This is a genomic window from Nonomuraea sp. NPDC001699, assembly GCF_053596455.1.
In genome coordinates, this window is record NZ_JBSFGF010000002.1 from 1 (window position 1) to 111,550 (window position 111,550).

At 71.3% G+C, this 111,550-nt stretch carries 113 protein-coding genes, 3 tRNA genes and 1 rRNA gene (1 of these 117 cut by a window edge); 81 read left to right on the forward strand and 36 right to left on the reverse strand.

Annotation, left to right across the window (positions count from 1 at the left end; genetic code table 11):
• Nucleotides 1-88: ribosomal RNA gene (gene rrf / locus ACWCSU_RS05430) — 5S ribosomal RNA — on the forward strand; the annotation flags it as partial.
• A 126-nt stretch (nt 89-214) separates the two neighbouring features.
• On the opposite strand, the gene ACWCSU_RS05435 is transcribed toward rrf, so the two are convergent.
• Nucleotides 215-1,048 (reverse strand): dioxygenase family protein, encoded by an 834-nt coding sequence (locus tag ACWCSU_RS05435; protein WP_357698935.1) that lies wholly within the window; start codon nt 1,046-1,048, stop codon nt 215-217.
• A gap of 155 nt (nt 1,049-1,203) precedes the next feature.
• Between ACWCSU_RS05435 and ACWCSU_RS05440 the strand changes: the two genes are divergently transcribed.
• The 19 genes from ACWCSU_RS05440 (at nt 1,204) to ACWCSU_RS05530 (ending at nt 24,536) form a co-directional block, all read left to right on the forward strand.
• On the forward strand, nt 1,204-2,529 hold the full coding sequence (locus tag ACWCSU_RS05440) for a bifunctional folylpolyglutamate synthase/dihydrofolate synthase (protein WP_364091040.1): 1,326 nt from the start codon (nt 1,204-1,206) through the stop codon (nt 2,527-2,529).
• The gene (locus ACWCSU_RS05445; protein ID WP_449933750.1) at nt 2,526-2,867 is read left to right on the forward strand and encodes a DUF4233 domain-containing protein; all 342 of its coding nucleotides are present in this window, start codon (nt 2,526-2,528) and stop codon (nt 2,865-2,867) included. The genes ACWCSU_RS05440 and ACWCSU_RS05445 overlap by 4 nt, the downstream gene beginning before the upstream one ends.
• Before the next feature lie 77 nt (nt 2,868-2,944).
• On the forward strand, nt 2,945-4,450 hold the full coding sequence (locus ACWCSU_RS05450; protein ID WP_449933752.1) for a hypothetical protein: 1,506 nt from the start codon (nt 2,945-2,947) through the stop codon (nt 4,448-4,450).
• 227 nt (nt 4,451-4,677) lie between these two features.
• Entirely contained in the window at nt 4,678-5,088 is a 411-nt protein-coding gene (gene ndk, locus ACWCSU_RS05455) for a nucleoside-diphosphate kinase (protein WP_357698928.1), read from the forward strand.
• A gap of 271 nt (nt 5,089-5,359) precedes the next feature.
• Entirely contained in the window at nt 5,360-6,391 is a 1,032-nt protein-coding gene (locus ACWCSU_RS05460; protein WP_352358052.1) for a rod shape-determining protein, read from the forward strand.
• Nucleotides 6,391-7,269 carry a rod shape-determining protein MreC gene (gene mreC / locus ACWCSU_RS05465; RefSeq protein WP_357698926.1) on the forward strand — a complete coding sequence of 293 codons (879 nt, stop codon included), beginning with the start codon at nt 6,391-6,393 and terminating at the stop codon, nt 7,267-7,269. The genes ACWCSU_RS05460 and mreC overlap by 1 nt, the downstream gene beginning before the upstream one ends.
• 90 nt (nt 7,270-7,359) lie before the next feature.
• Nucleotides 7,360-7,824: a rod shape-determining protein MreD gene (mreD, locus tag ACWCSU_RS05470; RefSeq protein WP_364091029.1), complete on the forward strand. Its 465-nt coding sequence runs from the start codon at nt 7,360-7,362 to the stop codon at nt 7,822-7,824.
• Nucleotides 7,821-9,869, forward strand: a complete 2,049-nt coding sequence (gene mrdA / locus ACWCSU_RS05475) for a penicillin-binding protein 2 (protein ID WP_357698922.1) — start codon at nt 7,821-7,823, stop codon at nt 9,867-9,869. The genes mreD and mrdA overlap by 4 nt, the downstream gene beginning before the upstream one ends.
• Nucleotides 9,866-11,029, forward strand: coding sequence for a rod shape-determining protein RodA (gene rodA / locus ACWCSU_RS05480; protein ID WP_357698921.1), 1,164 nt, complete (start codon nt 9,866-9,868; stop codon nt 11,027-11,029). The genes mrdA and rodA overlap by 4 nt, the downstream gene beginning before the upstream one ends.
• 80 nt (nt 11,030-11,109) lie before the next feature.
• On the forward strand, nt 11,110-13,020 hold the full coding sequence (locus ACWCSU_RS05485; protein WP_357698919.1) for a TIGR03960 family B12-binding radical SAM protein: 1,911 nt from the start codon (nt 11,110-11,112) through the stop codon (nt 13,018-13,020).
• 152 nt (nt 13,021-13,172) lie between these two features.
• Nucleotides 13,173-13,925, forward strand: a complete 753-nt coding sequence (locus tag ACWCSU_RS05490; protein ID WP_449933758.1) for a TIGR03936 family radical SAM-associated protein — start codon at nt 13,173-13,175, stop codon at nt 13,923-13,925.
• 144 nt (nt 13,926-14,069) lie between these two features.
• On the forward strand, nt 14,070-17,198 hold the full coding sequence (locus ACWCSU_RS05495) for an Rne/Rng family ribonuclease (RefSeq protein WP_449933760.1): 3,129 nt from the start codon (nt 14,070-14,072) through the stop codon (nt 17,196-17,198).
• A gap of 208 nt (nt 17,199-17,406) precedes the next feature.
• On the forward strand, nt 17,407-17,709 hold the full coding sequence (gene rplU, locus ACWCSU_RS05500; protein ID WP_357698913.1) for a 50S ribosomal protein L21: 303 nt from the start codon (nt 17,407-17,409) through the stop codon (nt 17,707-17,709).
• Nucleotides 17,710-17,724: 15 nt separating this feature from the next.
• Nucleotides 17,725-17,982, forward strand: coding sequence for a 50S ribosomal protein L27 (gene rpmA, locus ACWCSU_RS05505; RefSeq protein WP_012893687.1), 258 nt, complete (start codon nt 17,725-17,727; stop codon nt 17,980-17,982).
• Between the two features lie 135 nt (nt 17,983-18,117).
• Nucleotides 18,118-19,470 (forward strand): GTPase ObgE, encoded by a 1,353-nt coding sequence (gene obgE, locus ACWCSU_RS05510; protein WP_364091017.1) that lies wholly within the window; start codon nt 18,118-18,120, stop codon nt 19,468-19,470.
• A gap of 325 nt (nt 19,471-19,795) precedes the next feature.
• The gene (gene proB, locus ACWCSU_RS05515) at nt 19,796-20,917 is read left to right on the forward strand and encodes a glutamate 5-kinase (RefSeq protein ID WP_357698909.1); all 1,122 of its coding nucleotides are present in this window, start codon (nt 19,796-19,798) and stop codon (nt 20,915-20,917) included.
• A gap of 10 nt (nt 20,918-20,927) precedes the next feature.
• Nucleotides 20,928-22,211, forward strand: a complete 1,284-nt coding sequence (locus tag ACWCSU_RS05520; RefSeq protein ID WP_449933763.1) for a glutamate-5-semialdehyde dehydrogenase — start codon at nt 20,928-20,930, stop codon at nt 22,209-22,211.
• Nucleotides 22,212-22,261: 50 nt separating this feature from the next.
• On the forward strand, nt 22,262-22,438 hold the full coding sequence (locus tag ACWCSU_RS05525) for a hypothetical protein (protein WP_357698905.1): 177 nt from the start codon (nt 22,262-22,264) through the stop codon (nt 22,436-22,438).
• 91 nt (nt 22,439-22,529) lie between these two features.
• Complete coding sequence (locus tag ACWCSU_RS05530) at nt 22,530-24,536, forward strand: protein kinase domain-containing protein (protein WP_449933765.1); 2,007 nt, start codon at nt 22,530-22,532, stop codon at nt 24,534-24,536.
• Between the two features lie 21 nt (nt 24,537-24,557).
• On the opposite strand, the gene ACWCSU_RS05535 is transcribed toward ACWCSU_RS05530, so the two are convergent.
• Entirely contained in the window at nt 24,558-25,589 is a 1,032-nt protein-coding gene (locus ACWCSU_RS05535) for a M48 family metallopeptidase (RefSeq protein ID WP_357698901.1), read from the reverse strand.
• 87 nt (nt 25,590-25,676) lie between these two features.
• On the opposite strand from ACWCSU_RS05535, the gene nadD reads away from it, so the two are divergent.
• From nadD to ACWCSU_RS05550, 3 genes are all read left to right on the forward strand, one after another.
• Complete coding sequence (gene nadD / locus ACWCSU_RS05540) at nt 25,677-26,294, forward strand: nicotinate-nucleotide adenylyltransferase (protein WP_357698899.1); 618 nt, start codon at nt 25,677-25,679, stop codon at nt 26,292-26,294.
• A gap of 91 nt (nt 26,295-26,385) precedes the next feature.
• A complete protein-coding gene (rsfS, locus tag ACWCSU_RS05545) occupies nt 26,386-26,781 on the forward strand; it encodes a ribosome silencing factor (protein WP_357698897.1) in 396 nt (131 codons plus the stop codon).
• Nucleotides 26,778-27,407 carry a histidine phosphatase family protein gene (locus tag ACWCSU_RS05550; protein ID WP_357698895.1) on the forward strand — a complete coding sequence of 210 codons (630 nt, stop codon included), beginning with the start codon at nt 26,778-26,780 and terminating at the stop codon, nt 27,405-27,407. The genes rsfS and ACWCSU_RS05550 overlap by 4 nt, the downstream gene beginning before the upstream one ends.
• Nucleotides 27,408-27,416: 9 nt before the next feature.
• Here ACWCSU_RS05550 and ACWCSU_RS05555 read toward each other — a convergent pair whose 3' ends face one another.
• The gene (locus tag ACWCSU_RS05555) at nt 27,417-28,604 is read right to left on the reverse strand and encodes an FAD-dependent monooxygenase (protein WP_449933769.1); all 1,188 of its coding nucleotides are present in this window, start codon (nt 28,602-28,604) and stop codon (nt 27,417-27,419) included.
• Nucleotides 28,605-28,758: 154 nt separating this feature from the next.
• Between ACWCSU_RS05555 and ACWCSU_RS05560 the strand changes: the two genes are divergently transcribed.
• Together ACWCSU_RS05560 and ACWCSU_RS05565 are read left to right on the forward strand one after the other, a co-directional pair.
• A complete protein-coding gene (locus ACWCSU_RS05560; protein WP_449933771.1) occupies nt 28,759-29,670 on the forward strand; it encodes a TetR/AcrR family transcriptional regulator C-terminal domain-containing protein in 912 nt (303 codons plus the stop codon).
• A 66-nt stretch (nt 29,671-29,736) separates the two neighbouring features.
• Nucleotides 29,737-29,809, forward strand: a tRNA-Ala gene (locus ACWCSU_RS05565).
• A gap of 84 nt (nt 29,810-29,893) precedes the next feature.
• On the opposite strand, the gene ACWCSU_RS05570 is transcribed toward ACWCSU_RS05565, so the two are convergent.
• A complete protein-coding gene (locus tag ACWCSU_RS05570; protein ID WP_449933772.1) occupies nt 29,894-31,210 on the reverse strand; it encodes an extracellular catalytic domain type 1 short-chain-length polyhydroxyalkanoate depolymerase in 1,317 nt (438 codons plus the stop codon).
• Between the two features lie 122 nt (nt 31,211-31,332).
• The gene (locus tag ACWCSU_RS05575; protein WP_449933774.1) at nt 31,333-32,304 is read right to left on the reverse strand and encodes a helix-turn-helix transcriptional regulator; all 972 of its coding nucleotides are present in this window, start codon (nt 32,302-32,304) and stop codon (nt 31,333-31,335) included.
• A gap of 46 nt (nt 32,305-32,350) precedes the next feature.
• Between ACWCSU_RS05575 and ACWCSU_RS05580 the strand changes: the two genes are divergently transcribed.
• Complete coding sequence (locus tag ACWCSU_RS05580) at nt 32,351-32,806, forward strand: hypothetical protein (protein WP_357698885.1); 456 nt, start codon at nt 32,351-32,353, stop codon at nt 32,804-32,806.
• A gap of 20 nt (nt 32,807-32,826) precedes the next feature.
• Here ACWCSU_RS05580 and ACWCSU_RS05585 read toward each other — a convergent pair whose 3' ends face one another.
• From ACWCSU_RS05585 to ACWCSU_RS05600, 4 genes are all read right to left on the reverse strand, one after another.
• Nucleotides 32,827-33,105, reverse strand: a complete 279-nt coding sequence (locus tag ACWCSU_RS05585) for a hypothetical protein (protein WP_357698882.1) — start codon at nt 33,103-33,105, stop codon at nt 32,827-32,829.
• 7 nt (nt 33,106-33,112) lie between these two features.
• Nucleotides 33,113-33,619: a hypothetical protein gene (locus tag ACWCSU_RS05590; RefSeq protein WP_449933777.1), complete on the reverse strand. Its 507-nt coding sequence runs from the start codon at nt 33,617-33,619 to the stop codon at nt 33,113-33,115.
• A 50-nt stretch (nt 33,620-33,669) separates the two neighbouring features.
• Nucleotides 33,670-35,466 (reverse strand): Na+/H+ antiporter NhaA, encoded by a 1,797-nt coding sequence (gene nhaA, locus ACWCSU_RS05595; RefSeq protein ID WP_449933779.1) that lies wholly within the window; start codon nt 35,464-35,466, stop codon nt 33,670-33,672.
• 100 nt (nt 35,467-35,566) lie between these two features.
• Nucleotides 35,567-36,937, reverse strand: coding sequence for a Dyp-type peroxidase (locus tag ACWCSU_RS05600; RefSeq protein WP_364090984.1), 1,371 nt, complete (start codon nt 36,935-36,937; stop codon nt 35,567-35,569).
• 141 nt (nt 36,938-37,078) lie between these two features.
• Between ACWCSU_RS05600 and ACWCSU_RS05605 the strand changes: the two genes are divergently transcribed.
• Together ACWCSU_RS05605 and ACWCSU_RS05610 are read left to right on the forward strand one after the other, a co-directional pair.
• On the forward strand, nt 37,079-37,678 hold the full coding sequence (locus ACWCSU_RS05605) for a TetR/AcrR family transcriptional regulator (RefSeq protein ID WP_357698872.1): 600 nt from the start codon (nt 37,079-37,081) through the stop codon (nt 37,676-37,678).
• A gap of 41 nt (nt 37,679-37,719) precedes the next feature.
• Entirely contained in the window at nt 37,720-38,100 is a 381-nt protein-coding gene (locus ACWCSU_RS05610) for a hypothetical protein (protein WP_357698870.1), read from the forward strand.
• Here the strand turns inward: ACWCSU_RS05610 and ACWCSU_RS05615 are convergent.
• The gene (locus ACWCSU_RS05615) at nt 38,076-38,570 is read right to left on the reverse strand and encodes a DUF523 domain-containing protein (protein WP_449933782.1); all 495 of its coding nucleotides are present in this window, start codon (nt 38,568-38,570) and stop codon (nt 38,076-38,078) included. The genes ACWCSU_RS05610 and ACWCSU_RS05615 overlap by 25 nt on opposite strands.
• Nucleotides 38,540-39,895 (reverse strand): DHA2 family efflux MFS transporter permease subunit, encoded by a 1,356-nt coding sequence (locus tag ACWCSU_RS05620; RefSeq protein ID WP_449933784.1) that lies wholly within the window; start codon nt 39,893-39,895, stop codon nt 38,540-38,542. Before ACWCSU_RS05620 ends, ACWCSU_RS05615 begins: the two co-directional genes overlap by 31 nt.
• A gap of 42 nt (nt 39,896-39,937) precedes the next feature.
• On the opposite strand from ACWCSU_RS05620, the gene ACWCSU_RS05625 reads away from it, so the two are divergent.
• The 6 genes from ACWCSU_RS05625 (at nt 39,938) to ACWCSU_RS05650 (ending at nt 44,204) form a co-directional block, all read left to right on the forward strand.
• Complete coding sequence (locus ACWCSU_RS05625) at nt 39,938-40,627, forward strand: TetR/AcrR family transcriptional regulator (protein WP_357698863.1); 690 nt, start codon at nt 39,938-39,940, stop codon at nt 40,625-40,627.
• 11 nt (nt 40,628-40,638) lie between these two features.
• A complete protein-coding gene (locus ACWCSU_RS05630) occupies nt 40,639-41,001 on the forward strand; it encodes a hypothetical protein (RefSeq protein WP_364090968.1) in 363 nt (120 codons plus the stop codon).
• Complete coding sequence (locus ACWCSU_RS05635) at nt 40,998-41,375, forward strand: hypothetical protein (protein ID WP_449933787.1); 378 nt, start codon at nt 40,998-41,000, stop codon at nt 41,373-41,375. The genes ACWCSU_RS05630 and ACWCSU_RS05635 overlap by 4 nt, the downstream gene beginning before the upstream one ends.
• A gap of 31 nt (nt 41,376-41,406) precedes the next feature.
• Entirely contained in the window at nt 41,407-42,024 is a 618-nt protein-coding gene (locus ACWCSU_RS05640; protein ID WP_364090962.1) for an SRPBCC family protein, read from the forward strand.
• Between the two features lie 111 nt (nt 42,025-42,135).
• A complete protein-coding gene (locus ACWCSU_RS05645) occupies nt 42,136-43,386 on the forward strand; it encodes a CynX/NimT family MFS transporter (protein WP_449933790.1) in 1,251 nt (416 codons plus the stop codon).
• The gene (locus tag ACWCSU_RS05650; protein WP_449933792.1) at nt 43,383-44,204 is read left to right on the forward strand and encodes a metal-dependent hydrolase; all 822 of its coding nucleotides are present in this window, start codon (nt 43,383-43,385) and stop codon (nt 44,202-44,204) included. Before ACWCSU_RS05645 ends, ACWCSU_RS05650 begins: the two co-directional genes overlap by 4 nt.
• Before the next feature lie 40 nt (nt 44,205-44,244).
• Here ACWCSU_RS05650 and ACWCSU_RS05655 read toward each other — a convergent pair whose 3' ends face one another.
• Nucleotides 44,245-44,985, reverse strand: coding sequence for a dienelactone hydrolase family protein (locus tag ACWCSU_RS05655; RefSeq protein ID WP_449933794.1), 741 nt, complete (start codon nt 44,983-44,985; stop codon nt 44,245-44,247).
• Between the two features lie 49 nt (nt 44,986-45,034).
• Here ACWCSU_RS05655 and ACWCSU_RS05660 point away from each other — a divergent pair, with 49 nt between their 5' ends.
• The 8 genes from ACWCSU_RS05660 (at nt 45,035) to ACWCSU_RS05695 (ending at nt 49,649) form a co-directional block, all read left to right on the forward strand.
• Complete coding sequence (locus ACWCSU_RS05660) at nt 45,035-45,454, forward strand: MarR family winged helix-turn-helix transcriptional regulator (RefSeq protein WP_357698844.1); 420 nt, start codon at nt 45,035-45,037, stop codon at nt 45,452-45,454.
• 50 nt (nt 45,455-45,504) lie between these two features.
• The gene (locus ACWCSU_RS05665; protein WP_357698841.1) at nt 45,505-45,720 is read left to right on the forward strand and encodes a helix-turn-helix domain-containing protein; all 216 of its coding nucleotides are present in this window, start codon (nt 45,505-45,507) and stop codon (nt 45,718-45,720) included.
• A 3-nt stretch (nt 45,721-45,723) separates the two neighbouring features.
• Entirely contained in the window at nt 45,724-46,254 is a 531-nt protein-coding gene (locus ACWCSU_RS05670; protein ID WP_449933796.1) for a Clp protease N-terminal domain-containing protein, read from the forward strand.
• A gap of 105 nt (nt 46,255-46,359) precedes the next feature.
• Nucleotides 46,360-46,432, forward strand: a tRNA-Ala gene (locus tag ACWCSU_RS05675).
• Nucleotides 46,433-46,572: 140 nt separating this feature from the next.
• Complete coding sequence (locus ACWCSU_RS05680; protein WP_449933798.1) at nt 46,573-47,388, forward strand: hypothetical protein; 816 nt, start codon at nt 46,573-46,575, stop codon at nt 47,386-47,388.
• On the forward strand, nt 47,385-48,515 hold the full coding sequence (locus tag ACWCSU_RS05685; protein ID WP_449933800.1) for a sensor histidine kinase: 1,131 nt from the start codon (nt 47,385-47,387) through the stop codon (nt 48,513-48,515). The genes ACWCSU_RS05680 and ACWCSU_RS05685 overlap by 4 nt, the downstream gene beginning before the upstream one ends.
• Nucleotides 48,512-49,153 carry a response regulator gene (locus tag ACWCSU_RS05690; RefSeq protein ID WP_449933802.1) on the forward strand — a complete coding sequence of 214 codons (642 nt, stop codon included), beginning with the start codon at nt 48,512-48,514 and terminating at the stop codon, nt 49,151-49,153. Before ACWCSU_RS05685 ends, ACWCSU_RS05690 begins: the two co-directional genes overlap by 4 nt.
• A 49-nt stretch (nt 49,154-49,202) precedes the next feature.
• Entirely contained in the window at nt 49,203-49,649 is a 447-nt protein-coding gene (locus ACWCSU_RS05695; RefSeq protein ID WP_449933804.1) for a MarR family winged helix-turn-helix transcriptional regulator, read from the forward strand.
• Here the strand turns inward: ACWCSU_RS05695 and ACWCSU_RS05700 are convergent.
• Nucleotides 49,646-51,118 carry a pyridoxal-dependent decarboxylase gene (locus ACWCSU_RS05700; protein WP_449933806.1) on the reverse strand — a complete coding sequence of 491 codons (1,473 nt, stop codon included), beginning with the start codon at nt 51,116-51,118 and terminating at the stop codon, nt 49,646-49,648. The genes ACWCSU_RS05695 and ACWCSU_RS05700 overlap by 4 nt on opposite strands.
• Nucleotides 51,119-51,206: 88 nt before the next feature.
• The gene (locus ACWCSU_RS05705; protein ID WP_352326433.1) at nt 51,207-51,392 is read right to left on the reverse strand and encodes a DUF4236 domain-containing protein; all 186 of its coding nucleotides are present in this window, start codon (nt 51,390-51,392) and stop codon (nt 51,207-51,209) included.
• 218 nt (nt 51,393-51,610) lie between these two features.
• Between ACWCSU_RS05705 and ACWCSU_RS05710 the strand changes: the two genes are divergently transcribed.
• From ACWCSU_RS05710 to araA, 12 genes are all read left to right on the forward strand, one after another.
• A complete protein-coding gene (locus tag ACWCSU_RS05710; RefSeq protein WP_449933808.1) occupies nt 51,611-52,360 on the forward strand; it encodes a metallophosphoesterase in 750 nt (249 codons plus the stop codon).
• 440 nt (nt 52,361-52,800) lie between these two features.
• Nucleotides 52,801-53,772: an ABC transporter substrate-binding protein gene (locus tag ACWCSU_RS05715; RefSeq protein WP_357698822.1), complete on the forward strand. Its 972-nt coding sequence runs from the start codon at nt 52,801-52,803 to the stop codon at nt 53,770-53,772.
• A gap of 52 nt (nt 53,773-53,824) precedes the next feature.
• The gene (locus ACWCSU_RS05720; RefSeq protein WP_449933811.1) at nt 53,825-55,333 is read left to right on the forward strand and encodes a sugar ABC transporter ATP-binding protein; all 1,509 of its coding nucleotides are present in this window, start codon (nt 53,825-53,827) and stop codon (nt 55,331-55,333) included.
• The gene (locus ACWCSU_RS05725) at nt 55,333-56,346 is read left to right on the forward strand and encodes an ABC transporter permease (protein ID WP_357698814.1); all 1,014 of its coding nucleotides are present in this window, start codon (nt 55,333-55,335) and stop codon (nt 56,344-56,346) included. Before ACWCSU_RS05720 ends, ACWCSU_RS05725 begins: the two co-directional genes overlap by 1 nt.
• A gap of 5 nt (nt 56,347-56,351) precedes the next feature.
• Nucleotides 56,352-57,326, forward strand: coding sequence for a galactofuranose ABC transporter, permease protein YjfF (gene yjfF, locus ACWCSU_RS05730; RefSeq protein WP_449934757.1), 975 nt, complete (start codon nt 56,352-56,354; stop codon nt 57,324-57,326).
• Between the two features lie 209 nt (nt 57,327-57,535).
• On the forward strand, nt 57,536-58,654 hold the full coding sequence (gene chvE, locus ACWCSU_RS05735) for a multiple monosaccharide ABC transporter substrate-binding protein (protein WP_357698812.1): 1,119 nt from the start codon (nt 57,536-57,538) through the stop codon (nt 58,652-58,654).
• 61 nt (nt 58,655-58,715) lie between these two features.
• Nucleotides 58,716-60,245 carry a multiple monosaccharide ABC transporter ATP-binding protein gene (gene mmsA / locus ACWCSU_RS05740; protein ID WP_364090927.1) on the forward strand — a complete coding sequence of 510 codons (1,530 nt, stop codon included), beginning with the start codon at nt 58,716-58,718 and terminating at the stop codon, nt 60,243-60,245.
• Between the two features lie 5 nt (nt 60,246-60,250).
• Entirely contained in the window at nt 60,251-61,510 is a 1,260-nt protein-coding gene (mmsB, locus tag ACWCSU_RS05745) for a multiple monosaccharide ABC transporter permease (protein ID WP_449933814.1), read from the forward strand.
• Nucleotides 61,511-61,581: 71 nt separating this feature from the next.
• Nucleotides 61,582-62,577, forward strand: a complete 996-nt coding sequence (locus tag ACWCSU_RS05750; protein ID WP_357698949.1) for a LacI family DNA-binding transcriptional regulator — start codon at nt 61,582-61,584, stop codon at nt 62,575-62,577.
• A gap of 53 nt (nt 62,578-62,630) precedes the next feature.
• The gene (araB, locus tag ACWCSU_RS05755; protein ID WP_449934758.1) at nt 62,631-64,250 is read left to right on the forward strand and encodes a ribulokinase; all 1,620 of its coding nucleotides are present in this window, start codon (nt 62,631-62,633) and stop codon (nt 64,248-64,250) included.
• Nucleotides 64,247-64,894 carry an L-ribulose-5-phosphate 4-epimerase gene (locus ACWCSU_RS05760; RefSeq protein ID WP_449933816.1) on the forward strand — a complete coding sequence of 216 codons (648 nt, stop codon included), beginning with the start codon at nt 64,247-64,249 and terminating at the stop codon, nt 64,892-64,894. Before araB ends, ACWCSU_RS05760 begins: the two co-directional genes overlap by 4 nt.
• On the forward strand, nt 64,891-66,345 hold the full coding sequence (gene araA / locus ACWCSU_RS05765) for an L-arabinose isomerase (protein ID WP_449933818.1): 1,455 nt from the start codon (nt 64,891-64,893) through the stop codon (nt 66,343-66,345). The genes ACWCSU_RS05760 and araA overlap by 4 nt, the downstream gene beginning before the upstream one ends.
• Before the next feature lie 7 nt (nt 66,346-66,352).
• Here the strand turns inward: araA and ACWCSU_RS05770 are convergent, their stop codons facing one another.
• Nucleotides 66,353-66,700 (reverse strand): PLDc N-terminal domain-containing protein, encoded by a 348-nt coding sequence (locus ACWCSU_RS05770; protein WP_449933820.1) that lies wholly within the window; start codon nt 66,698-66,700, stop codon nt 66,353-66,355.
• Between the two features lie 66 nt (nt 66,701-66,766).
• Between ACWCSU_RS05770 and ACWCSU_RS05775 the strand changes: the two genes are divergently transcribed.
• The 3 genes from ACWCSU_RS05775 to ACWCSU_RS05785 all read left to right on the forward strand — a co-directional run bounded on the left by ACWCSU_RS05775 (nt 66,767) and on the right by ACWCSU_RS05785 (nt 69,295).
• Entirely contained in the window at nt 66,767-67,972 is a 1,206-nt protein-coding gene (locus ACWCSU_RS05775) for an FAD-binding protein (RefSeq protein WP_357698945.1), read from the forward strand.
• A gap of 91 nt (nt 67,973-68,063) precedes the next feature.
• The gene (locus tag ACWCSU_RS05780; protein ID WP_357698795.1) at nt 68,064-68,855 is read left to right on the forward strand and encodes an LLM class flavin-dependent oxidoreductase; all 792 of its coding nucleotides are present in this window, start codon (nt 68,064-68,066) and stop codon (nt 68,853-68,855) included.
• Between the two features lie 35 nt (nt 68,856-68,890).
• The gene (locus ACWCSU_RS05785) at nt 68,891-69,295 is read left to right on the forward strand and encodes a DUF3224 domain-containing protein (RefSeq protein WP_357698792.1); all 405 of its coding nucleotides are present in this window, start codon (nt 68,891-68,893) and stop codon (nt 69,293-69,295) included.
• A gap of 30 nt (nt 69,296-69,325) precedes the next feature.
• Here the strand turns inward: ACWCSU_RS05785 and ACWCSU_RS05790 are convergent.
• Nucleotides 69,326-69,398, reverse strand: a tRNA-Ala gene (locus ACWCSU_RS05790).
• Between the two features lie 94 nt (nt 69,399-69,492).
• Between ACWCSU_RS05790 and ACWCSU_RS05795 the strand changes: the two genes are divergently transcribed.
• Nucleotides 69,493-70,158, forward strand: a complete 666-nt coding sequence (locus ACWCSU_RS05795) for a tRNA-dependent cyclodipeptide synthase (RefSeq protein ID WP_357698790.1) — start codon at nt 69,493-69,495, stop codon at nt 70,156-70,158.
• Between the two features lie 13 nt (nt 70,159-70,171).
• Here ACWCSU_RS05795 and ACWCSU_RS05800 read toward each other — a convergent pair whose 3' ends face one another.
• Nucleotides 70,172-71,659, reverse strand: coding sequence for a YfbK domain-containing protein (locus ACWCSU_RS05800; RefSeq protein WP_449933823.1), 1,488 nt, complete (start codon nt 71,657-71,659; stop codon nt 70,172-70,174).
• A gap of 204 nt (nt 71,660-71,863) precedes the next feature.
• Nucleotides 71,864-72,883, reverse strand: a complete 1,020-nt coding sequence (locus ACWCSU_RS05805) for a type III polyketide synthase (RefSeq protein WP_449933825.1) — start codon at nt 72,881-72,883, stop codon at nt 71,864-71,866.
• A gap of 115 nt (nt 72,884-72,998) precedes the next feature.
• Between ACWCSU_RS05805 and ACWCSU_RS05810 the strand changes: the two genes are divergently transcribed.
• A complete protein-coding gene (locus tag ACWCSU_RS05810; protein ID WP_449934759.1) occupies nt 72,999-73,976 on the forward strand; it encodes a helix-turn-helix domain-containing protein in 978 nt (325 codons plus the stop codon).
• Here ACWCSU_RS05810 and ACWCSU_RS05815 read toward each other — a convergent pair.
• From ACWCSU_RS05815 to ACWCSU_RS05825, 3 genes are all read right to left on the reverse strand, one after another.
• The gene (locus ACWCSU_RS05815; RefSeq protein ID WP_449933827.1) at nt 73,966-74,829 is read right to left on the reverse strand and encodes a pyridoxamine 5'-phosphate oxidase family protein; all 864 of its coding nucleotides are present in this window, start codon (nt 74,827-74,829) and stop codon (nt 73,966-73,968) included. The two genes, ACWCSU_RS05810 and ACWCSU_RS05815, sit on opposite strands and share 11 nt — an antisense overlap.
• A 1-nt stretch (nt 74,830) precedes the next feature.
• Nucleotides 74,831-75,274, reverse strand: coding sequence for a VOC family protein (locus ACWCSU_RS05820; protein ID WP_357698778.1), 444 nt, complete (start codon nt 75,272-75,274; stop codon nt 74,831-74,833).
• 88 nt (nt 75,275-75,362) lie between these two features.
• On the reverse strand, nt 75,363-75,938 hold the full coding sequence (locus tag ACWCSU_RS05825) for a CGNR zinc finger domain-containing protein (RefSeq protein ID WP_357698775.1): 576 nt from the start codon (nt 75,936-75,938) through the stop codon (nt 75,363-75,365).
• Nucleotides 75,939-76,035: 97 nt separating this feature from the next.
• On the opposite strand from ACWCSU_RS05825, the gene ACWCSU_RS05830 reads away from it, so the two are divergent.
• Nucleotides 76,036-76,665, forward strand: coding sequence for a TetR/AcrR family transcriptional regulator (locus ACWCSU_RS05830; protein ID WP_449933830.1), 630 nt, complete (start codon nt 76,036-76,038; stop codon nt 76,663-76,665).
• On the forward strand, nt 76,662-78,143 hold the full coding sequence (locus ACWCSU_RS05835; protein WP_449933832.1) for an FAD-dependent monooxygenase: 1,482 nt from the start codon (nt 76,662-76,664) through the stop codon (nt 78,141-78,143). The genes ACWCSU_RS05830 and ACWCSU_RS05835 overlap by 4 nt, the downstream gene beginning before the upstream one ends.
• Here ACWCSU_RS05835 and ACWCSU_RS05840 read toward each other — a convergent pair.
• Nucleotides 78,102-78,713: a TetR/AcrR family transcriptional regulator gene (locus tag ACWCSU_RS05840; protein WP_357698769.1), complete on the reverse strand. Its 612-nt coding sequence runs from the start codon at nt 78,711-78,713 to the stop codon at nt 78,102-78,104. The genes ACWCSU_RS05835 and ACWCSU_RS05840 overlap by 42 nt on opposite strands.
• 38 nt (nt 78,714-78,751) lie before the next feature.
• Here ACWCSU_RS05840 and ACWCSU_RS05845 point away from each other — a divergent pair, with 38 nt between their 5' ends.
• Together ACWCSU_RS05845 and ACWCSU_RS05850 are read left to right on the forward strand one after the other, a co-directional pair.
• Nucleotides 78,752-79,201: a hypothetical protein gene (locus ACWCSU_RS05845; protein ID WP_357698766.1), complete on the forward strand. Its 450-nt coding sequence runs from the start codon at nt 78,752-78,754 to the stop codon at nt 79,199-79,201.
• 38 nt (nt 79,202-79,239) lie between these two features.
• On the forward strand, nt 79,240-80,004 hold the full coding sequence (locus tag ACWCSU_RS05850; RefSeq protein ID WP_357698764.1) for a class II aldolase/adducin family protein: 765 nt from the start codon (nt 79,240-79,242) through the stop codon (nt 80,002-80,004).
• 28 nt (nt 80,005-80,032) lie between these two features.
• On the opposite strand, the gene ACWCSU_RS05855 is transcribed toward ACWCSU_RS05850, so the two are convergent.
• Nucleotides 80,033-80,983, reverse strand: a complete 951-nt coding sequence (locus ACWCSU_RS05855) for a GlxA family transcriptional regulator (protein WP_357698762.1) — start codon at nt 80,981-80,983, stop codon at nt 80,033-80,035.
• A 71-nt stretch (nt 80,984-81,054) separates the two neighbouring features.
• Here ACWCSU_RS05855 and ACWCSU_RS05860 point away from each other — a divergent pair, with 71 nt between their 5' ends.
• Together ACWCSU_RS05860 and ACWCSU_RS05865 are read left to right on the forward strand one after the other, a co-directional pair.
• Entirely contained in the window at nt 81,055-82,323 is a 1,269-nt protein-coding gene (locus ACWCSU_RS05860; protein ID WP_449933836.1) for an MFS transporter, read from the forward strand.
• A complete protein-coding gene (locus ACWCSU_RS05865) occupies nt 82,323-82,988 on the forward strand; it encodes a peptidyl-tRNA hydrolase (protein ID WP_449933838.1) in 666 nt (221 codons plus the stop codon). Before ACWCSU_RS05860 ends, ACWCSU_RS05865 begins: the two co-directional genes overlap by 1 nt.
• Here the strand turns inward: ACWCSU_RS05865 and ACWCSU_RS05870 are convergent.
• Nucleotides 82,978-83,943: a DUF3616 domain-containing protein gene (locus ACWCSU_RS05870; protein ID WP_449933839.1), complete on the reverse strand. Its 966-nt coding sequence runs from the start codon at nt 83,941-83,943 to the stop codon at nt 82,978-82,980. The genes ACWCSU_RS05865 and ACWCSU_RS05870 overlap by 11 nt on opposite strands.
• Before the next feature lie 170 nt (nt 83,944-84,113).
• On the opposite strand from ACWCSU_RS05870, the gene ACWCSU_RS05875 reads away from it, so the two are divergent.
• The 6 genes from ACWCSU_RS05875 (at nt 84,114) to ACWCSU_RS05900 (ending at nt 90,155) form a co-directional block, all read left to right on the forward strand.
• Nucleotides 84,114-84,896 carry a hypothetical protein gene (locus ACWCSU_RS05875; RefSeq protein WP_449933840.1) on the forward strand — a complete coding sequence of 261 codons (783 nt, stop codon included), beginning with the start codon at nt 84,114-84,116 and terminating at the stop codon, nt 84,894-84,896.
• A gap of 37 nt (nt 84,897-84,933) precedes the next feature.
• The gene (gene ftsH, locus ACWCSU_RS05880) at nt 84,934-86,853 is read left to right on the forward strand and encodes an ATP-dependent zinc metalloprotease FtsH (protein ID WP_449933841.1); all 1,920 of its coding nucleotides are present in this window, start codon (nt 84,934-84,936) and stop codon (nt 86,851-86,853) included.
• Nucleotides 86,854-86,952: 99 nt separating this feature from the next.
• The gene (locus ACWCSU_RS05885; RefSeq protein ID WP_449933843.1) at nt 86,953-87,543 is read left to right on the forward strand and encodes a DUF937 domain-containing protein; all 591 of its coding nucleotides are present in this window, start codon (nt 86,953-86,955) and stop codon (nt 87,541-87,543) included.
• 28 nt (nt 87,544-87,571) lie between these two features.
• The gene (locus ACWCSU_RS05890; protein ID WP_357698741.1) at nt 87,572-88,153 is read left to right on the forward strand and encodes a Maf family protein; all 582 of its coding nucleotides are present in this window, start codon (nt 87,572-87,574) and stop codon (nt 88,151-88,153) included.
• A 10-nt stretch (nt 88,154-88,163) separates the two neighbouring features.
• Nucleotides 88,164-88,940: an EI24 domain-containing protein gene (locus ACWCSU_RS05895; protein ID WP_449933846.1), complete on the forward strand. Its 777-nt coding sequence runs from the start codon at nt 88,164-88,166 to the stop codon at nt 88,938-88,940.
• 111 nt (nt 88,941-89,051) lie between these two features.
• Complete coding sequence (locus ACWCSU_RS05900) at nt 89,052-90,155, forward strand: DUF4192 domain-containing protein (RefSeq protein ID WP_449933848.1); 1,104 nt, start codon at nt 89,052-89,054, stop codon at nt 90,153-90,155.
• Nucleotides 90,156-90,199: 44 nt separating this feature from the next.
• Here the strand turns inward: ACWCSU_RS05900 and ACWCSU_RS05905 are convergent, their stop codons facing one another.
• Complete coding sequence (locus tag ACWCSU_RS05905; RefSeq protein WP_352327808.1) at nt 90,200-90,544, reverse strand: hypothetical protein; 345 nt, start codon at nt 90,542-90,544, stop codon at nt 90,200-90,202.
• 130 nt (nt 90,545-90,674) lie between these two features.
• Here ACWCSU_RS05905 and ACWCSU_RS05910 point away from each other — a divergent pair, with 130 nt between their 5' ends.
• The gene (locus ACWCSU_RS05910; RefSeq protein ID WP_357698733.1) at nt 90,675-91,271 is read left to right on the forward strand and encodes a DUF1707 and DUF4870 domain-containing protein; all 597 of its coding nucleotides are present in this window, start codon (nt 90,675-90,677) and stop codon (nt 91,269-91,271) included.
• Between the two features lie 228 nt (nt 91,272-91,499).
• Here the strand turns inward: ACWCSU_RS05910 and ACWCSU_RS05915 are convergent, their stop codons facing one another.
• From ACWCSU_RS05915 to ACWCSU_RS05925, 3 genes are all read right to left on the reverse strand, one after another.
• The gene (locus ACWCSU_RS05915) at nt 91,500-92,294 is read right to left on the reverse strand and encodes a septal ring lytic transglycosylase RlpA family protein (protein WP_449933850.1); all 795 of its coding nucleotides are present in this window, start codon (nt 92,292-92,294) and stop codon (nt 91,500-91,502) included.
• 364 nt (nt 92,295-92,658) lie between these two features.
• On the reverse strand, nt 92,659-94,182 hold the full coding sequence (locus ACWCSU_RS05920; RefSeq protein WP_449933852.1) for an ATP-dependent DNA ligase: 1,524 nt from the start codon (nt 94,180-94,182) through the stop codon (nt 92,659-92,661).
• A 136-nt stretch (nt 94,183-94,318) separates the two neighbouring features.
• Nucleotides 94,319-94,693, reverse strand: a complete 375-nt coding sequence (locus tag ACWCSU_RS05925; protein ID WP_352357863.1) for an FKBP-type peptidyl-prolyl cis-trans isomerase — start codon at nt 94,691-94,693, stop codon at nt 94,319-94,321.
• A gap of 19 nt (nt 94,694-94,712) precedes the next feature.
• On the opposite strand from ACWCSU_RS05925, the gene ACWCSU_RS05930 reads away from it, so the two are divergent.
• The gene (locus ACWCSU_RS05930; protein WP_449933854.1) at nt 94,713-94,889 is read left to right on the forward strand and encodes a hypothetical protein; all 177 of its coding nucleotides are present in this window, start codon (nt 94,713-94,715) and stop codon (nt 94,887-94,889) included.
• A 52-nt stretch (nt 94,890-94,941) separates the two neighbouring features.
• Here the strand turns inward: ACWCSU_RS05930 and ACWCSU_RS05935 are convergent, their stop codons facing one another.
• The gene (locus ACWCSU_RS05935) at nt 94,942-96,381 is read right to left on the reverse strand and encodes a GuaB1 family IMP dehydrogenase-related protein (RefSeq protein ID WP_357698723.1); all 1,440 of its coding nucleotides are present in this window, start codon (nt 96,379-96,381) and stop codon (nt 94,942-94,944) included.
• A gap of 96 nt (nt 96,382-96,477) precedes the next feature.
• Between ACWCSU_RS05935 and ACWCSU_RS05940 the strand changes: the two genes are divergently transcribed.
• Nucleotides 96,478-96,930, forward strand: coding sequence for a GyrI-like domain-containing protein (locus ACWCSU_RS05940; RefSeq protein WP_357698721.1), 453 nt, complete (start codon nt 96,478-96,480; stop codon nt 96,928-96,930).
• A gap of 144 nt (nt 96,931-97,074) precedes the next feature.
• Here ACWCSU_RS05940 and ACWCSU_RS05945 read toward each other — a convergent pair whose 3' ends face one another.
• Complete coding sequence (locus ACWCSU_RS05945) at nt 97,075-97,593, reverse strand: TetR/AcrR family transcriptional regulator (protein ID WP_357698719.1); 519 nt, start codon at nt 97,591-97,593, stop codon at nt 97,075-97,077.
• An 83-nt stretch (nt 97,594-97,676) separates the two neighbouring features.
• Between ACWCSU_RS05945 and ACWCSU_RS05950 the strand changes: the two genes are divergently transcribed.
• Entirely contained in the window at nt 97,677-98,906 is a 1,230-nt protein-coding gene (locus tag ACWCSU_RS05950; protein ID WP_449933857.1) for an FAD-dependent monooxygenase, read from the forward strand.
• Between the two features lie 68 nt (nt 98,907-98,974).
• Here the strand turns inward: ACWCSU_RS05950 and ACWCSU_RS05955 are convergent, their stop codons facing one another.
• The gene (locus ACWCSU_RS05955; RefSeq protein WP_449933859.1) at nt 98,975-100,096 is read right to left on the reverse strand and encodes a CaiB/BaiF CoA transferase family protein; all 1,122 of its coding nucleotides are present in this window, start codon (nt 100,094-100,096) and stop codon (nt 98,975-98,977) included.
• A 208-nt stretch (nt 100,097-100,304) separates the two neighbouring features.
• On the opposite strand from ACWCSU_RS05955, the gene ACWCSU_RS05960 reads away from it, so the two are divergent.
• The 5 genes from ACWCSU_RS05960 (at nt 100,305) to ACWCSU_RS05980 (ending at nt 105,992) form a co-directional block, all read left to right on the forward strand.
• Nucleotides 100,305-101,846, forward strand: coding sequence for a serine/threonine-protein kinase (locus ACWCSU_RS05960; protein WP_449933861.1), 1,542 nt, complete (start codon nt 100,305-100,307; stop codon nt 101,844-101,846).
• Complete coding sequence (locus tag ACWCSU_RS05965) at nt 101,843-102,826, forward strand: NAD(P)-dependent oxidoreductase (RefSeq protein ID WP_449933863.1); 984 nt, start codon at nt 101,843-101,845, stop codon at nt 102,824-102,826. The genes ACWCSU_RS05960 and ACWCSU_RS05965 overlap by 4 nt, the downstream gene beginning before the upstream one ends.
• Nucleotides 102,827-102,956: 130 nt before the next feature.
• A complete protein-coding gene (locus ACWCSU_RS05970; RefSeq protein WP_357698705.1) occupies nt 102,957-104,306 on the forward strand; it encodes an FAD-binding oxidoreductase in 1,350 nt (449 codons plus the stop codon).
• A gap of 2 nt (nt 104,307-104,308) precedes the next feature.
• Nucleotides 104,309-105,568 (forward strand): cyclopropane-fatty-acyl-phospholipid synthase family protein, encoded by a 1,260-nt coding sequence (locus ACWCSU_RS05975; RefSeq protein WP_357698703.1) that lies wholly within the window; start codon nt 104,309-104,311, stop codon nt 105,566-105,568.
• Between the two features lie 61 nt (nt 105,569-105,629).
• Nucleotides 105,630-105,992 carry a DUF488 domain-containing protein gene (locus ACWCSU_RS05980; RefSeq protein ID WP_449933865.1) on the forward strand — a complete coding sequence of 121 codons (363 nt, stop codon included), beginning with the start codon at nt 105,630-105,632 and terminating at the stop codon, nt 105,990-105,992.
• Between the two features lie 12 nt (nt 105,993-106,004).
• On the opposite strand, the gene ACWCSU_RS05985 is transcribed toward ACWCSU_RS05980, so the two are convergent.
• From ACWCSU_RS05985 to ACWCSU_RS06005, 5 genes are all read right to left on the reverse strand, one after another.
• Nucleotides 106,005-106,523, reverse strand: coding sequence for a hypothetical protein (locus ACWCSU_RS05985; RefSeq protein WP_357698699.1), 519 nt, complete (start codon nt 106,521-106,523; stop codon nt 106,005-106,007).
• 74 nt (nt 106,524-106,597) lie between these two features.
• The gene (locus tag ACWCSU_RS05990) at nt 106,598-107,578 is read right to left on the reverse strand and encodes a phosphotransferase enzyme family protein (protein ID WP_449933868.1); all 981 of its coding nucleotides are present in this window, start codon (nt 107,576-107,578) and stop codon (nt 106,598-106,600) included.
• Between the two features lie 9 nt (nt 107,579-107,587).
• Nucleotides 107,588-108,250 (reverse strand): HAD family hydrolase, encoded by a 663-nt coding sequence (locus tag ACWCSU_RS05995; RefSeq protein ID WP_449933870.1) that lies wholly within the window; start codon nt 108,248-108,250, stop codon nt 107,588-107,590.
• Entirely contained in the window at nt 108,250-108,696 is a 447-nt protein-coding gene (locus tag ACWCSU_RS06000; RefSeq protein WP_449933872.1) for a MarR family winged helix-turn-helix transcriptional regulator, read from the reverse strand. The genes ACWCSU_RS05995 and ACWCSU_RS06000 overlap by 1 nt, the downstream gene beginning before the upstream one ends.
• A 92-nt stretch (nt 108,697-108,788) precedes the next feature.
• Nucleotides 108,789-110,324 (reverse strand): long-chain-fatty-acid--CoA ligase, encoded by a 1,536-nt coding sequence (locus tag ACWCSU_RS06005; RefSeq protein ID WP_449933874.1) that lies wholly within the window; start codon nt 110,322-110,324, stop codon nt 108,789-108,791.
• 199 nt (nt 110,325-110,523) lie between these two features.
• Between ACWCSU_RS06005 and ACWCSU_RS06010 the strand changes: the two genes are divergently transcribed.
• Nucleotides 110,524-111,550, forward strand: the 5' portion of a protein-coding gene (locus tag ACWCSU_RS06010; RefSeq protein ID WP_449933876.1) for a GMC family oxidoreductase. It continues 518 nt past the right edge of the window; only the first 1,027 of its 1,545 coding nucleotides appear in the window; it begins with the start codon at nt 110,524-110,526; the stop codon falls past the right edge of the window.

Sequence of the window (111,550 nt, forward strand, 5' to 3'; positions counted from 1 at the left end):
CGGTTACATTCCGAACCCGGAAGTTAAGCTTCTCTGCGCCGATGGTACTGCACTCGGGAGGGTGTGGGAGAGTAGGTCACCGCCGGACAATCTTTCAAAGAAGGCCCCACACGGTTGTGTGGGGCCTTCTTTGCGTTCTGTGGCATGGAAGCACGAACGAGGGCCACCCCCAGCAGCCGGGGTGGCCCTTTTTTGCGTTCGGGGACCAGTGGGGTCAGACGCGCTGCCACAGGGCCGGGACGTTGGACGGCTCCCAGCCGGCCTGTGACGTGTGCCCCTGCAGGCACCGGTACGTCTGCCCGCCGTACGTCACCTGGTCACCCGCCTGGTAGGTCACCCCAACCTTCCAGGTTCCGCCGCCCGGAGGCGGGCTCGTCGTGGGCGTGGGGGTAGGCGTCTGCGTGGGGGGCACGCCCTGGACGTTCAGCACGAAGTCGAACGTCGCCTCCTTCCCCGTGCCGACTGGACGGACGTTCATGAGGAGTCTCGGGTCGTAGATCGAGTCGGTGTTGTTGCGCGGCTCGCCGGGGAAGTAGAGCTGCGTGGTGAGGATCCCTCGGCCAGGAGCCTGCGCCTTGACGTGGATGTGCCTGGTACGACCGGGGTAGAGGCCGGGCACGATGGTGGTGAGCTTGTAGGCGCCCTGGGCGTTCGTGTACTGGTGCCCACGGAAGTTGTACGTGACGTTGTCGTAGTTGCCGTTGGTGTCCGCCTGCCAGAAGTCGAGCAGCACGTTCGCCAGCGGCTGACAGGAGGTGCCGAACACGTATCCGCTCACCGTCAGCGGGGTCCCCGAGCCGGGGAGGGTCGAGCGCTGGGGGGAGTTCGGCTTGAAGTAGGGGCCCTCGGTCTGCGAGATCGTCAGATCGTCGCCGTCGTCGCAGAACGGGGTGGGCTCAAGCTCCTGGCCGCTCCCGACCATGGTGCGGGCCAGGGCCGGCACCTCGCCGATCAGGAACGGGACCGGTGTCGCTATGAGAGCCGCTTTGAACAGCGCTTTTCTGGTGATTCCGCGCTGCCTTTCCTCGCGAGTGTTCTCGCCTTCCACGATGGCCTCCTTGAAAGCGCCTGCTGGGGGGTAGAGCAGGCTGTTCTCCAAGGTGGCACCCGCCGGGAGAGGTGAGTACCCTCCAATTTTCTATACGATTCACGATATGTTTGCCCCGCGTCCAGAGCGCTTCGCGTGGTCAGTAGGGTTGAGGGGTGGATTATCGTGCGGTTGAACGCGCCATCCTGGAGCGGGGCGTCGAGTGGGATTTCGAGCCGACGCTCGACAGGGTCGCCGCCCTCCTGGACCTGCTCGGCTCGCCTCAGCGGGCGTACCCGGTCATACACATCGCCGGCACCAACGGCAAGACGAGCACGGCGCGGCTGACCGAGGCGCTGCTGCGGGAGCGCAACCTGAGGGTGGGGCGGTTCACCAGCCCGCACCTCGTCACCGTGCGCGAGCGCATCACGGTCGACGGTGAGCCGCTGAGCGAGGAGCGCTTCGCCGAGGTCTACGAGGAGATCCTGCCCTACGTCGAGCTGGCCGACGCGCAGGGGCACCGGCGCATCCAGTTCTTCGAGCTGCTGACGGCCATGGCGTTCGCGGCGTTCGCCGACACGCCGGTCGACGTCGCGGTGATCGAGGCGGGCATGGGCGGGTCGTGGGACGCGACGAACGTCGCGGACGGGCTGGTGTCGGTCATCACGCCCATCTCCCTCGATCACATGGATCGTCTGGGGCCTGACATCCCGAGCATCGCCGGGGAAAAGGCCGGGATCATCAAGCCGGGTGCCACGACCGTGCTCGCTCAGCAGGAGCTGGGCGCGGCCGAGGTGCTGATGCGGCGTGCGGCCGAGGTCGGCGCGGTCGTGGCGCGCGAGGGGCTGGAGTTCGGCGTGCTCGGCCGGGAGATGGCGATGGGCGGGCAGCTGCTCACGCTGCGCGGGCTCAAGGGCGTCTACGACGAGGTCTACCTGCCGCTCTACGGCAGTTACCAGGCCAGCAACGCGGTCTGCGCGCTGGCCGCCGTCGAGGCGCTGACCGGCGGCGACGACCCGCTCGACGTCGATCTGGTACGCCAGGCGTTCGCTCAGGCGGCCTCGCCCGGCCGGTTGGAGGTCGTGCGGCGCACCCCCACGGTGGTGATCGACGCCGCGCACAACCCCGGCGGGCTGGAGGCGAGCCTGGAGGCGCTGCACGAGGCGTTCGACTTCGCCAAGGTGATCGGCGTGGTCGCGGTCATGCGTGACAAGGACGTCGAGACCCTGCTGGACCTGCTGGAGCCGATGGTCGACGAGATCGTGGTGACGACCAACTCATCGCCCAGGTCGTTGTCGGCGCAGGAGCTCGCCGCGCTGGCCGTGCCGCTGTTCGGTGAGGACCGCGTGCACGTCGTCGAGCGGCTCGACGAGGCCATCGACAGGGGCATCGGCATCGCCGATGCCGAAGGGGAGTTCAGCGGGACCGGGGTGCTCATCACCGGTTCGGTGGTTACGGCGGGAGATGCCCGGCATCTGCTGAAGGCGGATGGTGTGAGATGAATTTCGAGGTTACGCCGGGCATGCGCAGGCTCGGCGCGAGCGTGCTCGGCATGGAGGCCATTGTGGCCGGGCTCGTCACGCCGGTCGCGATCACCGTGGGCGGTGTCGCCCCCGCGCTCGCCGTCACCGTGAGCATCGGGCTCGCGGTGCTGTGCGTGGTCGCCGCGGGCCTGCTCAAACGGCCCTTCGGGTACGTCATGGGCAGTGTCGTCCAGGTGCTGGCGATCGCCACGGGCTTCGTCGTGTCCACCATGTTCTTCCTCGGCGCGATCTTCGCCGCACTGTGGATCACCGCGATTATCGTCGCTCGCCGTGTCGAGGGCGTGACTTCCCGCTAAAGTCGGCCTACATGGCCGTCCCCCCAAATCAACGGTCGCCGCATTCGGCTGGCCTCAGACGTTCATGGCTGCTCGACGTGGTGCTCGGGCTGCTCGTCCTCGTGGCGCTGCCGTTGGCGATCGTCGCGATCCCCAACACGTTGTCCGTGGTCGCCGACCTGCTGCCGGGTGAGTTCGACCAGATCGGGCTGAGTCGTACGCACGGGCTGGCGCTGCCCGCCCTGATGCTGACCGTGCCGCTCGCGGCCGTCGCGTTACGGCGGATGAAGGTGGCCCACGTGCTGGTCGCGGGGCTCGCGCTGGTGGCGGTGGCCGACGCGGCGGGCGGATACGCGGCTTCCGAACTGGTCGTCGGTGTCGTACGCGTGCTGCGCGGCATGGGTGGCGGCCTGATCGTCCCGGCCACGCTGGTGGCGGTCTGGGACCGTACACCCGCGTTGCGGGGTCTGTGGGCCGGGGTGTTCGGCGTCAGCCTGCTGGAGGCTCAGGCGTTCGCGCTCTGGCCTCTGGTCGACGTGACGAGCTGGAAGGTCACGTTGCAGCCCTACCCGATGGCCACCGGGGTCGGGCTGGCGCTGGCGGCGGCGTACCTGGTGGTCTGGAGGCTCGCCGGGCGATGGCCCGCGCCCGCGCCGGACGCCCGGGAGTGCAGCCGGCTGCTGCTCGCGGCGGTGCCCGCGGCGGGCATCGCGGTCGTGGCGATCAGCACGGCGAGCGCGGGGTGGGGGGTCGTCCCGGTGATCCTGCTGGCCGGGCTGGCGATCGCCGGGCTGCTGGCGCTCGGCTCGATCGGGCGGTCGGAGAACCGCACGTACGCGTACACGATGGTGGCTGTCGGGGTGGTGCTGCTGCCGAGCACGGCGCAGGTCACGCTGGTGGAGATGGGCGGTCTGGGCGGGCCGGGGCTGCGCGGGCTGTGGACGCCGTTCGGCGTGGCGGCGGTGCTCGCGGTCGTCGCCGGGGTGGGCGTGCGGATGTTCGCCAAGGGCGTGGGCCGGTTCGCGGCGCCGCTCGGGCTGTTGGCGATGGTGGTCGGCCTGTGCTCGGTGCGGCTGGTCGTGCCGTCGGCCGACGGGCTCGTGCTGGCGGTGCCGTTCACGCTGCTGGCGGTGGGGGCGACGGTCGCGGTGACGGCCACGCTCGGCGAGGTCGGGATCGGGGCGGCCGCGTTCGGGTTGTCGTTGTGCTTCGCGGGGGTGCTCGCGGGCTACCTGCTGGGCACCGGCGTGCAGATGTGGATGCTGGAGGGCGTCGGGTCGCGCCAGGAACTGGTCGACAGCTTCGTGGGCGCGTTGCACTGGTGGGCGTTGATCGGCGGGTTCCTGCTGGTGGGCGTCATCGTGCTGGCGGCGGTGATGGGACGGCGGCCGTCCAGGGAGGAGGAACCGCCGTCCGGCGGCGAACTGGCAGAGGTCGCGGTCGGGGCCGGCCGGGGCAGCGAGGCGGCGGCGGAGGAGCCGGTCAGGACGTGGGGATCGGTCGCTCCCGAAGGTTCTCCCGCCCCTGAGGAGGACGAGCCGGGCGAGCCCGTTCCCGCGGTGCCGCCGCAGTCACCCTCGCCGGAGGACGGCGAGCGGTCCTGAGGGCCTGGCGTGCGCGTGTCAGGTCGCCTGCCTCGCACCTGTGGTGGCCGGGCGGTCCTGACACTCCTCGCCCGCGCGCGTCGTGCCTGTGGCGTCGAGGGTGGGGGCGTGGACGGTAAGCTGAGCGACGGCTATGGCGACGCGAGGGCCCGTGCCCCGCGAGCGCCCTCGTGGTCAGGCCAGGCGCCTGTAGCCGCGACCCGAATCTGTTCAAAGGAGAACCACACGTGTCCGAGCGCACTCTTGTCCTGATCAAGCCCGACGGGGTGAAGCGTGGCCTCATCGGTGACGTGATCGCCCGCGTGGAGCGCAAGGGCCTCAAGGTCGTGGCGATGGACCTGCGCACCCTCGACGCCGACACCGCCAAGACGCACTACGCCGAGCACGCCGAGAGGCCGTTCTTCGGCGAGCTGGTCGACTTCATCACGTCGGCGCCGCTCGTGGCCATGGTCCTTGAGGGCCCGCGCGCCATCGAGGCCTTCCGCACGCTCGCCGGCGCCACCGACCCGGTCAAGTCCGCCCCCGGCACGATCCGCGGCGACCACGCCCTGGAGATCGGCGAGAACGTCGTCCACGGCTCCGACTCGCCCGAGTCCGCGGCCAGGGAGATCAAGATCTTCTTCCCCGACCGCTTCTAGCAGTCAGCTTCACCCACGCGCCCGCCGGCTTCACGCCGTGCGGGCGCGTCGTTTTGTCGGCGGCACGTTGTAGCGTTCCAAGTCTGGCAGGCGCTGACGTAGTTGATCCGGTCGTGTGGGTGCAATTCGGGCAAAATCCAGGTTGAGGTAGGGGCTGGAGATTTTTGTGGAGCGCGAGGGCTCATTGCGCTCACTGGTGGGTACGTCACGTTACGATTCGAATTCGATCCGTAGTCATTCGCGAACGACGATACGGAGGGCTCCGTTCCCCATGGGCAGCAAGCTCGCGTTTCTCGGCCGTGACATGGCGGTCGATCTGGGCACCGCCAACACGTTGGTATACGTGCGTGGCCGGGGCATCGTGCTCAATGAGCCGTCAGTCGTAGCGATCAACACCACCACAGGCAAGATCGTGGCGGTGGGCATCGAGGCCAAGCGAATGATCGGTCGTACGCCCGGCAACATCGTCGCGGTCCGCCCGCTGAAGGACGGCGTGATCGCCGACTTCGACGTCACCGAACGGATGTTGCGCTACTTCATCCAACGAGTGCACAGACGACGCCATTTCGCCAAGCCACGCATCATCATCGCCGTGCCGAGCGGCATCACCAGCGTCGAGCAGCGCGCGGTGAAGGAAGCCGGCTACCAGGCAGGCGCAAGGAAGGTCTACATCGTCGAGGAGCCGATGGCCGCCGCCATCGGGGCCGGGCTCCCGGTGCACGAACCCACCGGGAACATGGTGGTCGACATCGGCGGCGGCACCACCGAGGTGGCCATCATCTCGATGGGCGGCGTGGTCACCAGCCAGTCGATCAGGATCGGCGGCGACGAGCTCGACCAGGCAGTGATCACGTTCGCCAAGAAGGAGTTCTCGCTGATGCTCGGCGAGCGCACCGCCGAGGAGATCAAGATGGCGATCGGCTCGGCCTGCCCCAACGGTGAGGAGTCCCACGCCGAGGTGCGCGGGCGCGATCTGATCAGCGGGCTGCCCAAGACGATCATCGTGTCGAGCGAGGAGATCCGCAAGGCCACCGAGGAGCCGGTCAACGCGATCGTCGACGCGGTGAAGACCACCCTCGACAAGTGCCCGCCCGAGCTGTCGGGCGACATCATGGACCGCGGGATCGCCCTGACCGGCGGCGGCGCCCTGCTCAAGGGCCTCGACGAGCGGGTCAAGGCCGAGACCGGCATGCCCGTCCACCTGGTGGAGAACGCCCTCGACTCGGTCGCCATCGGGTCGGGCAAGTGCGCGGAGGAGTTCGAGGCCCTGCAGCAGGTCCTGGTTCCGGAGTCGCGGCACTGATGAGAGACTCGCGCCGGGCCCGGCTGATCCTGGGAGTGCTGCTGATGGCGGCGCTGGTCGTCCTGACCATCGACCATCGTGCGGGCGACAGCTCACCGCTGCGCCCGCTGCGCTCGGCGGGATCCTGGGTGTTCGGCGCGGCGGAGCGGTTCGGCGGGGGCGTGGTGCGTCCCGTCGGCGGCTTCCTGCACGCCCTGGCCAGCGCGCCCAGCGCGCAGCGGCACATCGAGCAGCTCCAGGCGGAGAACGCCAGGCTGCGTGCCGGTCTGTCCTCCAGCACGCTCGACGCCACCCGGTCGGCGGAGCTCAAGAAGCTGCTCGGCCTTTCGGGCACCGGCGGCTACAAGGTGGTCACGGCCAACGTGGTGGCCAGGCGCGGGCAGCCGGGCTTCGAGGACAGCGTGCAGATCGACGTGGGCACGGGCGACGGGGTGCGTACCGACATGACGGTGCTCAACGGTGACGGGCTGGTCGGCCGGGTCATCCAGGCCTCGGCCACCACCTCGACCGTGGTGCTGCTCAGCGACCCCGCCTCGGCCGCCGGGGGGCGGTTGGAGGGCGGGCAGGAGATCGGCGTGGTGCACGGCGTGGGCGAGAACGGGCGGCTCGTGCAGTTCAGGCTGCTCGACTCGACGGCGCCGATGGAGCGGGGCGGCCGCATCGTCAGCTTCGGCTCCAAGAACGGGCGGCCGTACGTGCCGGGGGTGCCGATCGGGGTGATCGAACGCGTCGAGTCCACGCCCGGGGAGCTGACCCGGATCGCCTACGCCAGGCCGTTCGCCGACCTGACGGCGCTCGACGTGGTCGGGGTGGTCGTAGAAGGGCCCAAGCGGGACCCGCGTGACGCGGTGCTGCCGGCCAAGGAGGGCGCGCGGTGACCGGCGACGGCACGGCCTCCGACGGGGCCGCCGCTGATGTGGTGATCGGGGGATGAGTGGCGTGCTGCTTTCGGCGGGGACGGAGGCGCGGTGATCGGGGCGATGGTCGTGGTGCTGGCGGTGCTGGCGCAGGTCATGCTGGTCAACCGGCTGCCGTTGCCGGCGGGCGGCGCGCCTGATCTGGTGCTGCTGGCGGTGGTGGGCGTGGCGCTGGACCGCGGGCCGGTGGCGGGGGCGATGGTCGGATTCTTCTCGGGGCTGCTGGTGGACCTCATGCCGCCGACGGCGCATCTGATGGGCCAGTACGCGTTCGTGCTGGCGGTGGTGGGTTACGTGGCGGGGCGCGGCGCGGGCGGGCCGGCGACGACCGTCGTGCTGTGCGTGCTGATCGCGCCTCTGGTGGCCGTCGGGGTGGCCGGGCTGATCTCCGATCCGCGGGTGTCGCTGTCGACCTTGACCCAGCAGGTGCCCGTCACCGTTCTCTACACGCTCATCGTGGCGCCGGTGGTGATCTGGCTGGCCACCCGGGGGAGACAGCCGAGGTATTCGACATGATCCGCATGCGTGCCAGATTGCTGGTGCTGCACGTCCTGGTGGTGGTGCTGCTCGTCGTGCTGGCCGTACGGCTGTGGCAGGTGCAGGTGGTGCGCGGCCAGGAGTTCGTGACCAGGGCGATGGAGACCAGGACGCGCACGGTGATCGTGCCCGCGGTGCGGGGGCAGATCCTCGACTCCTCGGGGCGTCCGCTGGTGCGCAACAGGACGGCGCTGGTCGTGTCCGTGGACAGGACGAAGCTGAACAGGATGCCGGGCGGGGGGATGAGCGTGCTGCGCAGGCTCTCCGCGGTGCTCGACCGGCCGGTCAAGGACCTGCGGCAGCGCATCACGCCGTGCGGTCCGGGGGTGGGCAAGCCGTGCTGGACGGGGTCGCCGTACCAGCCGGTTCCGCTGGACGAGAAGGTGGACACGCGCGAGGCGTTGCAGATCCTGGAGCGGCAGGAGGAGTTCCCCGGGGTCACCGCCGAGATCCATTCCGTCCGGCAGTACCCGGGGGGCCGGGCCGGGGCGCAGATGCTGGGTTACCTGCAGCCGGTGACCGAGGCGGAGCTGGAGAAGCGCGAAGGGCTCAAGGCCAGTTTCTCCGGCGTCGACCTGGCGGGGCGCGACGGCATCGAGTACGTCTACGACGACGCGCTGCGCGGCAAGTCAGGGCTGCGCAGGGTGCAGGTCGACCGGATGGGCAAGGCCCTCGGGGTCGAGGAGCAGGTGCAGCCGGTCGCCGGAGACCATCTGGTGACCAGCATCGACGCGCGGGTGCAGGCGGTGACGGAGAAGGCGCTCGCGCACGCGATGCAGAGCGCGCCGGGGGCGGACGGCGGCGCCGCGGTGGTCCTGGACGCGCGTTCCGGGCGGGTCGTGTCGGTGGCCAGCGCACCGGGGTACGACCCGGAGATCTGGGCCGGGGGCATCTCGGCCAAGGGATACCAATGGCTGCTGTCGGACAAGTCGGGCAAGCCGCTGGTCTCGCGGGCGATCAACGGGCAGTTCGCGCCCGGTTCGACGTTCAAGGTGTCGTCGGTGTCGGCGATGTTGCGGGCCGGGTATCCGATCAACGGCACGTACGACTGCCCTGGGGCGTACATGGTGGGCGACCGGTCCTTCAGCAACTTCCGGGGGATCGGCCTCGGGCAGATGAACCTGCACACGGCGCTGGTCAAGTCGTGCGACACGATCTTCTACCGGGCGGCGTACGAGCAGTACCTGAAGGACGGCGGGCGCAACCCGAAGAAGCGTACGAAGGAAGTGTTCGCCAACACCGCCAGGGCTTTCGGGTTCGGCCATGCGACCGGGGTCGACCTGCCGGGCGAGTCCTCCGGGCGCATCCCCGACCGGGCCTGGAAGAAGGACATGTGGAACCGGACCAGCGCGACGAGCTGCGAGCGGTCACGCAAGGGGTATCCGGAGGAGAAGGACCGGGCGCGGGCCGACTTCCTCAAACGCCTGGCGCTGGAGAACTGCACCGAGGGTTTCCTGCTGCGTCCCGGTGACTCGGCCAACTTCGCCATCGGGCAGGGCGACGTCCTGGTGACGCCGATGCAGCTCGCGCGGGCCTACATGGCGCTGGTGAGCGACGGCAAGGTCCGCAGCCCGCGCATCGGGTGGGCGCAGGTGCGGCCGGACGGCAAGGTGGTCAAGACCATCGACGTGCCGGTGGTCGGCAAACTGCCGATCAGCGACAAGGAACGCCTCTACATCAAGAACGCGCTGAGCCAGGTGCCCTCCGACGGCACCGCGGCAGGGGCGTTCACCGGCTTCCCCATGGACAAGGTGCGCATCGGCGGCAAGACCGGTACCGCGGAGGTGTGGGGCAAGAAGGACACCTCGTGGTTCGCGTCGTTCGCGCCCACCAACAATCCGCAGTTCGTGGTGGTCGTCATGGTGTCGCAGGGCGGCATGGGCGCCTCGACCGCGGCGCCGGCCGCACGTGAGATCTACGAGGGCATCTACGGCTTCAAGGGCGAGCCTGCCGCGGTGCCCGGGGGCAGGCTGCCGACCAAGCTGCCGAAGTTCGCGCCGGACGGGACGGTGATCCACCAATGACGCGCGCCATGGCGCAGCGGCGGCCCTCGCTCATCCAGCGGGCGATCGGCGAGCACTCGGTGGTGCGGCGCATGGACGGGCTGATGCTCGTCGCCGTGGCCGGTCTGTGCCTGATCGGCACCCTGCTGGTGTGGTCCTCGACCCGCACGTGGGCGCCCGGGGCCACCGGGCTGGTGAAGAAACACCTGCTCAACGAGGTCATCGGCGTGACACTGTGCGCCGTGGTGGCGATGGTGGACCATCGGGCGATGCGGGCGTACGCGCCGTTGGTGTTCCTGGTGTCGCTGGTGGGCCTGGCGCTGGTGATCACGCCGCTGGGGGCGACGATCAACGGGTCGCACTCGTGGATCCTGCTCGGGGGCGGGTTCGCGGTGCAGCCGTCGGAGTTCGCCAAGGTCGGGCTGCTGCTGATCATCGCGATGCTGCTGGCCCAGCCCGCCGAGGGCAGCGACCGGCCGCGCGGCCTGGACATCACGCTGGCCCTGATCGCGGCGGGCATCACGATGGGGCTGGTGATGCTGCAGCCCGACCTCGGCACCGCGCTCGTGCTCGCCGTGATCACGGCGGCGGGGCTGGTGATCGGGGGCGTGCGCAAGCGGTGGATCGTGGCGCTGGTGCTCGTGGCGGCGGCCGGGGTGTTCAGCGTGTTCTACTTCAACCTGCTGGAGCCGTACCAGGTGGCGCGGTTCACCGCGTTCGTCGATCCGAAGGTGGATCCGCGCGGGGTGGGCTACAACAGCACGCAGTCGCTGATCGCGATCGGCTCGGGGCAGCTGCTGGGCAAGGGGCTCTTCGGCGGCGGGCAGACGACCGGCCGGTTCGTGCCCGAGCAGCACACCGACTTCATCTTCACGGTGGCGGGGGAGGAGTTCGGGTTCATCGGGTCGGTCACCGTGGTGCTGCTGCTCGGCGTGGTGCTGCTGCGCGGGCTGAAGGTCGCCCGGCACTGCGACGACCGGTTCGGCACGCTGGTCGCGGGCATGATCGTGTGCTGGTTCGCGTTCCAGACGTTCATCAATGTCGGGATGACGATCGGGATCATGCCGATCACCGGACTGCCGCTGCCCTTCGTGTCGTACGGCGGCACCGCCACGTTCGCGAATCTCATGGCGGTCGGGCTGCTTCTGGCCATCAGGGTGCGGCGGCAGTCGTTCAGCTAGAAGAAGGCGCGGGCGGTCCGACCGGCGCGTTGGTGTCCGGCCGGACCTGTCACCGTCTGCGCGCCGCTACCCTGGAAGGTATGCCTGTCGAGTCGATATTCCACCGCCTGGAAGCGCTGCTGCCCAAGGTGCAGAAGCCCATCCAGTACGTCGGGGGTGAGCTCAACTCGACCGTCAAGGACTGGGACTCCGCCGACGTACGGTGGGCGCTGATGTACCCGGACGCCTACGAGGTCGGGCTGCCCAACCAGGGCGTGGCGATTCTCTACGAGATCCTCAACGAGCTGCCCCGCACCCTGGCCGAGCGCACCTACGCGGTCTGGCCGGACCTTGAGGCGCTCATGCGGGCCGAGGGCGTGCCGCAGTTCACCGTCGACGCGCACCGGCCGGTGCGCGCCTTCGACGTGCTCGGCCTGTCGTTCTCGACCGAGCTGGGCTACACCAACATGCTGACCGCGCTCGATCTCGCCGGGATCCCGCTCAGGGCCGTCGACCGGGGTGAGGACGACCCGATCGTGCTCGCCGGCGGTCACGCGGCCTTCAACCCCGAGCCGATCGCCGACTTCCTCGACGCGGCCGTGCTCGGCGACGGCGAGCAGATCTCGATCGCCATCTCCGAGGTCATCCGTGAGTGGAAGGCCGAGGGGCGTCCCGGCGGGCGCGACGAGCTGCTGATGCGGCTCGCCGAGTCCGGCGGCGTCTACGTGCCGAAGTTCTACGACGTCGACTACCACCCCGACGGGCGCATCAAGCGGGTCGCGCCCAACAGGTCCGAGGTGCCGTGGCGGGTGCACAAGCACACGGTGATGGACCTCGACGAGTGGCCCTATCCGAAGAAGCCGCTGGTGCCGCTGGCCGAGACGGTGCACGAGCGGTTCAGCGTGGAGATCTTCCGCGGCTGCACGCGCGGGTGCCGCTTCTGCCAGGCGGGCATGATCACCCGTCCGGTGCGGGAGCGGTCGATCACCACGATCGGCGCCATGGTGGACAACGGCATCAAGGAGTCCGGCTTCAACGAGGTCGGCCTGCTGTCGCTGTCCTCGGCCGACCACTCCGAGATCGGCGAGGTCGCCAAGGGCCTGGCCGACCGCTACGAAGGCACCAACACCTCGCTGTCCCTGCCCTCGACCAGGGTCGACGCGTTCAACATCGACCTGGCCAACGAGTTCTCCAGGAACGGCAGGCGCTCGGGTCTCACGTTCGCCCCCGAGGGCGGCTCCGAGCGCATGCGCAAGGTGATCAACAAGATGGTCACCGAGGAAGACCTCATCCGCACGGTCACCACCGCCTACTCGCAGGGCTGGCGGCAGGTGAAGCTCTACTTCATGTGCGGCCTGCCCACCGAGCAGGACGAAGACGTGCTCGGCATCGCCGACCTGGCCAAGAAGGTCATCCAGGCGGGTCGCGAGGCCACCGGCAGCCGTGACATCCGCTGCACCGTCTCCATCGGTGGGTTCGTGCCCAAGCCGCACACCCCGTTCCAGTGGGCCGGGCAGGCCGACCACGAGACCGTCGACAGGCGGCTCAAGGCGCTGCGCGACTCGCTGCGCGGCGACAAGCAGTACGGCCGGGCCATCGGCTTCCGCTACCACGACGGCAAACCGTCCATCGTGGAGGGCCTGCTCTCGCGGGGCGACCGCAGGGTCGGCGCGGTGATCAGGGCCGTCTGGGAGGACGGCGGCCGGTTCGACGGCTGGAGCGAGCACTTCTCCTACGACAGGTGGATGCAGGCCGCCGAGAAGGCGGGCGTCGACGTCGACTGGTACACCACCCGCGAGCGGGCCGAGAACGAGGTGCTTCCGTGGGACCACCTCGACGCCGGGCTCGACCGCGAATGGCTGTGGCAGGACTGGCAGGAGGCCGTGTCCGGCGGTGAGGTCGAAGACTGCCGCTGGACCCCGTGTTACGACTGCGGGGTCTGTCCCACCATGGGCACCGAGATCCAGATAGGCCCGACAGGGCGCAAGCTCCTTCCTCTCACCGTGGTCTAGCGCGCTCAGTGGGCGAGCCGTGTCACGGCGTACACGGACACGTGTCGCGGCGGCTTATCCTGGGAGAAGGAACTCTTACAAGGGAAGGACGCAAAGCTCTGAAACCTGTTCCCGACGGGCCTCCGCCCGCGCCTACGGTGCAGCGCCTTCGTGTGCGTTACGCCAAGCGCGGCCGCCTGCGCTTCACCAGTCACCGCGACATCTCGCGGGCCGTCGAGAGGGCGGTCCGTCGTGCCGGTATTCCGGTGGCCTACAGCGCGGGCTTCTCGCCCCACCCGAAGATCTCCTACGCGGGCGCAGCGCCGACCGGCGTCGCCAGCGAGGCCGAATACCTCGAGATCGGTGTCACCACGTTGTGTGACCCCGGGCAGGTCAAGTCCAGCCTGGACGCGTCGCTGCCGCCCGGTCTCGATGTGGTCGACGTCGTGGAGGCGGGCCCAGGGGGGCTGGCCGACCGACTGGAGGTCTCCGACTGGGAGGTACGCCTGCCCGGCGCCGATCGCGAGCTCGCCCAAGTGGCGGTGGAGAAATTCCTCGCGGCGGGCACCGTGGAGGTCGAGCGCCTCACCAAGAAGGGTCCCCGGCGCTTCGACGCGCGGGAGGCCGTCCTGGGGCTCGTGGTGTCCGAGGGAACAGACAGAACTGCAGCTCAGGTGCCAGGACAGACGTGTGTCATACTGCGCATGGTTGTTCGGCACATGACGCCTGCCGTTCGACCCGATGATGTGCTCACAGGGCTGCGCCTTGTGGCCGACTTCGCGCCGCCGGTCCCCCCCGAGGTGACCAGGCTGGCGCAGGGGCCGCTCGACGCCGGTACCGGTGAGCTTGCCGACCCGCTCGGCCCTGACCGCGAGACGACGCGCGGCGGCGAGGCGGGACCGGCGGGTGAGCACGTCGTCGGCTAAGGAGGTGCCCTGCGTGAGCGGGGCGCCACCGCTGACAGGACTTGGCGCCCGCGCCTCCTTCCCGGAGGCGGGGGCGGACAACGAGACACGATGGCTCCTGCGCGGCGCGGCGACGCGCCCGGGAGCTGACGGGAGAGCGCCCGCATGCTCGACAATGAGCCCAACGCCGGGGCCACTGGCCCTGACGGGGAGACAACTGAACAGCCCAAGGTGACCAGGCGCCGCCGCTCCGCGAGCCGCCCGGCGGGTCCCCCGCCGGAGCTGCCGGAGGAGCCGGCCGCCGCCGCCCCGATCACGGTCGCGGCCGCACAGGCCGCGCCGTCGGTTGCCGACGTGCAACCGGTGCAGACCAACGCCGTGCAGCGCGCGGCCGGTGAGCCCGCCCCCGACGCGGGGCGCGGCAGGAGAACCCGGGCCCGCGCGGCGGCGCCCGCAGCCGAGGCCGGAGCCGCCCAGGGCGTTCAGGCAGAGCCCGGCGCGCCCGAGGGCGCCGCGGCTGGAGCCGGTGCCCTTGCGGCCGGTACGCCCGAAGGTGTCGCGTCCGGAGCCGTCGTGCCTGAGGGGCCGGCTCCGCAGCAGGCCGAGAGCCCTGCCGCGTCGCAGGCCGGCACGTCGGCCGAGCCCGTCGTGGCGCCCGTCGTCGACCGGCGGGAAGCCGCCGAGCGGACGGCCGGCGCGGCCGAGCCGGTCGTGGCGCCCGTGCTGCAGAGCCCGGAGGCCGAGAGCCTGGCGTACGCGGGCGGTCCGGCCGAAGCCGGCGAGGTGGCCAGTGCGGTCGAGGCGGCCGTTGCTGACGCCGTGGTCGACGCCGCCGACATGCCCGAGGAGAAGCCCAAGAGGGCCACGCGCACGCGGTCCACCGCGACCACGACGCGCCGCCGTACGACGAAGAAGGCCGAGCCGGAGGTCGCGGGAGCGCTCCCGGAGGAGGAGGCCGAGGCGCCGAAGCGGCGGCGTACGCGGAAGAAGGCCGAAGAGGTCGTCGTGGAGGCTCCGGCGGGCGCCGACGTCGAGGTCGTCGCGACGCCCTCCGACGTCGAGGTGGCCGTCACCGTGCCCGAGGCCGCCGAGGCGGCCGACGAGGACATCCTGGAGATCCTGCCCGAGGACGAGCCGCTCGACGACGAGCCCGCCGGTGAGGACCTCGACGAGGAGGTCGACCGGCCGAGCCTGCTCGCCGACCCCTTCGGGCTGAGCGCGCGCAGGACGGACGAGCCGGGCACGGCGTTCCAGCGTCCCGCGGCCATCTTCGCGCCGCTGTTCCAGGCCCCCGACCCCACCCAGGGCAAGCCCGCGGTGATCCGGCGGCCCGAGCCCGAGCCGGAGCCCGAGGAGGTCGAGGAGCTCGTCGACGAGACCCTCGTCGAGGACGAGGGCGAGATCGACACCTCCGACGAGCAGGAGGAGGAGGGCGGCGGTCGCCGTCGCCGCCGCCGCCGCGGAGGCAGGGGCCGCGGCAAGTCGCGCGAGCGTGACGAGGGCGAGGAAGGCGAGGAAGGCGACGAGGAGGCCGACGAGGACCAGGGCGAGGAGGGCCAGGAGGAAGAGGCCGCCGGCTCTCGCCGTCGTCGCCGTCGTCGCCGCCGCGGCACCGAGGAGACCCTGGAGCCCTCCAGCGACGACCCGCCGAACACGGTGGTGCGCATCCGCGCGCCGCGTTCCGGCCGCGCCGCCTCCCTGGTGACCGCCACCGACGGCGTGCAGAGCGTGCGCGGCTCGACCCGCCTGGAGGCCAAGAAGCAGCGCCGCCGCGAGGGGCGCGAGCTCGGCCGCAGGCGTCCGCCGATCATCACGGAGTCGGAGTTCCTGGCTCGCCGCGAGTCCGTCGACCGCATGATGGTGGTGCGCCGCCACGGCGACCGTACGCAGATCGCGGTCCTCGAGGACGGCGTGCTCGTCGAGCACTACGTCAACCGCGAGGCCAGCCAGTCCTACGTCGGCAACGTCTACCTGGGCAAGGTCCAGAACGTGCTGCCGTCGATGGAGGCCGCGTTCGTGGACATCGGCAAGGGGCGCAACGCCGTCCTGTACGCCGGTGAGGTGAACTTCGACACCGCCGGGCTGGAGGGACAGCCCAAGCGGATCGAGGCGGCGCTGAAGTCCGGCCAGTCGGTGCTGGTGCAGGTCACCAAGGACCCGATCGGCCACAAGGGCGCCCGGCTCACCTCGCAGATCAGCCTGCCCGGCCGTTACCTGGTGTACGTGCCGGACGGGTCGATGACCGGCATCAGCCGCAAGCTGCCCGACAAGGAACGCACCCGGCTCAAGAGCATCCTCAAGAAGGTCATGCCGGAGAACGCCGGTGTGATCGTCCGTACCGCGGCCGAGGGCGCCTCCGAGGACGAGCTGGCCCGCGACGTGGCCCGGCTGTCGGCCCAGTGGGAGAACATCCAGAAGAAGGCCAAGTCGGCCAGCCCGCCCGAGCTGCTGTCGGCCGAGCCCGACCTGACCATCCGGGTCGTGCGCGACGTGTTCAACGAGGACTTCACCTCGCTGGTCGTGCAGGGCGAGGACGCCTGGGACACCGTCGACGAGTACGTCAAGTACGTCGCGCCGCACCTGGCCGAGCGCCTGTCGCGCTGGGACACCGGGCAGGGCGACGTGTTCGAGTCGTACCGGATCGACGAGCAGCTGGGCAAGGCGCTGGAGCGCAAGGTGTGGCTGCCGAGCGGCGGCTCGCTGGTGATCGACCGTACCGAGGCGATGACCGTCGTCGACGTCAACACCGGCAAGTTCACCGGCCAGGGCGGCAACCTCGAGGAGACCGTCACCAGGAACAACCTGGAGGCGGCCGAGGAGATCGTGCGCCAGCTGCGGCTGCGGGACATCGGCGGCATCATCGTGATCGACTTCATCGACATGGTGCTGGAGTCCAACCGCGACCTGGTGCTGCGGCGGCTGCTGGAGTGCCTGGCGCGCGACAGGACCAAGCACCAGGTCGCCGAGGTGACTTCCCTGGGCCTGGTGCAGATGACGCGTAAGCGGGTCGGCCAGGGGCTGCTGGAGGCGTTCTCGACGCCTTGTGAGTGCTGCAACGGGCGTGGGCTGATCGTCTCGACCGAGCCGGTCGAGGCCAAGCCCGAGCCGCGTGGTACGCAGGGCAAGATGGCGATCGAGAAGGCGGTCTCGGACAAGGTTTCCGCGGCCAAGGACTCCGCCAGCCGTGATACCGTGACCGGTGCGCTTGATGACGTCCCGGCTGAGGACGACCAGGCCAGCCAGACTTCCGGCAGAGGGCGGCGACGCTCCCGCCGAGCCAAGTCCGCCGAGTAGCTTCGGCAGGCTTCCGACGATCCGTCCGGTTCGCCTAGGGCACCGTAAAGCGGTACCCTGGTGAATCGGTGCGTCAGGTGACGTGCCCTGTTGGCGCGCTTACTCGGTTCGTCGGTTTGAGACAGGCCGAATGATAGGCGCAGCATTCGGCGGCCGCCTCGATGCGGGGCGGCTGAGGTCAACAGCGAGTCAGTAGAAGGGTTCCGCGGTGTACGCGATCGTTCGTTGCGGCGGCAGGCAGCAGAAGGTCTCCGTCGGTGACGTCCTCGAGGTGGACAAGGTCGCCGGCGAGGTCGGCTCTTCGGTTACGCTGCCGACGGTGCTCGTCGTCAACGACGGCGATGTGACCACCGAGGCGGGCAAGTTCACGGTCAACGCCGAGATCCTCGGTGAGACCAAGGGCCCGAAGATCCGCATTCTCAAGTACAAGAACAAGACCGGTTACAAGAAGCGCCAGGGTCACCGTCAGCGGTACACCCAGGTGAAGATCACCGGTATCGACCAGGCCTGATCGGGAGTTTGAGAGATGGCACACAAGAAGGGCGCGTCGTCCACCCGGAACGGCCGTGACTCCAATGCTCAGCGCCTGGGCGTCAAGCGCTTCGGCGGCCAGCTGGTGAACGCGGGCGAGATCATCGTTCGCCAGCGCGGCACCCACTTCCACCCCGGCGACAACGTCGGCCGCGGTGGCGATGACACGCTGTTCGCGCTGGCCGCCGGCCACGTGCAGTTCGGCGTCAAGCGCGGTCGTCGCGCCGTCAGCATCGTTCCCGTCGCGGAGTAATCAGCTTCGCTTCGGTGTTGCTTCAAGGGGTGGATCGCCTGTCGATCCACCCCTTAGGCGTTTTCTGGGGCCCTGCGGGGGCGCCCGGTTGTAGTTGATCTTGTATGCCCTGGTGGGCTGATGGAGGAGAGCTGGATGCCGGACTTCGTGGACCAGGTGGTCCTGCACGTCAAGGCCGGTGACGGGGGGAACGGGTGTGCCTCCATCCACCGGGAGAAGTTCAAGCCGCTCGGCGGTCCCGACGGAGGGAACGGCGGCCGCGGTGGCGACGTGATCCTTGAGGTCGATCCCAACACCGCGACGCTGCTGGACTACCACCGCCGTCCCCACCGCAGCGCCGACAACGGCAAGCAGGGGCAGGGCTCCAACCGCGACGGCGCCAACGGCGACGACGTGATCCTCGTCGTCCCGAACGGGACCGTGGTGAAGGACGCCGGCACGGGTGAGGTGCTGGTGGACCTCGTGGGAGCCGGCACGCGGTACGTCATCGCCCAGGGCGGCCACGGCGGGCTCGGCAACGCCGCGCTGGCCACATCCAGGCGCAAGGCGCCCGGGTTCGCGCTGCTCGGGGAGCCCGGTGACGGGCTCGACGTCATGCTGGAGCTCAAGAGCGTCGCCGACGTGGCGCTGGTCGGGTTCCCCAGCGCGGGCAAGTCGTCGCTGATCGCGGCGCTGAGCGCGGCCAAGCCGAAGATCGCGGACTACCCGTTCACCACGCTCATCCCCAACCTGGGGGTCGTGACGGCCGGCGAGAACGTGTTCACCGTCGCCGACGTGCCCGGTCTGATCCCGGGGGCCTCGCAGGGCAAGGGGCTCGGGCACGAGTTCCTCCGCCACGTCGAGCGTTGCGACATGCTCGTGCACGTCATCGACTGCGCGACCATGGAGCCGGGACGCGACCCGATCAGCGACTACGAGGTGATCGAGGCCGAGCTGCGGGCGTACGGGAAGCTTGAGGACCGGCCGCGGATGATCGTGCTGAACAAGGCCGACGTGCCCGACGCGCGGGAGCTGGCCGACATGGTCAGGGCCGAGTTCGAGGAGCGGGGGCTGCAGGTCTTCGTCATCTCGGCGGCCACGCACGACGGGCTGCGGGAGCTCACGTACGCGATGGGCGAGTGGGTGGCGGCGGCCAGGGCCAACAAGCCGGTCGAGGAGCCCACCCGACTGGTGATCAGGCCCAAGCAGCTCGGTGAGGCCGGGTTCAAGGTGCGGCGGGTCAACGAGAACATGTTCCAGGTCACCGGTGAGAAGCCGGAGCGGTGGATCCGGCAGACCGACTTCAGCAACGACGAGGCCGTCGGTTACCTGGCCGATCGGCTCGAACGGCTGGGTGTGGAAGAAGAACTGGTCAAGGCGGGCGCCAAGGCCGGGGCCGAGGTGGTCATCGGGCCGATGGAGGGCGGGTACGTCTTCGACTGGCAGCCGACGCTCAGCGCGGAGTCGGTGCGGCAGGGGCCGCGTGGCTCGGACAACCGTCTGAGGTAGACAGCGGCGGCCTGGGACGACCGTCTGAGGTAGACAGCGGCGCGGCTTGGACGCCCGTCTGGGGTAGACAGCGGCGTGGCTCGGACGGCCGTCTGAGGTTGACAGCCGCCTGGTGGTCGCGCCGCCGTCCGGTGACGGTCCCGCTGCGGTGCGGTGGTGACAGGGGTGGCGGTCCCGCTGCGGGGCGGCGGTGGCGGGACGGCGGTGCAGTGGCGGTCGGACCCTGGTGGTGCGGGCGGTCGGTCGTGGGGGCGGTCGGTCGTGGGGTTCTGCCTGGGGTGAAGGGGGCCTGGGGTGGGGGGCGGGCTCGGATAGGCTGCCAGGCGTGCGGGAACAGATCAGCTCAGCGTCGAGGGTCGTCGTCAAGGTCGGCTCCTCCTCGCTCACCACCCCCCAGGGCATGATCGACGTCGACCGGGTTGACGCCCTCGTCGACGTCCTGGCGGCGCGGCGGCGTGCCGGGACGCAGATCGTGCTGGTCTCGTCGGGAGCGATCGCGGCGGGCCTCGGCCCGCTGGGGTTGTCGGCGCGACCACGCGACCTGGCCACCCAGCAGGCGGCCGCCTCCGTCGGCCAGGGGGTGCTGGTCGCGCGCTACACCTCCTCCTTCGCCCGCTACGGCCTGCGCGTCGGCCAGGTGCTGCTGACCGCCGACGACATGATGCGCCGCGCCCACCACGCCAACGCCCAGCGCACCCTGGCCCGGCTGCTGGAGCTGGGCATCGTGCCGATCGTCAACGAGAACGACACGGTCGCGACCGACGAGATCAGGTTCGGCGACAACGACCGGCTCGCGGCGCTGGTCTCCCATCTGACCCACGCCGACGCGCTGGTGCTGCTGTCCGACGTCGACGCCCTCTACGACGGCCCGCCGAGCCGGGCGGGCTCGCGCCGGCTGGCCGAGGTCCGCGGCCCCGAGGACCTGGTCGGCGTCGAGCTGGGCAGGAACGGCGCGGCGGTCGGCACCGGCGGCATGGTGACCAAGGTCCAGGCGGCCAGGATCGCCACGGGCGCGGGCGTGCCGGTCGTGCTCACCGCCGCCGCCCACGCAGCCCAGGCGCTCGCCGGGGCCGACATCGGCACCTACTTCCACCCCGGCGGCCGGCACCCCGGCACGCGGCTGCTGTGGCTCGCCCACGCCACCACCGGGCGCGGCCGGCTGCACCTCGACCAGGGGGCGGTCGAGGCGATCGTGGGCCGCCGCAAGTCGCTGCTGCCCGCCGGCGTGACGTCCGTGGAGGGCGAGTTCGCCGCGGGCGACCCCGTCGACCTGTGTGCTCCGCAGGGCGGGGTGGTGGCGCGCGGCCTGGTCAACTTCGACGCCGCCGAGATCCCCGGGCTGCTCGGACGCTCAACGAGAGAGCTGGCCAGCACGCTCGGTCCGGAATATGAACGCGAGCTGATTCACCGGGACGACATCGTCATACTGGAAGGCCATCACCAGTGAGGAGCACGCGATGTCCGAGGAGTTCCTGAAGGTCGCCCGCGCGGCACGAGAGGCCGCCGCCGAGCTGGCCCCGCTGCCGCGGGCGCCGAAGGACCGGGCGTTGCGGGTGATCGCCGACGCCCTGGTCGCGCACGCGGCGGAGATCGTCGAGGCCAACGCCGATGACGTCGAGCGGGCGCGGGCCCAGGGCACGTCCGAGGCGATGGTCGACCGGCTGCGGCTCGACGAGGCCAGGATCGGGGCCATCGCCGAGGCCGTGCGGGAGGTGGCCGACCTGCCCGACCCGGTCGGCGAGGTCATCCGGGGGAGCACGCTGCCCAACGGGCTGGAGCTGCGGCAGGTCAGGGTGCCGCTGGGCGTGATCGGGATCATCTACGAGGGGCGTCCCAACGTCACGGTCGACGCCGCCGCGCTCTGCCTCAAGAGCGGCAACGCGGTGCTGCTGAGGGGCTCGTCGAGCGCCTACTCCTCCAACACGGCGCTGGTGCGGATCATGCAGGACGCGCTCGCCGGCACGCAGGTGCCCGCCGGCGCGGTGCAGCTCGTGCCGGGCCGGACGCGCGACTCGGTCAAGGAGCTGATGCGCGCCCGCGGGCTGGTCGACGTGCTGATCCCGCGCGGCGGCGCGGCGCTGATCAACTCGGTGGTCGAGGAGTCCACGGTGCCGGTGATCGAGACCGGCGTGGGCAACTGCCACGTCTACGTCGACGCGGAGGCCGATCTCGACCTGGCCGTGCAGATCCTGGTCAACTCCAAGGCGCAGCGGCCGTCGGTGTGCAACGCGGCCGAGACGTTCCTCGTGCACGAGGGGGTCGCCGACGCGTTCGTGCCCAGGGCGCTGCGGGCGCTGGCCGAGGCGGGGGTGACCGTCCACGGTGACGAGCGGATCGCCGGTTACGGGGAGGTCGTGCCGGTCACCGAGGACGACTTCTTCACCGAATACCTGTCACTCGACATCGCCGCCGCCGTCGTCGGCTCGCTGGAGGACGCCGTCGCCCACATCCGGCGCTACGGCTCCGGGCACACCGACGCGATCGTCACCCGGTCGCAGCGGGCCGCCCGCCGCTTCGTCGCGCTCGTCGACTCGGCGGCCGTGGCGGTGAACGCCTCGACCAGGTTCACCGACGGGGGCGAGTTCGGGTTCGGCGCGGAGATCGGCATCTCCACGCAGAAGCTGCACGCGCGCGGGCCGATGGGCCTGCCGGAGCTGACCTCCACCAAGTGGGTCTACACAGGAGAAGGGCATCTGCGCACGTCAGAAGGCACCGTGGTGCCCGGCCCGGCTTGCGGTTAGTCGGCGTGTCGGGCTGACCGGCGGCCCGCGGCCTGGGTTGACTGGGTGTCATGGAAATTGTCGTCGCCCTTGTCTTCTCCGCCGCGGTGCTGTTCGGCGCCGACCGCCTGCTGCTCTGGCTGGAGCGCCGCGGTCACGTCAACTGGCGCAGGAAGGGGCGCAAGGCCCTGTCCGAGGAACCCACGGCCGAGTTCGACAGCATGCTCTCCGACCGTTCACACCGATAAAGGTTCAACGGCTCCGGCGCGCCGCGGGCGTCAACTGTCGTCCCAGCGCTAGGGTTGTGTCCCTTATGGGCGCGCCGGGCGGGGAGGGACGGTGAGCAAGCTCGGCAAGGTCGGGCCGTACAGCCTGGTCGAGCGGCTCGGCCGAGGAGGGATGGGCGAGGTGTACCTCGCCACCACCCGCCGTGGCGAGCAGGTCGCACTCAAGGTCCTCCACGACCTGACCGAGGACGAGATGTCCCGGGTCAGGCTGGAACGTGAGGTGCGCGCGCTGCGCAGGGTCGAGAGCCCCTACGTGGCCAAGGTGCTCGACGCCGATCTGAGCTGTGCCCGGCCGTACCTGGTCATGGAGCACATCGAGGGCGTCACGCTGCTGGAGCGCGTACGCCAGAGCGGGCCGCTCGACCTGGGGCAGCTCGTGCACATGGCGCAGGGCATCGCGGCGGCGCTGGCCATCATCCACGCGGCCGGGGTCGTGCACCGTGACCTGAAGCCGGGCAACATCATCATGGGCACCGAGGGGCCGGTCCTCATCGACTTCGGCATCGCGCAGGTGCTCGATGCGACCAGGCTCACCATGACCGGCACGTTCCTCGGCACGCCCGGCTACACCGCGCCGGAGATCTTCGCCGACGAGCAGGTCGACTCGCCCGCCGACGTGCACGCCTGGGCGGCCACCGTGGCGTTCTCGGCGACCGGGCGGCCCACGTTCGGGCGCGGCACGGCCGAGGCGCAGATGTACGCGGTGCTGAACGGGCAGGCCGACCTCAAGGGCGTGCCGGTGGCGCTGCTGCCGCTGGTGCGGGCCGCGCTCAACCGGGAGCCCGGCAAGCGGCCCACCGCCGCGCTGCTGGCCGACCGGCTCTCCCGGCTGGCCAAGGCCACCAGCGGCCCCGACGGCGACGCGCCCGCGGCCGCCGAGGAGGCGTCCAGGGGCGAGAGGGAGCGGAGCCGGGCGAACGGCGCGGCGGCCGAGATCCCCGCGCCACGCGGCCGGACCGGCACGGAGGGCAAGACGCCCGTGCCGCGCGGCCGTACGGGCACGGAGGGCAAGACGCCCGTGCCGCGCACGCGTACCGGCGTGGACGGGAAGCCGCCCGTACCCAGGAACCGGACCGAGCCGCCGGCGGCGAGGAGCCGGGCCGAAGGCGCCGCCTCGGGCACGCGCCCCAGGCCGGGCATGGACGGCGCGGCCCCCGGCCCCCGCGCCAGAACCGCAGCGGACGGGACGCGCGCCAGGACCGGCGCCGACGGCCCGGCCACCCCCGGCCCCCGCGCCAGGACGGGAACGGAAGGCACCCGCGCCAGGACGGGCACCGACGGCTCGACCCCCGGCCCCCGCGCCAGAACCGCAGCGGACGGAACGCGCGCCAGGACCGGCGCCGACGGGACGCGGGTCAGGGCCGACGGCGCGGTTCCGCCGCCGAGGGGCAGGACTGGCACCGACGGCAAGGCCGCCGCGTCCCGGTCCAGGACCGGCGCGGAGCCCAAGACGGGCCCGCGCGCGCGGGCGACGGCGGCCGTGCGGAGCAGGTCACAGGACGGCGGCCGGCGGGGCAGGCTCAGGGCCGAGTCGCCGACCACGCTGCCCGCGGGCAACACCGCTCTGCTGCTGCTCGCGGTGCTGGCGGTGCCGTGCGTGGTGACGTCGGTGATCTGGCCGATCGCCTCCATCGCCATCACCACGGCGTTCGTGGTGCTGACCAGGACGCTCTGGATGAGTCATTGGCTGGTCAGGAAGCGCAGCGCGCGTCGCATGCGGATCGCGCTGCGCGTGTTGCTGTTCCCGTTCGCGCTGACCGGGGCGGCGGCGACCGCCGTGGTGTGGCCGGGGGTGCCCGTCGCGGTGGCGTCGGGCGGCGCGCTCTGGGTGACCGGGGGCGGTCAGATCGACTCCGACTGGTGGCAGCAGCCGGCGCCCGTGACGGTCGCGGCGGTGGTGTTCGGCATGTTGTGCGGCGGTATCACCGGGCGCGAGATCGAACGGATCGGCGGCAAGCTGCCGGAGTTGCGCAGGGAAGGGCTGCGCGCACTGGCCGTGCTGGGCGGGTTCGTCGCCCTGTGCGCGGCCGCCGTGCGCGCGATCGCCCTTCTGCTGTAGACGGCGAGGACGGCCGGCCGGTCAGCCCTGACCGCCGTCGCGGCGCGAGAAGCGGTTGAAGATGCGCTCGCCCGCGTTCACCGCCCCTTCGGCCACGTCGCGCAGCACGCCGATGAACGGGTCCTGCGACTGCGACCAGGAGGCGCGGTAGGACTCGGCCGCCGCCTTGATCTCGTCGGTCACCCGTGCGTTGGCGTCGTCCTCGCGGCGCGGGTAGTCGCCGCCGATGATGCGGTCGTACTCGCCGCTGCGCTGCCACTTGTCGAGCTCGGCCACGCGCACCACGGCGAAGGGGTGGGTGGTGCCGAGTAGGTTGAGCACCTTGAGGAAGCCGTCGCGCAGGTCGCCCGCGGTGTCGTACTCCTGGTACTGCGCCAGGAACGCCTCGATGTTCATCTCGTGGGTGTAGGCGCCGCCGGCGAGCTTCATCAGCGCGCGCTTGGCCGAGTCGGGGTTCTGGGCGGTCAGCAGGCCGCCGCGGTCGGAGGAGAGCTCCGACTTGCGATACCACTCCTCCAGGCCCGCGACGATCGCGCGCAACCCGATGTAGCCGAGCGGGATCCAGGCGACGCGCGTGGCGAGGCGGGTGAGGATGTCGAGCATCGTCCGGTAGACCGCGTGACCCGACAGGATGTGGGAGGTCTCGTGGCCGATGACGAAGCGCTGCTCCTCTTCGTCCATGAGGTTGAGCAGGCCGGTGGTGACGACGATGAACGGGTCGTCGAAGCCGATGGCCTTGGCCTGGACCTGCGGGTCCTGCTGGACGTAGATCTCCGGGATGCGGTGCAGGTCGAGGGTGTAGGCGGCGTCGCGGCCCATGTCGTACAGCGCACGGAACTGGGTCTCGCTGACGCGCACGGACGACGCCAGATACATCAGGCGAAGTCGGCGCTCACTTACAAGGCCGGACATCTGCTTGAGAACCGTGTCGAACCCACTCAACTTACGCAGAGCGACCAGGGCGGACCGGTCTGCGGGGTGTTCGTAGGCACGGGACGAGATGCCGGGCAGTTGGACGCGGTTGCGGTCCGGGGTGGTCGTCATGCCCGGCATGCTACGTCCGCAACGGAGGGGATGCGCGGACATCACCAAGGGGGGTGCCATCATGTTCGGGTACCACGTCCACGTAAGGTCCGATTCATGATGAACGCGCCTGGTATCCAGGGGAAGCGGCGGGTAGGTGTGATGGGTGGGACGTTCGATCCCATCCACCACGGCCACCTGGTCGCAGCAAGCGAGGTCGCCCATCACTTCGACCTCGACGAGGTCGTGTTCGTGCCGACCGGGCGGCCGTACCAGAAGTCCGGACGCGAGGTGTCGGCCCCCGAGGACCGCTATCTGATGACGGTCATCGCGACGGCCTCCAACCCCCGCTTCTCCGTGAGCCGGGTCGACGTGGACCGCCCCGGCCCCACCTTCACCATTGACACATTGCGCGACATCTCCACCGTTTACGGCCCGCAGGTGGACCTGTACTTCATCACCGGCGCCGACGCGCTCGGCGCGATCCTCGGCTGGCAGGACGCCGACGAGCTGTTCGAGCTGGCGCACTTCGTGGGCTGCACGCGTCCGGGGCACACGTTGCACGATCCGGGGCTGCCCGAGGGCAGGGTGACACTCCTGGAGATTCCCGCGCTGGCCATCTCCTCGTCGGAGTGCCGTCAGCGGGTGTCCAAGGGGGAGCCGATCTGGTATCTGGTACCCGACGGAATCGTGCAGTACATCAACAAACGAGGGTTGTATCACGGGGAAGGCTGAAGCTCTCCGTGCCATGGGTGAGGGGTTTCGGCCTGGAAGGGTACCCTCGGTATATGGGCATGCTGCCGACACAGGAGGACAGACCCGCATCGTGACCGCATCCGACAGATCCGTTCAGCTCGTCCAGATCGCCGCCGAGGCCGCGGCCGACAAGCTGGCCGATGACATCCTCGCCTATGACGTGAGCGAGCAGCTCGTCATCACCGACGCCTTCCTGCTCTGCTCAGCCACGAACGACCGCCAGGTCCGCGCCATCGTCGACGAGATCGAAGACCGGCTGCGCACCGAGGCCGACGCCAAGCCCGTGCGCCGCGAGGGCGAGCGCGAGGGCCGCTGGGTGCTGCTCGACTTCATCGACATCGTCGTGCACGTCCAGCATGAGGAAGACCGCACGTTCTACGCGCTCGAGCGCCTGTGGAAGGACTGCCCGGCCATCAGCCTGCCGGAGAGCGTCATGCTCGCCAACATGCAGCGGGCCCGCAGTTGAGCAGGCGGATCGTCTGCCTCCGCCACGGACAGACCCTGTGGAACGTGGAGCACCGCTTCCAGGGGCATTCCGACATCCCGCTCGACGAGACCGGCGTCGCGCAGGCGGCCAGGGCGGCCTCGCTGCTGGCCTCGCTGCGGCCCACCCTCATCGTCTCCTCCGACCTCCAGCGCGCCCATGACACGGCCCTGGCGCTCGGGCGGCTCGTCGGGCTCGACGTGAGCGTCGACAAGGACTTCCGCGAACGCGGCGGCGGTCAGTGGGAGGGGCTGACGCGCGACGAGATCGCCGCGCGCTGGCCCGAGGAGTACGTCGCCTGGGAGGCCCCCGACGGCGAACCCGTCTCCGAGGTCGCGGTCCGGGTGGCGACCTCCATGCGCAAGTGGGCGTCCCGGCTCGACGACGACGGGCTCCTGGTCGTCGCCTCGCACGGCGCCGCGCTGCGCCTCGGCATCTGCGAGCTGCTCGGCCTGCCCGAGGAGCTGTGGCCGACGCTGGGCGGGCTGGGCAACTGCTCCTGGTCGGTCCTGCAGGAGGGCCGTCAGGGCTGGCGGCTGCTCGAACACAACGCGGGCACCCTTCCCGAGCCCATCAGCAGCGACGACCGCCCCGAAGCGGTCGTGTAGCCGACCGGCTCAGGCCGGCCACGCGGGGCGGCGGGCGCCCTGCCGGGTGTGCTCCGGCAGCGTGATGGCGCTCGCGGCCTTCTCCGTCATCCGCTTCACCATGCCCTTGCCCGGCAGGTACGGCAGCATGCGCATCAACTGGTTCCGCCGCCAGATCCGCGACCGCGTGCCCGGCACAAGGTATTTGTCGGCCCCCTCGGCCTGCTTCTGGCACACCTGGACGTACGGCCTCATCCGCCGTTCGTAGGCGTCGAACGCGGCCGCATGGTCGTCGGGGGCGGCGGCCAGCTCGGCGGCCAGCACGTACGCCCCGACCACCCCGAGCCCGGTGCCCATGCCGCCGGGGCCGGGGGCGTACCCGGCGTCGCCGACCAGCGCCACCCGGCCGGACGACAGGCGGGGCAGGACGACCTGGGCGGCCTGCCAGAAGAAGAAGTCCTCGGCTGTCTCCATGGCCGCCAGCAGCGACGGCACCTGCCAGCCCACTCCCCGGAACGCCCGCGCGATCAGGGCCCGCTGCGCCGCCTGGTCGCGGTGGTCGAGGTCGAGCGGGGGTGTGGCGAAGTCGAGCGCCGCCCTGGTGCGTCCGTTCGTCCTGACGATGGTGGCGCAGCGGCCCGGCACGTTGTGCATCAGGCCGTCATGGTCCAGGCCGTACGTGCCGGGGACGGAGAAGATCGCGCCGTAGAAGCCGAGATGGCGCAGGGGAGTGGCGGGGAAGGCCAGCTCGCGTACCTTGCTGCGGATGCCGTCCGCGCCCACGACCAGGTCGAACGTGCGGGGCGCGGCCTTTTCGAAGGTGACGTGCACGCCGTCGGGGCGTTCGGTCATGGAGGTGATCGAGTCGTCGAAGAGGCGTTCGGCGGGGGCGGCCTCGTTCAGGATGCGGGTCAGGTCGCCGCGCAGGATCTCCACCTCGCCGCTGAACACCTCGGACGGCAGCCCGGCCAGCCGTCTGCCGTCGCCGTCGACGATGGCGATGTCGCCCATTCCGGTCTGGGCGGCCCTGATCGTGTCCAGCACGCCCATGCGCCTGAGGACCTCCAGTTGCGGGACGCCGCGGAAGTCGACGGCCTGGCCGCCGGTGCGCAGGGCGGGGGCGCGCTCGACGACGGTCGGCCGGAACCCGTGACGGGCCAGCCAGTGGGCGAGCGTGGGCCCGGCGACGCCTCCGCCGGAGATGAGTACGGCCTTCACGGTGGCCTCCCTTGATAGTGCGCTCTGTACGTTGTACGCGTACCGTAGGTTCGGGTTTCGGAGCAGGCAAGAGGGGCGCCCGGCGCACTAGTGCGGCGGTGAGGTGCCGTCAGGGGTGCCGCGCCTGGTGCACTAGTGCGGGAAAGGGGTGGCCGTGGACCGGCCCGTCCATCTGCGGATCGCGGACGAACTGCGCGATCGCATCACCGGCGGCGACCTGGCCCCGGGGGACCGGGTGCCGTCGACCCGGGAGATCATCCGGGAGTGGGGGGTGGCGATGGCCACCGCGACCAAGGCCCTGGGCAGGTTGCGCGAGGACGGGCTCACCCGGGCCGTGCCGGGCGTCGGGACCGTCGTCGCCGGGCCCGTACGGCGGGCCGCGCAGGACCTCACCCGGCAGCGCATCGTGCGCCAGGCGGTCGCGGTCGCCGACCGGGAGGGGCTGGCCGCCGTGTCGATGCGCCGGCTGGCCGCCGACCTCGACGTCTCGGCCATGTCCCTGTACCGGCACGTGGCGGGCAAAGACGAGCTCGTCCTGCTCATGACGGACGCCGTCCATGGCGAGGAGCCGCCCGCGGGGCAGGTGCCGCGTGGCTGGCGTCCGCAGCTGGAGCTGGAGGTCAGGCAGTTGTGGCGGGTGCATCTGCGGCATCCGTGGCTGGCTCAGGCGGTCTCGCTGACCCGGCCGCAGTTCGTACCGCATGGCATGGCGCACACCGAGCGGCTGCTGCGCGCCCTGGACGGGCTCGGCCTCGACGCCGGCACCATGCTGCACGCCGTCGTGGCGCTGGTGAACTTCATCCGGGGCAACGCCGTCAGCTTGGAGGCGGAGTTGCAGGCGCGTACCGAGACCGGGGTCACCGAGGACGAGTGGATGAGCGAGCACGAGGGAGAACTGGGGGAGCTGCTCAGCTCCGGGGCCTATCCCACGTTGGCCAAGGTCGTCACCGCGCCCGGCCTCGACCTGGACCTGGATTCCGTCTTCGAGTTCGGGCTGCGCAGGCAGCTCGACGGGCTCGCCGTGCTGGTGGCACGGGCGCAAGCGGGACGGCGGTCGGGCGATTAGGCGAAAGGGCGCGGATGGCTATATGCTCTCGGAGCGCCGCAACGGGTGGACCCGAAGCGGTGACCAGGGGCTATGGCGCAGTTGGTAGCGCGCCTCCATGGCATGGAGGAGGTCTGGGGTTCGAATCCCCATAGCTCCACACAGTTTCCTTCCCTGGTTCGAGTGGCCTCCAAGGGCCGAACCCGGTGGGGCTCGGCCCTTGAACGGCTCCCAGGACGAACGGTCAGTTACAGGGGCTGTTGTTCAGCGTGAAGGCGGCGGGCGCGGCCGTGTTGCCGGTGTGCGTCGCCTGGAATCCGAACGACGTCGACGCGCCGGGCGCGAGTGTCGCGTTGTAGGCGACGTTCCTGGCGGTGACCTGGCCGGCCGCGGGGGAGACCGTGGCGTTCCAGGCCGAGGTGACGGTCTGGCCCGGGGGCAGCGTGAAGCCCAGCGCCCATGACGACAGGGTCGAGGCGCCGGTGTTGGTGATCGTGACGGCCGCCGTCAGGCCCGTGTTCCAGGCGTTGGTGGTGTAGGAGACGCGGCAGGCGCCCGGCGGGTTCGTGGTCGGCGTGGGCGTGGGCGTGGGCGTGGGCGTCGGCGTCGGCGTCGGGGTCGGGGTCGGGGTCGGGCCGCCGGTGGTCAGGCCGAGGAAGGCGACGGCGGCCGCGGCCATCCCGCCTGTGGGCAGGCTGTGCCCGACGCCCTGGACGCTCACCGCCTCGACCTGGGCGGTCGTTCCCGTGCCGCCGTACCTGGTCCTGGTCCAGCCGGGCTGGGGCTGGTCGGTGAGGCTCGGGGTCTGGGGCAGGCCGTGGACGTTCGTCCACTGCTTGATCTCCTCCTGGAAGTTCGGGTAGCGCAGGGTGGAGTCCTCGGTGCCGTGCCACACCTGCATGCGCGGGCGAGCGCCGGTGTAGCCGGGGTAGGCGGCTCGTACCAGGTCACCCCATTGCTGCGGGGTCTTGGTGATCTGGCCGTTCGCGCACGCGCTGTTCCAGCTCGAACCGTCGGTGGTGGCGAAGCAGCCGAACGGCACGCCCATGAACGCCGCCCCTGCCTGGAACACGTCCGGATAGTCGCCCAGCAGCACGTTCGTCATCATGCCGCCGGAGGAGGCGCCGGTCACGTACGTGCGGGCGGGGTCGGTGGCGTACCGCTGCTGGACGTATCGGACCATGGACACGATGCCGACGGGGTCGCTGCCGCCGTCGTGCCGCAGCGCCTGCGGGGAGGAGACGTCGAAGCAGGAGCCGCTCCTGGTCGCCGACGGGTAGATCACGATGAACTTGTAGCGGTCGGCGAGCGAGGCGAACTCGGTGCCCGAGTAGAAGGCGGGGCCGGAGCCGGTGCAGTAGTGCACGGCGACCAGCACCGGCGGACGGGTTCCGACGCCGTCGGGGACGTACAGGTGCATGCGCAGGTTCGTCGGGTTGGTGCCGAAGCCGGTCACCTCGGTGAGCTGCGCCGAGGCGGCCGGAGGAGCGGTGATCAGGCCCGCGACGGCGAGCGCCGCGATGGCGATCACGGCGCCTGCCAGTCGAGCTCTCAGGTTCATCGGGTTCCTCTCGTTCGCCTGAAATATTGCGAGTATGAAGAGAAACTTTCGGCGTGACAACGGCCGGTCCCTCGGCGGGGCTCTGACCTGCGCCAGCCGAAAAGGGGGCGTGAAAGTTTCCGTCAGGCGTAGCGCCGGGCCAGCTCCGCCGCCGCCGCGCCCAGGGCCTCGCGCAGCGCGGCCGGGGACAGCACCTCGGCGTCGGTGCCCAGTCGCAGGAACTCACCGAGCGCGTGCTCCATCGACTCGATCGGCACGGTGACCCGCGTCCAGCCCTCGGCGTCCGGCGGCTCGGCGGTCTCCCGCGCCGCCGCGGCGACGCCGGGCGTCATGAGGTCGGGCAGGCGTTCCAGGCCGCGCGGCGACAGCCGGACCACCGCCTCGCCGCGCCTCAGCCTGGCCTCGAACTCGGCCAGGTAGCCCTGCCAGTAGTCCGCCAGGCGGAAGCCCTCGGGCCTGGCGAACGTGCCGGGGAGTGCGTGCAGGTCGAGGATCTGGGAGACGCGGTAGGTGCGTACGTGCTCGCCGCAGCGCGCCACCAGGTACCACCGGCCCGCCTTGACCACCAGCCCGTACGGCTCCAGCCGCCGCTCCATCTCCTGCGGCGCCTTCCACCTCCGGTAGGTGACCTGGACGGGCCGCTCGTTCCACACGGCGTCGGCCACGGCGGGCAGGTAGGTGACCGGTTCGGCGTCGCGGTACCAGGAGGGCGCGTCGAGGTGGAAGCGCTCCTGGATGCGGCCCGCGCGGTCGCGCAGCTCGACGGGGAGCGCGGCCATCAGCTTGAGCTGGGCCGCGGTCACCACCGCGCCGAGGCCCAGCTCGGCCGCCGGGCCCGGCAGCCCGGCCAGGAACAACGACTCGGCCTCGTCGGTGGTCAGCCCGGTGAGCCGGGTGCGGTAGCCGGCGAGGAGTTGGTAGCCGCCGTTGGGCCCGGCGTCGCCGTAGAGGGGGATGCCGGCGGCGTGCAGGGACTCCATGTCCCGGTAGATGGTGCGTACGGAGACCTCCAGGCGCTCGGCCAGGTCGTGGGCCGTCATGCGGCCGCGCGTCTGCAACAGCAGCAGGATCGAGACCAGGCGGGAGGCGCGCACGGTCACTGACACTACATGTCAGTGACCCGGCCGTACGTTCGCTCACATGAACGACTTCGATTTCCTGGCAGGCACCTGGGACGTCCTGAACCGCAGGCTCGTCAAGCCGCTGTCCGGCAGCGACGAATGGGACGAGTTCCCCGGCCGGTCGGTCGCGACCCGGCACTTCGACGGCGCGGCCAGCGTCGACGAGATCGCCTTCCCGACAAAGGGATGGCACGGGATGACCGTACGCGTCCACCACCCCCGGACGGGGCAGTGGTCGATCTACTGGGCCAGCAGCGCGAGCGGCACGCTGGACACCCGGCCCATGGTGGGCGCGTTCACCGGGAACCGGGGCGAGTTCCACGGCGAGGAGACCCACGAGGGCCGGCCGGTGCGCTGCCGGTTCCTCTGGACCGTCGTGGACGAGCACCGGGCCAGGTGGGAGCAGTCGTTCTCGGCGGACGAGGGCGAGACCTGGGAGACCAACTGGACGATGGACTTCACCCGCACGTCCTGACCCGGAGCTTCATGCGGGCCTCAGGGCGCCTGGCCGCGCACCCACAGGACCGTGCCCACGGCCAGCACCGCGACCAGCAGCAGGAGCCCGCCCACCAGGATCACCCACCGCCAGGCCGACTTCGGGGGCGGCGTGGGCTCGTACAGGGGGACGTCGGGGAGCATGTCCGGGGTGTAGGGCAGGCTCTGCGTGTACGGCGCGTCCGGCGGGCCCTGCGGGGGCAGGGACGTCTGCTCCGGATGGGGGACGCGGTGGATGACGGTCTGGTTCGGATCCGGCTCCTGCGGCTCTCGCTTCATGATCCCCTCAGACGCGGCGCTGGAGGTGGGTTACGCCGACATTGTCATACTTGCCGGTGAAATGCTGTCCAGACGTCGGAAGGCTCAGTAACCGCTCTGATCCCCCCCCGGGAGGCTGCGGCGGCTGCCAACCGGCCTGAGGACCGGGCTGGGGACCCGCCTGGGGGCCGGGCTGGGGGGCGGGCTGCTGGTACGGCTGGTGGTACTGCTGCGGCGCGTTCCGGCGCGCGACGACGGCCCAGATCAGCAGCCCGATGCCGACCAGGTGGAAGAGCGAGGAGATGAGGTACGCGAACGGCAGGACGGCCATCATGCTGCTGCCGTACGACTCGATCAGCATCTGCGTCAGCAGGCTCAGCACGAGGTTGATCAGCGTGCCGATCAGCAGCAGCCCGCATCCCGACATGCCGAGGACGGCCGCGCGGCCCACGTGCCGCCTGTTCATCCCGATCATGACGACGCCCACGACGAGCAGCAGGGCGGTCAGGAGGGTGGGGAGCAGATTCGTGAGCATGTTGAGGAAACTCATTGGGCGACTCCAGCCAGAAGGGGACTCGGGCGACGTTACGGGGATTCGCGCAGTTCTTCCACCGCGCGGCTGATCGACTGCAGGTCCAGGCCGCCCTTGTGACGGCGGCCGTTCAGGAACAGCGTGGGGGTGCCGCGTACGCCGCTCTCCTTGCCGGACGCCTCGTCGAGCGCGATGCGTGAGGTGTGCCCGGCCACGTCCCCCCAGGGGTCGGCGTCGAGTTCGGCGGCGTAGTGTTCGAGGTCGGCGTCGGTGAGGAAGCGCTGGTTGTCGTAGAGGATGTCGTGCATCTCCCAGAACCGCCCCTGGTCGGCGGCGGCCTCGGCGACGATCGCGGCGGATGCGGCCCGGGGATGCAACGACCGGATCGGGAAATGCCGGAAGACGAGCCGTACGTCGGGGTTCTTGCGCAGGATCTCGTCCAGGACCGGGTGGAGACGGCCGCAGTACGGGCACTCGAAGTCGCCGTACTCGACGATGGTCACCTTCGCGTTCGCCGGACCCCGCACGTGGTCCTCCGGGCCGACCGGGACGGACAGCACGTCGGGCAGCTCCTCGTCGGGCTCGGCCTCCGGAGGCGCGCAGACGCCACCACGGTCCCAGGCCATCCGGAAGATCACCCAGCCCATCGCGGCGGACAGCAGCGACCCGGCCAGGATGCCGATCTTGGCCTGGCTCTGGACGGCCGGGTCGTCGAAGGCCAGGTCGACGATGAACAGCGCCACCGTGAACCCGATCCCGGAGACCGCCGCGCCGCCCAGCAACTGCCCCCACACCAGGTTCCCGGACAGGATGCCCCAGCCGAGCCGCAGCGGCAGCCACGTGCCGAGCGAGATCCCGGCGAACTTGCCGAGCAGCAGCCCCAGCGCGATCCCGAGGGAGATGGGCGACGTCAGGGCCGCCCGCAGGGTCTCGCCGTCGAGCCGCACCCCGGCGTTGGCCAGCGCGAACACCGGCACGATCACGTAGCTGCTCCAGGGATGCAGGCGGAGCTGGAGCCGTTCGTTGACCGAGACGGCCCGCTGGACGCGCCGCGTGGCCTCCCTGGCCGCCCGCGCGCTCGGCTCGGTGGTGAACTCCTGGACGGCCTCGCCCGCGAGCAGCAACTTCTGGTCGCTGGGCGCGTAGACGAAGACGAGGACGCCGAGCGCGATGCCGACGAGCGTCGGGTGGATGCCGCTCTCCAGCGTCGCGACCCACAACCCGAACCCGAGCGCGATGTACGCCGGCGCCCGCCAGATCTTCAGCCGGCGCAGCAGCACGATCGCCGCCAGCAGCACGACGGCCACCACGAGCGCGGTGAGCTGCAGGCTCGTCGTGTAGAAGATGGCGATGATCATGATGGCCAGCACGTCGTCCACGATGGCCAGCGTCAGCAGGAACGCCCGCAGCGGGTCGGGACAACGCGCGCCGACGACGGCCAGCACGCCCAGCACGAACGCGGTGTCGGTGGCGATGGGCACGCCCCACCCGCCCGCGCCGGGGCCGCCGAGGTTGAGCGCGAGGTAGACGGCGGCGGGCACGAGCATGCCGCCGAGGGCGGCCACGGCCGGCACGGCGATCAGCCGCCGGTCCCGCAGCTGTCCGAGGCGCACCTCGTAGGAGACCTCCAGGCCGATCACGAAGAAGAACACGCTCATCAGGCCGTCGTTGACCCAGTGGCGCAGGTCGAGGGAGAACTCCGCGTCGCCGAACGAGATGCCCATGGGCAGGTGCCAGAACGCCTCGTAGGTGCCGGACCACGGTGAGTTGGCCCAGAGCATGGCCAGGGCGGTGGCCACGAGCAGCACGCTCGTGCTGCCCGCCTCTGTCTTGAAGAACGCCCGCAACATCGTCAGATCTCCCCCCGGAGATCCGATCTTAGAACCCCGCCCCGACAAGAGCCGGAGCGGTGGGTGGCCCGGCGGGGGGCGTCCCCGCCGGGCCCGGGTGTCACAGGTTGCGGAGGTAGGCCAGGGACGGCGCGAAGAAGTACTCGCCGCCCTTCATCGTGATCGTCTGGGTGACCTGGGCCTGCAGGGACGACGGCTCGGCCCGGCCCCACACCTTCGGCCAGCTCACCTTGACGTCACGGGCTCCCTGCCCGATGACCGGGTCGTGGCCGGTCGCCGGGTTCTGGAAGTCCTCGTTGTTCGCCCAGCTCTGCTGCGTGAACTCGAACTGGGCGAGCAGGCTGCTGTTGAAGGCCATGAACAGCAGACCGACCTCACCGCTCGGGCGGGTGCGGGGCGGGGAGTCGTCCCAGGGGTCGTCGGTGCGGTCGCCGTACGTCTGGCCCCGGCGGGCCATGAGGACCTCGCGGCCGAACGATCGCGGGTTCGTCTTCCTGATGTGCCCGCTGAAGGGGCACTTCGAGCCCGGGTCGTCGTCGAAGGTGAAGTCGTTGGCCACCGGGCCGCCGCCCGGCTTGGCCTTGAGCGTGACGGGGGTGCCGTCCTTGAAGCGGCCGACGAGCATGGCGCCCGCCCGGTCGCGGTCGGCGCCGAGCAGGCCGAGGGCGTCGGCCAGGTCCTGCTCGATCTCCTTGAACGCCCGTACGTTCTGCTCCAGCTTCCTGAAGACCAGGTAGCTGCCGAAGTGCCGCTGCGGGTGCGGCGCGAAGGGGTCGGCGACCAGGATGTTGGAGAGCGGGAAGGCGGGGTCCCAGTGCTCCTTCGGCTCCTTGTCCACCTCGTCCTTCACGAACAGCGGCTGGCTGCGGCCGTCCACGTACCCGAAGTGCTCGATGCCGTCGCCGGCCGGGTTGCGCATGCCGTGGCCGGTCTCCTCGCCGAGCAGCCGCGCGCTGGCGGGCAACTCGCCCAGGATCTCCTCGCGCAGCTCCTCGACCCGGTCCTGGCGGGCGTCGCCGATGAGGATGACGGCGTGGATCTCCCGCTGGTAGGCGGGCTCCCACTCGGTCACCGGCGGGTCGTCCACCTCGGCGACGCGCCGCTTCATGCCGTCGCGGAACACCTTGTCGCCGAACTTGCGCACGTCCTCGACGGAGTGGCCGAGGTCGCGGTACCCGGCCTTGCTGATGCCGATGCCGACGTACGGAGTGCCGCGCCGGCCGTTCGCGCCGAACTCGCGCACCTCCTCAAGGTGGCGGCGCGCGGACTTCATCTTCGTGACGGCGATGTGCCGCAGGAACGCCTTTCCCGCGGCGACGTCGTTGAACCTGACGAACAGCACGGACAGATGCTCGCGCACGTGCGCGCGGAGAATGTTGGGCTGGAGATTGTCCAGCATCTCCTTGGTGTCCGCGTCGAGCGTGGCCGAATCCCAGGCCAGGGGTTGTGCGTTGTTCAGGTCGACAGTCATTGTCGCCGAATCCTTTCCCCGTTTCGAAATGATCCGGGCCCCCTTGCACCTGTACGACTCCTGGGAAAGCGAGAAAGTTTCCGTTTGATCGGGTCGGTTCGATTTCCCGTTCAAACCTGGCGGACCGTACATAATGACCGAATGAAGAACCGGGGCTGGGGACGTTCCAGTGGCACCCGCGACACCCTGCTGCGCGCCGCCCGCGAGGTCTTCCTGGCCAAGGGGTACGCCGAGGCCACGGTCGCCGACATCGTCGAGACGTCGGGCATCAGCGTCGGCAGCCTGTACCACCACTTCGGCGGCAAGCCGGGCCTGTTCCTCGCCCTGTGGGAGCAGTTCATGCGCGACCAGGAGGAACGCACCTCCCGCGCGGCCAAGGCCACCGGGGGCGCCGGCGAGGAACGGTTCCTGGCCGGCGCCCGCGCCTACCTGGAAGGCTCGTGGGAGCAGCGCGACGTGGCCCGGTTGTTCCTGGAGAACGACGGCCCGGCCGAGTTCACCACGTTGCGCAGGCAGCGCGGCTGGGAGTGGATCGGCGGCAACAAACGGCTGCTCGGCCTGGCGGACACGCCGGAGAGCAACGTGCTGGTGGCCCTGCTGACCACCGTGATGGGCGAGGCCGGGCGCGGGGTGGCGGCCTGCGAGTCCGACGACGACGCCCAGGTGACGATCGGCGAGGTGATCCGGATCGTCCGGCGCATGCTGGCTACCACGGGCGGCGTACCGCGGCCTTCTCCCTGAGGACGATTCCGCCCGGCCCCGGCGGTGCGAGCGTGGAGCCCATGGACGCACTGCGCAAAGCCCTCGGCGCGCTCTCGCTGGTCTACGCGCTGATCTTCTTCGGGGCCGCGCTGCTGCACGCGGGCATCCCGCTCGGCCCGATGTCCCAGCCGGTCGTGCCGCCCGCGGTGGTCGTGGAGACATTGTGCGCCCTGGGCCTGCTGGCCGGCGGCTCCGGCGCCCTGTCCCGCCGCCCGTGGGCCTGGGACGGCCTGGTCTACACCCACGCGGGGGCTCTGGGCGGCGTGCTGATCGGCATCCTGGCGCTGGCCCTGCGGCCGTCGGCGGCCACGACGCTGAGCACCTGGTTCCACGACACGATGGCGGTGCTGCTCGCCGCCGGCCTGGCGGGGGCCTTCTACGCCTCCAGGTCGCGCAGGTAGCCGGCCGCCTCGGGAAGCTGCTCCTCGGTGAACACGCGGACGCCGTGCGCTTCGAGCAGGGCGGTGGTCACCCCCTGGCCGGGCACCCGGCGTCCGCCGAAGGTGCCGTCGTAGACGGCCAGCGCGCCGCACGAGGGGCTGCCCTCCTTGAGCACGGCGAGCCGGACCCCGGCACAGCGGGCGGCCTCCAACGCGGCCCGCGCCCCCGCCACGAACTCGGCCGTCACGTCGGAGCCGTCGCTCGCCAGCACGCGCGCCGCGCCGGACAGCACGGCCGCGCCGCCCGCGCCGCCCTCGATCTCGGCCGCCGGGCGCGGAACGGGCAGCCCGCCCGTCACCTCGGGGCAGACCACCACCAGCCGCCCTTCCTCCCGCCAGCGCGCGAGCAGGGCGTCGGCGCTGGTCTTCGCGCCGCCGTCGTAGCGGACGCGGCGGCCCATCAGGCAGGCGCTGACGAGGATTCTCTGCACGTCCCCGATCCTATGAGCGCGATCGGCACCAGCGAGACGGCGGCCAGGACGACCGCGCAGCCGAACGCGTACGCGAACGGCCGCTCCACCCCCGCCCTGGTGAACGCCTGCGTCAGCACGGTCAGCAGGGCGACGCCGAACGGCGCGGCCAGGCGTACGGCGATCGTGCTCAGCGTGGTCGCGGCGGGGAGGGCGGCGCGGTCCAGCGTGGTGAACGCCGCCGCCATCACCGACGTGGACACCAGCCCGTGCCCCAGCCCGAGCACGAACACCGGCACGAACCCGCCGAAGAGCGCGAACGCCGCGATGCCCAGCACGGCGACCACCACCCCCGCCGCGCCGACGCCGCGCGGCCCCCTGCTGTCGGTGAGCCGGCCCGCCAGCGGCATGGTGATCGCCGCCCCGACGCCCATCGGCGCCAGCAGCAGCCCGGCGTCCAGCGCGCCGCCGCCCTCGGCGAACTGGCTGTAGAGCGGCACGAGCACGGTGACGCCGAACGCGGCCGCCGAGTAGCACGCCATCGCGAGCACCGCCGAGGCGAACCTGCGGTCGCCGAACAGCCGCAGGTCCACCAGGGCGTCCGGCCGCCGCAGCGCCCGCACCGCGAACGCGGCCACCAGTGCGAGGCCGCCCCACAACGTCGGATACGGCGGAGCGGCGCCGTCGCCCACCTCGGCCAGGCCGTGGACGAGCGCGGCCAGGCCGGGGGAGAGCAGCGCGAGCCCGGTGACGTCGAGCCGCCGCCGGTCCGCGCCCGGCTCGCGTGGCACCAGGGCCAGCGCCGCCACCAGCGCCGCGGCTCCCACCGGCAGGTTCACCAGGAACATCCAGCGCCAGCCGAGCCCTTCCACGATCACCCCGCCGAGCACGGGCCCGAGGACGGGCGCCAGCATCGCCGGCACCGAGATCATCGCCATCGCGCGGCCCATGCGCTCCCGGCCGGCGGCCTGGGCCAGCATCGTCTGCCCGACCGGCAGCAGCAGGCCCCCGCCCAGCCCCTGGAGCGCGCGGAAGGCGATGAGGCTGCCGATCGACCAGGCCGCGGCGCTGAGCGCGGACCCGGCGGCGAACAGCACGAGCGAGACCAGCCACACCCGGCGCGCGCCGAAGCGGCCGACCGCCCAGCCGGTGACCGGCACGGTCATCGCCAGGGCCAGCAGGTAGCCGGTGACCACCCACTGCATGGTGGCGGGGGTCGCGCCGAAGTCGCGCGACAGGGTGCCGAGGGCGACGTTGACGATCGTCGTGTCGAGCATCGTCATGATCACGCCGAGCAGTACGACCAGGGCGGTCGCCCGGAAGGAGCTTCGTACGCTGTATCGCATGTCGTACACCGTATCAGTTTCGTACGGTGTAGCATCAAGGGCATGAGTTCCGTGTGGTCGCGTCCGGGGCCGCCCCGGCGTCCGGCGCTGACCAGGGAGGCGGTCGTGGCCGCGGCCGTGGGGGTCGCCGACGCCGAGGGGCTGGGCGCGGTCTCGATCCGCCGGGTGGCCGCCGAGCTGGGCGCGCGCACGATGACGCTGTACTCCTACATCGAGCGCAAGGAGGACCTGCTCGCCCTGATGGCCGACGAGATCGCGGCCGAGGTGCTGGTCGAGGAGCCGCTGCCGGCCGACTGGCGGGCGGCGCTGCTGCTGCTGGCCGGGCGGGAACGCGAGGTCGTGCGCCGCCACCCGTGGCGGGTCGAGCTGATCTCCCAGCGCGTCGCCGTCGGGCCCAACGGGCTGCGGCACGTCGAGCAGAAGTTGTCGGCCTTCGACGGGCTCGGGGTCGACCGGCTGCGGGCCTGGCGCTATCTCGCGGCGTTCAACGACTACATGACGGGGTTCGTGGTCAGGGAGGCGCTGGAGCGGGGGCAGCCCCGGCAGGGCGGCGTCAACGAGGCCGAGCGGGCGGCCGTGGCCGAGCCGTACATCAGGGAGCTGATCGAGAACGGCGAGTTCCCCAGGCTGGCGCCGGTGATCGAGCAGGGTGTGGCCGGGGCCGACGACAACTTCGAGCGCGGCCTGTCGTGGGTGCTGGACGGAATCGAGGGCGACCTGCACGGGCGCTAACCTGTGTCCCGATGAACACCACCGTCGCCACGATCGTCATCGTCGGCTCACTGCTGCTCATGCTGGCCAGCCTGGTCGTCGCCGTCCGCAACCGTCCCATGGGCATGGTCCTGCTGGTCGGCTTCGCCGTGCTGGAGGTGGCGATCCTGGTGCAGGCCGGGTTCGTGATCGCGGCGGTGTCCGGCGGCGAGGGGCCGCCGGAGAAGGCCACGCTGTTCGGGTACATCGGCGGCCAGGTGCTGATCCCGCCCGCCGGGGTGTTCCTCGCGCTGGCCGAGCGCAGCCGGTGGGGCACGGCGATCCTGGTCGTGGCCGGGTTCGCGATCGCGGTGATGAACGCGCGGCTGCTGCAGATCTGGCAGGGCGTGGCGTGACCGCCCCGATCGGCACCGGCCCGGGGCGCGCGCTGGTCGCCGTCTACGGGCTGTTCTCGCTGGCGGCGGGCGCGCGGGCGGCCGTGCAGATCGCCACCAGGTTCGGCGAGGCGCCGCTGGCCTACTCGCTGTCGGCCTTCGCCGCGCTGGTCTACGTCGTGCTCACCGTGGCCCTCGTACGCGGCGCCCGCCGGCTCGCGCTGGGCGCGCTCGTCATCGAGCTGGCCGGCGTGCTGGTGATCGGCACCGCGAGCCTGGTCGACCCGGCGGCCTTCCCCGACGCCACAGTGTGGTCGTCGTACGGCAAGGGCTACCTGTTCATCCCGCTCGTGCTGCCCTTCGTGGGCCTCTACTGGCTGCTGCGCAGGCGTTAACGCCCGCCGTGCGCGGGCAGTGACAGACCCCATGAGCACGATCGAGCACTCAGTAGACGTCAACGTCCCGATCCGCGTGGCCTACAACCAGTGGACCCAGTTCGAGAGCTTCCCCGAGTTCATGGAGGGCGTGGAGTCCGTCAAGCAGATCTCCGACACGCTCACCGAGTGGGTGGTCGAGATCGCCGGGGTCCGCCGCGAGTTCCAGGCCGAGATCACCGAGCAGCACCCCGACGAGCGCGTGGCCTGGCGCGGCACGGACTCGCCGCACCACGCGGGCGTCGTCACCTTCCACCGCATCGACGCCGACACCACCAAGGTCACCCTCCAGATGGAGTACGACCCCGAGGGCGTCGTCGAGACCGTCGGCGACGCGCTGCAGATCGTCCGGCTGCGCATCAGGAACGACATGGAACGGTTCAAGTCGTTCATCGAGTCGCGCGGCGGCGAGACGGGCGGCTGGCGCGGCGACGTCCCCGGCGCCCACCAGCACCAGCACGAGCACGGCTCCACGTACGGCGACAGCGGCGCGCCGGTCCCGCCCGGCACGGTCGGCGGCGGCGACTACCCGCCCGGCGGCACCCTGCCGCCTCCGGGGCCGGTCCCCCCGCGCAACCAGCCCCCGGAGGGCCCGAGCCCGGTCCTGTAGGGCCGTCTCCCCTTGAGATCATCAGCCCCCGCCCCGGGGGCTTTCTCATGTCCAGGAATAAAGGGACATTTCGGTCCTGTTAAGGTGGGGATTCGTCCCATGATTTGATGAGTGGAGGACCTTCCCAGCATGAGCGTGCTCGCCCAAGAGGCCCGTGGCAGAACAGGCAGAACCGCCCCCCTGGCCTGGCTTCTCGTGCTGGGGATCGTTCTCGCCGCGCTCAACCTGCGCACGGCCGTCACCAGCGTAGGACCGCTGCTCGACCAGCTCGCCGGGGCCCTCGGCATGAGCAGCGTCGGCACCGGCCTGCTCACCACGCTGCCCGTGCTGGCCTTCGCCGGCGTCGGCGCGATCACTCCCACGCTGGCCCGGCGGATCGGCGAGCACCGGCTGCTGCTGCTCGCGCTGGTCACGCTCGGCACCGGCATCCTGGTCAGGTCGCTGGTGGGGTCGGCCCCGGTGTTCCTGCTGAGCAGCGCGGTGGCGCTGTCCGGCGGCGCCGTGGGCAACGTGCTCATCCCGACGCTGATCAAGCGTCACTTCCCCGGACGTACCGGGATCATGACCACCGTCTACACCACGGCCCTGGCGGCGGGCACCATGCTGGCCGCCGCCGCGACCGTGCCGATCGAGCGTGCGTCGGGGGACTGGCACATCGCGCTCGGCGTGTGGGCGGCCCTGGCCGCCGTGGCCGCCATTCCGTGGCTTGCGCTGCTGCGCAGTGAGCCGGAGCGGGACACGGGCAGGCAGGACGCGGGCATCTCGACCCTGCTCAGGAGCAAGCTCGCCTGGATGGTGGCGGTCTACTTCGGCACCCAGTCGATGATCGCCTACATCATGTTCGGCTGGCTTGCCACAATCCTCACCGACGGGGGATACACCTCCTCGCAGGCCGGGCTCATCCTCGGCGTGTTCACCGCCCTGAACATCCCGGTCTCGATCCTGGTGCCCACGATCGCCGCGCGCTTCCGCGACCAGCGGCCGGTCGTCGTGGGGCTGGTCGTGTTCTACGCGATCGGCTTCCTCGGGCTGTGGTTCGCGCCCGCCTCGACCGCCATGGTGTGGGTGGTGTTCGTGGCGGTCGGCATGGGGTCGTTCCCGCTGGCGCTGATGATGCTGGGGCTGCGCACCCGTACGGCGGAGTCCACGGCCGCGCTGTCGGCCTTCGGGCAGAGCGCCGGATATCTCATCGCCGGCGCCGGTCCGCTGCTGGTCGGCGTGATCTACCAGATGACCGGCGGCTGGGAGCTGACGTACGCCCTGCTCTTCGGCGTGATCGTCGTCCAGCTCTTCACCGGCCTGTACGCCGGCCGTGACCGCTACCTGGAGGACGAGCGCGCCCCTGCCACAATGACCAGGTGAGATCCACTGTCGTCACCTTCCCCAACGGCCACGTCAGCGGCCGTTCCCCGATTGTCGGGGCCGTGCCGGTGGGGGACCGGCACGGCCTCGTCACTGCCGAGACGCCGTTCCATCCCCTTGACCACACCTGGCCCGACCAGCCCGCCGATCGGGGGACGCTCGGCGAGCTGCCGGTCGTCGACTGCGTGACAGGGGCCCAGTCGAACGACGGTGAGATCTTCGTCGGCGAGTCCATCCCCGTCCGGCGGGGCACCGAGGGCTGGGAGTGGCTGGTCGTCCACGTCACGGAGACCCCGTTGCCCGTCGGCACGGAGGTGGCTCTGGAGGTGGACGCGGGATACCGGGCGGCGCTCTCGGCCGGCCACACCGCCTGCCACCTGGCCGCGCTGGCGCTCAACGCGGCGCTCGCGGACAGGTGGCGCAAGGAGGTGCGGCTGGACCGGCTCGGCAATCCCGACTTCGACCAGACGGCGATCACCTCCTCGCGCATCCTGCCGCACGGCAGCGTGGACGAGTACCGCCTCGGAAAGTCGCTGCGCAAGAAGGGCTTCTCCGCCGACGACCTGGACCTGACCGAGCTGGCCCGGCGGGTGAACGAGCGCCTCCGGACGTGGGTGGCGGCCCGTGCGCCGGTCCGGCTGGACGTGCCGGGGCCCGGTCTGACCGCGTTGCGCACCTGGCACTGCTCGCTGCCCGAGGGCGAGGTGTCGATCCCGTGCGGCGGCACGCACGTGCGCGACACGGGGGAGCTGGGCGCGGTCGAGGTCGCGTTCTCGCTCGGAGAAGCCGCCCTGACCATGCGCACCACCTGCGGGTGACCTCGCACCGGCGGCCCTGACCGCGCGCGGCTCCTGCGGGTCAGGCTCTGGCGGCCAGGAAGGTGAGCACCCGCCGCCACGCGTCGGCGCAGACCGCCTCGTGCTCCTCGCGGGCCTCGTCGAAGAACCCGTGCGGGGCGCCCGGGTAGACGACGATCTCGTGCTCGATCCCGGCCTCGGTCAGCGCGTCCCCGAACTCCGTCACCTGCTCGGCCGGGATGCCCTCGTCGGCCCCGCCGAACAGGCCGAGGATCGGCGCGCCCAGCTCGGCCGCGTGCTGGGTGGGCCCGGGGCCGTACGGGCCGGCGATCCCCGGCGCGCCGTAGAACCCGATCACGCCGGCGAACCCGAACCCGGGCGCCGAGGCGAAGAACGCGTTCCGCCCGCCCATGCAGAACCCGAGCGCCACGGCCGGCCCGCCCAGGCGCCCGGCCGCGGCCCGCAGGTCGGCCTGGATGTTCTCCCTGGTCAGCTTGGGGATGTGGGCCATGACCTGGAACGACTCACCCCGGTCGTCGTCGGCGGCGGTCCGGCCGTAGTAGTCGATGGCGACGGCCGGGTGCCCCTGCTCGGCCAGCCGTACGGCGAGCTGCTTGTAGAAGCCGTGCAGGCCGCGGACGTCGGGGAGGATCACGACGCCGGGGCCGCTCACCCGGTCGGGACGGGATTCGTAGGCGGCGAACGACGTGCCGTCGGCGGAGGTCAGGCGGAGGTCGGCGGAGCGGGTGCCGGTGATCGGCGGCTGTGGGCGCGGTGGGGCGGCGTCGTTGTCGTAGCACATAGTGCCGGGAAACTACCAAAGCTGGATTGATAAAGCTAGACTTGGTTTCGTGCTAGCCAAGGATCTGCGGATCTCGGTCGGGCGGCTCGCCCGCCGCATCCGGCAGCTTTACACCAACGCCTCCGGCGACGACGTCTCCTTCACCGAGCTCGCCGTGCTCTCCCGCCTCGACCGGGACGGGCCCCACACCTCGGCCCAGCTCGCGCACCTGGAACGCATCACCGCCCAGGCGATCGGCACCGTCCTGGGCGGCCTCCACCAGCGGGGCATGGTGGCCCGCGAGCCCGATCCCGCCGACCGGCGACGGGTGATCACCGCGATCACCGGCTCCGGCCGCGCCGCGCTGGACAGCCGCGAACAGGTGATCACCGAACGCCTGGCCGCGGCCGTCGACTCCCTCACCCCGGACGAGCGCGACCGCCTCGCCGCCGCCCTGCCCGTCCTCGTCGGCCTGGCCGAACGCCTCTGAGGCGTCAGCATGTGTTGACAAGTGAGCGTCTGTCAGCACATGCTGACACCATGGACGTCACCGAACTGGCCGAGGCGGCCTCCGACCGCGACCCCGGAACGGGCCTGGCCGCCGTCGCCGCGCTCAGGGCCCTGCTGGAGGAGCTGGAGGCCGTCCACGTCACCAACGCCCGCGCGGCGGGGTGGTCGTGGGAGCAGATCGCCGGCGCGCTGGGGGTCCGGCGGCAGTCCGCCCATCGCAAGCACGCCCGCAGAACGGGGAGGTAGCAGGTGTTCGACAGGTTCACAGAAGGCGCCCGACGGGCGGTGGTCCGGGCCGGTATGCTCGCGCTCGACGCCCACCGCGACACGCTCGACGCCGACCTCCTGCTGCTGGGGGTGGCCGAGGTGCGGCCGTTCTCGCTGTCGTCGTTCACCGCCTCCGGCGCCGACCTGCGTACCCGGATCGACCTGGGCGACGCGCGGGAGCTGCTGGCCACCCTCGGCATCGATCTCGACGAGGTGCGCCGCCGTACCAGGGCGGGGACGGACGCGCCCGAGCGGTGGGTCCTGCGCAGGTCCCGGCTGCGCCCGCTGCGCGTGACCCTGGACGGGCCGCTGGGCGGCATCCCGCTGGCCATGCACGCCAGGAAGGTGATCGAGGTGGCCATGTGGAAGCCGGGACCGGTCACCGGTGAACGACTGCTGTGGGGCCTGCTGGCCGACGGCGCGAACGGCGCCGGCCGCCTGCTGCGCGAGGCCGGGGTCGACGTGGCCGCGCTGGCCGGGGAGGCGGGCATCCCGGTCCGCCGCGCCGCCTGACGCGCTCCCTTCCGGGCGGGCCGGAGACCTCCTCCGGTCCGCCCGGGACGCGGGATCCGGCGTGACGCGAGGGCTCCGGAAGTCCGATACACTTGGTGATCGCAAGGGGCTATGGCGCAGTTGGTAGCGCGCCTCCATGGCATGGAGGAGGTCTGGGGTTCGAATCCCCATAGCTCCACAGAAATTCAGGCGGCGTCCGCAAGGGCGCCGCCTTTTTCGTTCCCGTGCGCAGCGGGTCGTGTCAATACCTCTCAGGTCACCTCTTGGCCGGACCTCAGGGAGACGCGGGCGGCGGGCCCGGGGCGCGATCGTCGAGGCATGCCATTCCAACGACTGCAGATCTCGGCGCTGACCGTCCTCGCGTTCGTCGTGGCGCTCGCGCTCGCGCCGCTGCCGACACTGCCGTACACCACGGGGTTCGCGCCGCACTGGGTGACCATCGTGGCCGCCGTGCTGGGGGCGGTCTTCGTGGTGCGGCCGCACCCGGCGGGGCTGCTGCCCGCCCTGCTGCTGCTGTGGTCGGCGGGCGGTCTCGTGCTCGACGTCTTCCGCGCCTTCTTCGCGCTCACCGGCATCCCCGCCGGGGAGTTCGCGCAGGTCGACTGGCCCGGGATGGCGCTGCGCGGGCTCAGCCTGGCGGGCTGCGCGCTGCTGGGGGCGCTGCTGCTGCCGCGCATCCGGGTCCCCGGCGGGGCCTGGCTCGGGTACGCCGCGTTCGCCATCGGGTTCGTCTATCCCTCGGCCAAGCTCTACTGGTCGGCGGGCGGCACCTGGCTGCGCCCCGCGGACTACGGCGAGGGCTTCCCGTACGGCGAGTTGGTCATGCTGGCCATCGGGGCGGTGGGCTCGCTGGCCCTCGTCCAGAGGTGGGGGCGGTGGCTGCCGCGGCGGCTGGTGCTGGCCGGCGGTTGGACGGGCGCCGCCATGTTGACCACTATGGGTGCCATGTCTGTTCTCGGCACGCTCTCCCAGCTCCTCGGCATCACCCGGGGGCCCGTGCCGCTGTCCGAGCCCGCCACGGTGGCGGCGGTCGCGGTCGTGTACGGGAGCTGGCTGCTGTTCGGGCTGGCGGTCGCCGGGGCCACCCTCTCCTACCAGCGCACGACCTCCGGCCGGCGCGCGACGCCACGATGACGCCCCGCCGCGCCGACGTCGTCCTGGCCCTGGCCGCCGGGGTGCCGCTGTTCCCGCTCTCCCTGACGGTGGCGGTGCTGTCGGTGCCCGGGGTGCGCGCGGTCCTGCTGGCGGGGGCCTGCCTGGTGGCGCACGCGGCCGTCGCGTACCGGCGGGAGACGTGGGCGTTCCTCGTGGTCGGCGCGGCCTTCGCCGTGCAGGCGGCGGTGACCGGGTTGTTCCTCGTGCTGCCGTCGGCGGCGCTGTTCCCGCTCGCGGTCTACTCCTGCACCGCGCACGCCCGGCGTCACCCGCCCCTGGCGGTCGGCCTGGCCGGAGCGGGCGTGGCGGCGGCCAGGTTCGCGACAGACTCCAGCGTCGCGGCCGCCGGGCTGGGGCCGGACCCGTGGCTGCTGTTCGGGCTGCTGGCCGCGGTGGCGGTCGCGGCGTGGGGGCTCGGACTGTACCGGCGGACCCAGCTCGCCCACCTCGACCTGCTGCGGGAGCGGGCCCGCGAGGCCGCGACGCGGGCGGCCGCCGAGGAGCGGGCCAGGATCGCCCGGGAGATGCACGACGTGGTCGCCCACGCGCTCGCCGTCATCGTCGCCCAGGCCAGGGGAGGGCGGTTCGCGCCCGCTCGCGCGGAGGAGATCCTGGCCGCGATCGAGGAGACGGGACGCGCGGCCCTCACGGACATGCGGGCCGCCGTCGGCGTGTTGCGCGCCGCGCCGGAGGGCGGGCCGTCGCCCGGCCTGACCGGCCTGCCGGACCTGGTGGCGCGCACCCGGAGCGCCGGGCTGCCGGTGGAGGAGACCGTGCGCGGCACCCCGCACCCCCTCGGGCCGGGCGCCGACCTCGTCGCGTACCGCGTCGTGCAGGAGGCGCTGACGAACACGCTCAAGCACGCGGGCGCGGGCGCGCGCAGCACCCTCCGGCTGGACTGGACGGACGACGCCCTGCGCATCACCGCCGGTGACACCGGCGGTTCCGCCCCCGCCGTGACACCCGGTGATGGGCGCGGCGACGGGCCGGGGAACGGGCTGGCGGGGATGCGTGAGCGGGTGACCGCGGTGGGCGGGACCCTGGACATACGGACGGAGGAGGAAGGCGGGTTCGTCGTCGAGGCCCGACTTCCGTACCGGACATGACGATCGGGGTCTACGTCGTCGACGACCAGCGGCTGGTGCGTACCGGCACGGTGATGGTGATCGACGCCCAGGACGACATGCGGGTGGTCGGGGAGGCGGGCGACGGGGTCGAGGCGCTGGCCGGGCTGCGCGCGGTGACGGCGGACGTGGTGCTCATGGACGTGCGCATGCCGCGCATGGACGGCGTCGAGGCGACCCGCCGGCTGCTGGCGTCCGCCGACGCGCCGAAGGTGATCGTCCTGACCACCTTCGACCTGGACGAGTACGCCTTCGCCGCACTCCGGGCCGGAGCCTCGGGGTTCCTGCTCAAGGACGCCCCGGCCGAGGAGCTGCTGGCCGCGGTGCGGACCGTCCACCGGGGGGACGCGGTGATCGCGCCCTCGACCACCCGCCGCCTGCTCGACCACGTCGCCCCGCACCTTCCGGCCGCCGGGCCGGACCCGCTGACCGACCGCGAGCGTGAGGTGTTGCGGCACATCGCCTGGGGGGAGACGAACGCCGAGATCGCGGGCTCGCTGTTCCTGTCCGAGGGGACCGTCAAGACGCACGTCGGCCGCATCCTGGGCAAGCTCGGCCTGCGCGACCGGGTCCAGGCGGTCATCTGGGCCTACGAGCACGGCCTGAACCGCCACCCCTGAAGCGAATCGTTCATCTTGTGAATGATGTATTGACGCTACCATTGCGGATGTGGATGAAGCCAAGCCGGTGTCGGTGGCGGGGACGATGGCCTTCAGGATCGGGACGCTCGGCGCGATCGTCACCGAGCGGTTCACGGCCGCGATCGTCCCGCTCGATCTCAAGCCCAAGCACGTCGGCCTGATGACCCTGCTGGAGGCGCGCGGCGCGGCCTCGCAGCTCGACGTCGCCAGGGCCATGGGCGTCGCGCCGAGCCTGGTGGTGACGCTGGCCGACCACCTCGAACGGCTCGGCGCGATCTCACGGGTGCGCGACCCCGACGACCGGCGGCGTCAGGTCCTCGACCTCACCGACGACGGGCGCGCGCTGCTGGGCCGGTGCCTGGAGGTGACGCTGGAGCTCGACGCGGAGCTGACCGGCGGGCTCGGCCCAGGGGACCGGGCCGTGCTCGCCAAGGTCCTCGGCGCCCTGGCCGCGCAGGCCGGGCTGCCGATCTAGCCGTTCCGGGCGGTGTGCCGGGTCAGGGCGGCGTGTTCCCGGCCGATGTCGGCCCAGGCCTGGTCGACGTGGCGGCGTTCGGTGGCGGGGCCGCCGATGGCCATGCGGAGCACGATCCGGTCGCCGATCCTGGTGTGCGTGAGGTAGAGGGAGCCGCCCGCGTTCAGGGTCTCCATCAGGCGCAGCGTGGCCGCGTCGGCGTCGGCGGGTGACAGGCCGGGCCAGCGGGGGCGGAAGCAGACCAGGCCGAGCGGGTGCGGCTCGTGCAGCTCGAAGGCCGGGTCGGCGGCGATCCGGGCGGCCAGGTCCTGGGCCAGGGAGACGCCCTTGCGGATGTGGGCGCGCAGGCCCTCGGCGCCGTACCAGCGGATCACCGACCACAGCTTGAGCGCTCTGAAGCGGCGGCCCAGCGGGATCTGCCAGTCGCGGTAGTCGACCACCGAGCCGGTCGAGGTCGCGGCGTTGCGCAGGTATTCGGGCAGGATCGACATCGCGCCGAGCAAGGGGGCGCGGTCGGCCGTCCACAGCACGGTGCAGTCGAAGTTGGTCAGCAGCCATTTGTGCGGGTTGGTGGAGTAGGTGTCGGCGTACTCGGCGACGCCGTCGTTGAGCATCCGGAACTCGGGGCAGACGGCGGCGACCCCGGCGTAGGCCGCGTCCACGTGCAGCCACACGTCGTGCTCGCGGCACACCTCGCCGATCTCGGGCACCGGGTCGACGGCCGCCGTGGAGGTGGTGCCGACGGTGGCGCAGACCATGGCGGGCACCGCGCCGTCCGCCTTGTCGGCCGCGATCAGCTCGCGCAGGCGTCCGGGGTCCATGGCCAGCGTACGGGGGTTCACGTCGACCACCCGTACGCCGTCGGAGCCCAGGCCGGCGACGCGCGCGGCCTTCTCCAGCGAGGAGTGCGTCTGCGACGAGACGTAGATCGTGTACCGCTCGGCGATCCCCGTGCGCCCGGCCCGGCCGCCGCTCGCCCGGTGCAGGGCGGCGAGCAGCGCGACCAGGCAGGCGCTCGACGCGGAGTCCTGGATCACGCCGCCGCCGCGCGCGTCGGTCCTGAAGTGGGCGGGCAGGCCGAGCAGGCTCGCCAGCCAGTCCACCACCACGGTCTCCAGCTCGGTGCAGGCCGGGCTGGTGACCCACAGCATGCCCTGCACGCCGAGCCCGCTGGAGAGCAGGTCGCCGAGGATGGCCGGGCCGCTGGCGTTGGAGGGGTAGTAGGCGAAGAAGGACGGGTGCTGCCAATGGGTGATCCCGGGCAGCAGGATCGTGTTCAGGTCGTCCAGGACGGCCTCGAACGGCTCGCCGTGCTCGGGCGGCTCCGCGGGCAACGCGCTGCGGATCTCTCCCGGCTCGGCCCGCGATCTGACCGGACGGGACTCGATGCCCGCCATGTAGTCGGCGATCCAGTCGACGACCTGCCTGCCGTGGCGGCGGAACTCCTCCGGGCTCATATGGGCGTTCATGCCTACAGATCATCATCCGTCCGGCGTCCCGGGAAGACGGGAACGGGCCGGAGGCCGCTCGCCTCCGGCCCGTCGTTCCGGCGGGGGATCAGCGCCCGCTGAGCGTCTTGCGCCAGTGGAAGCCGCCGGGCAGATTGACCGACAGCGTACGGCGGCCGTCGGCGGTACGCGTCACCCTGAACAGCCGGTTGCCCCAGCTGTGTCCAACGCCGCCGCGGGACAGGTTCAGCCGGACCGGGCCCAGCTTGATCGTCTTGCGGTAGCTCCAGCTCATCGGACTCCTCCATCGAGGTCGTGAGAGCCCGTCAACTACCCGAGAAGCCCGCATTTATCGGGGTTTTCCGCGCCCGGGACGCTGCGATCCCCGAACGCCCAGGTCACGACTCCGGACGCGCCGAGCCACTGGTCTCGCGTTTCAGCACGGAACTGGATCTTACGACCGCTTCGGCAGGCGGCTAGCGTCGAGGACGTATCCCGAAAGGACTTCTCGTCATGCTCGTGATCGCCCATCTCGGCGACATCCACATCGGCGGCTCGGACCGGTCCGTCGAGCGCGCCGACGCCGTCATGCGTTACCTGGACGCCCTCCCGTACGACCTCGACGCGGTGCTCGTCAGCGGCGACATCGCCGACCACGGGCTGGCCGAGGAGTACGAGCAGGCGCGCAAGCTGCTGACCTCGCGCCACCCGGTCCTGGTGTGCCCCGGCAACCACGACGTCCGGGAGGAGTTCCGCCGGGTGCTGCTCGGCGAGCCGGCCGCGTCCGGGCCGGTCAACCGGGTCCACCGCACGGACGGGGCCGTCTACGTGGTGTGCGACTCCTCCATCCCCGGCCAGGACGCGGGCGACCTGGACGACGAGACGCTGGCCTGGCTCGACGGCGTGCTCGCCGGTGAACGCGACCTGCCGGTGCTCGTGGCCTTCCACCACCCGCCCGTCACGCTGCACTCGGCGGTCGACACGATCATGCTGGAGCGTCCGGAACGCCTCGCGGACCTGCTGGCCGGGCATCCGGGCGTGACCGCCGTGCTGGTCGGCCACGCCCACACGGCGGCGGCCACCACGTTCGCCGGACGTCCGCTGCTCGTGGCCCCGGGCGTGGTGTCCACGCTGAGGCTGCCGTGGGAGGGCGCCACAACGCTGGCCGGCTGCGCCGACTACGCGCTGCCGCCGGGGCTCGTCTTCCACGTCCTGGACGACGACGGCCGGATCACCACCCACCATCGCGTCGTGCCGGTCTGAGGCGTACGGCGGCGGGCGGGCCGGGAGGCCGTGGGCTTCCCGGCACCGGGACGGATCGCTGCATATGGGCGCTCCTCGGACAAGAGGCTGTTAGCGCTATCAGGGGAAGTGAGCGCTAACAGAGGCAATCGGCGCCACGTTAGGGACCGGATGCCCCTGGAGTCAAGGGGTGTCCGGCGTGACGTGACCGTAATGAAGGGGACCCTTGACGGGGGTGCTTGTTAACGTTCACAGTCATGGCCAAGCGCGGAAATGAGCGGTCGCGGGGTCGGTCCGGGACCGTCTCCTCCCGGTCGCGGCCGAGGAGGCGAGGTGGCGCCCCGCGGTCGCCGGCCCGCGAGACGGGCGCGGCCCGACGGGACCGCGCAGGCCCCCGAGACAGGAAGGCGCAGGCGGCCGACCTCGGCTGTTAGCGCTCACATGAGAAGGGAACCCCCCACGTGTTAAAGAGGATCTCGGCGCTGCTGCTCGCCGGGCTCACCGCGATGTCGGTGGCGAGCTGCGGCGGAGGCAGCGGCGGCAGCGGCGGCGGCGGCTCGATCACCATGGGCTTCGCCCAGGTCGGCGCGGAGAGCGGCTGGCGCACCGCGAACACCAAGTCCGTCCAGGACTCGGCCAAGACCGCGGGCGTGACGCTCAAGTTCTCCGATGCCCAGCAGAAGCAGGAGAACCAGATCAAGGCCATCCGCTCCTACATCCAGCAGAAGGTGGACGTGATCGCCTTCTCGCCGGTGGTGGAGTCCGGCTGGGACACGGTGCTCAAGGAGGCCAAGGACGCGAAGATCCCGGTCATCCTGACCGACCGCGCCGTCGACTCCAAGGACACCTCCCTCTACAAGACCTTCCTCGGCTCGGACTTCGTCGAGGAGGGCAAGAAGGCCGGGCAGTGGCTGGTGGAGGAGTACAAGGACGTCAAGGACCCGGTGAACATCGTCGAGCTCCAGGGCACCACCGGCTCGGCCCCCGCCAACGACCGCAAGGCCGGGTTCGCCCAGGTCATCGGCGCGGACCCGAAGTTCAAGGTCGTCGCCTCGCAGACCGGCGACTTCACCAGGGCCAAGGGCAAGGAGGTCATGGAGGCCTTCCTGAAGTCCACCCCGGACATCGACGTGCTGTACGCCCACAACGACGACATGGGCCTGGGCGCGATCGAGGCCATCGAGGGCGCCGGCAAGGTGCCCGGCAAGGACATCAAGATCATCACCGTCGACGCCGTCAAGGACGGCATGCAGGCCCTGGCCGACGGGAAGATCAACTACATCGTCGAGTGCTCGCCGCTGCTCGGCCCGCAGCTCATGGACCTGGCCAAGAAGGTCGTCAAGGGCGAGCAGGTGCCGGCCCGCGTGGTGACCGAGGAGACCACGTTCACGCAGGAGCAGGCCAAGCAGGTCCTGTCCAGCCGTCAGTACTGATCGCACGGGGCCGGGCCCGGAGCCCGGCCCCTTCAGGCGGAAGGGGAGGCGCATGGCCGCACCCGGGCCGGTCCTGACGATGAACGGGATCGGCAAACAGTTTCCCGGGGTCAAGGCCCTGGACGGCGTGGACCTGCGGCTGCTGCCCGGCGAGGTGCACGCGCTCATGGGCGAGAACGGCGCGGGCAAGTCCACCCTGATCAAGGTGCTCACCGGCGTGCATCCCGCCGACTCGGGCACGATCGAGCTGGGCGGCCGGCCCATCGCCTTCGCCGGCCCGGCCGAGGCGCAGCAGGGCGGCATCAGTACGGTCTACCAGGAGGTCAACCTCTGCCCGAACCTGTCGGTGGCCGAGAACATCTTCATCGGCCGCGAGCCGCGCAGGTTCGGGCGCATCGACTGGAAACGCGTACGGGCCAGGGCCGGCGAGCTGCTGACCAGGCTGGACCTGAGCATCGACGTCTCGGCGCCGCTGTCGGCGTACTCGCCGGCGGTGCAGCAGATGGTGGCGATCGCGCGGGCGGTCGACATCGAGGCACGGGTGCTGATCCTGGACGAGCCCACCTCCAGCCTGGACGCCGACGAGGTGCGGCAGCTCTTCCGGGTGATGCGGCGGCTCAAGGAGGAAGGCATCGCCATCCTCTTCGTCTCCCACTTTCTCGACCAGATCCACGAAATTTCGGACCGTATGACGATCCTGCGCAACGGACGGCTCGTCGGCGAGTACCTGACCCGCGAGCTGCCCCAGATCGAGCTGGTCGGCAAGATGATCGGACAGGAGCTGGCCGCCCTCGAACGCCTGCACGGCGAGGCCAAGGTCTTCGACCGCCCGCTGGTCGAGGCGCGCGGACTGGGCCGGGCCGGGGCCGTCGAGCCGTTCTCGCTCACCATCCACGAGGGCGAGGTCGTGGGCCTGGCCGGGCTGCTCGGCTCGGGGCGTACCGAGGTCGCGCGGCTGCTGTTCGGGGCCGACCACGCCGGCGGCGGCGAGCTGGCCGTCGGCGGCGCGCCCGTCGCGCTGCGCACCCCGCGCGCGGCGATGAACCACAAGATCGCCTTCTGCTCGGAGAACCGCAAGGAGGACGGTCTGATCCCCGACCTCACCGTGCGCGAGAACATCATCCTGGCGCTCCAGGCCACCCGGGGCTGGACCAGGCCCGTGCCCCGCGAGCAGCAGGACGACCTGGTCGGCCGGTACGTCAAGGCCCTGCGGATCAGCCCGCCCAACCCCGAGCACCTGGTCCGGAACCTGAGTGGCGGCAACCAGCAGAAGGTGCTGCTGGCGCGCTGGCTCATCCTGGAGCCCCGGCTGCTCATCCTCGACGAGCCCACCCGGGGCATCGACGTCGGGGCCAAGACCGAGATCCAGCGCCTGGTCGCCGAGCTGTCGGACGGCGGCATGGCGGTGCTGTTCATCTCCGCCGAACTGGAGGAGGTGCTGCGGCTCAGCCACAAGGTCGGGGTGCTGCGCGACCGGCGGCTGGTGGCCGAGCTGCCCAACGACGACGCCCTGACCACGGACGTGCTGATGGAGACGATCGCGAGCGGAGGGCGGGCCTGATGCGGCGGCTGCTGTGGCCGGTGGTGGTGCTCGCGCTGCTGCTGGCCCTGAACGTGTTCTTCACCCCCAGCTTCTTCTCCGTCCAGGTCAGGGACGGCCACCTGTACGGCAGCCTGATCGACATCCTGCGCTTCGGCGCGCCGCTGATCCTGGTCTCGCTCGGCATGACGCTGGTCATCGCGACCGGCGGCATCGACCTGTCGGTGGGCTCGGTGGTGGCGATCTCGGGCGCGCTGGCCTGCCTGCGGATCAGCGAGGACGCCGGCGTGCTCGCCGCCGTGGCGCCGGCGCTCGGGCTGTGCCTGGTGCTCGGCGCATGGAACGGGTTCCTGGTCGCGCAGGCGGGCATCCAGCCGATCATCGCCACGCTGATCCTCATGGTGGCCGGGCGCGGCCTGGCCCAGCTCATCACCGACGGGCAGATCATCACGGTCAACAGCCCGGCGTACAAGCTGATCGGCGGCGGGTATCTGCTGGCGGTGCCGTTCGGGGTGCTGCTGGTGCTGGCGGTGCTGGCGGTCACCGCGTTCCTGACCCGGCGGCTGGCGCTGGGCCTGCTGATCGAGTCGGTCGGCGGGAACGGCGAGGCCAGCAGGCTCGCGGGCATCAGGTCGCGGGGGATCATCATCATGGTCTACGCCTTCGCCGCCCTGTGCGCGGGCATCGCCGGACTCATGATCAGCTCGAACGTCTCCAGCGCCGACGGCAACAACGCCGGCCTGTGGATCGAGCTGGACGCCATCCTGGCCGTGGTGATCGGCGGCACCTCGTTGTCGGGCGGCCGCTTCTCGCTGGGCGGGACCGTGCTCGGCGCGCTCATCATCCAGACGCTGACCACGACGATCTACTCCATCGGCGTGCCGCCCGAGACGACCCTGCTGTTCAAGGCGCTGGTTGTGACGGCGGTCTGCCTCGTGCAGTCGCCGTCGTTCCGCGCGAAGGCGTTGCGCCGGCGCGTCCGGAGCGCGCCGGCCGGCTCGGCCCCCGAGGAGAAAGTGCGGGTGACCCTGTGACGACCATGACCGTGGGCCGGGTCGCGTTGCCGGCCCGGTATCTGCCCGTTCTCGTGACGGCCTGCCTGTTCGTGGCGATGTTCGTCGTGGGCGGCGTGCGGTACGAGGGGTTCGCCGGCGGGCAGGTGGTGCTCAACGTCTTCATCGACAACGCGTTCCTGCTGGTGGTGGCGGTGGGGACGACGTTCGTGATCCTGACCGGGGGCATCGACCTGTCGGTGGGGTCGGTGGTGGCGCTGTCCACGATGATCTCGGCGTCGCTGATGTCGGGGCCGGGGTGGCCGCCGTACGTGGTGGTGCCGCTGGTGCTGGCCGTCGGGGCCGGGCTCGGGCTGGTGATGGGGTACATCGTGCACGCCTTCGACATCCAGCCGTTCATCGTGACGCTGGCCGGGATGTTCCTGGCCCGGGGGCTGTGCTACACGATCGGCACGGAATCCATCCCGATCGAGGACCCGACGTTCACGGCGTTCGCGCAGACCAGGATCGACCTGGTCGCCGGTCTGTGGATCTCGCCGAGCGTGCTCGTCGCGGTGGCGGTGGTGCTGGTGGCGGCGTACGTGCTGCACTACACCCGGCTCGGCCGGGCCGTGTACGCGACGGGCGGCAACGAGCAGTCGGCGCTGCTCATGGGCCTGCCGGTGGGACGGACGAAGATCACGGTCTACACGGTGAGCGGCCTGTGCTCGGCGCTCGGCGGCGTGCTGCTGTCGTTCTACATGCTCTCCGGCTACGGCCTGCACGCCGTGGGCATGGAGCTGGACGCCATCGCCGCCGTGGTGATCGGCGGCACGCTGCTCACGGGCGGCAGCGGCTTCCTGCTCGGCACGGTGCTCGGCGTGCTGGTGCTCGGCCTGATCCAGACGATCATCAGCTTCGAGGGCACGCTCAGCTCCTGGTGGACCAAGATCTTCATCGGTCTGCTGCTCTTCGTCTTCATCGTCCTGCAACGGCTCTTCAGTGCGCGCTCAAGGCGCTGACCTGCGAGGAGGCTGCCGCGAACGTTACCTAAAGGTTTCCGTGAGGTTAGGTCCAACCGTTGACAGAGTCTTTGTTAGCGATAACAATCAGCGGGAACGAAGCGCACGAACTTTGTTCTGATTCGGCATGTTCTGTGACTGAATCCTGTGCTCGATCGGCAGTTAACGCTCACATCCGCTGCCGCAACCCCCATTGCAAGGAGTGCCACATGAGGTTGGGACGTATCGGGGGCGTGGTGTCCGCCATCGCGCTCGCCGCGACCATGACGGCCTGCGGCTCCAGCCAGAAGACGGTCGACGCCGACGCCTCCACGTCGGCCGCCGCCGGCGGCGCGGGCGCCCTGATCGGCGTCACGATGCCCACCAAGTCGTCCGAGCGGTGGATCCACGACGGCGACAACGTCAAGCAGCAGCTCGAACAGCTGGGCTACAAGGTCGACCTCCAGTACGCCGAGAACGACATCCCGACGCAGGCCAACCAGATCGAGAACCAGATCACCAAGGGCGCCAAGCTCCTGATCATCGCCTCGATCGACGGCACCGCGATCACCTCGCAGCTCCAGCAGGCCGCCGACGCCAAGATCCCGGTCATCTCCTACGACCGCCTGATCCGCAACAGCCCGAACGTCGACTACTACGCCACCTTCGACAATTTCAAGGTGGGCGTGCAGCAGGCGACCTCGCTGCTCAAGGGCCTCGGCGTGGACGACGGCAAGAAGGGCCCCTTCAACGTCGAGCTGTTCGGCGGCTCGCCCGACGACAACAACGCCACCTTCTTCTGGAACGGCGCCCTGTCGGTGCTCCAGCCGAAGATCGACGACGGCACCCTGGTGATCAAGAGCGGCCAGAAGGACTTCAAGACCGCCGCCATCCTGCGCTGGGACCCGGCCACGGCCCAGAAGCGCATGGAGGACATCCTCACCAAGACCTACACCGGCGGCACCAAGGTGGACGGCGTGCTGTCCCCGTACGACGGCCTGTCCATCGGCATCCTGTCGGCGCTCAAGAGCTCCGGCTACGGCACCAGCGGCCAGCCCTACCCCGTCGTGACCGGCCAGGACGCCGAGCTCGCCTCGGTCAAGTCGATCATCGCCGGTGAGCAGTACTCCACCATCTTCAAGGACACCCGCAAGCTCGCCGAGCAGACGGTGAAGATGGCCGACGCGGTTCTCAAGGGCGGCAAGCCCGAGGTGAACAACGACAAGGACTACGACAACGGCAACAAGGTCGTCCCCTCCTACCTGCTCGACCCGGTGATCGTGGACAAGAGCAACTACAAGGAGATCATCGTCGGCGGCAACTACTACACCGAGGACCAGCTCAAGTAAGGGCCCGCCCCGGGGGACGGCGGTCCCCCGGGGGCACTTCCCACACCTGAGCGAGGGGCATATGACCGAGCACATCTTGCGGATGAGCGGGATCACCAAGACGTTCCCCGGTGTCAAGGCGCTGCAGGACGTCAACCTGGCCGTCCGGCGCGGCGAGATCCACGCCATCTGCGGCGAGAACGGCGCCGGCAAGTCGACGCTGATGAAGGTGCTGTCCGGGGTCTACCCGCACGGCGACTACGACGGCGAGATCACCTTCGAGGGCGCGCGCTGCGAGTTCGCCGGCATTCGCGACAGCGAGCACGCCGGGATCGTCATCATCCACCAGGAGCTGGCGCTCAGCCCGCAGCTGTCGATCGCCGAGAACATCTTCCTCGGCAACGAGCGCGCCAGGCGCGGCTTCATCGACTGGAACCGCACCAACTACGAGGCCGCCGAGCTGATGCGCCGCGTCGGCCTGAACGAGAACCCGACCACGACGGTCTCCGACCTCGGCGTCGGCAAGCAGCAGCTCGTCGAGATCGCCAAGGCGCTGTCGAAGGAGGTGCGGCTGCTCATCCTCGACGAGCCGACCGCCGCGCTCAACGACGACGACTCGGCCCACCTGCTCGACCTGCTGCGCGGGCTGCGGGACGAGGGCATCACCTGCGTGATCATCTCCCACAAGCTCAACGAGGTGACCGCGATCGCCGACTCCGTCACGATCATCCGTGACGGCCGCACGATCGAGACCCTGGACATGGCCACCGACCACGTCACCGAGGACCGGATCATCTCCGGCATGGTCGGCCGCGCGCTGGACAACCGCTTCCCGCCGCACGAGTCGACGATCGGCGAGGAGGTCCTGCGGATCGAGGACTGGACGGTCCACAGCCCCAGCCAGCCCGGCAGGAAGGTCGTGGACGGCGCCTCCCTCACCCTGCGCAGGGGCGAGATCGTCGGCCTGGCCGGCCTGATGGGCGCCGGGCGCACCGAGCTGGCGATGAGCCTGTTCGGCCGCACGTACGGCGTGCACATCTCCGGCAAGGTCTTCAAGGACGGCAAGCCGATCGAGATCCGCAACGTGCAGGACGCGATCCACCACGGCCTGGCCTACGCCACCGAGGACCGCAAGCGGTACGGCCTGAACCTCATCGAGGACATCAAGCGCAACATCAGCGCGGCCGGGCTCAAGGGCCTGGCCCGGCGCGGCTGGGTGAACGAGAACGAGGAGTACAAGGTCGCCGAGGAGTTCCACCGGAGCATGAACATCAAGGCGCCCAGCGTCAACAGCGTCGTCGGCAAGCTGAGCGGCGGCAACCAGCAGAAGGTCGTGCTGTCCAAGTGGATCCTGACGCAGCCCGACGTGCTCATCCTCGACGAGCCCACCCGCGGCATCGACGTCGGCGCCAAGTACGAGATCTACACGATCATCAACCGCCTCGCCGACCAGGGCAAGGCCGTGCTGGTGATCTCCAGTGAGTTGCCTGAGCTGCTCGGCCTGTGCGACCGCATCTACACGCTCTCCGAAGGTCGCGTCACCGGCGAGGTCCCCCGCCGGGAGGCCACCCAGGAAAGCCTCATGCATCTCATGACCAAGGGACAGGAGTAGCCCCGATGAGCAGCATCACGCCCGCCGACGTGCAGGTCGGCGCGGGAAGCGACGGGGGAGCGCCGCGGCGGCCCGGCCGGGTGTCGCTGGGCGGCCTGTCGCTGAACCTGCGTTCGAGCGGCATCTACATCGCCTTCGCGCTGATCATCGTGCTGTTCTCGGTGCTCACCGACGGCGCGTTGCTCCAGCCGCAGAACATCTCCAACATCATCGTCCAGAACTCCTACGTCCTGATCCTCGCGATCGGGATGATCCTGGTCATCATCGCCGGGCACATCGACCTGTCGGTCGGCTCGGTGGTGGCGGTCACCGGAGCGCTGGCCGCCGTGCTCATGGTGAACATGGGCCTGCCGTGGCCGCTGGCCCTGCTGATCACGGTCGCCGCCGGCGCACTCATCGGGGCCTGGCAGGGGTACTGGATCGCCTACTTCGGCATCCCGGCCTTCATCGTCACGCTGGCCGGCATGCTGCTGTTCCGCGCGCTGACCATGACCGTCCTGGGCAACCAGGGCATCGGCCCGTTCCCCGACCAGGTCCGCACGCTGGCCAACGGCTTCACCGACGGCTACCTCGGCAACGTGGGCCTCGGCCCGCTGGGCGGCGCCGACCTGTTCAGCCTGCTCATCGGCCTGGTCGCGATCGGCGGCATGGTCGCCGCGCAGTGGCGCACCCGCAACGCCCGCAGGGGCTACGGCCAGTCGGTCGAGCCGATGGCCATGTTCGTGCTGAAGATGGCGGCCGGCGCCGCGCTGATCCTGTTCCTGGTGGTGCAGCTCGCCCGCTTCAAGAACCTGCCGTGGGTGCTGGTGCTGCTGGCCGTGCTGGTGCTGGCGTACTCGCTGATGGCCAACCGCACGGTCTTCGGCCGGCAGATCTACGCCATCGGCGGCAACCTCCAGGCGGCGGTCATGTCCGGCGTCAAGGTCAAGTCGGTGGTCTTCTGGATCTTCGTCAACATGGGCGTGCTGGCCTCCATCGCCGGCATCATCTTCGCCGGCCGGCTCAACCAGGCGGGCCCGACCGCCGGTAACAGCTTCGAGCTGGACGCCATCGCGGCGGCCTTCATCGGCGGCGCGGCCGTCCAGGGCGGTGTCGGCAAGGTCGTCGGCGCGATCACCGGCGGTCTGATCATGGCTGTCATCAACAACGGCATGTCGCTCATCGGCTCGCCCAGTGAGCGCGTGATGCTCGTCAAGGGCGCCGTCCTGCTGGCCGCCGTCGCGTTCGACGTGTGGACCAAGCGCCGGGCGGGCGCCTCCCGCTGACCGCCGCAGGTCCAGGCAGCCCCGCGAAAGGAGAACCCGTGCTACCGAGCCCCAGGCCGCGTCCGCCGGTCATGGCCGACGTGGCCAAGGAGGCCGGCGTGTCGCACCAGACGGTCTCGCGGGTGCTCAACGGCCACCCGAACGTCCGGGCCGACACCCGCGCCCGGGTGGAGGAGGCGATCACCCGCCTGGGCTACCGGCGCAACCTGGTCGCCCGCGCGCTGGTCACCAAGCGGTCGCGCACCCTCGGGGTGGTGAGCTTCGACACCACCCTGTACGGCCCGGCCAGCATGGTCTTCGGCATCGAGCAGGCGGCCAGGACCGCGGGGTATTTCGTCAGCATCGTCAGCCTGAAGTCGATCGACGCGGCCGGCGTCCGCGACGCGCTCGACTACCTGGCCGAGCAGAGCGTGGACGGGGTGGTGGTGGTCGCGCCGCAGCGCTCGGCCGCCTCCGCCCTGGACAGCCTGCCCGCCGGGGTGCCCGCGGTCGTCGTCGAGGGCGCGCACGGCGCCGACGTCTCCGCGGTCTGCATCGACCAGGTCGAGGGCGCCAGGCTGGCCACCCGGCACCTGCTCGACCTCGGCCACGAGACGGTCTGGCACGTCACCGGGCCGGCCGACTGGCTGGAGACCGAGGGCCGGGTCGAGGGCTGGCGTTCGGCGCTGGAGCAGGCCGGCCGCCCGGTGCCCGAGCCGCTGGCCGGCGACTGGAGCCCGCGCGCCGGGTACGAGGCCGGCAAGAGGCTGGCCCGGATGGACGGGGTCACCGCGGTGTTCGCCGCCAACGACCAGATGGCGCTGGGCGTGCTGCGCGCGCTCAGCGAGGCCGGGGTGCCCGTCCCCGGCCGGATCAGTGTCGTGGGCTTCGACGACATCCCCGAGTCCGAGTTCTTCTCGCCGCCGCTCACCACGGTCCGGCAGGACTTCGACGTGGTGGGCCGCCACTGCATCGAGGTGCTGCTGCGGCAGATCGACGCCGGGCCGGCGGCGTACGAGCGCATGGTGGTGCGTCCCAGCTTCGTCGTCAGGTCCAGCACCGCGCCGGCCGCCGCTCCGGCGTGGTAGCCGGCAGGCGAACAGACAACTTCCTGGAGTGCAATGTGAACGCTAACAAGTTCGTGGTCGGAGTGGACTTCGGCACGTTGTCGGGGCGCGCGGTCGTCGTCCGCGTGGCTGACGGCGCCGAGCTGGGCAGCGCCGTCCACGAGTACGCCGAGCGCGTCATCGAGCACACGCTGCCCGGTACCGGCGTGCGCCTCGGTCCCGACTGGGCGCTGCAGTCGCCGCGGGACTGGCTGGACGTGCTGCGCGTGGCCGTGCCCGAGGCCCTGGCCGCCGCCGGGGTCGCCGCCGAGGACGTGATCGGTGTCGGCACCGACTTCACCGCCTGCACCGTGCTGCCGACCACGGCCGACGGCACGCCCCTGTGCTTCGAGACGCCCGAGCAGCCGCACGCCTGGCCGAAGTTGTGGAAGCACCACGCCGCCCAGCCGCACGCCGACCGGATCAACGAGCTGGCCGCGACCCGGGGCGAGAGCTGGCTGCCGCGCTACGGCGGCAAGATCTCCTCCGAGTGGGAGTTCGCCAAGGCCCTCCAGGTCCTGGAGGAGGCCCCCGAGGTGTACGCCAGGGCCGAGCGCTGGATCGAGGCGGCCGACTGGATCATCTGGCAGCTCTCCGGCGTCGAGAGCCGCAACATCTGCACGGCCGGCTACAAGGGCGTCTTCCAGGACGGGAGCTACCCCTCCGAGGACTTCCTCGCCGCCCTGAACCCCGGCTTCTCCGGCTTCGCCGGCAAACTGGCCACCGGCGTGGTCGGCGACGACGTCAACGGCACCACCCTGGCCCCCCTCGGCGGCCTCGCCGGCGTCCTGACCGCGCGGGCGGCCGCGTGGACCGGCCTGCCCGAGGGCATCGCCGTGGCCGTCGGCAACGTGGACGCCCACGTCACCGCCGCCGCCGCGGACGCCGTGCGCCCCGGCCAGATGGTGGCCATCATGGGCACCTCCACCTGCCACATCATGCCCAGCGACCGGCTGGCCGAGGTGCCCGGCATGTGCGGCGTCGTCCGGGACGGCATCGTGCCCGGCCTGTGGGGCTACGAGGCCGGCCAGTCCGCCGTCGGCGACATCTTCGCCTGGTACGTCGACTCCTTCGGCACCGTCGGCCACGAGCGCCTGACCGAGCTGGCCGAGCGCCAGGCCGTCGGCGCGCACGGGCTGGTCGCGCTCGACTGGTTCGGCGGCAACCGCTCGGTGCTGGTCGACCACGACCTGTCCGGCGTGATCGTCGGCCAGACCCTCGCCACCAGGCCCGAGGACGTCTACCGCGCGCTCATCGAGTCCACCGCGTACGGCGCCCGCATGATCGTCGAGACGTTCGAGAAGTCGGGCGTGCCCGTCGAGGAGTTCGTGGTCGCCGGCGGGCTGCTGAAGAACCGCTTCCTCATGCAGGTCTACGCCGACGTGCTGCGCCGCCCGCTGTCGGTCATCGGCTCCGACCAGGGCCCGGCGCTCGGCTCGGCGATCCACGCCGCCGTCGCCGCCGGGGCCTACCCGGGCATCGAGGAGGCCGCAGCGGCCATGGGCAAGCGCACGCGGGCGGCGTACGTGCCCGACGAGGCCCGCGCCGACGCCTACGACCGCCTGTACGCCCAGTACCGCGAACTGCACGACCACTTCGGGGACGGACGCATGCTCCACACACTCCGCACGATCAGGAACGAGGCCGCCCAGTGAGAACCACCATCGCCAGGCTTCATGCGGAGCTGGTCCGGTACGGCCTGGTCGTCTGGACGGCGGGGAACGTCTCGGGCCGCATCCCGGGGGAGGACCTGTTCGTCATCAAGCCGTCCGGGGTCTCCTACGACGAGCTGACCCCCGAGAACATGGTCGTGTGCGACCTCGACGGCAACCTCGTCGAGGGCGCCCAGGCACCCTCCAGCGACACCGCCGCGCACGCCTACGTCTACCGCAACATGCCCGAGGTCGGCGGCGTCGTGCACACCCACTCGACCTACGCCTCGGCGTGGGCCGCGCGCGGCGAGCCCATCCCGTGCGTGCTGACGGCGATGGCCGACGAATTCGGCGGCGAGATCCCGGTCGGCCCGTTCGCGCTGATCGGGGACGACTCCATCGGCCAGGGCATCGTCGAGACGCTCGCGGGCCACCGCTCGCCGGCCGTCCTCATGCAGAACCACGGCGTCTTCACCATCGGCAAGGACCCCAAGGCCGCCGTCAAGGCCGCCGTGATGTGCGAGGACGTCGCCCGCACCGTCCACGTGTCCAGGCAGCTCGGCACGCCGCTGCCCATCGGCCCGGCCCACGTCGACCGCCTGTACGACCGCTATCAGAACGTCTACGGACAGAGGAGCCCGCGTTGAACATCTGGTTTCTGACCGGCAGCCAGGGACTGTACGGCGAGGACACGCTGCGCCAGGTGGCCGAGCAGTCGCGGCGCATCGCCGAGCAGCTTCCCGTGCCCGTGCAGTGGAAGCCCGTGCTGACCGACGCCACAGCGATCAGGCGCGTCATGCTGGAGGCCAACGCGGACGACGAGTGCGCCGGCGTCATCGCCTGGATGCACACCTTCTCCCCGGCCAAGATGTGGATCGCCGGCCTCGACGCGCTGCGCAAGCCGCTGCTGCACCTGCACACGCAGGCCAACGTCGAGCTGCCGTGGAGCTCGATCGACATGGACTTCATGAACCTCAACCAGGCCGCGCACGGCGACCGCGAGTTCGGGTTCGTGCAGACCCGGCTCGGAGTGCCGCGCAAGACCGTCGCCGGGCACGTCAGCGACCCGGCGGTCGGCGCGCGCATCGAGGCGTGGGCGCGCGCGGCCAGGGGCGTGGCCGAGGTGCGGGCGCTCAAGCTGGCCCGTTTCGGCGACAACATGCGCGACGTGGCCGTGACCGAGGGCGACAAGGTCGAGGCGCAGCTCCGGTTCGGCGTCTCGGTCAACACCTACGGCGTCAACGACCTGGTCGAGGCCGTGGACGCGGCCTCCGACGCCGACGTGTCCGCGCTGGTCAAGGAGTACGCCGAGCTGTACCGGGTGGCCCCCGAGCTGCTCGGCGAACGCAACGAGTCCCTGCGGTACGCCGCCAGGATCGAGCTCGGCCTGCGCGGCTTCCTGGAGCGCGGCGGCTTCCGGGCCTTCACCACCAACTTCGAGGACCTCGGCGGCCTGCGTCAGCTCCCCGGCCTGGCCGTGCAGCGCCTGATGGCCGACGGCTACGGCTTCGGCGGCGAGGGCGACTGGAAGACCTCGGTCCTGCTGCGCACCCTCAAGTCGATGACGCCCGGCGGGACGTCGTTCATGGAGGACTACACCTACGACCTGACGCCCGGCAACGAGCTCATCCTCGGCGCGCACATGCTGGAGGTCTGCCCGTCCATCGCCGCCGGGACGCCGTCGTGCGAGATCCATCCGCTGGGCATCGGCGGGCGGGAGGACCCGGTGCGGCTGGTGTTCGACGCCGCGCCCGGCCCCGGCGTCGTCGTCGGCCTGGCCGACATGGGCGACCGGTTCCGCCTGGTGGCCAACGAGATCGACATCGTCGCGCCGCCGGAGCCGCTGCCCAGGCTGCCCGTGGCCCGCGCCGTCTGGTCGCCGCGGCCGAACCTGCGCACCTCCACCGAGTCGTGGCTGACCGCCGGCGCGCCGCACCACACCGTGCTGTCCACCGCCGTCGGACGCGAGGAGCTGACCGACCTGGCCGACATGCTCGGCGTCGAGCTGCTGGTGATCGACAAGGACACCACGACGGCGCAGTTCGTCAAGGAGATGCGCTGGAACCAGGCGTACTACCGCCTGGCCCAGGGCTTCTAGTCCGTTCCTAGTCCTCCGGCGGCTTCTTCGGGGCGTTCCTGCGCTGCTCCTCGGCGCGTTCGCGGCAGCGGCGCAGGAACTCCTCGTCGTCGTCGGGGTTGGTGGCGGCGAAGCGCCCCGGGCGGTCGTACTCGGGGAAGGCGCTCGGGCGCGCGGCCGCCTGCGGGGCACGTTCCGGGCGGCCCGCCACGAGCCAGACGACCGAGCCGACCAGCGGGAACAGCAGGACCACGAGCACCCATACGATCTTGGGCAGGTTCCTGCAGACCGCGTCCGGCGTGGTGATCACGTCGAAGAGGCAGTAGAGCCACAGCACGAGGGTGGCCAGGCCCATGGCCTCGGACAGATACAGCACGGGGCCGAACGTAGTCACGGGCGGGAACATCGGCAAGCGAATTCGGATGAATAGGGTGAAGCCGTGATGTTGACCAACTGGGCGGGCAACACCGCCTTCCGGGCGCGAGCCGTCCACCGTCCCGCCGGCCTCGACGAGCTGCGCGGCCTGGTGGCCGCCGGCGACCGGGTGCGGGCGCTGGGCAGCGGTCATTCCTTCAACGACGTCGCCGACACCACCGGCGACCTCGTCGTGCTCGACCGCATGCCCGCGACGATCGAGATCGACAGCGCGGCGCGCAAGGTCCGGGTCGCGGCCGGCACCACGTACGCGCGGCTGGCCCAGGCGCTGCACGCGGCCGGGTTCGCGCTGGAGAACCTGGCCTCGCTCCCGCACATCTCGGTCGGCGGCTCGGTCGCCACCGCCACGCACGGCTCCGGCGACGCCAACCGCTGCCTGGCCGCCGCCGTGTCCGGGCTGGAGCTGGTCACCGCCGACGGCTCGCTGCTGTCGCTGTCACGCGGGGACGACGACTTCGCCGGGGCGGTCGTCGCGCTGGGTGCGCTCGGCGTCGTCAGCACGCTGACGCTCGACCTCGTACCGGCCTTCGAGCTGCGCCAGTACGTCCGCGAGGGCCTGACGCCCGACGCCCTCGACGGATTCGACGACATCATGGCCAACGGCTACAGCGTCAGCCTGTTCACCGACTGGCGCGACACCCGGGTCTGGCTGAAGCGCCGCGAGGAGTTCACCGACGACTCCTGGTACGGCACCCGTCCCGCTCCCGGGCCCCGCCACCCGCTGGCCGGCATGCCCGCCGACGCCTGCACCACGCAGCTCGGCGTGCCGGGCCCCTGGCACGAGCGGCTGCCGCACTTCCGCCCCGACGCCCCGCCGAGCGGCGCCGGCGACGAGCTCCAGTCGGAGTTCCTGCTGCCCCGGGCGCACGCGGTCGAGGCGCTGCGCGAGCTGTACGCCGTCGGCGACCGCGTCCGGCCGGCCCTGCGGGTCTCGGAGGTGCGCACGATCGCCGCCGACGACCTGTGGCTCAGCCCCTTCCGCGACCGCGACAGCGTGGGCGTGCACTTCACCTGGGTCAGGGACGTCGCCACCGTGCTCCCGGCGCTCGACCTGGTCGAGCGGACGCTCGCCCCCTTCGAGCCGCTGCCGCACTGGGGCAAGCTGTCCACCCGCCGCCCCGCCTGCCCCGACGACTTCCGCGAGCTGGTCCGGCGGCTGGACCCGGCGGGCAAGTTCGCCAACGACTTCGTCCGGCTACTGCTGGGGGAGTAGCGGCCCGCGCCGGGCATGCACCCGCCGTCGTAGCGGGCCACCGGTCCGGCGGACGATGTGCCCGCCGGCCCGGCGCGGCATCGTGGAGCGCATGACCGATCACCCGTTCAGATTCGGCGCCGTCGCCGGTTACGCGCCCAACGCCGAGGCATGGACCGGGCTGGCCCGCAGGGTCGAGAGCCTGGGCTTCGCCACCCTGCTCGTGCCCGACACGCTCGGGACGCTGTCGCCGTTCGCCGCCGCGGCCACGGCCGCCGCCGTCACCACGACGTTGCGCGTCGGCACGTACGTGGTCAGCGCCCCGTACCGGACGCCCGAGACCGTCGCCTGGGAGACCGCCACCCTGCACACCCTCACCGGCGGACGCTTCGAGCTGGGGCTCGGCGCCGGCCGTCCCGGCGCCGAGCAGGACGCGGCGGCGCTCGGCGTGCCGTTCGGCACCCCGGCCGAGCGCGTGGAACGCCTGGCCGCGACGATCGACGCGGTCAAGGACGTGCCGATCCTGGTCGCCGCGACCGGCGCCCGCGTGCTCGGGCTGGCCGCGCGCAAGGCCGACACGGTGGCGCTCGGCGTGCCGCCGCAGCACACCGAGGACCAGGTCGCGGCCAAGCTGGACGAGCTGTACGAGCTGGCCGGCGACCGCTTCCACGACCTGGAGCTCGGCATGAACCTGGTGGCCGCGGGCAGCGAGCCGCCCGCCTGGCTGGCCGGCCGCTTCGGCCCGCTCGGCCCCGACGCCACCGGCCTGCTCACCGGCACCCCCGACGAGATGGCCGAGACCCTCCGGCGGCGCAGGGACCGCCTCGGCGTTTCGTACGTCACGGTGAACGCCCAGTTCATCGACGCTTTCGCGCCCGTCGTCGAACGCCTGGCCGGTACCTGACGCAACCTGACAGGTATGACCGGCACGATGGCCCCATGACCGCAAAGGGAACCTTCGACACCGCCGGCTGGGACGCCAAGCCGTCCTTCGACGACCGCGACGGCGTCACGCTCGGCCTCGTCAGCATGACCAAGACCTTCCACGGCGACCTGACCGGGACGAGCGTCGTCCACCTGATGGTGACCTCGACCCCGGTCGAGGACTCGCGCGCGTACGTGGCGCTCGAACGCGTCGAGGGCACCCTGGAGGGCCGGAAGGGCAGTTTCGTCGTGGCGCACCAGGCGATGAGCGACCGTGGGGAGCAGTCGCTCACCGTCACGGTCGTCCCCGACTCGGGCACCGGCGAACTGACCGGCCTCAGGGGAGGGATGACCATCACCATCGCCCCGGACGGCTCGCATTCCTACACGATGGACTACGAGCTGCGGGCGGAAGAATGACCCGGGACGAACGCCCGGGCGGATGAGGGGTGGAGCTATGGGGATTCGAACCCCAGACCTCCTCCATGCCATGGAGGCGCGCTACCAACTGCGCCATAGCCCCTTGCTGCGATCACAAGTGTATAGGACTTCGGGACCGGCGAAACACATGCGCGTACCAGGCATACGCACAGTCAAATCTTGCTACTCTCCGTGCCATGTCCAGCGTGCAGGCCGTCCCGTTGACCGCGCGGTGCGCGAAGATCCTCGCCGCTCGTGAGCATGCCGTCGTCGAGGTCAGCGCGTTCGACGGGTTCTTCACCCTTCGGGCCATCCGCAGCCTGCTGGAGTGGGCGACCCGCACGTTCACCGGCGTCCACGTGCTCGTGCCGGGCGTCGAGCTGGCCGGCACGCTGGTCGCGCGCGGGGTGCCGTCCGGGGCGGCGCTGATCAAGGCGCGGTCGGCGGCCAACAACACGCGCAACCGGGTGATCCGGGTGCTCGAAGGCATGGGCGCGGCCAACGCCACCGTCTTCGACTGCGGCGAGCTGACCGGCAACCGCGCCTACCGGCGGTCCCGGCGGGAGCTGGAACGGCTGGCCGCCAAGGACGCGTCGTTCCGCGAGCGGTGCGTGGCGGCGGTGCTGCCGGTCGTCGGCGGCCAGGAGCTCACCCCCGAGCAGGCCGCGAACGCGCTGCCCTTCCTGCTGGCCTGGCTGCCGCTGGTGATGAACAGCCCGGCGATCCTGCGCACGGGCTCGTCGGTGTTCTGCCATCCGGAGCCCAGGCCGATGGTGGGGGAGCTCTACGCGGGCGCGCTGCCCGTCTCGCGCTCGCCCCACCAGGGCTTCGTGTCCTCCCGGCTGGCCCCCGACCCCGCCTGATCCCGCCGGGTGGTCAGCCGACCGAGCCGGCCTTGTCGATCAGCGTGACCAGCTCGGTGACCATCGGGTCCTCCGACGCCTGTGCCAGGCGCCCGGCGTGCTCGCGCAGGGTCGGCAGGTCCAGGCCGAACGCCTTCCTGTCCCGCAGGTAGACCGCGAAGGCGGCGACCACCACGTCCACCTGCAGCCTGACCGGCGTCTTGGTCCAGACGGAGTCGTTCAGGTCGTCGGCGCGCAGCGACTTGCCGGCCTCGGCGGCCTCGCGGGTGTCGGGGTCCTGCCAGCGCACCGTCGCCTGGGCGAGCTGGCCCCGGGCGCCCGGCTTGAGGCGGAGGGCGTACAGGGCGGTGACCGAGTGGCCGGGGCCGATCTCGCCGCCGTCGCGGCTGTCGTCACGGAACTCCTCGGCCGACAACGCGCGGTTCTCGTACCCGATGAGCTGGTAGGTCTCCACGACCGAGGGGTTGAAGACGACCTGCGCCTTGGCGTCGCGCGCGCGTACCTCGATGTTGGCCGGGAGCTGGGTGGTGAAGACCTTGTCGGCCTCCTGTTCGGAGTCCACGTAGACGGCCATGCCGTCGCCGTTGTCGGCGAGCTGCTCCATCAGCTCGTCGCCGTAGTCGCGGCCGACGCCGACGGTGAGCAGCGTGACCTGCTTGCCCGCGTACTCCTTGACCTGCTCCACGATGGTCCGCCACTCGGTCTCGCCCTGGTTGGCCAGGCCGTCGGAGAGCAGGATGACCCGGTTCGTGGCGGCGGGCCGGAACGCCTGGGACGCCTCCCGGTACCCGGTCAGGACGCCGCTCTGCAGGTTCGTGCCGCCGGCGGTGTCCAGCTCGTCCACCGCCGCGTGGAGCTGGCTCCGGGCGGTGAGCGGCGTCATGGAGGCCAGCACCTCCGCCTCGTCGCTGAAGGCCACCAGCGACACCTGGTCGCCGGGCGCGAGCTGGTCGAGCAGCTTGTGCAGGGACGACTTGACCAGGTCGAGGCGGCCGGTCTCGGCCATCGAGCCGGAGACGTCGACCACGAACGTGAGGTTGGCCGGGCGGCGCGCGGCGGCGTCGGACGCGCGGGTCTGCAGGCCCACGCGGAGCACGGCCTCGTCGCGGCCGGGCAGCCGCGCGCCGTCCACGTGCACGGCGAAGCCGTCGTTGGTGGGCTGCGCGTAGTCCTGCCGGAAGGCGTTGACCCACTCCTCGGGGCGGATCTCGCCGGGCGCCGGCCAGCGTCCTTCCTGGAGCGTACGGCGGGCGTAGCCGTACGAGGCGGTGTCCACGTCCAGGGCGAAGGTGGAGATCTGCGCCTTGGTCGTGTCCTGCTCGGTTTCCTGGGCGCCGGTCGCGGACGCGCTCGGCGCGGGCCGACGCTGCGCGTCCGACAGCGGGGCCCGCGCCGCGCTGCCGGACGATCCGCCGGAGCCGCCGCACGCGGCGAGTCCGAGGAGCGCGGCGAGCCCGACGCTGATGGCTAAGGGACGAATGGCTAAGGGACGAAATCTCATCGCAACCACCTCCGCGTCCTATGACGGGGATTCGGGTGGCAGCGGCCGGGCCGGAGACGCAAGCGAGTACAAACCGCGATCGTCGCGTGATCATTTGTGACGAACAGGGATCAATGAGGTGGCAAGCGCGAGCGGTCGCGCCGGGCCTGGGAAGGCCGCCGTCGCCCGGCCGTTATCACCGGTGCAGCCGTCGCCCGGTCGCCATCACCAGTGCAGCAGGAGCAGCTCGGCGGAGAAGCCGGGACCCAACGCGATCAGCACGGCGGGCCGCCCGGGATGGCCGCGCGTCTCCTGGAGCACGTGCAACACCGAGACCGACGACAGGTTCCCGTACGTCCGCAGCGACCGCCAGGTCACGTCCAAAGCCTTGGGGTCGAGGTCGAGGCTGTCCACGATCTTCTCGATGACCTTGGGGCCGCCGGGGTGGCAGATCCACGTCGGCACCTGGTCGGGGGTCAGGCCGTAGTCGGCCAGGAAGCCCCTGATGTCGTCGGCCAGCACCTGGTCCACGAAGTCGGTGAGGTCGGCGTCGAGCACGATGTGGAAGCCGTGGTCGCCCACCTCCCATCCCATCAGGTGCTCGGTGTCGGGGTAGAGCCTGCTGCGGGTGGCGACCACCTCGGGGCCCTTGCCGCGTCCGGTGCCCACGACGGCCGCCGCGCCGTCCCCGAACAGGCCGCTGGCGATCAGGTTCGCGATCGAGGTGTCGTCGCGCTGGATGGTCAGCGAGCACAGCTCCACGCAGACCAGCACGGCGGCCTGGTCGGGCCAGCCGCGCAGGTAGTCGTACAGGCGCGACAGGCCCGAGGCCCCGGCCGCGCAGCCGAGGCCGAACACGGGCACCCGCTTGATGTCGCCGCGCAATCCGAGGCGCTGGGCCAGCCGGGCGTCCAGGGAGGGGGTGGCCAGGCCGGTGGTCGAGCAGAACAGCAGGTGGTCGACCTTCCCCGGCGGCACGTCGGCCTTTTCGAGGGCGCCCCTCACGGCCTGTTCGCCCAGGTCGAGGGCAATCTCGATGAACAGGGCGTTGGCCCGGGCGAAGGAGTCGAGCTTGGTGTAGCCGTCCAGCGGGAGCGCGAGGTTGCGGCCCACGACGCCGGTGGCCGCGTGGAAGTGCCGCAGCAGCTCCTCGTCGCAGTCCGTCAGACGGGAGAACGCTTCGGTGATCTCCGCCTGCTCGTAGCGGTGATCGGGGAAAACGGTCTCTACCCCCGAAATATGCATATATCACTCCTGCCGCAGGGAGGGGAGCGCTAACCTGCTGGCACCGGATATGGGCGGTTAATATGCGGATGTGCCGTTTCCGTCCTTCGTCCGCCCGCTCCCGTCGCCCGCCCGTCTGCCCACGGTCGCCGTGCTGGCCTTCGACGGGATGGCGCCGTTCGAGCTCGGGTGCGTCGTGGAGTTCTTCGGGCTGCCCCGGCCCGAGCTGGACGTGCCCTGGTACGACCTCAAGGTGTGCGCCGAGACGCCCGAGCCGCTGCGCGTGGTCGGCGGGTTCACCATGCAGGCCGCGCACGGGCTCGACGTCCTGGCCGGGGCCGGGACGGTGATCGTGCCCGGCGTCGCCGACGTCCGGGGCGAGGTCTCCGGCGAGCTGGTCGAGGCGCTGCGCCTGGCCCACGGCCGGGGCGCCCGGATGGTCTCGATCTGCTCCGGCGCGTTCGCGCTGGCCGCCGCCGGCCTCCTGGACGGCCGCGAGGCCACCACCCACTGGCGCTACGCCGACCTGCTCCAACGTCGCCACCCCGCCGTCCGCGTCAACCCCTCGGTCCTGTACGTGGACGACGGCGACGTGCTGACCAGCGCGGGCAGCGCGGCCGGCCTCGACCTGCTGGTCCACCTGGTACGCACCGACCACGGCCCGAACGTGGCCAACGCGGTCGCCCGCCGCCTGGTCGTCCCGCCGCACCGGGAGGGCGGTCAGGCCCAGTTCATCGAGGCCGCCGTCACGCCCGTCACGGACGACGGCGGCGTGGCCAGGGCGATGGGATGGGCGCTGGAACACCTGGCCGAGCCGATCGGCGTGGCGGACCTGGCCGGGGTGGCACACATGTCGCAACGCTCGTTCATCAGGCATTTCAAGCGGCACACCGGGACCAGCCCGCTGCGGTGGGTGATCTCGCAGCGGGTGGCGGCGAGCCTGTCGATGCTGGAGTCGACGGCGGCGCCGGTGGAGGAGATCGGGGCGGCGGTCGGGTTCGAGAGCCCGGCGACGTTCCGGCACCACTTCACGCGGGCCATGCGCACCTCGCCCTCCGCCTACCGCCGCACCTTCGGCCCCTCACCTGGCAGGTCCGCCGCCGTCAGCGGGTGACGGGCGGGTTGAAGCGGTGGAGGCCCGGCGCGGTCCACCCCGCGCCGACCGTGCCGTCCACCTCCGTGTACGCGGTCAGCTCGAACCGCACCGACCGCTGCTCCGCGCTCCAGTCCACCTCCGCCCGCCCGGTCAGGTGGAGGGTGCGGCCGCGTTCCCAGTCGACGAACAGCAGCCCGGCGGCCGGGTCCAGCTCCAGGTTGCCGAGCGTCATGTACATCGAGTTGCCGGTGTAGTCCGGGAACTCCAGCGATCCCGGCCCGGTGACCCGGACGAACCCCGGGTTGCCGCCTCGGTGCGAGACGTCGGCGCCCAGGCCCTCGGCGCGGGTGGCGATGAAGAACGTGTCGGCGGCGCCGATCCACTCGGCGTGGTGCGGCGCGAACGCCGTCCCGCCGCCGACGACCTCGGGGAGGCCCGGCGCGGCGGTGGGCTCGCGGGTCTGGATGTACTTGGGGCAGTTGGAGTACACCTGCTCCGTCCAGATCACCAGGCCGTCCCCTGCCTGTACGGCGGTGCCGTTCACGCGCATCCGACGCCGGGTGTGCGGCTCGATGGCCAGCAGCCCGATGTCGCGTTCCGCCGTGAACAGGTCCCGCAGGGGCGCCGAGGGCAGGGCCCGGACGGTGATCGTGCGGTCGTCGTCGGCGTCGGCGAACCCGGGCGGGCCGGTCAGCACGTCGGCCCACACCCGGCCGAGGTCGTCGGCCGCGCCCGCCACCAGCAGGTGCTGGGCCCGCAGGAACGCGGCGGCCACCTCGGGGATCTCCGGACGGGTGCGCGAGCTGCCGAAAGCGCCCGGCGTCCGCACCCCGGCCCGCGCCTGGACGGCGATCTCCCCTGGATGTCTCATTTTAGAAGAATCCGCAGGTCGGGGCGCCGGCAGTGGGGGCGGGGCGGTCACCGGCGGCGCCGGGTGCGGAGATCTCCAGCCGGATGCCGTCGGGGTCCTCGAAGAACACGCCGCCGGAGGTGGCGCCTTCGCCGTGGGGGACCACGCCGCCGTGGTGCAGCGTCGCGCCGATCTCCCGCACGACCTGCTCGGCCCTGCGCACCGCGGCGAGGTCCTCTACCTGGAAGGACAGGTGGTGCAGGCCGGGCAGGGCGGTGGGGAAGCGGCCGTCGCTCTGCTGCCAGAGCGTCACCACGAGCTTGCCGTCCTGGGCGAGGAGGGCGTAGCGGCGGCCGTCCTCCTGGGACTCGCTCGCGACGGTGAAGCCGAAGACGCGGCCGTAGAACTCCTTGGACCTGTCGAGGTCGGTGACATTGAGCCCGACGTGCCCGGTCTGGAATGACATACGACTCTCCTCGTCTAACGCTTGCACGGCTGTCTTGCCGTTAGAAAACAATATAACGGCAAAACCGACTCGGTGGCGTTAGATGAAACTATTTCTTGTGCTCCCGGTAGTGGCGGGCCGCCCGCGCGCGGTTGCCGCAGGCCGGCGAGCACCACTCCTGGCGCGCGTGCTCCTTGACGAAATAGAGCACGCAGCGCGGAGCTCCGCAGGTGCGCAGCAGGGTGTGGTCGGGCCCGGCCAGGAACTCGACGGCCGCGACGGCCAGCCGCCCCCGCAGGCGCGTGGACGGGTTCGCCTTCACGGCCGGGACCAGGGTCAGCGACGGCTCGCCGGTCCACGACAGCTGCGGAGCGGTGGGGGCGGCCAGGGCGGTCGCGTTCACCAGGGCCAGCGACTCGGCGAAGCCGGGCAGGCGGCCGGCGTCCGCGACGCTCGGCGGGTCGGGGGCGATCGCCCTGGCCAGGAGTGCCCTGACGGCCTGGCGCAGCCGTACGGTCTGCTCGCGCAGCTCCTCCGTGGCGGTGAAGTCGGGCGGGACGCCCAGGTCGGCCGCGTGCTCGCGGACCCATTCGGTCATCGCACCGGCGTCGCGCAGCCGGTCGACGGGGCCCGAGCGGTCGGCCCTGACCGTACCGGCGAACTCCATGGTCAGGATGGTGGACATGCCTCCAATCTAACGCCGGCCAGCACCTTTTTCCGTTAGTAAAAAAATGCTGATCCGGAAAGATTGCGTACTCCGCAAAAGTGCGTATTCTGAAAGAGTGAGCGGACTGAGGGAACGGAAGAAGCAGGCGACCCGCGAGGCGCTGATGGACGCGGCGCTCCGGCTGGCGTTGGAGCGCGGGCTGGAGAACGTCCGGGTGGAGGACGTCGCCGACCTGGTCGGCGTGTCGCCACGCACGTTCAACAACTACTTCTCCAGCAAGTACGAGGCCCTCGCCGCCCGCCACACCGACCGCGTCCGGCGGACGGTGGCCGTGCTGCGCGCCCGTCCGGCGGCCGAGCCGCTGTGGGAGGCGCTGGTCGCGGCGGTCGCCGAGCCGTGGGAGCAGGCCATGGCCAGCCCCGCGCCGCCCGACGCCGACCGGCTGGCCCTCACCCGCCTGCTGGCCGGCGAGCCCGCGCTGCGCGCCGAGGCGCTCAAAGCCCAGTTCGCGGCCGACGGCGAGCTGGCCGCGGCCGTGGCCGAGCGCACGGGCGCCGACGCGGGCCGCGACCTCTACCCGCACCTGGTGGCGGCCACGGTGAGCGCCGCCGTGCAGGTCGCCGTGGGCCACTGGCTGCGCTCCGATCCGCCCGTCCCGCTGGTGCCGCTGCTGCGCGAGGCCCTGGGCTGCCTGGCCGCCGGACTGCCCGCCCCCTGCCCCTCGCCCGAAGGAGAGACCTCGTGACCCGACAAGAGCTCACGACCGTCGACGTCGTCGTCGCCGGCGGCGGCCCCAACGGCCTGATGCTGGCCTGCGAGCTCGGCCTGGCCGGAGTGCGGTCCGTCGTGCTCGAACGCCTGCCCGTCCGCAGCGACCAGCCCAAGGCCAACGGCATCATCGGCCAGGTCGTCGGCCTGTTGCACCAGCGCGGCCTCACCACGGCGCCCGCGCCCGTGCCCGCGTTCGTCTTCGGCGCCATGCCGCTCCACCTGGCCGGGCTCGACGGCAATCCGCTGCGCGCCCTCGGCGTCCGGCAGCCGGAGCTGGAGGAGCTGTTCGAGCGGCGGGCCGTCGAGCTGGACGCGGAGATCCGGCGCGGCCACGAGCTGACCGGTTTCGAGCAGGACGGCGAGGGCGTCACGCTCTCGGTGTCGGGCCCCGAAGGCCCCTACGAGCTGCGTACGCGCTACCTGGTGGGCTGCGACGGCGCCCACAGCCTGGTCAGGAAGCGGTCCGGCATCGGCTTCCCGGGGGTGCGCGCGGCCGACGTCGTCAGCCGTACGGCCCACGTCACCGTGCCGGGAGCGGTCATGAGCCCCGGCACGGTCGAGATGGACGTGCCCGGCCACGGCACGTTCGTGCTCTACACCTGGCACCGGACCGAGCGCGGCGCGTACGCGATGTTGCCCGCGGGGCCGGGCGTGCTCTCGGTCACCTCGATGGAGTGGGGCGGCGAGATGCCCGGCGACGACGAGCCGATGACCGTCGGCGAGCTGCGCGCGAGCCTGGCCCGCGTGCTCGGGGCCGACCTCCCGCTCGGCCCGCCCACCGGCGAGGGCCCCCACCTGCTCAGGCGCCTGAACGGCCGCGAGACCCGGGTGGCCGACCGCTACCGGGCGGGCCGCGTCTTCGTGGCGGGCGACGCCGCCCACGTGCACTCCGCCATGGGCGCTCCCGGCCTCAACCTCGGCCTCCAGGACGCCGCCAACCTGGCCTGGAAGCTGGCCGCCGAGCTCCAGGGCTGGGCGCCGGCCGGGCTGCTCGACACCTACGACGCCGAGCGCAGGCCCGCCGCCGAGCGGGTGGCCATGCACTCCAGCGCCCAGCTCGCCCTGGCCGCGCCGGGCCCGGACGTGACGGCCCTGCGCGAGCTGTTCGCCGAGCTGCTGGGCGACGACGCCAACCGGCGGCGCTTCGCCGCGCTCCTGGCGGGCTCCGACCTGCCCTACCCGACGCCCGGCGACGGGCATCCGCTGGCCGGTCGGTTCCTGGCCGACCTGCCGTCGGAGCCCGCCTCCCGGGCCCGGCCGCTGCTGCTCGACCGCACCGGCGAGCTGCGCGTACGCCACGAGCGGGTCGAGACGGTCACCGTGCCGTCGTGCCCGGCCGAGGCCGTGCTGGTGCGCCCCGACGGCTACGTGGCCTGGGCCGGCACGCCGGACGAGACGCTGACGTGGGCGCTAGAGACGTGGTTCGGCAAGGGTGTCGAGGTGACGGCGTAGGCAGCGGCGCATCAGGGCGGGCGTCATCCGCTCGGGGTGCAGCACGCCCTCGACCGTGAGCCCGTCGATCAGCGCGCACAGCCGTTCGGTCTCCACCTCGACGTCGCCCAGGCCGCCGTGCGCGGCGATGCCCTCGACGATGCGGCCGACCAGCCGGCGCATGCCGTCGTACGCCTCGCGGGCCAGGGGACGCAGCTCGGGCCGGGTGCGCGCGGCCGTCGTGAAGGCCAGCCAGACGGCCGCCTCCTCCAGGCGCGGCTCGTCCAGCGGCAGCAGCTCCGACAACATCAGCTCGACCCGCTCGGCCCGCTCCTCGCCGTCCTGCGCGGCGAGCAGCGGGCCGACGCGTTCCTCCAGGCGCGCGCCGACCCGCTCGATCGAGGCACGCATCGCGAAGGTCATCAGCTCGGTGTGCCCGGCGAAGTAGTGGCGCACCGAGCCGATGGCCAGCCCGGCCTCCTCCGCCACGTTGCGCAGCGACGCCTGCTCGAACCCGGCGCGGCGCACGACCCGGAACACGGCGTCGGCCACCTCGTCGCGGCGGGCCTCGGGATCGACGACTTTCGGCATGTTGTTCTTTATAGCACGCCCCTGCTACTTTATTTAGCATGGACGTGCTACTAATCGCCGCGCTCGTCGTCTACGCCGTCGCCAGGCGCATGATCGGCCAGCCGCTCATCGCCAAGGACGTGTACGCGCCGCCGGTCATCCTCATCGGCATCGGCCTCCACGGCCTGCTCGACGTGCACCCGACCGTTCTCGACGTCACGTGGCTGGCGGTCACCGCCCTGATCGGCGTGGCCTTCGGCGCACTCAGGGCGGCCACCACGCAGGTGTTCCCCAAGGACGGCGTGCTCTGGCAGCGCTACACCTGGAAGACGCTGGTCGTGTGGGCCGTGACGTTCGCGATCAGCTTCGGCGTGGGCGCGCTGGCGCTGGCCGCCGGCATGCACGAGGAGGTCAGGTCGATCCCGCTGTCGATCGGCGTCGGCCTGCTCGGCGAGGCCCTGGTGATCCTGGCCAGATCGCGGACGGCGGGCGTGCCGTTCAGGCGCTAGTCTGCGGTCAGAACAACATTCTGTGCACGAGGAGAGCCATGCCGGACAACCTCATCTTCCGCCTGCCGCCGACGTTCGAGACGATCGAGGAGGAGCGGCGGCACCGCAAGGAGCGGCTCGCGGCGGCGCTGCGCATCTTCGGCAGGTTCGGGTTCGAGGAGGGCGTGGCCGGGCACATCACCGCCCGCGACCCCGAGCTGAGCGACCACTTCTGGGTCAACCCGTTCGGCATGTCGTTCAAGCACGTCAGGGTCAGCGACCTCATCCTCGTCAACCACGAGGGCCAGGTCGTCGAGGGCCGCTACCACGTCAACGAGGCCGCCTTCGCCATCCACTCCCAGGTGCACCAGGCCCGTCCCGGCGTGGTCGCGGCCGCCCACAGCCACTCCATCCACGGCCGCGCCCTGTCGGCGCTCGGCCAGACCATCGAGCCCATCACCCAGGACGCCTGCGCCTTCTACCAGGACAACGCGCTGTTCGACGACTACACGGGCGTCGTCACCGACCTGGAGGAGGGCAAGCGCATCGCCGCCACCCTGGGCGGCAACAAGGCCCTCGTGCTGCGCAACCACGGCCTGCTGACCGTCGGCGACACGGTGGACGCGGCCGCCTGGTGGTTCATCACCATGGAACGCTCGGCGCAGGTGCAGCTCCTCGCCAAGGCCGCCGGGCAGGTCGTGCCCATCGAGCCCGACAACGCCGCCCTCACCCACCAGCAGATCGGCAACGACCTGGTCGGCTGGATCAACTACCAGCCGTTGCACGACCAGATCGTGCGCGAGCAGCCCGACCTGTTCGAGTAGGCCCTGCCGCGCCTTCCCGGCGGGCGGCTCAGGAGCGGCGGAAGGTGTGCCGGTAGGTCAGCGGCGCGACGCCGACGGCCGCGTGCAGGTGCTGGCGGAGCGAGACCGCCGTGCCGAAGCCGGAGCGCCTGGCCACGTCCTCCACGCCGAGGTCGGTGGTCTCCAGCAGGCGCCTGGCGTGGCCGACGCGGTGGCCGGTCAGCCATTTGGCCGGGCTCATCCCGGTCTCCTCGCGAAAGCGCCTGGTGAAGGTGCGCACGCTCATCCTGGCGTGGCCGGCCAGCGCGTTGAGATCGAGCGGGGCGTCGAGGTGGGCCAGCATCCAGTCGCGGGTCGCGGCGGTGCCGCCGGCGTCGTCGTGCGGCAGGGGACGCTCGATGTACTGCGCCTGGCCGCCGTCCCGCCAGGGGGGCATCACACAGCGGCGGGCGGTCCGGTTGGCCACCTCGGCGCCGTGGTCGCGCTTGATCACGTACAGGCACAGGTCGAGGCCCGCCGCGACGCCGGCCGAGGTCAGCACGTCGCCGTCGTCCACGAACAGCACGTCGGGGTCCAGCTTGACCAGCGGGAACAGGGTGGCGAACCGGGCCGCCTCGCGCCAGTGCGTGGTGGCCGGGCGGCCGTCCAGCAGGCCCGCCGCCGCCAGGACGAACGCGCCCGTGCAGATCGACATGACGCGCGGGCGGTCCTGAAGGGCCGCGCGCAAGGTGGCGGTGATCGTGCCGTCCTTCATCGCCCGGCCCCCGTGGATGCCCGGGACCAGCACCGTGTCGGCCGTGTCGAGCACGTCGAGGTCGTGGTCGGGCAGCACGGTGTAGCCGGCCGTGCAGCGGACCGGCTCGCGGTCGGGGGAGCAGGTCACGACCTCGTAGAGCTTCTCGCCGTCCGGCGTCTCGGCCGACTGGAAGACCTGGCCGGGCACGCCGAGGTCGAGCGGGGCGAAGTTGTTCAGCACGACGACCGCGACTCGGTGGGCCATGGCCTGATTCTTGCACATATTGGCTTTCGGGCCACTCGCGCCACTAAATGGCTGTAAATCAGGATTGGCGCATGACGTTGAGCACCACCCCCGCCCCCACGCGGACCCCCAGGATCCACCGCGCCTGGTGGGTCGCGGCCGTGGCCTTCGTGGCCATCCTCGGCGCGGCCGGCTTCCGCGCCACCCCCGGAGTGCTGATCACCCCGCTGCACCACGAGTTCGGCTGGAGCACGGGCACGATCTCGCTCGCCGTGTCGATCAACCTGGTGCTCTACGGGATGACCGCCCCCTTCGCCGCCGCGCTGATGGACCGCTTCGGCATGCGTCGCGTGGTGTCGCTGGCGCTGCTGCTGGTCGCGGTCGGCAGCGGGCTGACCGTGATCATGACGGCGAGCTGGCACCTGCTGCTGTTCTGGGGCGTGTTCATCGGGCTCGGCACCGGGTCGATGGCTCTGGTGTTCGCCGCCACGGTGACCGACCGCTGGTTCGTCCGGCACCGGGGGCTCGTCACCGGCATCCTGACCGCGGCGGGCGCGACGGGGCAGCTGATCTTCCTGCCGGTGCTGGCCCAGCTCGCCGAGGGGCCGGGCTGGCGGGCCGCGTCCCTGACGGTGGCCGCCGCCGCGCTGGCGGTGGTGCCGTTCGTCTGGTGGCTGCTGCGCGACCGCCCCGAGGAGGTGGGCACGACGGCTCTCGGCGCCGAGGCGGACGCCGTACGGACGAGGCCGGCCGCCGGGAACGCGGCGGCGCGGGCGCTGACGGTGCTGCGCTCGGCCGCGCGCACGCGCGCCTTCTGGTTCCTCGCCGGCGGCTTCGCGATCTGCGGCATGAGCACGAACGGCCTGGTCGGCACCCACTTCATCCCGGCCGCGCACGACCACGGCATGGCCGAGCCGGTCGCCGCCGGGCTGCTCGCGATCATCGGCGTCTTCGACATCGTCGGGACGGTCGCCTCCGGCTGGCTCAGCGACAAGATCAACCCCAAGCTGCTGCTCGGCGTCTACTACGGCCTGCGCGGCCTGTCCCTGATGCTGCTGCCCGGCCTGTTCGCGGCCAGCACCGAGCCCAGCATGCTGATCTTCATCGTGTTCTACGGCCTGGACTGGGTGGCCACCGTGCCCCCCACCGTCGCCCTGTGCCGCCGGATCTACGGCCAGGACGGCGCCGTCGTGTTCGGCTGGGTGTTCGCCTCGCACCAGGTGGGCGCCGCGATCGCCGCCGTGGGCGCGGGCCTGACCCGCGACCGGCTCGGCGCCTACGACCTGGCCTGGTACGCCGCCGGCGCCCTCTGCCTCCTGGCCGCGGGAATGTCCCTGGCCATCCGGCATGCTAGACGGTGATGAACGAGACCGAACTGATGGTCCTCCCCCTCGTGGTCAGGATCGAGAGGGCCGCTCCCCCCGAGCGCACCGACGCGCTGGAGGCCGCCGCCATGGCCGTGCTGAGCCTGCTGGACGACCCGGGGGAGTGGGCCGCCGAGCTGCACGCCTGGCAGTCCACCGGCAAGATCCGCAAGGTGGTGCGCCGCGCCAGGGGCGCCGAGTGGCGCAGGGCCGCCGCGCTGCCGGGCCGCACGATCGAGCACCGCACGGCGGAGGTGCGGGTGCACCCGCCCGTCCCGCTCGACGCCTGGCCCAGGGATCTGGCGCGGCTCCAGGTGGGCGGCACCGAGCTGAGTGACACGGCCGAGCCCGGCGAACCGTCCGGCCCGCCGGTCCTGTGGGAGAACCCCAGGCTGACCATGTCGGCGGGCAAGGCCATGGCCCAGGCCGGGCACGCCGCGCAGCTCGCCTGGTGGGCCAGCGACGAGGCCGAGCGGGCCGCCTGGCGGGCGGACGGCCTGGCGGTCTCCGTGCGCGCCGCGCCGGACCGGGACGACTTCGACGCCAAGGTGGCCGCCGGGCTGCCCGTGGTGCGCGACGCCGGGTTCACCGAGATCGAGCCGGGGTCGTGCACGTTCGTCGCCGAGGCGCCCTGGCTCCTCGGGCGGGTGGCTAGATCGTGAAGATGTCGGCCAGCACGCCGCCCGCCGGGGTGATCCGGGCGGGCGACGGGCTGTCGTAGACGACCATGAGCCGGCCGTCGGGCAGCACGGCCAGCCCTTCCGGGTGGTCGTCGCCGACGCCGTAGGGCAGCTCCAGGACGGTCTCCAGGTCGTGTGCGGGCACGAGCCCGCCGCCCTGCCGTTCCCGCCAGCGCACGACCCGAACGGGGCCGTCCAGGCTCATGGTGGGGCCGGTGAGCAGCAGCAGGTCGCCGCCGTGCGGGCACATGTCCCGCACGCCCAGCCCGCCGAGGTCGAGGAAGTGCTTGCGGTACGGCCCGTCGAGCCGTAACCGGCCGCCGCCGTCGTCCACGGGCCGGATCTCCAGCACCACCGCCCAGCCGCGCAGCACCGGCCCGCGCAGCCCCAGGTAGACCCGCTCGCCCACGACCGCGATGCCCTCGATGTCGAGCCCGTTGTCCTTGCCCGGCAGCGCCAGGAACGGCGCCAGATGGCGGTCGTCGGCCAGCATGGCGGCGACGTTGCGTCCGCCGGACAGGATCGCGCCGGGCAGCGGCCGTTCGCCGGTCTCGTCGAGCGGCAGTCGGACCAGGATGAACCGGTTCTCCTCGCGGACGACCGTGCCCAGCCTCCTGATCGACTTCTCCGGCTCGCCCGGCTTGGCCTTGCGGCGTTTGAGGCTGTGCGAGCCGACCGCCCACAGGTGGCCGTCGGCCCTGGCCAGGCCCTCGATGTCGGCCTCGTCGAAGCGCCCGGCCGGCAGCTCGACGTAGTCGGCCAGGGCGAACGAGCGCTCGTCGCCGAAGTGGTCGCCGGTCCAGGTGAGCCGTTCGACGGTGGCGGTCTCGTCGCCGGCCACCCACAGGCCCGTCGGCTCCCACCTGACCGCCGAGAGGTTCGTGTGCGTCTGGGCGAACCGGGAGTCCTCGCCGAACCGCAGTTCCACCTGTTCCACCCCGTCATGATTGCACTTCGGTCGCTTCACACACGCAATGGCGGGATATGTCGTACGCTCCCGTCGTGCTCCATGGGGAAGATGAGACCGAGGGTTCACGAGTGAGAACCACAGACCGCCCTGCGACCCCCGTTTCACCGCCCAGGCGCTCCCGCATCGGCGATGTCCGGATGCGGTCGATCTATCGGGGGCTCGCCGTCGTGGCGGCCGTGGCGCTCGGCGCCACGGTGATCGTCCTGGCGCTCCCGTCCGGGCCGGACGAGGTCGTGGCGGGGCCGGTAACCGCGCCGCCGGCCGCACCCGCCTCGTCCGCTCCGGCCCCCACGTCGTCGGCCACCCCCACGCCGACGTCGTCCCCCACTTCCTCGCCCCCCGTCCCGACCCCCACACCGTCGCCGGGCTCCTCCCTCGCGCCCGGTTACACCGCCATGCAGGCCCTGTACGCCGACCCGCGCGTGCCCCGGCTGACCGGCCGCGTCAAGCGCATGGCCCTGCCCCGGCCGGCCAGGAGCGTGGTGAAGGACAGGCGCACCGGCCTGGCCGTGCCCCGGCTGGGCAAGCCGTGGAAGACGCACGGCGCGGCGCCGTTCACCAGCAAGCAGGTGCTGCCGGCGGCGCGCGGCGGCAAGCTGCGCGGCATGCTCGTGACCTGCCCGCTGCCGATCATGGAGCAGAGGTCGCCGCGCGACACGGCGCTGCTGGCCGCCCGCTGGACGCTCAACCACCACCCCAAGGGCTCCAAGATCAGCTGGCTCGCCTCGCAACGGGTTAAAACCGGATGGATGCTCGTATATCGCGTCAAATACGGCAAACATTCGTCAAGAGCGGCCGTCGTAGTCATGGACGGGGGAATGAGCAAGCCAGGACTTGCGTTCGTCACAGTGCCTGACTCGCAGAGAAAGCGTTGGCGTGATATTGGCCGCGTGGTCTCGGGAGTGCGTGTTCTAGGCTAGAAAGATCATGTATGCGGCGATGTGGGGGAGTGACGCCGTGGAACGCTCTGGACCGCCGCAGGCACCGAACAAGGGCAAGGTCAAGCCGCCCTGGCGCTCGGAGGGCCTGCCCGGTTCGCCTGGCGGGCGGCCCAAGATCAACTGGTGGCGATTCGTCGTCACCCTGCTCGTGGTGTACGCGGGCTTCTTCGTCGTGTCGTCCTTCGTGGACAGCAACTCGGTCGAGACGATCTCGTACACCGAGTTCACCAAGCAGGTCGACGCCAAGAACGTCAAGGACATCTACGCCCAGGGGCTGTCGGTCGAGGGCGACCTGAAGAGCTCGGCCAAGAACCCCGAGAGCAGCGAGTCCTACACCAAGTTCCAGACCGAGATCCCCGCCTTCGCCAACACCGACCAGCTCGACCAGCAGCTCAAGTCGGCCCAGGTGGAGACCACCTCCAAGCCGCTGACCCGGGGCTTCTTCTCCAACCTGCTGCTGTCGCTGCTGCCCGTGCTGCTGCTGGCCGGCCTGTGGATCTGGGTCATGCGCCGCGGCGCGAGCATGATGGGCGGCGGCCTGAGCGGGCTCGGCAAGTCCAAGGCCGCCAAGCCGGTCGAGGCCGGCAAGGTGCGCGTCACGTTCGACGACGTCGCCGGCATCGACGAGGTGGAGAACGAGCTCGTCGAGGTCGTCGACTACCTGAAGGACCCCGGCAAGTACCGCAGGCTGGGCGCCAAGCTGCCCAAGGGCGTGCTGCTGGCCGGCCCTCCCGGCACCGGCAAGACGCTGCTGGCCAGGGCCGTGGCGGGCGAGGCGAAGGTGCCGTACTTCTCGGCCAGCGCCTCCGAGTTCATCGAGATGATCGTCGGCGTGGGCGCCTCGCGCGTGCGCGACCTGTTCGAGGAGGCCCGCAAGGTCGCCCCCTCGATCGTGTTCATCGACGAGATCGACGCCATCGGACGGGCCCGCGGCGGCGCGGGCGGCATCGGCGGCCACGACGAGCGCGAGCAGACGCTGAACCAGATCCTCACCGAGATGGACGGCTTCTCCGGCGCCGAAGGTGTGATCGTCATCGGGGCCACCAACCGGCCCGAGATCCTCGACCCGGCGCTGCTGCGTCCCGGGCGCTTCGACCGTACGGTGCAGGTGGGCCTGCCCGACGCGGCCGGACGTACGGCGATCCTGGAGGTGCACTCGCGCGGCGTGCCGCTCGACGGCGAGGTCAGCCTCGACCGCATCGCCAAGACCACCCCCGGCATGACCGGCGCCGACCTGGCCAACCTGGTCAACGAGGGCGCACTCCTCGCCGCCAAGCGCGGCAAGGAGAAGGTCGACATGTCCGACTTCGCGGACGCGCTGGAGAAGCTTCAGCTCGGCGCGGCCCGCAGCATCGTGATGCCGGAGGAGGAGCGCACCCGCACCGCCTTCCACGAGGCCGGACACGCCCTGCTCGGCATGCTCCAGCCCGGCGCCGACCCGGTCAGGAAGATCTCGATCATCCCGCGCGGCCGGGCGCTCGGCGTCACGCTGTCCACCCCCGACACCGACCGCTACGCCTACGACGAGCAGTACCTGCGCGGCCGCATCACCGGCGCGCTCGGCGGCATGGCGGCCGAGCAGGTGGTCTACGGCGTCATCACCACCGGCGCCGAGAACGACCTCGAACAGGTCACCATGATCGCGCGCGGCATGGTGGGCCGATGGGGCATGTCGGAGAAGGTCGGCCCGCTGACCATCCTGCCCAACGACGGCTCCGCGCCGCAGGCGTCGCCGGCCACCCTCGCCACGGTGGACGAGGAGGCACGGCGCATCGTGGACGAGTGCTACGAACGCGCCGTCCAGGTGCTCACCGAGAACCGGGAACGGCTCGACGGCATCGTCGCGGCCCTGCTCGAACACGAGACGCTCGACGAGGTGAGCGCGTACGCCGCCGCCGGCCTGGCCAGCGGCAGCAAGCAGCCCGCCCTCGACTGAACCCCGGGAAACGCGGCTTTCCCGAGACTTAGGGGAACCCCGGCCTTGGCTCGATCACGGCCGGGGAACGTCTCCCGCGACTCAGATCGGGGGACCGTCTTGACACTGAATGACGAGCTTCTCGCCCAGCTCGGCGACTCAGGGGTGGACCAGATCGCCGGGATGCTCGGCACCGACACGGCCACGGCGCGCAAGGTCGTCGAGGCCGTGGCCGGCACGGTCCTCGGCGGCATGGCCCGCAACGCCGAACACCCCGACGGCGCGGAGGCCCTGCGCGGCGCCCTCGAAGACCACGTCGACACCGACCCCTTCAACGGGGACGTGGCCTCGCTGACCCGCGACGGCCACAGCATCCTCGGCCACGTCCTCGGCGGCCAGGGCACCGAACGGGCCGCCGCCGGGCTCTCGCAACTGGCCTGCGTCAGCTCCGGCACCATCATGAGACTGCTTCCCCTCGTCGCCCCCATGGTCATGTCCCTGCTGGCCAACCGCGCCGCCAAGGCGAACATGGACGCCTCCGCCCTCGCCGCCGAACTGTGCCAGGAGCACGCCTCGCTGCCCGGCGGCCTCGGCCACCTGCTCGACGGCCTGCTCAGCGGCATCTTCGGCGGCGCCGTCCCGGCCCAGGGCGGCCCGTACGACCCGGCCGACCGGCAGCCCGCCAGAGGGACCCCCAACCACGACTGGTGACCGCGCGGGCCTTCGGTAAGCTGGGACGGTGATCGTTCTGGCCTCTGCCTCTCCCACCCGCCTCACCGTGCTGCGCAACGCCGGCCTCGACCCCAAGGTCATCGTCTCCGGCGTCGACGAGGACGCCTACACCGCGCACTCGCCGGCGGCGCTCAGCCTCGTCCTGGCCAGGGCCAAGGCGGAGGCGGTCGCGAGCGGGCTGGAGGAGGGGCTGGTCATCGGCTGCGACTCGATCCTCGAACTCGACGGCCGTCCCTACGGCAAGCCGGGCACCGCCGAGGAGGCCGTCGAGCGGTGGCGCATCATGCGCGGGCGCACCGGCCGCCTGGTGACCGGCCACTGCGTGATCGACGTGCCGGCGGGGCGGCAGGCCGCCCAGGTGGCCAGCACCGTGGTGCGCTTCGGCCAGCCGTCCGAGGACGAGATCGCCGCCTACGTCGCCACCGGCGAGCCGCTCGGCCTGGCCGGCGGGTTCAGCATCGAGGGGCGCGGCGGCTGGTTCGTCGAGGGCATCGAGGGCGACCACGGCAACGTGCTCGGGGTGTCCCTGCCGCTGCTGCGCGAGCTGTTCGACGAACTGGGTTACGCGGTCACGTCGTTCTGGCGCTAGCCTGCCGGGCATGCGATCTCTGCGCGACTTCGCGGCCGGTGTCGGCTTCTTCTTCCAGGGTCTCGGATGGGTGTCGCGGCACGGCCGGTGGTGGCTGTTCGGGCTGATCCCGGCGGTGATCGCGTTCGCCGTCTACGTGGTGGCGCTGATCCTGCTCGGCACCCACGCCCGCGACCTGGCCGAGTTCTTCACCCCGTTCGCCGACTCGTGGAGCTGGGTCGACCTGTTCCGCACGCTGGTGGGCATCGCGATCTTCCTCGGCGGGCTGGCGCTGGCGGTGCTGACGTACGCGGCGCTGACGCTGGCGATCGGCGAGCCGTTCTACGAACGGCTCTCGGCCGAGGCCGACCCGCTGCCCGGGGCGGTGGAGCAGCCGTGGTGGCGTACGCTGCCCCGTTCGATCCGGGACAGCCTGATCACCCTGTTCTACGTGCTGCTCCTCACCGTGCCGCTGTTCTTCCTGGGGTTCGTGCCGGTGATCGGCCAGACGGTGGTGCCCGTGGTGGGGGCCTTCGTCTCCGGGTTCTTCCTGACGGTCGAGCTCACCACGCTGGCCCTCGAACGCCGGGGGGTGTCCAGAAAGGAACGCTTCGCGCTGCTGCGCCGGAACATGGCGACCACGCTGGGGTTCGGGGTGGTCGGCTTCCTGCTGTTCCTGGTGCCGCTGGTGGCGGTCGTGATGATGCCGGCGGCGGTGGCGGGCGCCGCCCTCCTCGTACGCGCCCGCATCGCCCCCACCCCACCCCCCACCCCAGCCCCGACCCCCCTGACCCCACCGTCCCCCTGACCCCGACGACACCCCACCCGGTTTTCCACAGGGCGGGCGGCGGGGCGCTTCTCGTCCACAGAACGGCGCTCGGGCGTTCTCGGGTCGGGCCTTCCCGGCACCCTGGCGCTCATGACGACCAACGCCCCGGCCCCCTGCCTCACCCTGACCAGCCCGGCCGACATCCTGGCCGCAGTCCCCTACCTGGTCGGCTTCCACCCCCATGACAGCCTGGTCGTGATCGGCCTCCACCACGGCCAGGCCAAGGTGGCCGCGAGGTGGAGCCTCCCCTTCCCCCGGGGCACCCTCGCCCCCCTCACCGAGCTCTTCGCCCGCGAAGGCATCACCGAGATGGTCGTCGTCGGCTACGGCGGAGGCGAGACGGTGACCCCGGCCGTCGACGAGGCCAGGCTCGTGGCCACCGCGTCGGAGATCCACGTGGGCGACGCGATCCGCGCCCATGAAGGGCGCTACTGGTCCTACGTCTGCGAGCTTCCCCGTTGCTGCCCGCCCGAGGGCACCCCCTACGACCCGACCACCAGCCAGATCGCCGCCGAGGCGACGGTGCGCGGCATGGTCGCCCTTCCCGACCGCCGCAGCCTGGAACGCACGATCGCCCCGGCAACGGGCCCGGTCCGCATGGCGATGCGCCGGGCCACCGCGGCCGCCGTGGCCGAGGTGCGAGCCCGCCTGACAGCAGCCCCCGACCTGGACACCTTCGCCCGGAGCTACGTCGCCGACGCGCTCACCGAAGTCCGCGCGAGCCTGACCGCCCACTCCGCCGGCGTCCGCCTCGACGACGTCGAAGCCGCCCGGCTGGGCCTGGCCCTGAGCGTGATCAGAGCCCGCGACGAAGCCTGGACCACGATGCGGGACGCCCACCTGCCCCTGTGGAAAGACCTCACGCGCCGCCTGGAACCCCGCTTCGTCCCACCGGCCGCCTCCCTGCTGGCCATGGCCGCCTGGCGCACGGGCGACAACATCCTCGCCACCATCGCCCTCGAACGCGCGCTCACCACCGACCCCCACTACTCGATGGCCAACCTCCTGATGCACGCCCTGCGGAGCCTGCTCTCACCCGCCATCGTCCGAGACCGCCTCCCCACCCCCGCCGAGCTCGACACCGCCATGGGCCCGGCCAACGGCGGCTGGCTGGTCCCCATGCTCGGCCTGCTCGACGACGACCCGTCCCCGCACGGGCCCGTCCGGCACCGGGGGCCGGGTGGGAGCGCATGAAGAAAGGGCGCCGGTCACATCGACCAGCGCCCTTTCCACCAGAACTACAGGCTGCCTTCTTCACGGCGGCGGCGCTCGTTGTACGCCCGCATCCGAGGGGGATAGCCCGTCAGCTGCACGTCGTACACCGGTAACGCCAGATCTCGGGCGACCTTGTGGATCACCGCGGGCGACCCGACCCTCCGCCTGGTCCACTCGCCGTCGTCAGCCACCGCCACAGCGGTCGTGTCGGTGGCGAACGTCTCCGGCTCGACGTAGAACTCGACGCCACGCCGCGAACGTGCGAAGGCGATGAGCGCTTCGATGTCGGCATCGGTCGCCTCGCGGTCGAACCGCGCGATCTTCTGGCCGCGCAGCCGACGGATACCGTAGCGGTCTCGCCATCTCATGAATCCTTTTTATACCGTCTGGAGCTCTGGCGTCGGGGATGATCTCGGGGACAGCTCCGGGTTTCTCCCGATGGCACGTCCGGCTCCGAGGACGCAGTATGAAGGTTGACCGCCGATTCCAAGGAGAGGCATGACCATCATGGCTGGGGTACCCAAGACCCCGGGGCCGGGACAGGTGCCGCCAGCTCATCTGCGCGTCACCGACCTGGACCGAGAGCACGTCGTCGAGCACGTCAAGGCCGCCTACGCGGAGGGCCGGTTCGACAAGCTGGAGTTCGACGACCGGCTGGGGCGCGCGATGACCGCCCGTACCCACGGTGACCTGATGCCCATCATGAACGAGCTGTACGGGAGGACGGCGGTGCCCGGCTTCGCGCCGCCGATGCCGCAGCCGGTCCGTCCGGTGCGGGCCTCGGAGAGCAACGAACGCCTCCAGGCCGCGTTCGGCCACCTGCTGATTGCCGTCGGGATCCCGGTCGTCGGTCCGTTGATCCTGCTGCTCACCGCGGCCAAGACGTCGCCGTACCTGCGACGGCAGGCACTTGAGGCCCTGAATTTCCAGCTCACCGTGGTGGGGGCGACGTTCATCCTGCCCTTCACCGTCATCGGCATCGTGCTTCTGCCGGTGATCTGGGTCGCCGCCGTCGTCCTGGGCATCGTCGGGGGCATCTCCGCCCTGTCGGAGAGCGCCTTCCGCTACCCGCTGACGGTCCGGCTGGTCAAATAGCCGCACCCGCTGCCCTCAGGGGAAAGGGCTCAGGCCGGGGGATGTGCCGGGGCGCGGGCGGGGGATGCTCGGGGCGTTGGTGGGGAATGCCCGGGGCGCGGGTGGGCGGGGGCCGGGTGAAGCGGGGTTGTCGGGGGATTCGTGGTGGGTGGTGTTGGGGGAGGGCCCGGCCCGCCCCCGGATGGCGAACAGGCGGGGGCGGGGCCGAGACGAGGGCCGGAGGGGCGGTCAGCGGGCCAGGACTTCGTAGCGGACGGTCATCACGCCCGAGCTCAGACTGCCGATCGCGTCGAACGCGGCCGTGGAGAGGTCGAGACACCGGCCGCCCACGTACGGGCCGCGGTCGTTGATGCGCACGGTGACCGACGAGCCGTTGCGCGGGTTGGTGACGCGGACGCGGCTGCCCAGGGGAAGGGACTTGTGGGCGGCGGTCATGGCGGAGGGGTTGAAGCGTTCGCCGCTGGCCGTCATCTGGGGCTCGCCGTAGTACGAGGCGCCACAGGTCCCGGAGGACAGGACGCGGACCTTCGGCTTCGTCGTCCTGAGCTTGACCGGCTTGACGGTCTTGGCCGTCTTCGCTGTCTCGGACGCCGGCGTCTCGGTGGCGGCGGGCTGTGCGGCGGCGGGCGCCTTGGGCGCGGGGGCGTCGCCGTGCGGACTGTCCGGGACGGACTTCGCGCCGGGCTCCGAAGCGGTGGCGGTCGAGGCGTCGGGGCTCGAAGCGGTGGCGGTCGAGGCGCCGGGGCTCGAAGCGCTGGGGCTCGAAGTGCTGGGAGCCGGGGTGATGGGCTTGGCCTGGGAGACCTGGGCCGCGCCCGGCGGGTTGGCGGTGCGGGCCGAGGTGGCCGCGGTGGCGGCGTCCTTGGCGGTGGTGGTGGCGGGGGCGTCGTTGCCGACGGCGGCCCAGGCGGTGGTCGAGGCGGCGGCCACGACGGCGGCGCCTGCGGCGATGGCGGTCCAGCGGCGCTTGCCCGGGGAGAGCTTGCGGTCGTTGGGGGACGATTTGTGGGAGTGCTGGCCCAAGGTAAACCACGGTCCTAGCTAGGGGACATGAAAGGGAAAGGCCAGGTCATGGGGGTGTGGAGGCGCGTGACGGCCTGTCCGCCCGCAAGGGATGGGGATCCGGCGGGCGAGGAAGAACATATGCGACAAACGGCAGGTAAAGACAACTTAATGCGACATACAGTGACATATCTCTCTTAAGGGCGCAAGAGGCCCAGAACGCCGAGCGTATGCCGAGGATCTTGGGGTTTCTGGAGAACGGCAGAACTCGCGAAAGACCACGGGACAGGAGATTCCGGCCTCAAGCCGTAAGAGGGAGATCCACGGGGCAACCCTCGCTCCGGACGTCCAATCCGTCCGAGGAGAGTGAACGGGAAGATCGGTCTCAGAACATCAGGGAGCGGACGGTGTCCACGGTGTCGGCGTCCTCGGCGCGCTTGTCCGGCCGATAGCGCAGCACCCGGGCGAAGCGCAGCGCCATCCCCCCGGGGTAGCGCGGCGAGCGCTGCACGCCGTCGAAGGCGATCTCCACGACCAGCTCGGGCCGGAGCTTGACCGCCCATTCGTCGGTGGGGCCGTCGGCGAGTTCGAGGAACCGCTCGGTCTGCCAGGCCAGCAGCTCGTCGGTGAGCCCCTTGAACGTCTTGCCGAGCATGACGAACCCGCCCTCGGGGTCGCGCGCGCCCAGGTGGAGGTTCGACAGCTTGCCCTGGCGCCGGCCATGGCCCCACTCGGCCGCCAGGACCACCAGGTCGAGGGTGTGCCGGGGCTTCACCTTGACCCAGCCCGCGCCACGCCGGCCGGCGGCGTAGGAAGCGGACAGGGATTTCACCACCAGGCCCTCGTGGCCCGCCTTGACCACGTCCGTGAAGAACTTCTCCGCCTCCGCCACGTCGGCGGTGATCAGCCGCGGCGTCAGCAGGCCGGGCGGGACGGCGCGGGCCAGGGCCTCCTGGCGCTGCGAGTACGGCAGGTCGAGCAGGTCGGCGCCGTCGGCGCGCAGCGCGTCGAAGAAGAACACGCTGAGCGGGGTCTGCTCGCGCAGCCTGGCGACGTCGGTCTTGCTGGAGACGCGGCTCGCGGTCACCTGGAACGGGTGGGGACGCCCGTCCGGCCGCAGCGCGAGAACCTCGCCGTCGAGCACCAGGTCGGCGCAGTCGAGCCCGAGCACCGCCTCGACCAGCTCGGGCACCTGCGCGGTGATGTCGTCGAGCGTGCGGGTGAAGACCCGCACCTCCGCGCCCGAGCGGTGGGCCTGCACGCGCACGCCGTCGAGCTTCCACTCCAGGGACGCGGGCGTGCCCGCCTTCTCCAGCGCGGCGGTCACGTTGGGGGCACTGCCCGCGAGCATGGGGGAGACCGGCCGGCCCACCTCCAGCTTGAACGCGTGCAACGCCGTCACGCCGCCCGTCAGCGCCGCCGCGCCCACGGCGGGCAGCCAGCCGCGCAGGGTGAGCGCGCGCCGCACGTCGGCCGACGGCGCACCGGACGCCTTGGCCAGCGCTTCGATCATCACGCCGTCGAGGGCGCCCTGACGCAGTTCGCCGTTGAGCAGCCTGCGCATGAACTGCTGCTCCTGGCTGGTCAGCCCCGCGAACAGCTCGGCGACCAGCGCCCTGCGCGCCGCCTGCGAGCCGGGGCCGGAGATGGCCTTGATGCGGGTCAGCAGCGCGTCGACGGCCGTCAGGGTGGCGGTGGCCGCCAGTTTGGGCTGCGGGACGTCCTCCAGCGAGCGCCAGCCCACGCCCACCTGGCGCTGCGGCAGATCGCCCGACAGGTAGGCGATGGCGATCTCCGCCTCGTCCGGGCCGACCCGGGCGAGCAGCTCGGCCAGATGGCCGACCTTGCCCAGCCGTGCGGAGGTGCGCGTCACCGCGTCGGAGGTACGGACCACGTCGATCAGAAGCACACCGCTATCGTGCCTCACCACGCCGACATTTCCCCACCCGATTTGTCCCGGGTTTTGCCAAAGCGGGGGAAGCCGCGGAAGCAGGGAGACCCAGGAAGCCGGGCGGGCCGCTGTCGGCGGCCCGCCCGTTCCCGGTCTAGCTGACGCCGAGCAGGTCGACCACGAAGATCAGCGTCTCGCCGCCCTTGATGCGCGGCGGCGCGCCGCGGTCACCGTAGCCGAGGTGCGGCGGGATGACGAGCTTGCGACGGCCGCCGACCTTCATCCCGGCGACCCCGCGGTCCCAGCCCGCGATGACGCGGCCGCCCCCGAGCGGGAACTCGAACGCCTGGCCGCGGTTCCACGACGCGTCGAACTCCTCTCCGGACGAGAACGAGACACCCACGTAGTGGACGCTGACGTTGTGGCCCGGCTTGGCCTCGGGGCCAGTGCCTTCGACGAGGTCGACGATCTCCAGATCGGCGGGCGGGTTGCCCTCGGGGAAGTCGATCTCAGGCTTCTCGAGTGCCACGAATGTGCTCCTGTTGACGATGACAATAACCCGACGACTCTATGCCGTCGGGATATCGTCGTCGTTCACGGCCGCCCTTTCTCCCGGCGCCGTGCTGGTCACCGGGCGCGTCGCCGTGGTCACCGGCGCGGTGCGGGGCATCGGGCCGACGATCGCCGAGATGTTCGCCGCCTGCGACCCCGCCTGGCCCCGGTAGGCCGCGCCCGAGCACGGCGAACCCAGCGCACCAACGGAGGGTGCCGGGTGGGTCACCAGCTTTGGTGCAGAGGCATGCCTTCCGCGTAGCCCGACGAGCTCTGGATGCCGACGACGGCCTGGCGGTGGAACTCCTCCAGGTTCGCCGCGCCCGCGTACGTGCACGACGACCGCAGGCCCGCGACGATCCCGTCGATCTGGTCCTCCACGCTGGGCCGCTTGGGGTCGAGGTACATGCGCGAGGTCGAGATGCCCTCCTCGAACAGCGCCTTCCTGGCCCGGTCGTAGGCGGAGTCCTCGGCGGTCCTGAGCCGTACGGCCCGCGAGGAGGCCATGCCGAAGTTCTCCTTGTACTTGCGCCCGTCGGCGTCGGTACGAGCGTCGCCGGGCGACTCGTACGTGCCGGCGAACCACGAGCCGATCATCACGTTGGACGCCCCGGCGGCCAGCGCGAGCGCCACGTCCCGAGGGTGCCGGACGCCGCCGTCCGCCCAGACGTGCCTGCCGAGACGGCGGGCCTCGGCCGAGCATTCGAGCACCGCCGAGAACTGCGGACGCCCGACGCCGGTCATCATCCGCGTGGTGCACATGGCGCCCGGCCCCACGCCGACCTTGAGGATGTCGGCCCCCGCCTCGACCAGGTCGCGCACGCCCTCGGCGGTCACCACGTTGCCCGCCGCGACCGGTACGCCGGGGTCGAGCGCCCGTACCGCGCGCAGGGCGGCGATCATCTTCTCCTGGTGGCCGTGGGCGGTGTCCACGACCAGGCAGTCGGCCCCGGCCTCCAGCAGTTCCTTGGCCTTGGCGGCGACGTCGCCGTTCACGCCGACGGCCGCGGCGATGCGCAGGCGGCCCTGGGCGTCGAGTGCGGGCTGGTAGAGCGTGGCGCGCAGCGCGCCCGTACGGGTGAGGATGCCGACCAGCCGGCCGTCCTCGTCCACGATGGGCGCGAGGCGGTGACGTCCTCCGTGCAGGCGGTCGAAGGCGGCGCGCGGGTCGAGCCCGGCGGGCAGCGTCAGCAGCTCGCTCGACATGACCTCGGACAGCTGCGTGTACATGTCCACGCCCTGGCAGTCGGCCTCGGTCACCACGCCGACGGGACGGTTGTCCCAGTCGACGACGATGACCGCGTTGTGGGCGCGCTTGGGCAGCAGTTGCAGCGCCTCGCCCACGGTGTCGTGCGGGGTGAGGGTGAGCGGGGTGTCGTGGACCAGGTCGCGCTTCTTGACCCAGTCGACCACCTCGGCGACGACGTCGAGGGGGATGTCCTGGGGGATCACGGTGATCCCGCCGCGGCGGGCCACGGTCTCGGCCATGCGGCGGCCGGCGACCGCGGTCATGTTGGCGACGACGAGGGGGATGGTGGTGCCCGTGCCGTCGTTCGTGGAGAGGTCGACCGCGAGCCGCGATCCGACCGAGGAGCGCGACGGCACCATGAACACGTCGCTGTAAGTCAAATCGTAACGAGGCTCTTGGTCATTGAGAAACTTCACGTTCATCCATCTTATGGGGTGACAGGTTCAACAAGGGGTTTCCCCCTTTCTCCGGGGCTTATGATCGGCCGGGGACACATTTGGGGGAGGGAAGTCGTGGATATCGTCGAACGGGCCGAGCTGACCGTGGTGGGCTTCGCCGTACGCACGACGAACGCCGACGAGGCGGATCCGGCGCGGGCGACGCTGCCCGCGCTGTGGCAGCGGGCGGGCGCGCCGGGGGCCTTCGCGCACGTGCCGGGCCGTGTCGACGAGAACCTCTACGCGGTGCTCACCGACTACGAGAGCGACCACACCGGCGCTTATACGCAGATCGTCGGAATCGGCGTGCGCACGGTGCCGCGGCTGCCCGAGGGCATGGTGGCGGTGCGCGTGCCGATCGCCAAGTCGCTGCGGCTGCAGGCCCGCGGGCCGATGCCGCAGGCGCTGATCGAGGCGTGGCAGCAGGTGTGGCAGTTCACCGAGTCGGGCGGCCAGCCCTCCCGCGCCTTCACCACGGACCTGGAGGTCCACCACCCCGAGGGCGCCGACCTCTACGTGGCCGTCTAGGTCACACCCCGAGGGCGCCGACCGTCCAGGTCACCCCCGAAGGCGCCGACCTCCACGCGGCCGTCCCGGCCGCACCCTGAGGGCGCGGCCGTTCAGGTCGCTTGGCGAGGGGGTGAGGGGGCGAGGTTCGCGTGGTCGGCCGGGTCAGAGGCCGAGGGCGTCGGCTGCCGCTGCGACGGCCGTCGGTTTGACGTCCTCCAACGGGAGGCCGGCGTATTCGACCGTGCAGTCGGCCATGCCGCCGAGCGCCACCGTGGCCCGGATCTGCTGGGCCTGCGTGAGGTCGGGCCCGAGCAGCAGGGCGATCAGCTCGCGCCGCCATTCGAACATGCGCTGACCGAGATCGAGGTAGGACAGGATCGAGATGTCGCGCACCATCATCCCGGTCACGTCGCGGTGGCGCCACATGAGCTCGAAGTAGTCGTCGAGCAGCGCGCGCGGGTCGCCGGGCTGCCGCCTGGCGGTGAAGCGCTCGAAGTCCTCCACCAGCGGCTGCACGATGCTGCGCACCAGGTCGTCGCGCGAGGCGAAGTGGTAGTAGAGCGCGGGCTTGGTGATGCCCAGCCGGTCGGAGATCTGGCGCAGGCTGGTGTTCTGCACGCCCTGCTCGGCGAACAGCTCGCGGGCCACCGCCTGGATGCGGGACTTGGTGTCACTGGGCATGGCAGAAGTTTATCCCTTACCTACCGTTAAGTAAGGACGCGTGCTAGCGTGGACTTACCAACCGTTAAGTAAGGAGAGCGGCCATGAAGGTCCTCGTCTCGGGAGCCAGCGTCACCGGGCCGGTGCTGGCGTACTGGCTGGCCAGGTACGGCTTCGAGGTCACGGTCGTCGAACGCGCCCCGGCGCTCAGGAAGTCGGGCGGCCACGCGGTCGACCTGTTCAAACCGGCCATGGACATCGTCGAGAAAATGGGCGTCCTGAGGCCGATCATGGCGAAGAAGACCGGCACCGACTGGCTCAGGGTCCACCGGGAGGGCCGGGCGCGGCCCGTGGAACTGGAGCTGCGCCGCGTCCTCACGGCCGTCTCCGACCGGCACGTCGAGATCATGCGCGACGACCTGAGCGAGGTCCTCCATGAGGCGACCCGCCACGACGCCGCCTACGTCTTCGGCGACTCCATCGCCTCGATCTCCGAGGACGGCGAGGTGTGCTTCGACAGTGGCCGGCAGGAGCGCTTCGACCTGGTGATCGGCGCCGACGGGCTGCACTCCAACGTGCGCCGCCTGACCTTCGGCCCCGAGGAGCGCTTCACCTCCTGGATCGGCGCCTACCTCGCCGTCGCCTCCGTCCCCAACTTCCTGGACCTGGACGGCCGGATGGAGGCCATGGCGGGCGAGGGCTGGATGGCCGCCGTGTACAGCGCCGCGCACATGGACGACGCGCGGGCCGGCTTCCTGTTCAGGACGCCGGAGCCGCTCGACTACCACCACCGGGACGTGGCCCGTCAGAAGGAACTGCTGCGCGAGCGGTTCGGCGGCCTGGGCTGGCAGGTCCCCAGAATCCTGGACGAGCTGGACCGCACGCCCGCCTTCTACTTCGACTCCATCACCCAGCTCAGGCTCGACTCCTGGTCGCGTGGCCGGGTGACGCTGGCCGGGGACGCCGGTTACTGCCCGGGCCCGGCCGTGGGCGGCAGCACGAGCCTGGCGGTGGTGGGGGCGTACGTGCTGGCGGGCGAGCTGGCCGCGCACGGCGGCGACCACCGGACCGCCTACCCCGCCTATGAGGCCGAGATGGGCGATTACGTGCGCCGCAGCCGCTCGTTCGCCCGCCGTGCGGCCAGGGGCATCGTGCCGGGGAGCCGGTTCGACCTGTGGGCGCTCACCCAGGGCATCCGGCTGGTCAGCCACGTGCCGGTCGCCCTCACCAGGGCCGCGACCAAGATCAGCAGCAAGGGCGTGCGCCTGCACGACTCGATCACCCTCAAGGACTACACGGCCCACACATGCCCGGCGACGCCGTCACACCCCTGACGAGCGCCCAGGAACGCCCAGAGAACGCCGTCACGCCCCTGACCGAACGCACGCCCGGGAATGCCGGCTCAGGCCAGGACGCCCTGCTCGCGCAGCTTGTCCGCCTCCTCCGCCGACAACCCCCAGGCGGACAGGTCCGCGAGGCGCGTGGCCGGCGACAGGTCCGGGGCCGGCGTGCCGAGCAGGCGCGGCGCGGGCATCGGCTGGGTCGCGCCGCCGACCTCGGTGAACGTCCCCCGGGCGACGTTGTGCGGGTGCCGCGCGGCCTCGGCCATGGACAGGACGGGGGAGACGCAGGCGTCCGACCCCTCGAACAGGGCCTCCCACTCGGCGCGGGTGCGCTTGGCGAACTCCTCGGCCAGCCGGGCCTTGAGGGCGGGCCACTGCGTCCTGTCGTTCCTGTCGGGCAGGCCGGTCAGGCCCATCAGGTTCACCATGGCGTCCCAGAACTGCGGTTCGAGCGAGCCGACCGCCACGTGGCCGCCGTCGGCGGTCTCGTAGGTGTCGTACTGGGGGGCGCCGGTGTCGAGCAGGTTGGTGCCGCGCGGGCCCCAGAAGCCGCTCTGCGCGGCCTGGTAGAACATCGAGAACAGCACGGCGGCGCCGTCCACCATGGCGGCGTCGATCACGCGCCCCTTCCCGGTGCGCTCGCGCTCGAACAGGGCCAGCAGCACGCCGTAGGCCAGCATGAGGCCGCCGCCGGCGAAGTCGCCGAGGATGTTGATCGGCGGGGTCGGCCGGTCGTCCTCGCGGCCGAGCATCGACAGCACGCCGGAGATCGCGATGTAGTCGATGTCGTGGCCGGCGGTGGGCGCGAGCGGGCCGTCCTGGCCCCAGCCGGTCATCCGGCCGTAGATCAGCCGCTCGTTCACCGCGTGCAGGTCGGCGGGGCCTATGCCGAGCCGTTCGGCGACGCCGGGGCGGAACACCTCGATCACCACGTCGGCGTTGCGGGCCAGTTCCTTGAAGGCGGCCACGCCCTCGGGCGACTTCAGGTCCAGGCCGATCGTCCGCTTGCCGCGGTCCATGACGTCCGTACGGGGTCTGTCGGACACCGCCTTCACCCGGTCGACCCGCAACACCTCGGCGCCGTGGTCGGCCAGCATCATCCCGGCGAACGGCCCCGGGGCCAGCCCCGCGAGCTCCAGAACGCGCACTCCGGCCAGCGGACCGCCACTACCCTTCGACATGGACATCTCCTCGACAGCGTCACAAGGGGGCTCAGAACCTGCCCCAGTAGAACAACCTTCGGCGAGTCGTGGCAAGCGGCCTTTCCTGCGTCCTCCCCGCGAACTCGTGGGAGGTATGGGAAACTTGCCCACTGTTCGGGTGGTCTACAGATCGCCGGCGTCCAGCGGCTGTCTGCAGCAGGCGCTCGCGCCGCTACAGGGGTAGGACATGGTTTCGGAGAGCAACCAGCTAGTCGCCAGGCGCTACCAGTTACTGCGCGAACTGGGCCGCGGGGGTATGGGCGTCGTCTGGGAGGGCTACGACACGCTGCTCAACCGGCAGGTGGCCATCAAGGAAGTGCTGCTGCCCGAGGGGCTGTCGCCGGGCGAGCAGGAGCGCCACCTCATGCGCACCGCCCGCGAGGCCCGTACGGCGGCCAAGCTCAATCACCCCTCCGTGGTCGCGGTCTACGACGTGGTCGAGGAGGGCGGGCGGCCCTGGATCGTCATGGAGCTGGTCGCGCACCCCTCGCTGGAAGAGGTCGTGGCCACCTCCGGAGCCCTGCCCGTACGGCAGGCGGCCGACGTGGGCCGCCAGGTGCTGTCGGCGCTCAAGGCCGCCCACGAGGCCGGGATCCTGCACAGGGACGTCAAGCCCGCCAACATCCTGATCGCCGACGACGGCCGCGTGGTGCTGATGGACTTCGGCATCGCCACGGTCGAGGGCGACGCCTCGCTGACCAGGACCGGCATGGTGACCGGCTCGCCCAGCTTCCTCGCCCCCGAGCGGGTGCGCGCCGACGAGGCCGGGCCGCCCTCCGACCTGTGGTCGCTCGGCGCGACGCTGTTCGCCTCCATGGTGGGCCGCTCGCCCTTCGACCGCGGCGAGGCCATGGCGACCCTCAACGCGCTGCTCAACGAGGAGCCCGACTACCGGCGCATCCCGCCGATCATGCATCCGGTCCTGAAGGGCCTGCTGCGCAAGGAGCCCGCCGAGCGGGTGGACGCCGAGGAGGCCGACCGGCTGCTCGCCGCCATCGAGGTGGCGGCCAAGCCGGCCTACGCCGACCTGCCGGAGAAGAAGCCGGGCGGCGGCGGCCGCGGACGGGCCGTGCTGGCCGTGGCCGCGGCGGCCGTGGTGCTCGTCGCGGGCGGCGCCGTGGCCTACTTCAAGCTCGCCCCGCCCGCCGAGGGCGCACCGCGCACCGCCCAGCCGGCCGCCGCGGCCAGCCCGCTGACGCCGTCCCCCTCACAGGAGCCCACGACGAGCCGGACGCCGTCGGCCACCCCGACGCCGACCGTGCGCCGGGTGCGCCCGCTCGTGCGCGCGTGGACCTCGCGGGACGGCTGGTCGATCCTGCGCCCGATCGGCTGGCGGGGCGCGCTGCGCGAGTCCTCCACCGAGTGGACGCGCCGCGACGGCAACGCCCACCTCGGCGTCCAGGCCCTGTTCTCCAGCCTCGACGCCAACCAGATCCTGCGCGACTCGGAGGAGACGCTGCGGGAGGAGGGCCAGGAGGTGATCAGCCGCGGCCGCCGCGTGGTCGTCCACCGGGGCGTCAAGGCGGTCGAGTGGGAGTTCTCCTGGACCGCGGCCAGCGCCGCGGGCACCGGCTGGATCAGGCCCGGCATGACCTACCACGAGGTGCGCCGCGCGGTGGTGTCCGGCGAGACGGCCTACATTGTGTCCTGGACGGTCGCCCAGGACCAGTGGCTGCGCAACAGGGGGCTGATGCGACAGGTGATCGACAGCTTTACGGTGAAGGCATGAGCCCCTGGAACCTGCTCGCCCTGCCGCCGCTGCCCGAGGAGGCGACGCGCGGCCTGCTCGCCCCGCTCGGCGACCGGGTGACGGTCCGCGTGCCCGCCACCCGCGACCGGGCCGGGCTGCTGGCCGCGCTGCCCGAGGCCGAGATCGTGCTCGGCGACTGGACCTCCACGCTCGTGCTCGACGCCGAGGCGGTCAAGCACGCGCCCGCGCTGGCCTTCGTGCAGCAGCCCTCGGTGGGCGTCGACGGCCACGACCTGGCCGCCCTGGCCGAGGCCGGGGTGCCGCTGGCCAACACGCCGGGCGTCAGCGCCGTCGCGGTGTCGGAGTGGTGCCTGGCGGCCACGTTGTCGCTGTCGCGCAGGCTGGGGGCCGCCGACGCCGCCGTACGCGCGGGGGAGTGGCCGCAGCAGGGGCTGAGGCCGCGCGAGCTGAGCGGCCGCCGGGTCGGCGTCGTCGGTTACGGCCCGATCGGCGAGAACTGCGTCCGCCTGTTCGGCGCCCTGGGCTGCGAGGTCTCCTACTGGACCAGGTCCCCGCGGCAGGCGCCCGGCCGCGCCGACCTGGAGACGCTGGTGGCCACCAGCGACGTCCTGGTCGTGGTCATCGCGCTGTCGGAGGAGACCCGCGGGCTGATCGACCCGCGCCGCATGAAGCAGGGCGCGCTGCTGGTCAACGCGGCCAGGGGCGGCGTCGTCGACCAGGCGGCGCTGGTCGCCGCGCTGCGCGACGGGCACCTCGGCGGGGCCGCGCTCGACGTGTTCGACACCGAGCCGCTGCCCGCCGGCGATCCGCTGCGCGACCTGCCGGACGTGCTGCTGTCGCCGCACGCCGCCGGGGTGACGCCCGAGGCGACGACGCGCCTGCTCACGGCGACGCTGGACAACCTCGCGGCGGCACTGGAGGGGCGAGAGGTGCGTGCCGTCCTCAACGGGGTCTCACCCGTCGTACGCAGGAGATTTCCGCATTCACCTGCCATATAGGCGTTTCACCTGGCACGATGAACAGTTTTCGTGTCTTTAACGACCCCGGTCTGTTCGAGTCGCCCCGTGGGAGATACGGTCTTACGGACGATCTCTACCAGCTCAAGGGGGTGCTTCCGTGACGACGACGATGTCGACACACCAACGGGCAGTAGAGCAGATCCGGCAGTCCTACGCCGAGATCCCCGGCGACGCCGCTCCCCGGTTGGCCAAGTCCACGTCCAACTTGTTCAGGTTCCGTGACGGGGGCAAGACGGCCAAGCTGTCGGCCAGGGACCTGGACGAAGTCATCAGCGTGGACCCGGTGACGATGACGGCCGAGGTCCAGGGCATGACGACGTACGAGCACCTGGTCGAGGCCACGTTGCCGCACGGGCTCATGCCGTACGTGGTGCCGCAGCTCAAGACGATCACGCTCGGCGGCGCCGTCACCGGCCTCGGCATCGAGTCGACCAGCTTCAGGGACGGCCTTCCGCACGAGTCGGTGGAGGAACTGGAGATCCTCACCGGCGACGGCCGCATCATCGTGGCCCGTGACGACAACGAGCACCAGGATCTGTTCCGCGCCTTCCCCAACTCCTACGGGACGCTCGGCTACGCGCTGCGCATCCGGATCAAGCTCCGCAAGGTCCAGCCGTACGTGCACCTGACGCACATCAGGTTCACCGACGCGGCCAAGTGCATGCTGGCCATGCAGGAGATCAGCGACAGCATGGTCCACGACGGCGAGCAGGTCGACTTCGTGGACGGCGTCTTCTTCGACCCGGAGGAGATGTACATCACGCTTGGCCGCTTCGCCGACCGCGCGCCCTACGTCTCCGACTACACCGGCATGCGCATCTACTACCAGTCGATCAGGCAGCGCAGCCGCGACTGGCTGAGCATCCACGACTACCTGTGGCGCTGGGACACCGACTGGTTCTGGTGCTCGCGGGCGTTCGGCGTGCAGCAGCCGGTGGTCCGCTCGCTGATGCCGCGCCGCTGGATGCGCTCCGACGTCTACCGCAGGCTGGTCGCCCTCGACCGGCGGACCGGCCTGACCGCCCGCATCGACCGGTGGCGCGACCAGCCCGTCCAGGAGTCGGTCATCCAGGACGTCGAGGTGCCCATCGAGCGCGGCGCGCAGTTCCTGGAGTTCTTCCACGACAAGGTGGGCATGACCCCCGTGTGGATGTGCCCGCTGCGGGCGAGCTCCCGCTGGCCGCTGTACCCGCTGGAGCCCGGCAAGCTCTACGTCAACTTCGGCTTCTGGGGCATGGTCCCGCTGCCGCGCGGCCAGTTCGACGGCTACTACAACAAGCTCATCGAGGACTCGGTGCACGAGCTGGACGGCCACAAGTCGCTCTACTCGACCTCCTTCTACGCCCGTGAGCAGTTCTGGGAGCTGTACAACGGTGATGCTTATTGGCCGGTCAAGCGGGAATACGACCCGAACGGTCGCCTGCTGGACCTGTACGAAAAGTGTGTACGGGGAAGGTGAGCATGGCTCTCGCAAGCATCTTTGAGAAGATCGTCGGCTCTGACGCGAACATCTCGTTCATGGCCTACGACGGCAGCAAGGCCGGTCCTGACGGCGCCGATCTCGGCCTTGAGGTCAAGTCGCCCATCGCGGTGGCCTACCTGGCGCAGGCCCCTGGGGAGCTGGGCCTGGCCAGGGCGTACATTTCCGGTCACATCGACGTGCATGGCGATCTGTACACCTTGCTCGATCGTATGTGGAACATCACCACCAACGACCTGACCACGGGTGAGAAGCTCGCGGCCGTGCGGTCCTTGGGCGTCAAGCCGCTGCTCATGCGGGTGCCGCCGCCTCCGCAGGAGGTGCGTCAGAGCGCCCTGGCCCGGCTCGGCTCGCGCCACGCCAAGCAGCGTGACGCCGAGGCGATCCACCACCACTACGACGTGTCCAACCGGTTCTACCGCTGGGTGCTCGGGCCGTCCATGGCCTACACGTGCGCGACCTACCCCGAGGAGGGCGCGACGCTGGAGGAGGCCCAGTACACCAAGTTCGACCTGGTGGCCAGGAAGCTCGACCTCAAGCCCGGCATGCGCCTGCTCGACGTCGGCTGCGGCTGGGGCGGCATGGTCATCCACGCCGCCAAGCACTACGGCGTCAAGGCCCTGGGCGTGACCCTGAGCCGCCAGCAGGCCGAGTGGGCCCAAAAGGCGATCGCCGACGCGGGTCTCCAGGACCTCGCGGAGGTGCGCTTCATGGACTACCGCGACGTGCGCGAGACCGGCTTCGACGCCGTCAGCTCGATCGGCCTGACCGAGCACATCGGCAAGGACAACGTCCCGTCGTACTTCGAGTTCCTGTACGGCAAGCTCAAGCCCGGCGGCCGCATTCTCAACCACTGCATCACCCGTCCGACGGGCAAGGAGAAGACGTTCAACAAGGGCGGCTTCATCAACCGCTACGTCTTCCCCGACGGCGAGCTGGAGTCCGTGGGCTGGCTGGTCAGGCAGATGGAGGACATCGGCTTCGAGATCCGCCACGAGGAGAACCTGCGCGAGCACTACGCCAAGACCCTGCGTCACTGGTGCGACAACCTCGACGCCAACTGGGACGAGGCCGTCCAGGAGGTCGGGATGGGCACGGCCCGGGTGTGGGCCCTGTACATGGCCGGCTGCATCGTGGGCTTCGAGCGTAACAAGGTCCAGCTCCACCAGGTGCTGGGCGTCAAGCTCGACGACGACGGCCGGTCCGGCGTGCAGCTGCGCCCGGCGGTCAACTGGCCGTGACGGACGGGGAGAGGGCCCTCGGCCCTCTCCCGACCCGCCCGGGGGGAGAAGGGGGGCGACGGTGACGGTTGGGAACAAGGTGCGGGTGCGCCGGGTCTACGAGGAGCCCGAGCCGGACGACGGCGCCAGGGTGCTGGTCGACCGGCTGTGGCCGCGCGGGCTGGCCAAGGCCGACGCCCACCTCGACGAATGGTGCAAGCAGGTGGCCCCCTCGACCGAGCTGCGCACCTGGTACAAGCACGACCCCGACCGGTTCGAGGAGTTCGGCCACCGCTACCGGAGCGAGCTGGCCGAGCCGGAGCGGGCCGAGGCGGTGGCGCACCTGCGCGAACTCGCCGGGAAGGGCACGCTGACCCTGCTCACCGCGACGAAGCAGCCCGAGATCAGCGAGGCCGCGGTGCTCGCGGAGCTGATCGGGGACTGAACGCGAGCGCGCTCAGTAGTGGTCCTTCCTGAACGGCCGGACGAGGACGACGGTGCTGTCCCGGCTGACCAGCCGGACGATCCGCCTGCGCGGGTGCTCCAGCATCTTGATGCGCACACACTGGAGCCTGACCACGCGCGGGCCGAGCAGCGCGTCGTAGGCGATGTACTTGGTGTCGAAGCCGCGGCCGTTCTTCAGGCCGACGCCGAGCGCCGTGGCGGGCAGGAACGAGCCCGGCGGGTTGAAGGGCTTGGCGGACACGACCGCGTCGGTCGCGCCGTCGTCGCAGTGGATGAGCACGCGTACGTCGCTGTCCTGGCGCGGACGGCGCGGGCGCACCTTGATGCCCGTCCAGGTGCCGCCCTTGGTGGACGGACGGGCGCCCTGCGGGTTGGTCTCGTTCTCGGAGCGCTCGGTGCCGTCCTCCATGACGGGGTCGTCCGGGAGTGGCAGCCCGGCGGAGGCGACGGCGACCGCGGCGGGGTCCGCGAGCAGTGCCGTCAACGCGCCGGCGACCACCCAAAACCTCATGATCTCCTCCTCAGGGGACAGGCGAAGCAGGTCGTGCATGAGGGGAGTGGTGCCAGTATGCGGGCATGTCGGGGCTAAAGGGCGGAGGCCACGCCGTCGGCCAGGTCATCGACCGCGCCGGTGAGGAACTGCCAGCTCAGCTCGGCGTCGCGGGTGTGGCCGTGCGGGGCGCGGAACCAGGCGACGTACCCGGCGACGTCGTCGAGGCTCCAGCGCAGCCGGTAGAGGGCCAGGGCGGCGGGGTCGGGCGTACGGCCGGTGGCGGCCGCGTACCTGGCCAGGTCGTCGGGGGTCCTGGCGACCAGCCACAGGTCCCGTTCCGGTACGGCCAGGCCGACGGTGTCCCAGTCGACCAGCAGGCAGCGGCCCCGGTGCCGGAGCAGGTTGCCCGGATGCGGTTCGCCGTGGGTGACGACGAGAGGGCCGAGGTCGCGCGATCCGCGGTCGAAGTCGCGCAGCCGGGCGCGCAGGGCTCCGGCGTGGCGGGCGAGCAGGGCTCTGGCGCGCTCGGCGTACGGGCCGCCGGTCCACGGGCGGCCGGTCTCGGCGAGGGCCCGCTCCAGCGCCGCCCGTCCGGCCGGCTCCAGCGGGCGCAGCGGGGCCGACGGGGGCGAGGGGGTGGCGTGCAGCTCGGCCAGCAGGTCGATGACCTGGGCGCGTTCCTGGTCGCTCGGCTCGTTGCCGAAGTCGCCGGTGACGCCCTCGACGAAGGGGAAGACGCTCAGCGCGTACCGGGGGGCGAGCGGGCGGAGCAGCGCGCCGCCGTCGAGGTCCGGCACGGGCGCGACCACGAACCCCAGGGACGCGGACAGCGCCGCCGCCGTCTCCAGCGCCCTCCCCAGCTCCCGGAACGCCGCCCGCGAGCCGCGTTCGTCCGGTTCGGCGGGCAGGGTGGCGACGGTGAGGAACCAGCGCCGTCCGTCGGCGCCGGTCGCGATCCAGTGGTGGTCGCCGAAGCCCACCGGCGCGTACGCCGGCCCGGCGGCCTCGATCCCCCACGCCTCCAGGGCGGACGTCAGCAGCGATTCGTCCAGATCCGCGGGCTTGCTACGCATGAGCCCACGCTAGCGACCGCCCCCGCTCCCCGGCATCCCGGTCAACGCCTCCATGGCCGCGAGCACGTCCTCCACCGTCACGTCCGCCTGGGGGCGGGCCACGCCCGTCCCGCGGTCGATCCAGATCGTCCGCATTCCGGCGCCGCGTCCGCCCGCGACGTCCTTGTCCGGGTCGTCGCCCACCATCCATCCACCCGCCGGCACGGCCCCGCACCGGCCGGCGGCGATCTCGAACAGCCGCGCATCGGGCTTCCGCACGCCCTCCGCGCCGGAGATCGCCCACCCGTCCACCCGCTCGGCCAGCCCGGTACGCCGGATCTTGCCCGTCTGGTTGTCGGCCATCCCGTTCGTCACGATCCCGACCGCCCACCCGGCCGCCCGCAGCCGGTCGAGCCCCGCCAGCACCTCGGCCCGGCACTCCACCAGGAACGGCAGCCTGGCCCGGTAGTCCCGCCACAGCTCCTCGACGGGCTCGGCCAGGGCGAAGCGTTCGCGTACGCGGGCGAAGAAGAGGTCCATCGGCACGGATCCGTCGGCGTCCAGCCGTACCAGCCAGGTGACGGCGTCCGGGCCCAGCCCGCGCCCCGCGGCGAACTCGGCCGCCCACAGCCGGAACGCGGCCAGCCGGTCGATCAGCGTGTTGTCCAGGTCGAACAGCGCGAGCGGCCGCATCAGCCGCGCCGGGACGAGACGATCTCGTCGGTGGCGTCCCGGTAGGCGGACGCGGCGCGGCCGAAGTAGTCGAACAGCGTGGCCCGCTCGGCCTCGGAGTAGGCCCCGACCAGGCCGGCCAGCCTGCTCCTGGTGCCGGCCAGCACGGCGTCGAGGCCCGGCGGCTCGGCGACCGCCTCGACGATCACCTTGCGCCGGTCGGCGGGGTCGGGCACGCGCCGTACGAACCTGCCCTTCTCCAGGCGGTCGATGAGCCGCGTGGTGGCGCCGGTCGTCAGCCCGGTCTGCACGGCCAGCTCGCCGGAGGTGAGCGGCCCGTGCAGGTCGAGCAGGTTGAGCGCGTAGTAGTCGGTGGCGTTGAGCCCGGCCGCCTCGGCGGCGGCCAGGCTGTTGAGCACCATCGCGCCCAGGTAGCGGCGGAAGACCGCGCTCGGATCGGTGGACACTCCAGAACCTCTTCCTGATCGTCTGCCGGCCCGCTGTCAGGAAAGATGAGGGCGCGGGCTCGCGCCCGCGCCCTCGTGGTCGGCGGGGCCGGTCAGCGGAGCTCGCGCTTGAGGATCTTGCCGGTGGCCGTCATCGGCAGGGCGTCGCGGAACTCGACGATCCTCGGGTACTTGTAGGCGGCCATGTTCTCCTTGGCCCAGGCGATCAGCTCGTCCTCGGTGACCGACGAGCCGGGCGTGCGGATGACGTACGCCTTGACCTCCTCGCCGTGCGACTCGTGCGGCACGCCCACGACGGCCGCCAGCGACACGGCCTCGTGGGTCATGAGCACCTCCTCCAGCTCACGCGGGTAGACGTTGAAGCCGCCACGGATGATCATGTCCTTGGCCCGGTCGATGATCGCGTAGTAGCCGTCGGCGTCGCGGGTGGCGATGTCGCCGGTGCGGAACCAGCCGTCCTTGATCACCTCGGCCGTCGCCTCAGGGCGGCCGTAGTAGCCCTTCATGACGTTGTGGCCGCGGATGGCGATCTCGCCGGGGCCCTCGCCCTCGACCGTCTTCCAGTCGCCGTCGATCAGCTTCATCTCCACGCCCCAGATGGGCGTGCCGATCGTGCCGGGCTTGGTGGGCCGGCCGAGCTGGTTGAAGCTGGCCACCGGGGAGGTCTCCGACAGGCCGTAGCCCTCCAGGATGCCGAAGCCGAAGGTCTTCTCGAAGTCCTTCAGCACCTCGACCGGCGAGGACGCGCCGCCGGCCACGGCCACCTTCAGGCTCCGCGGCGCCTCGGCGCCCTCGGCGTGGATCTTCGTCAGCATGCCCCAGTACATCGTCGGGACGCCGGCGAAGGTCGTCACGTTCTCCTTGCGCATGAGGTCGAGGGCCTCGCCCGGCTCGAAGCGCGGCATCAGCACGACGGTCGCGCCGCGCATGAAGGCGGTGTTCATGACGGTCGTCTGGCCGAAGGAGTGGAACAGCGGCAGCACCGCGAGATAGGTGTCGCCGCCCTCGGAGCGGGGGAACATCCTGTCGCTGATCAGCGCGTTCATCAGCATGTTCTGGTGGCTGAGCTCGGCGCCCTTGGGCTGGCCGGTGGTGCCCGAGGTGTAGAGGATCACGGCGGTGTCCTCGGGGGCGGTCTGCACGGTCTCGAAGTCGGCCGGCACGCCGTTGAGCGCGGCCCACACCGTCTCGCCGTACGGGGACTCGGTGGCCAGCGGGGTGGCGGGCAGCACGAAGAAGTGCTCGCAGCCGTCCGCGGCCTCGAACCCCGCCTTGCCGCGCTCGCCCAGCGGCAGCTCCGGCGAGCCCTCGAAGCAGAACAGCGCCTTGGCGTCGCTGTCGTCGAGGTGGTAGGCGATCTCCCGGCTCTGCAGCAGCACGTTCAGCGGCACCACGGTGGCGCCGGCCTTGAGGATGCCGAAGTAGACGAACGGGAAGTACGGCAGGTTGGGGCAGGCCAGGGCCACCTTGTCGCCCTTGCCGATGCCGCGCGACACCAGCAGGTTCGCCACCTGGCGGGCGACAGTGTCGATCATGCCGTACGGCAGGCGCATGTCACCGAAGACGATCGCCGTGCCGTCGGGGTTGTTTCTGGCGCTGTCCTCCAGGACGACCGACAAGTTGAGCATGAACGCCTTCCTCCTCTGTACGCGCTTGCCGCCATCTTGGCAGCCCCTACATACCGACCGGTAGGGCGAATTTCATTCGGCCCTGCTGCGGCCCGCTGAACGCGGGCCGCAGTAGGTAACAGAGGTTACAGATGCATATGGACGCGCCAGCTCACCTGGAGTAAGCAAGTGGAAGGTTACTTAGCCCCCTGGAGTGCTCATGCAGTACGACTACGTGATCGTCGGAGCGGGGTCCGCCGGGTGCGTGCTGGCCAACCGGCTGTCGGCGGACCCGTCGGTGTCGGTGGCGCTGGTCGAGGCGGGCGGGCATGACGACAAGCTGGAGATCCGCATGCCCGCCGGGTTCGCCAAGCTGTTCAAGACCGACTACGACTGGAACTTCACGACGGCCAAGCAGGACGAGATGTCCGGCCGCGAGCTCTACTGGCCGCGCGGCCGGGTGATCGGCGGCTCGTCCTCGCTCAACGCCCAGATGTGGGTGCGCGGCTGCCAGGAGGACTACGACCAGTGGGGGGTGCCCGGCTGGACGTACGAGGAGGTGCTGCCGTACTTCACCAGGGCCGAGCAGCGCGTCGGCAGCAACCACGGCGGCGTCTACGGCACCTCCGGCCCGCTCTACGTCTCCGAGCTGCGCAGCCCCAACGTCACCACGGCGGCCTTCCTGCGGGCCTGCGAGGAACTGGGCCTGACCCGGCTCGACGAGCTGAACGGCCGCTCCAACGAGGGCTGCTGCCCCACGCCCGTCACCCAGAACCGCGGCCGCCGGTGGAGCGCGGCCGACGCCTACCTGCGCCCGGCCGCCGCCAGGCCCAACCTCACGGTGCTCACCGGGGCGGGCGTGGACCGCGTGGTGTTCGAGGGCGCCCGCGCCGTCGGCATCGAGCACAGCGGCGGCACCCTGGTCAGGGCGGCCAAGGAGGTCGTCCTGTCGGCGGGGGCGATCGGCTCGCCGTACCTGCTGATGCGCTCGGGGGTGGGCGCGCCCGAGGAGCTGCGCGAGGCGGGGGTGCCGGTCGTGCGCGAGCTGCCCGAGGTCGGCAAGAACCTCCAGGACCACCTCGCCTCCGGCGTGTACGTCGAGTGCAAGGAGCCGGTGACCCTGACCAAGGCCGAGTCCCTGGTGAACCTGCTGCGCTACGTCGTGCTGCGCTCGGGCATGCTCACCACGAACGTCGGCGAGGCGGTCGCCTTCGTCCGGACCTCGGACGAGGAGCCCGCCCCCGACA

Coding starts and splice junctions, on each gene's coding strand:
- ACWCSU_RS05700 (WP_449933806.1), bottom strand. CDS start 51,118: ATGAACGCCCATATGAGCCCGGAGGAGTTCCGCCGCCACGGCAGGCAG.
- ACWCSU_RS05910 (WP_357698733.1), top strand. CDS start 90,675: ATGACCATCATGGCTGGGGTACCCAAGACCCCGGGGCCGGGACAGGTG.
- ACWCSU_RS05850 (WP_357698764.1), top strand. CDS start 79,240: ATGCCGGACAACCTCATCTTCCGCCTGCCGCCGACGTTCGAGACGATC.
- ACWCSU_RS05460 (WP_352358052.1), top strand. CDS start 5,360: ATGGGCAGCAAGCTCGCGTTTCTCGGCCGTGACATGGCGGTCGATCTG.
- ACWCSU_RS05525 (WP_357698905.1), top strand. CDS start 22,262: ATGGAAATTGTCGTCGCCCTTGTCTTCTCCGCCGCGGTGCTGTTCGGC.
- ACWCSU_RS05705 (WP_352326433.1), bottom strand. CDS start 51,392: ATGAGCTGGAGCTACCGCAAGACGATCAAGCTGGGCCCGGTCCGGCTG.
- nhaA (WP_449933779.1), bottom strand. CDS start 35,466: ATGTTGCGGGCGTTCTTCAAGACAGAGGCGGGCAGCACGAGCGTGCTG.
- ACWCSU_RS05620 (WP_449933784.1), bottom strand. CDS start 39,895: ATGCGATACAGCGTACGAAGCTCCTTCCGGGCGACCGCCCTGGTCGTA.
- ACWCSU_RS05750 (WP_357698949.1), top strand. CDS start 61,582: ATGGCCGACGTGGCCAAGGAGGCCGGCGTGTCGCACCAGACGGTCTCG.
- ACWCSU_RS05590 (WP_449933777.1), bottom strand. CDS start 33,619: ATGCTCACGAATCTGCTCCCCACCCTCCTGACCGCCCTGCTGCTCGTC.
- ACWCSU_RS05990 (WP_449933868.1), bottom strand. CDS start 107,578: ATGCGTAGCAAGCCCGCGGATCTGGACGAATCGCTGCTGACGTCCGCC.
- ACWCSU_RS05585 (WP_357698882.1), bottom strand. CDS start 33,105: ATGAAGCGAGAGCCGCAGGAGCCGGATCCGAACCAGACCGTCATCCAC.
- ACWCSU_RS05820 (WP_357698778.1), bottom strand. CDS start 75,274: ATGTCATTCCAGACCGGGCACGTCGGGCTCAATGTCACCGACCTCGAC.
- ACWCSU_RS05945 (WP_357698719.1), bottom strand. CDS start 97,593: ATGCCCAGTGACACCAAGTCCCGCATCCAGGCGGTGGCCCGCGAGCTG.
- ACWCSU_RS05900 (WP_449933848.1), top strand. CDS start 89,052: ATGACGACCAACGCCCCGGCCCCCTGCCTCACCCTGACCAGCCCGGCC.
- ACWCSU_RS05605 (WP_357698872.1), top strand. CDS start 37,079: ATGAAGAACCGGGGCTGGGGACGTTCCAGTGGCACCCGCGACACCCTG.
- ACWCSU_RS05960 (WP_449933861.1), top strand. CDS start 100,305: ATGGTTTCGGAGAGCAACCAGCTAGTCGCCAGGCGCTACCAGTTACTG.
- mreC (WP_357698926.1), top strand. CDS start 6,391: ATGAGAGACTCGCGCCGGGCCCGGCTGATCCTGGGAGTGCTGCTGATG.
- ACWCSU_RS05725 (WP_357698814.1), top strand. CDS start 55,333: ATGCGGCGGCTGCTGTGGCCGGTGGTGGTGCTCGCGCTGCTGCTGGCC.
- yjfF (WP_449934757.1), top strand. CDS start 56,352: ATGACCGTGGGCCGGGTCGCGTTGCCGGCCCGGTATCTGCCCGTTCTC.
- mmsB (WP_449933814.1), top strand. CDS start 60,251: ATGAGCAGCATCACGCCCGCCGACGTGCAGGTCGGCGCGGGAAGCGAC.
- ACWCSU_RS05570 (WP_449933772.1), bottom strand. CDS start 31,210: ATGAACCTGAGAGCTCGACTGGCAGGCGCCGTGATCGCCATCGCGGCG.
- ACWCSU_RS05600 (WP_364090984.1), bottom strand. CDS start 36,937: ATGACTGTCGACCTGAACAACGCACAACCCCTGGCCTGGGATTCGGCC.
- ACWCSU_RS05970 (WP_357698705.1), top strand. CDS start 102,957: ATGTCGACACACCAACGGGCAGTAGAGCAGATCCGGCAGTCCTACGCC.
- ACWCSU_RS05930 (WP_449933854.1), top strand. CDS start 94,713: ATGACAATAACCCGACGACTCTATGCCGTCGGGATATCGTCGTCGTTC.
- ACWCSU_RS05780 (WP_357698795.1), top strand. CDS start 68,064: ATGACCGATCACCCGTTCAGATTCGGCGCCGTCGCCGGTTACGCGCCC.
- obgE (WP_364091017.1), top strand. CDS start 18,118: ATGCCGGACTTCGTGGACCAGGTGGTCCTGCACGTCAAGGCCGGTGAC.
- ACWCSU_RS05710 (WP_449933808.1), top strand. CDS start 51,611: ATGCTCGTGATCGCCCATCTCGGCGACATCCACATCGGCGGCTCGGAC.
- ACWCSU_RS05795 (WP_357698790.1), top strand. CDS start 69,493: ATGTCCAGCGTGCAGGCCGTCCCGTTGACCGCGCGGTGCGCGAAGATC.
- ACWCSU_RS05825 (WP_357698775.1), bottom strand. CDS start 75,938: ATGTCCACCATCCTGACCATGGAGTTCGCCGGTACGGTCAGGGCCGAC.
- ACWCSU_RS05665 (WP_357698841.1), top strand. CDS start 45,505: ATGGACGTCACCGAACTGGCCGAGGCGGCCTCCGACCGCGACCCCGGA.
- ACWCSU_RS05630 (WP_364090968.1), top strand. CDS start 40,639: ATGAACACCACCGTCGCCACGATCGTCATCGTCGGCTCACTGCTGCTC.
- ACWCSU_RS05720 (WP_449933811.1), top strand. CDS start 53,825: ATGGCCGCACCCGGGCCGGTCCTGACGATGAACGGGATCGGCAAACAG.
- ACWCSU_RS05805 (WP_449933825.1), bottom strand. CDS start 72,883: ATGCATATTTCGGGGGTAGAGACCGTTTTCCCCGATCACCGCTACGAG.
- ACWCSU_RS05975 (WP_357698703.1), top strand. CDS start 104,309: ATGGCTCTCGCAAGCATCTTTGAGAAGATCGTCGGCTCTGACGCGAAC.
- mmsA (WP_364090927.1), top strand. CDS start 58,716: ATGACCGAGCACATCTTGCGGATGAGCGGGATCACCAAGACGTTCCCC.
- ACWCSU_RS06005 (WP_449933874.1), bottom strand. CDS start 110,324: ATGCTCAACTTGTCGGTCGTCCTGGAGGACAGCGCCAGAAACAACCCC.
- ACWCSU_RS05855 (WP_357698762.1), bottom strand. CDS start 80,983: ATGGCCCACCGAGTCGCGGTCGTCGTGCTGAACAACTTCGCCCCGCTC.
- ACWCSU_RS05640 (WP_364090962.1), top strand. CDS start 41,407: ATGAGCACGATCGAGCACTCAGTAGACGTCAACGTCCCGATCCGCGTG.
- ACWCSU_RS05775 (WP_357698945.1), top strand. CDS start 66,767: ATGTTGACCAACTGGGCGGGCAACACCGCCTTCCGGGCGCGAGCCGTC.
- rpmA (WP_012893687.1), top strand. CDS start 17,725: ATGGCACACAAGAAGGGCGCGTCGTCCACCCGGAACGGCCGTGACTCC.
- ACWCSU_RS05905 (WP_352327808.1), bottom strand. CDS start 90,544: ATGAGATGGCGAGACCGCTACGGTATCCGTCGGCTGCGCGGCCAGAAG.
- ACWCSU_RS05610 (WP_357698870.1), top strand. CDS start 37,720: ATGGACGCACTGCGCAAAGCCCTCGGCGCGCTCTCGCTGGTCTACGCG.
- ACWCSU_RS05985 (WP_357698699.1), bottom strand. CDS start 106,523: ATGAGGTTTTGGGTGGTCGCCGGCGCGTTGACGGCACTGCTCGCGGAC.
- ACWCSU_RS05485 (WP_357698919.1), top strand. CDS start 11,110: ATGCCTGTCGAGTCGATATTCCACCGCCTGGAAGCGCTGCTGCCCAAG.
- ACWCSU_RS05520 (WP_449933763.1), top strand. CDS start 20,928: ATGTCCGAGGAGTTCCTGAAGGTCGCCCGCGCGGCACGAGAGGCCGCC.
- chvE (WP_357698812.1), top strand. CDS start 57,536: ATGAGGTTGGGACGTATCGGGGGCGTGGTGTCCGCCATCGCGCTCGCC.
- ACWCSU_RS05495 (WP_449933760.1), top strand. CDS start 14,070: ATGCTCGACAATGAGCCCAACGCCGGGGCCACTGGCCCTGACGGGGAG.
- ACWCSU_RS05860 (WP_449933836.1), top strand. CDS start 81,055: ATGACGTTGAGCACCACCCCCGCCCCCACGCGGACCCCCAGGATCCAC.
- ACWCSU_RS05965 (WP_449933863.1), top strand. CDS start 101,843: ATGAGCCCCTGGAACCTGCTCGCCCTGCCGCCGCTGCCCGAGGAGGCG.
- ACWCSU_RS05840 (WP_357698769.1), bottom strand. CDS start 78,713: ATGCCGAAAGTCGTCGATCCCGAGGCCCGCCGCGACGAGGTGGCCGAC.
- ACWCSU_RS05895 (WP_449933846.1), top strand. CDS start 88,164: ATGCGATCTCTGCGCGACTTCGCGGCCGGTGTCGGCTTCTTCTTCCAG.
- ACWCSU_RS05580 (WP_357698885.1), top strand. CDS start 32,351: ATGAACGACTTCGATTTCCTGGCAGGCACCTGGGACGTCCTGAACCGC.
- rodA (WP_357698921.1), top strand. CDS start 9,866: ATGACGCGCGCCATGGCGCAGCGGCGGCCCTCGCTCATCCAGCGGGCG.
- mrdA (WP_357698922.1), top strand. CDS start 7,821: ATGATCCGCATGCGTGCCAGATTGCTGGTGCTGCACGTCCTGGTGGTG.
- ACWCSU_RS05685 (WP_449933800.1), top strand. CDS start 47,385: ATGACGCCCCGCCGCGCCGACGTCGTCCTGGCCCTGGCCGCCGGGGTG.
- ACWCSU_RS05680 (WP_449933798.1), top strand. CDS start 46,573: ATGCCATTCCAACGACTGCAGATCTCGGCGCTGACCGTCCTCGCGTTC.
- ACWCSU_RS05955 (WP_449933859.1), bottom strand. CDS start 100,096: ATGTCGAAGGGTAGTGGCGGTCCGCTGGCCGGAGTGCGCGTTCTGGAG.
- ACWCSU_RS05845 (WP_357698766.1), top strand. CDS start 78,752: ATGGACGTGCTACTAATCGCCGCGCTCGTCGTCTACGCCGTCGCCAGG.
- ACWCSU_RS05875 (WP_449933840.1), top strand. CDS start 84,114: ATGCGGTCGATCTATCGGGGGCTCGCCGTCGTGGCGGCCGTGGCGCTC.
- ACWCSU_RS05785 (WP_357698792.1), top strand. CDS start 68,891: ATGACCGCAAAGGGAACCTTCGACACCGCCGGCTGGGACGCCAAGCCG.
- nadD (WP_357698899.1), top strand. CDS start 25,677: ATGATGAACGCGCCTGGTATCCAGGGGAAGCGGCGGGTAGGTGTGATG.
- ACWCSU_RS05865 (WP_449933838.1), top strand. CDS start 82,323: ATGAACGAGACCGAACTGATGGTCCTCCCCCTCGTGGTCAGGATCGAG.
- ACWCSU_RS05690 (WP_449933802.1), top strand. CDS start 48,512: ATGACGATCGGGGTCTACGTCGTCGACGACCAGCGGCTGGTGCGTACC.
- ACWCSU_RS05655 (WP_449933794.1), bottom strand. CDS start 44,985: ATGTGCTACGACAACGACGCCGCCCCACCGCGCCCACAGCCGCCGATC.
- ACWCSU_RS05535 (WP_357698901.1), bottom strand. CDS start 25,589: ATGCCGGGCATGACGACCACCCCGGACCGCAACCGCGTCCAACTGCCC.
- ACWCSU_RS05800 (WP_449933823.1), bottom strand. CDS start 71,659: ATGAGATTTCGTCCCTTAGCCATTCGTCCCTTAGCCATCAGCGTCGGG.
- ACWCSU_RS05950 (WP_449933857.1), top strand. CDS start 97,677: ATGAAGGTCCTCGTCTCGGGAGCCAGCGTCACCGGGCCGGTGCTGGCG.
- ACWCSU_RS05995 (WP_449933870.1), bottom strand. CDS start 108,250: ATGCGGCCGCTCGCGCTGTTCGACCTGGACAACACGCTGATCGACCGG.
- ACWCSU_RS05625 (WP_357698863.1), top strand. CDS start 39,938: ATGAGTTCCGTGTGGTCGCGTCCGGGGCCGCCCCGGCGTCCGGCGCTG.
- ACWCSU_RS05815 (WP_449933827.1), bottom strand. CDS start 74,829: ATGAGACATCCAGGGGAGATCGCCGTCCAGGCGCGGGCCGGGGTGCGG.
- ACWCSU_RS05445 (WP_449933750.1), top strand. CDS start 2,526: ATGAATTTCGAGGTTACGCCGGGCATGCGCAGGCTCGGCGCGAGCGTG.